This is a genomic window from Aliidongia dinghuensis (assembly GCF_014643535.1).
In the GTDB taxonomy this organism is placed as follows: domain Bacteria; phylum Pseudomonadota; class Alphaproteobacteria; order ATCC43930; family CGMCC-115725; genus Aliidongia; species Aliidongia dinghuensis.
Genome location: NZ_BMJQ01000009.1, coordinates 110,867 through 222,293, shown reverse-complemented (window position 1 = coordinate 222,293; position 111,427 = coordinate 110,867). Strand labels below are relative to the sequence as shown.

Below are 111,427 nucleotides of genomic sequence, written 5' to 3'. Positions count from 1 at the left end.
CTTGAGTTCTTTGGATTTCCGGCGTACAAACCAATCGGTCGGTTTCTTTCTTCGGATTGGCCATGGCGACGAACGCGGTGAGCAGGACCCAGGAGGAGCGGAGCCGCGACATGCGCGCGCTTCTGGTCGAGGCGACGCTCGATTGCCTGCAGGCCGAGGGCTTCCACGGCGCGTCCCTGAGCGTGATCCTGGCGCACGCCGGCGTCTCGCGCGGCGCCTGGGCGCATCATTTCTCGAGCAAGCAGGACCTGATCGCCGCCGCGGCCGAGGCCATGATGGCGGACGCGGCGGCAGCGGCGCGCACGGTGGCGGAGACGCTCGACGGGCACGAGGATCGTTTCATGGCGCTGATCGAGCAGGTCTGGCAGCGCTTCTACTGTGGGCGCCATCGCGACGTGCTGTTCGAGCTGGTCGTTGCCTGCCGCACAGATCGGGCGCTCGCCGACCGGCTCCGGCCCGTCTTCGTCGACCTGATCGAAAGCTTCCGCAGCGCCTGGGGCTCGGCAACCCCCGATGCGACGGGCGGCGGCGATCTCCTGACGCTCACCCTGTTCGTGCTGCGCGGCATGGCGATGCAGGAGATGCTCGCCCAGAGCGCCGACGGCCAGGCACCGCTTCGCCGGTTGTGGACCGGCCTTGCCCGCGACTACCTGCAGGCGCGTCACGAGCGGCCGCTCGGGCGCCCGGCCGGCGGTCCGCCTTTGGGAGCCGTCAGATGAAGACGCTTGCCGAACATATGGCCTTCTACGGCTGCTATCACCGCGATCCGCGCAACCGCATGACCCATTTCATAGGCGTGCCTTCGATCATCTTCGCGATCCTCATCCCCCTGTCGCTGAACGAGATCGCGATCGGCGGGTTCGGCGTCACGCCGGCCGTGATCTGGGCGACGGTGATGGCGCTCTATTACCTGAAGCTCGACCTTGCGATCGGCCTCGCCATGGCGGTGCTGTTCGTGCCGCTGCTCTGGGCCGCGGCCTCGGTCGCGGCCCTCGGCTCCGGCCCCGCGCTCGGCATCGCCGCGGCGGTGTTCGTTGCCGGCTGGATCGTGCAGCTGATCGGTCATTGGTTCGAGGGCAACAAGCCGGCGCTGACGAGCAACCTGTTCCAGACGCTGGTCTCGCCGATTTTCCTCACCGCCGAGCTGTTCTTCGCGCTGGGGCTGAAGCGCCGCCTGCAGGAAGAGGTCGAGCGCCGCATCGTGACGCGAGATTTTCCCGGCGCCGAATTGACGGTCAAAAACGCCCGGCACGCCTGACGACAAGCCGAAACGCAGATCGCGATCGGCCGATTGCGCCGACCGGCGAGACGATCTATCACCCCGACGGCGGCCATCCATGTCGATGGCGCCGCTGTGGCCGACATCGAGGGCGGCCGCTGAGGGGAGGGTGAGAGCATGTACGTCGCGAAGAATTCGACCGCCGCAAGCAAGGCGGAGCGCTATGTCGAGCTGGCCGAGGCGCTGGACGCGTTGCTCGCGGGCGAACCCGATCCCATTGCCAACCTCGCCAACATGTCGGCGCTCGTCATGGACGGGCTCGACGAGCTCAACTGGGCCGGGTTCTATCTGATGCGCGACGGCGAGTTGGTGCTGGGGCCGTTCCAGGGCAAGCCGGCTTGCGTCCGCATCGCCGTCGGCAAGGGCGTCTGCGGCACCGCCGTCCAGCAGGGCAGGAGCGTGCTGGTCGAGGACGTCGACCAATTTCCCGGCCATATCGCCTGCGACGCCGCCTCGCGCTCCGAACTCGTCGTGCCGTTGATCCGGGATGGCGCGATTCTGGGCGTTCTCGACCTGGACAGCCCGCGCCCCGGCCGGTTCGACGCCGCGGACGACGCCGGCTGCAGCCGGCTGGTCGACGTGCTGCTGCGCCACTTGGCCCGCGTTCCCTGATACCCCATGTGCCTGCCGAGGCACGCTTTGAGAAAAGTTTCGCCGGCTGCACCTATAAGTTGGCAGCTTGCCACAAAAGCTTTGGTATGATCCCCCGATGCACCTATTAGTAGCCCCGTGCTTCTCGCGCGGCTCCGTTCTTCATCGCGATTTCCGCAAAGCAGCAAGATTCTTCGATTCCTACCCGGCAATGGGCAGAAGCGGCGTCAGGTTAATTCGCGAACTCCGCTAACCGGTTCGCGTTCACGTTCGGCTTATTTGAATAAAAGTACTCCATAGGGACATTTCGGGGCCTGCTGGATATGCCTGGTAACAGTTTAAGTGTACCGTTAGCACTATCGAGCTTCGACGGCTGCAAGCGTGATTACGCGCGGCATTGGATGGGCCGCTACGCTCAGTCGCTCGTTGACATGCTCGCCTTCGGCACCGCGTTTGTACTCTACAGCTTGTATTTATCTGGCGAGTATAAATTTTCAGCACTTCAGTACATCAGAAGCAGTGCCTCGAGCGGCATGCTGATTTACGCGATTCTTTATGTGATATTTTATCAATTTAAACTAGGTTATGCGTCCAGCGTCTACTTTCTTAAAGAAACGCGCGAGGCAATTGGCATATTATTGTATTTTGTTTTTCTGGACGTGATTTTCTCGGTATTGTTCATCGGGCGTGACGCGCGGCTCTACGACCTGATCCTCAGCTGGGCGATTGTGATCGGGACGCTGGTGCTTTTCCGGATCCTCTATCGTCAGATACTCGTCGCGCTGGGCGTGCGCCGGCCGGTTGTCATCTACGGCACGAGCGCCAATGCCGTGGCAGTGACGAAGACGTTGCTGACCGACCGCTTCATGCTGATCAAGATCATCGGCTACGTGGCGCCTGACAAAAAGCAGCTGTCCGCCGAGGTGCTCAATCAACTCGCGACTCGCCGGGTGATGCAGGTCGAAGAGTTCTTCGCGCGTGAGAACCGGGAGAAGCTCGCCAACGCCACGGTCTATATCGCGCTCGACGACAACCGGGGCAACCTCGGGCCGCTGGTCGATCGCATTTCCGAGAATTTCGACGGTTGCGTCGTGGTGCCGAACCTGCGCGGCGTACCGGCCGATTATTCGCACATCCATCATGTGATGGGCCGGGACTTCATCTTCATTCATCTGAGCGTGGCCCGCACGGTTTTCGTGCGGGCGATGAAGCGCAGCCTCGACGTGATTCTGGCGGCGGCGGCCCTCATCGTCTTCGCGCCGCTTCTCATCATCGTCGCGGCATTGATCTGGTCCGGTGACGGCGCGCCGATCATCTATTCGCAGGAGCGGATCGGCCGGGGCATCAAGCCCTTCAAGTTCTACAAGTTCCGCAGCATGGTTAACAACGCCGATACGATCCTGGCGGAATGGGGCGAGAAGAACCCGGATCTCTACCAGGCTTATGTCGAGAACAATTTCAAGCTGGCGAAGGACCCGCGCGTGACGGGGGTCGGCGCCTGGATCCGCCGCTCCAGCATCGACGAACTGCCGCAGCTCTTCAACGTGCTGCGCGGCGATATGAGCATCGTTGGCCCTCGGCCGATCCTGGAACGGGAGATCGATGCCTACGAAGGTAACTTGGCCCTCTACGGGCGGATGCGGCCCGGCATCACGGGCCTGTGGCAGGTGAGCGGCCGCAGCTCGACCAGCTTTTTCGATCGGGCGACCTATGACGAATGGTATGTCCGCAACTGGTCGATCTGGCTCGACATCGTCATCCTGTTCAAGACGGTCCGCGTCGTCCTGATGCGGAACGGCGCCCACTGACCCGCCACCGGCTTCGGTAGACACATGCGCGCTTGAGCATTGGGCGCCGGCTCAATAGGCTCGACGGCGGGGGCGCCTCGTCCCGGGAAGCGAGGGTGGCGTGGACTGGGATAAGAAATTCAAGGTCCAATACGATTATGCGCGCGCTTGGTTGCAGAACAACGGCGCGTTCGAGTCGGGCTGGCAGGATCTCGTCACAGCGCTCTATGAGCTCATGACGACAACCGGCTTCGACGCCGGGCGGGCCGACAGCCTGGACAAGCTGCGCAAGAAGGTCCAGCAGGGCGCCGCGAAATTCATCGGCCATCATGCCATTCCCGAAAGCCAGGGGATCCTGCAGGCGGTCAAGGCTTGGAGCGACCGGCCGAACGCAACCGTGCTCGACGACGCCTCCAAGATGCGCGCGGCGGCGCTCAAGTTCCTGCGCCATGTCTACCTCGTGAAGAAGTCGGGCAGCCAGACGGTGTGGGTTCACTCCCTGCCGCGGGAGTTCCACGACTGGGCATCGCACCACATCAATCAGTTCACGACGACGCGCGACGCGGTCGAACGGATCCTCGACACCGACAACGAGATCTTCTCGGAGACGCAGAAGAAGTATCTCGCGTCGGCGACCCAGCAGGCGCTGGCCTGGTGTCACCGGACGGCGATGGTCCTGGCCGACGCGGGCAGCCCAGATGCGAAGCGCAGCCGCCTGCGGGAGACCGCGCGCGAGCTGGTCAAGCGCTGGTTCGCCGACCCGGGCACGACGGATAAAGAGCTCGACCAGTTCATCGGCACCCTGACATTCGGCTTCAAGGCGATCATCGCCTGTCTCAACAAGGGCCGCTTCATCCTGACGGACTGGGTATCGCTGCGCGGCGCTACGGCGCCGGGCGATGTCGATTATCGCGACTCGGAGGCCTTCACCTTCTCCGGCTTCGGCGAGGGGCTCGACGTCGTCTATATCGAGCAATCCTTCTTCAAGAAGGACGAGGGCGGCATCGTTCACGGCCAGAAGAACTGGACGCGCATCATCGTCCATGAGCTGAGCCATCTCGTCTCAGCGACCGAGGACGTCAATATCGGCGACTTCCGCTACGCCCACTACGGCATCGGGCCGCACCGCGGCTTTCCGGGCAGTGCGGCGATCCGCAACGCCGACAGCTGGGCGTTCTTCGCCGCGGATTGCGCTGCTGCGCTGACCGAGGGCGAGCGCAGAATGGCGCTCCGGATCCGGTGAGGCGGTTGCCCTTGGTCAGCGTGGCGGTCGCTGTGCTCGCGCTGGGAAGCGCCGCGACCGGCGACCATGGCCGGGCCTATGGTTCGAACGATCGGCCGAGCGGCCCTGCCGCCGCCGACAGGGAGGTACAGATGACCCATCCGCCCGAGGCGAGCCGGCCGGCGCCGCCCGTCGTGCCGCCGGTGTTCTACAAGGGGATCCGCTACGAACAGGACCTGGACAGCGCCCAGCACGGCGGCGATCCGTTGAGCGGCTATCTGATGGCGACTGACACGACGAACGGCGCGCGGCTCTGGATCCTCAAGATCTATCAGGTGGCGCCGCAGAACATACCAGGGCTGCCGACCTTCAACCGCTACTTCAAGCGCTTGTCGCTGGTCCCGGACCGGGATGCGCTCGCGATCGAGGACGAGGCGGGGACGCGCTACCTGGTCGATCTCAGCCGCCGTGCCGTGACCATCGTGTCGCCGCCGCCGGCGCCGGCGCCTGAGACGAAGCCCCTGCCCACGCCGGAGTGAGGGCTCAGAGCTGCCAGCGGCGGAGCGTGCCCGGCAGCGCGCGCGTCCGCCAGATGCCCTTCATGTCCGCGACGAGGCCGCCCGGTCGCACGAGGTCGGCCAAGCGCACCGCCGCCATGTCGCGATAGGCCTGATGCGGCACCGCCGCGACCAGTGCGTCGAAGCCGCGGATCTCGTCCAGATCCGGTTCGAGATCGATGCCGTAGAGTGCCTTGGCCTCGGCCGGGTCGGCCAGCGGGTCGTGCGCCGCGACCTCGGCGCCGGCGGACCTGAGCGTGGCGATGAGATCGGCGACCTTGGAGTTCCGGAGGTCCGGCACGTCCTCCTTGAAGGTCACGCCCAGCACCAGGATTCGCGGCGCGGTGCCGGCCGGCGCCTCGAGCGCCGCCAGGATCGCGCCGGCGACATAGGACGCCATGCCGTCGTTGATGCGCCGGCCAGCCAGGATGATCTCGGGCTCGTGGCCGGCTGCTTGCGCACAATGGGCGAGGTAATACGGATCGACGCCGATGCAATGGCCGCCGACCAGGCCGGGCTTGAACGGCAGGAAATTCCACTTCGTCTGCGCGGCCTCGAGCACGTCGTGGACGCTCAAGCCCAGCCGGTTGAAGATCATCGTCACTTCGTTGATGAAGGCGATGTTGAGGTCGCGCTGCGCGTTCTCGATCGCCTTGGCCGCCTCGGCGGTACGGATCGAGGCGGCGATGAAGGTGCCGCCGGACGTGATGCGGCCGTAGATCCGCGCGAGTTCGTGGGCGATTTCCGGCGTCTGCCCCGCCACGACCTTGGTGATCCGGTCGACGGTGTGAACCCGATCGCCCGGATTGATCCGCTCGGGCGAATAGCCGAGGAAGAAATCCCGCCCTGCCTTGAGCCCGGACGCGCGTTCCAGCGTGGGGCCGCACAGGTCTTCGGTGACGCCCGGATAGACCGTGCTCTCGAATACCACGACAGCACCTGGCCTGAGCGCCCGGCCGACCGTGGCACAGGCGGCGAAGAGCGCCTGTAGGTCCGGCTCGTTCGTCGCCGTGACCGGCGTCGGCACCGTGACGATATGCACGGTTGCGTCGGCGAGCCGCTCCGGCTTCGCCGTCACCTCGAGCGCGCTCTCGACGAGGGCGCCGGGCTCGACCTCACCGGTCCGGTCCTCGCCGCGCCGGATCGCGGCAACGCGTTCCGGATCGATGTCGAAGCCGATGACGCGGTAGTACCGGGCGAGCGCCACTGCGAGCGGCAGGCCGACATAGCCGAGGCCGATGACGGAGATGATTGGCGTGTCGATCATGAAGACGTGCCGGTCATGACGATGGTGTGGGTGCGCAGCCGCTGTCGGTCGGCGTGGAGGAGGGCAGCAGGGCCGCGCTGCGGCCGGTCAGCCGATAGATCAAGAGACCGATCCATTCGTGGAAGGAATTGTCGAGCAGCTCGATGCTCTCGGCGAGATCGTTATCGAGAAACAAGTGTGCCGTCCTGGTTCGGTAGTCCGTCGGCCAGGGGATGACCGGGAAACCGACCTGCTGCGCGATCGACACCGCCCGCGGCATGTGCATCGCGCCGGTCAAGAGCACCCAATGCTCTCCGGGCTTGGGGGCCACGATGGCCTTGGCGTTCCGGAAATTCTCCCAGGTATCGCGCGATTGTGTCTCGAAGATGAGGCGGTGGGGATCGACGCCAGCCTCTGCGAAGAGCGCCGCAGCCACGTCTGTCTCGTGGGTCCCTTCCGGGTCCCAGGCGCCGCTGCCGGCCGCGACGATCAGGCGCGCGTCGGGGAAACGGCGCAGCAGGTCGATGGCGGCGAAATACTTGCCCGACCGGGTCAGCAGGATCGGTTGGTCTCGATCGCGCGACAGTTTCGGCGCCTCGCCGCCGCCGAGCAGGATGATGCCGTCGATCCGGCACAGCGGCGGGTTGGCGGGAAAGCGGTTTTCAAGCGGCTGCGCCAGGAGCTGGATCGTGCCGGGCAGGCCGATCGCGGCAAGTACCACCGGCACGACCACGAGCCAGCGACCGACTCGATAATGCCGGGTGAACAGCAGCGCCGACCCGACGACAAGCAGGATCAACGCGAAATGGCTGGGCGTGGCGACGAAGCTGAACAGCTTGGCGAGCACGAAGAACATTCAGCCGGTCGCCTTTCCCGCTCGCTTGCGTCTCAGAGGCGGCCGCCCGCGTCGCGGATCCTGCCGATCGTCCCGGTCGTGCTCTGTCCGGCCTCGAGCTCGGCCAGCACGACCTTGCCGCCATAGGACTGCACGACGTCGGCGCCCACGACCTGGTCGATGCGATAGTCGGCGCCTTTGATGAGCACGTCGGGCTTCAACGCCTCGATCATGGCGAGCGGCGTGTCCTCGGCGAACAGCACGACCAGGTCGACGGCGCCGATCGACGCCATGACCGTGGCGCGCGCGACCTCGTTCTGGATCGGCCGTTCCGGTCCCTTGAGCCGCTTGACCGAGGCGTCGGTGTTGAGCCCGACGATCAGCCGGTCGCAGGCGGCGCGCGCGTGGCCCAACAAGCGGACATGGCCCGGGTGGATCAGGTCGAAGCAGCCGTTGGTGAAGCCGACGCGCAGGCCGGCGGCGCGCCAGCGCGCGACCTGGTCGAGCGCGCCGCTCAAGGTCGCGATCTTGCGGTCGGTCTCGATGAGCGCGCCCAGATGCAGGCCCTGCGATAGTTCCGTCGGTGTCACGCATTCGGTGCCGGCCTTGCCGACGACGATGCCGGCCGCGGCGTTGGCGAGCTCGGTCGCCTCGACCAGGTCGGCACCGGCGGCGAGTGCCACCGCAAGGCACGAAACCAGCGTGTCGCCGGCACCCGACACGTCGAACACCGAACGCGCCAGCGTCGGCAGATGCACGGCGGTGCCGTCCTTCGGAATGATCGAGACGCCGTGCGCGCCGCGCGTCACCACGACGGCGCCGGCCTCGGCGGTCGCGAGCGCCGCGCGGCCCGCCTGTTCGGTCGTGGCGTCGTCGCGGCAGTCGATGCCGGTCGCCTGGGTGATCTCGAGCCGATTCGGCTTCAGCACGTCGACGTGCCGATAGCGTGTGAAGTCCCGGCTCTTCGGATCGGCGATGACGCGCTTGCCCGCCGCGTGTGCCGCGGCGATGGCGCCGGTCAGCACGGCGTCGCTCAGCACGCCCTTGGAATAGTCGCTGAGGATGACGAGGTCGCATTCGGCAAGCGCTTCGCGGAAGCGCGCCAAAACGGCGTCGGCGGCGGCGCCCGCGACCGGCCGGGCGATCTCCTCGTCGACGCGCAGCAGCTGCTGCGCGCCGGAGACGAAGCGGGTCTTGCGCGTCGTCGGGCGATCGCGGTCGATCACCAGCCGGCCGTCGATCTGGCTGCCCTCCGTCTCGGCCAGGGCGGCCGCGACCTGGCGGCCGGCCTCGTCGTCGCCCACGGCGCCGATCAGGACCGCGCGCGCGCCCAAGGCCGCGACGTTGCGGGCGACATTGCCGGCGCCGCCCAGCATTTCCCGCCGCTTGTCGATCCGCAGCACCGGGATCGGCGCTTCCGGCGACACGCGCTCGACATGGCCGTAGACATAGGCGTCGAGCATGACGTCGCCCAGCACCAGGATCGTGCAGCCGGTGAACCGATCGATCCGGTCCAAAAGGGGATTGACCGAGGTCATGCGCTACACCAGCCCGAGCTCGGTTTCGAGCGCACCACACAGCAGGTGGCCGATCAGGATATGGACCTCCTGGATGCGCCGCGTGCTCTGGGCCGGGACGATGAGCGGGATGTCGGCGAGCGTCGGCATGACGCCGCCGTCGCGGCCGGTGAACGCCGCCGTCACCATGCCCATGGCGCGTGCGGTCTTGAGTGCGGCGACCACGTTCGGGCTCGTGCCCGACGTCGTGATGCCGATGACCACGTCGCCCGGCTTGCCGAGAGCGGCCACCTGGCGGGCGAAGATCTCGTCGAAGCCCAGGTCGTTGCCGGCCGCGGTCAGGGCCGAGCTGTCGGTCGTGAGCGCGATCGCGGCGATCGGCGCGCGATCCTTGATGTAGCGGATAGTGAGCTCGGTCGCGATGTGCTGGGCGTCGGCGGCACTGCCGCCGTTACCGAACAGCATGATCTTGTTGCCGCCGCGGATGGCGGCGACTGAGGCGGCGAGCAGCTTGGAGAAGGGGACGGCCAAACTTTCGCGGGCCGCCTGAACGGCCTGAAAATGATCCTCGAACTCTTCGAGGAAATAGCCCATTGATGCCACGCTGATCGCGCTCCAAACTTGAGGTCGGCTGCCGGTCGATATACACGCTGGTTCGCTGGCGATCTACAACCGGTCAATCCGCAGCCATGCCATGGTGGGGCTGCGTGCCATCTTTGCCGCGGGGAGGGACATGGTGGGCAGGGTCGCAACAGTGCTTCGGATCGCGTCTCTCGCCTGTCTCGTGTCGGCTCCCAGCGTCCTCGCGGCGGACCGGCCCTTGCCGGCCTCGGTCGAGCGCGCGCTGGATCGGGCGATCGACGGCGGCGATCCGGAGGCGATCGGCCAGCTGGTCGGCGGCAATCCCATGATCGGGGTCGAGATCGTCGTCATCGCGGTTACCAAACGACCCGACCTTGCGGCGCGCATCGCGGCCGCTGCCGCCGGTAACGCGCCCGAAATTGCGCCGCAGCTCGCCGGTGCGGCGGCCGTTGCCAGCCCGACCTCGGCGGCCCAGATCGCGACGGCGGTTTCGGTCGTGGTGCCGGCCGCCCGGCCGGCCGTGGCGGACGCGGTTGTCGGCACGCTCCCGCCCGACGACCGGATGACGGCTGGAATGCGCGTGCATTCCGCGATCGGCGCCGTCCGGATGCCGTCGCTTGAGGATCCGCGGTAGCTGGCTGTCCCCGTCGTTGCGTTCGCGCCGCGGCGCCGATTATCCTTCGCCGCCATGCGCTTCCAGATGACGCCGCCCCATCATCCATCCATTCCGGCCCTGGCCGGCGGGGCGGCCGTCGTGCACTGCCCGAATTGCTCGGCTGAGGTTAACCAGCGCTTCTGTGGTCATTGCGGCCAGAGCCGGCACGATCACAGCCGCTCGCTTGTCGAGATCGTTCGCGAGCTGATCGAGCATCACCTGTTCCTAGACGGCAAGATGATGATGACGCTGGCCGCGCTGCTGTTCCGCCCGGGCGTGCTGACGCGCGCCTTCATCGAGGGGCGACGGGTGCGCTTCGTCTCGCCGATCCGGCTCTACCTGTTTGCGAGCTTCGCCTTCTTCCTGACGCTCTGGCTGTCCGGCTTCGCCATGATCCAGTTCCATATCCCGCAGCAGGCGCTGGCGGCGCTCGCGGAGGGAAGCGCGTGGCAGGAGCCGGTGCCCGGGACAGCGCAATCCGACGGGCCGGTGCACTCCGACGGTCCGGTCATCGAGTTCCTGCGCCCGTCGCGTGACGGCGAGCCTTTGTCGGATGCGGTCCGCGCGCATCTCAAGCTCGACAGCGATATCGCCAAGGATTCGGCCGATGCGCAGAAGCTCGCTGATTTCACGCAGCGGCTGACCGATGGGTTCTCGCTGATGCTGGCCCATCCGCGTGCGCTCAACCCGGTGCTGGATGAATGGCTGCCGCGCCTGTTCATCGTGACCCTGCCGTTCACGGCCTTGCTGCTGGCGGTCTTCGGCCGCGGGCGCGGGCTCTATTTCGTCGACCACGTCGCCTTCGCGCTGCATTGGCAGGCGTTCCTGTTCGTGGCTGGATTCCTGGTGATCGGCGTTAGGCTCGCCTGGCCCGGGTTGGCGCTCGGCTGGCCCTTGTTCCTGATCTTCTCGGTCTACAGCTATTTGGCCTATCTCAGGACCTATCCCGGCCATTGGCTCTGGGCTGCGGTCAAGCTCGGCGTCATCGGCAGCATTTACGGCCTCAGCCTGGTGATCGACGTGTTTGCCCTGCTGGTCTACGGCGTCTCGACATTGCCGGGCGGAGCCTGAACGCGGCGGCACTCTGATCCTGTCGCGGTGCAGGCGCGACCAGGCGGCGGAATACGAGCGCCTAGGTCGAGCGGCGGAATGGCGGTAGCATGGGATTGCGGAGCCCTTGGCCGCTCTGGGGCCGCACCGGACATCACGATCAGCGATGGGAGGACGCAACATGGCGTACCATCTGGAGGGACGTCTGCTCGAGGTCTGCGATTGCCGTGTGCTGTGCCCGTGCTGGATCGGTGAAGACCCCGATAACGGCACCTGCGATTCGGCGCTCGCCTATCACTTCGACCTGGGCCAGATCGAGGGGGTCGATGTCGCCGGGCGGACTATCGCGCTCGTCTCGCATATACCGGGCAATGTCCTCGCCGGCAATTTCCGGGTCGCGGTCTATATCGATGACGGCGCCTCCGACGCGCAGCAGGAGGCGCTGCTCAAGGTCTATACCGGGCAGCTCGGCGGGCCGGTCGCCGAACTGGCCAAGCTGGTGGGCGAGGTCGTCGGCGTCGAGCGTGTACCCATCACGTTTGAGGTCGATGGGGGCCGCGGCACGATGAAGATCGGCGAGGTCAGCTCGGCGGAGCTGGAGCCCTACCTGGGCCCCGACGGGTCTACGACGGTGCTCGCCAACACGATCTTCTCCACGGTGCCGGGTGCGCCGGTGTTCGTCGGCAAGGCAACGCATTACCGCTCGAAGCACGCGGCCCTCGGCCATGATCTGGCACTCACCGGACACAACGCCCTGCAAAGCACCTTCGTCTTCGACGCTTGATCACACCGCGAGGCGCCGATGCGGGGCTTGAGGCGCGCCGACTGGTTCGTGCCGATCATGGGCGGCCTGATCGGCACGGCCTGGATCGCGCTCCTGCTGTGGGAGCAGAGCCCCTATGGCCGCTATCTCGATCACGGCCGGTGGACGGAGATCGGCTTCGCCGCCCAGATCTGCCGGGCGCTGCCGGCCGGTGACGCACTTCTGCCGGGTCTGCTCTATGCCGGCGGCTGGCTGCTGATGGTCGCGGCCATGATGCTGCCGACGACCCTGCCGTTGCTGCGGCACTTCAATGCGCTGGTGGCGCAACGCTCGACCTCCTGGGAACTGGTGGCCCTGCTCATCGCCGGCTATCTCTTGGCCTGGTCGGGCTTCGGCCTCGCCGCGCATCTCCTCGATCTGGCTGTGCACGGGGCCGTGCAGCGAACGCCATGGCTGATCGGGCACGGCTGGCTCATCGGCAGCGGGGTGCTGGCGGCGGCCGGCGCATTCCAGTTCACGACGCTGAAATATCGCTGTCTCGATCGATGCCGTACGCCACTGGGCTTCATCATCCAGCACTGGCACGGCCTGGCACCCCGGCGCGAGGCGTTCCGGCTGGGGCTGCATCATGGGATCTTCTGCGTCGGGTGCTGCTGGGCGCTGATGCTGCTGATGTTCGTCGTGGGCACCGGCAATGTCGGCTGGATGCTCCTGCTCGGCGCGATCATGGCGGTCGAGAAGAACGCCGCCTGGGGCCGGCGCCTCGGCCGTCCACTCGGCATGGTCCTGATGGGCTGGGCCGCGCTGATCCTTGCCGCGAACCTCGTGGCCTGAGCGTCGTGCCCGTGGTCTAGTCCGTCTCGACGTTGCCCGGTGGAGTCTGCGGGATCGGGATCTCGTCGAGCATCTTCAGGCGATATCCGACACCGGTCTCGGTCACGACATAGATCGGCCGGTCGGGCTGCGGCTCGATCTTCTGGCGCAACAGCCGGATGAAGGCGCGCAGATACTGCACGTCCTCGGCATTGGCCGTGCCCCAGACCTCCTGCAACAGAAAGCGGTGGGTCAGCACCTTGCCCGCGTGGGTCGCGAGCATGCGCAGGATGTCGAACTCCTTGGGGCTCAATTTGATCGGCTCGCCGGCGCGGCTGACCAGCCGCTGCACCAGGTCGATACGCAAGTCGCCGGTCACGATGGCTGCGGCCACGCCCTGGACGTGCAGGCGGTGCCGAAGTGCCGCGCGCACGCGCGCCGTCAGCTCCTCCATGCCGAACGGCTTGGTGATGTAGTCGTCGGCGCCAAGGTCGAGCGCCTCGACCTTGACCTTCTCATCGGACCGGCTCGACAGCACGACAATCGGCAGCGCGCTCGCGTCCGTGTCGCGCAGCCGCCGGATGACCTCAATGCCGTCGATGTCGGGCAGGCCCAGGTCCAGGATCATGAGGTCGGGCTTCTCGCGCTGGGCGAATTTCAGCGCCTCGGCGCCGTCGACCGCCTCGATCACTTCGTAGTTCTGCGCGGTCAGGCTGGTGCGCAAGAAGCGGCGGATTTGCGGCTCGTCGTCGACGATCAGCACACGGGCATTGCTAGACTTCATGGTCGGCTCCGACCAGCAGCTCGACGCTTGCGGCGAGCGCTTTGGGGAAGGTGATGCGAAGGATGGCGCCGGCCCGATCGGTCCGGTTGGTCGCGGTGATCCGGCCGCCGAGCGCTTCGACGAAGCCCCGGCAGATCGCGAGGCCGAGGCCCGTGCCGGCGCGCTGCCGATCGCCCTGGCGGACGCGGTAGAACTTGTCGAACACGCGTTCGAGCGCGTCCTGCGGAATGCCGGGGCCTTCGTCGACGACGTCGATCACGATCTCATCGTCGTTGTGCCTGGCCTCGAGCTTGACCGTGGTGCCGACGGGCGCGTATTTCGCGGCATTGTCGAGCAAATTGACCAGCACCTGCTCCATCAGCACGGCGTCGAGCTTCACCATGGGCAGGTCGACCGCAAGATCGATCTCGACCCGGTGGCCGTGCATGATCTTGGCCGTGCGGTCGAGCGCGGTGCCGACGATTTCGCTCATGTCGACATAGTCGCTCTTGAGCTCCAATGCGCCCGATTCGAGCCGCGTCATGTCGAGCAGGTTGCCGACGAAGCGGTTCAAGCGCTCGGCCTCGTCCTGCACGGTCGCCATCAGCTCGCCGCGCGTCTCGGCGCCATAGCGCTCGCCGTAGCTCCGGAGCGACGTGATGGCGCCGATGATCGAGGCGAGCGGCGTCCGGAGGTCATGGGAGATCGAGGTGAGGAGGGCGGAGCGCAGCCGTTCCGTCTCGGCCAGAAGGCGCGCCTCGTCGATATCCTCGGCGAGCCGGGTCCGCTCGATGGCAATGGCCGCCTGGTCGGCGAGCGCGTCCAGAAGGCGGCGCTCGTCGGGCGTCAGCAGAGGGCCGGGCGCGTCCCGGTCGATGCCGATGACGCCCACGGCGCCGCGGCCGGTCCGGAGCGGCAGGAACAGGCGCTTGCCGCCCGGCAGCGTATCGGAACCGCGGCCGGCTGGGTGGTTCCGGTCCCAGGTCCAGCGCGCCGCCGCGAAATCCGCGTCGTCGAGCTCGTCCTCCGGCGGATATCCCGCGCGCACCTCGAGCCGGCCGTCGCCGTCCGGCAGCAGCATGACGACGCGGACCTTGAGCATGAAGGCGACCTGATAGGCCGTCGCCCAGAGCACGTCGTCGAGCGTTGCCGTGCCGGCGAGCTTGCGCGAGAAGGCATAGAGCTCGGCCGTCGTGTTGGCGCGCCGGGCCGCCGTGATCGCCTGGTCGCGGGTGCGCGAGGCGAGGTTGGAGGCGATCACCGCCACGATCATGAAGGCGACGAGCGCCAGCACGTTCGCCGGATCGGCGATGGTGAAGGTGTAGAGCGGCGGCAGGAAGAAGAAGTTGTAGGCGAGCACGCTCAGGAGGGCGGCGAACAGCGACGGGCCAAGCCCGGACGTCACCGCCGCGAACAGCACGGCCGTCAAGAAGACGAGCGAGATGTTCGGCAGGGGCAGGGGCAGCACCTGGTCGATGCCGAGCCCGGCACCGAGTGCGGCCGCAACCGCGATCGCCGAGCGCCAATAGGGCTTGGGATCGAACGGGCGCGGCGCTGCCTTGGTCTCGAGCTCGTCGCCGTCGGTGCGCTCGCCGATCGGGTCGCCCGCCATGACGTGGATCGAGATCGAGCCGGCGCGGCGGACCAGGTCGTGGACGACCGAGCCGTGCAGGATCTCGAACCAGCGTGAGCGGTCGGACTTGCCGATGATGATCTGGGTGATGTTGTTGGCCTGGGCATAGCCGATCAACTGATCGACGACGCGGCTGCCGGGAATGGTGGCGAGATCGGCGCCCAACTTCTCGGCGAGGCGCATGTGGTCGGCGACGCGGTTGCGCTCGGGCTCGGTCAGCCGCGCCGAGCGTGGCCCCTCGACATAGATCGCGGTCCATTTGACGCGCAGCCGGTCGGCGACGCGGCGGGCGTAGCGGATGAGGCCAGGGGTGTTCGGCGCCTCGCTGATGCAGACCATGATGCGCTCGCCCGCGGCCCAGGGGCCGCTGATCGCATGCTCGCGCATGTAGCTCAGCATCTGGTCGTCGACCCGCTGCGCCGTCCGGCGCAGGGCGAGCTCGCGCAGCGCCGTCAGATTGCCGGGCGAGAAATAATGCTTGAGCGCGCGCTGCGCCTGGTCGCGGACATAGACCTTGCCCTCGCGCAGCCGCTCCATCAGGTCTTCGGGCGTGAGGTCGATCACCTCGATCTCGTCGGCCTTGTCGAGGAAACTGTCGGGCAGCGTCTCGCGCACGCGGATGCGGGTGATCTGCGCCACGACGTCGTTCAGGCTTTCGACATGCTGGATGTTGAGCGTCGTATAGACGTCGATACCGGCCGTGAGCAGCTCGTCGACGTCGAGATAGCGCTTGGCGTGCCGGCTGCCCGGGGCGTTGGTATGGGCAAGCTCGTCGACCAGCACCAGCTTCGGTCGGCGCTTCAGAATTGCGTCGAGGTCCATCTCGTCGAGCTGGCGGCCGCGGTATTCGACCTGGCGGCGCGGGATGACCTCCAGGCCTTCGACGAGGGCCGCCGTCTCGCTGCGGCCGTGGGTCTCGACGATGCCGACGACGACGTCGACGCCTTCCTGATGGCGCTTCTGCGCCGTCTTCAGCATCTCGTAGGTCTTGCCGACGCCGGGGGCGGCGCCGAGGAAGATCTTGAGGCGTCCGCGCCCTTCCTTCTCCGCCGCGGCGAGCAGGGCTTCGGGATCGGGTCTCTGGTCGCGGTCGGCGGGGTCGGACATAAGGGAATTTTATCTCAAACCGAGCCGCTTAGGTGAGATACCGGCCGGTATGGTTCGAGACATGCGCGAAGGCGCATGAAAATACGAGACGGCATTCCGCCGTCCCGCATCAAAATCCCATCAAAAGCCTGGTCCGGCTTATTGGTAATCCTCGCTGCCGCGCGCCTGGCGCGGGCGGGTGGCCGCAGGCGCAACGGTGACATGCAGATCCTGGACCGAGCCGCGCCGGTCGACGGTCAGGGTCACGTCCTGGTCGACGCGGGCAAGCGCGATGCGGTTCACCACGCTCATCCAGTTGCGCACCGGCTCGTGATCGACCGCAACGATGACGTCGCCGGTCTTGACGCCCGCCTGGTCGGCCGGCGAGCCCGGCTCGATCGCGGTCACGACGCCGCCGTCGATCCGGCCCGTGCCGAGGCCGCGTGCGATCTCCGCGGTCATGTCCTGGCCGCTCACGCCGATCCGGCCGTGCTCGACCGAGCCGTAGCGCAGCAGCTGTTCCATGATCGACTTGGCCATGTTGATCGGCACGGCGAATCCCACGCCGACGTTGCCGCCGGCCGGCGCCAGGATCGCGGTATTGATGCCGATGAGCCGGCCTTTGAGATCGACCAGCGCGCCACCGGAATTGCCGGGATTGATTGCTGCGTCGGTCTGGATGAAATCCTCGAAGCCTTCGATGCCGAGGCCCGAGCGGCCCAAGGCCGAGATGATGCCGGAGGTGACCGTCTGGCCGAGCCCGAACGGGTTGCCGATCGCCAGCACGAAGTCGCCGACCTCGCTCTTGTCGCTGTCGCCCATGGGGACGGCCACGAGATTGTCGGCCTTGATCTGCAGCACGGCGATGTCGGTCTGCGGGTCGCGTCCGACCAGTCGGGCGCGGATCGTCCGACGGTCGCGAAGCGTCACGTCGATGACGTCGGCGTTCTCGACCACGTGGTTGTTGGTCAGCACATAGCCCTTCTCGGCGTCGACGATGACGCCCGAGCCGCTCGCCTGGGTCCGGCGTTCGACCGGCCCGTTCGGAAGGTTGAAGAATTGCCGGAAGAACGGGTCGGCCAAGAGCGGGTTGTTGACGCGGACCCGGCCCTGCACGGCGATGTTGACCACGCCCGGCGTCACCTGGCGCAGCACGGGGGCAACCGTCGGTGCCGGCCCGTCGGGTGCGCTCGGAAACGCGGCGAACGCTGGGGTGCCGGCGACGAGAATGGCGCCGAGCGCAAAGCCGGCGAGAAGCCGGCGCGGAAACTCAGTCATAAAGCGAGGCCTTCAAACCGATTGAGCGTTCACGGGAGTGAACGTCTCGGGCCACCGTTAGGCTCCTGTCAAGCCATCGCGTTGTCGCGATTGCGCGTGCGGGGCGGGCGGGCGCTCGGGCAAGGCGGCGCCGAGACGAGCGATCGAGGCCGCGACCTCCCGTAAGAGCGCTCCGCCATTACGGGCGAAACCGGCGGCCTCTTGCCGCGTCGGCAGTTTTTGCCGGATCGAATTGGGCCCCCGGGCAGCTCCGGTGCGAGCCCACGTCAGGCGCCCTCTTGGAATTCCAATACAGATCAATGGCTTGCTTTGATGTTTCGGCGCGGCCCGGAACTTGCCACGTCGCTGCCTGAGATTGCGCGGCATGCGCCGCCCGCCTGAAAAGAAAGACGAGGACCGTTGTCATGAGCTTCATCGAGATGATCGAACCCGTGATCGATCACAGCCTGACCATCGCCCATCGACGCGCCTCGGTCGGCGACGTCGCCCATGGGCTGATCGCCGCGCTGAAGCGGGTCCGGTCGGCGATCGAGGAGGTCGGCGGCTACACGATGGTGTCGCTGCTCGATGGCGCTATTCGCGATCGCCTGATCATCCGTGGCCTGCGCGCAGCACGCGCCGGCGAACGGGAGCAGCCGGCCGCCTTGCCCGTACCGGGCCCGCGCGCGGTCGAGACGGAGACGATCATGATCGCCGCCGCCGAGACCTGCGTCATCTACGGTGCCGACGCGCCCGACATCACCGGACTGCTCCATACCGCCTTCATGCTCGTCGACCGGCTGATCGAGGCGCTGCATGCGGCGCCGACTTGCGAAGACCTCCTTGCCTGTCTGCAGGCCGACGATGCGCGTGACGAGTCCGTCTTCGCCGATGAGGCGGCGGCAGAGCACGCGTCGGTGCACTAAGCTCCAGAAAACGCAGCGGGGTTTCTTGGGCCGGGCGATCTCGATAGAGTGCCGGAACTTTCGACCACGCCCCAGGGAATGACATGGCGATTCTTGTGACCGGTGCCGCCGGCTTCATCGGCTATCACTTGAGCGAGCGCCTGCTCGCGCGGGGCGAGGCGGTGATCGGTCTCGACGTGGTGAGCGACTATTACGACGTCCAGCTGAAGGAGGCGCGGCTCGCCCGCCTCTCCGGCAAGCCGGGCTTCTCGTTCCTGCGCATGGACATTGCCGACCGCGCGGCGATGTCCGGGCTGGCGGCGCGCCATCCGGAGATCACGCGCATCGTCAACCTGGCGGCCCAGCCGGGCGTGCGTTACTCGCTCGAGAACCCGCGCGCCTATGTCGACACCAATGTCGTGGGCTTCCTCGAGATCCTGGAGCTCGCGCGCCATCTGAAGCGGCTCGACCACCTGGTCTATGCCAGCTCCTCCTCGGTCTACGGCGGCAATACCAAGCTGCCGTTCGCGATCGAGGATCCGGTCGACGCGCCGCTGTCGCTCTATGCCGCGACCAAGAAGGCGGACGAGCTCATGGGCCATTGCTACAGCCATCTCTATCGGCTGCCGGCGACGGGCCTGCGCTTCTTCACCGTCTACGGGCCCTGGGGCCGGCCCGACATGTCCGCCTTCATCTTCACCAAGGCGATCCTGGCCGGCGAACCGATCCCGGTGTTCAACAACGGCCAGATGAAGCGCGACTTCACCTATGTCGACGATATCGTGTCGGGCGTCGTCGCCTGTCTCGACCGGCCGCCGGCCGACGATGGCAAGACGCCGCCGCACCGCGTCTACAACATCGGCAACAACAACTCCGAAGACCTCCTGCGCTTCATCCGCGTCATCGAGCAGGCTTGCGGCCGAGAGGCGAAGATCCAGTTCAAGCCGATGCAGGCGGGAGACGTGCCCGAGACCTTCGCCGACATCGAGGCGACCAAACGCGACTTCGGCTTTGTGCCGACGACCTCGATCGACGAGGGCATTCCGCGTTTCGTCGAGTGGTACCGGGACTATCACAAGGCCTGATCGGCGTTTCTGAACGCGATCCAGCCGCCCCAGAACAGGCTCTGAAAGAACCGGGTCACCCGGCCGAAGCCGGCTTCGGCCAGCAGATCCAGGACTTCAGCCTCGGACGCCGGCGGGACGACCCCGCCGGTGATCCGCTCGAACTGTGCTTGGGCTTCTTCGGGGGCGACACCATGCTGGCGCCAGCGCTCGCGCCAGGCGGCGCGGAGCAGCGGCTCGCTGTCATAGGTCCGATAGTTGCCGCCCAGGACCAAGGGCGCGCCCGGTGCCAGGCGCCGGGCGATGTCGGCCAGTAGCCCGGCGCGGCTCGCGGCATCCGGCAGATGGTGCAGCACGCCGATGAGCGTGGCGCCGTCGTGCGGCGTCTCCGGCAGATCGGCGACCAGGCCGAGACGAAGCTCGGTGCGGTCGAGCAGTCCGAGTTCATCCAGCCGGCTGCGGGCGATCTCGATCATCGGCGGGGAGGGATCGGTCGCGGTGAAGCGCCAGCTGGGCTCGAGCGCAGCGATCGTGGCGACATCCTGTCCGGTGCCGACGCCGGCTAGGAGCAGCCGGCGCGCGCCGCCCGAGCCGAGGGCGGCGGCGAGGCAGCAGGCGGCGAGCTCGTGCATCGCCTCATAGCCGGCGAGCGCCAGCCGAGCCTGCCGGTCATAGGCGGCCGCGCGGGACGGATCGAACTTCTTGGCGGCATCGGCGTGCTCGGCCACGATATCGTTCTCCTCGATTGAGTGTTTCGCGCATATCACGCCCACGAAGCCGTGGGCGGCAAAGGACTTTACTTGCGGCATGGTTTGAGAAAATCTCCATCCATGCGCCAACCTCGCTTACCCTCTTTGAACGCGCTCAAGGCCTTCGAGGCCGCCGGTCGGCTCCTGAGCGTGACCGCGGCGGCAGACGCGCTCGCCGTCACCCCGTCGGCCATCAGCCGGCAGGTGCGGCAGCTCGAGGAAGATCTGGGACTGCCGTTGTTCCGGCGGGGGCGCTCGGGGCTCGTCCTGACCGAGGCGGGGACGGCGCTCCTCGCCGGCCTCACCGACGGGTTCCAGCGCATCGCGCAGGCGGTGGACGCGGTTCGGCCGCGGCCGGAGAGCCGCGTCGTCACGGTCAGCATGCTGTCGACCTTCGCCATGCGCTGGCTGCTGCCGCGACTCGGCCACTTCAACGAAGCGTATCCCGACATCGAAGTGCGACTCTCGACCTCGGTCGAACTGGTCGACCTCGCGCGCGGCGACATCGATTGCGCGATCCGGTTCGGCCGCGGCGATTGGCCGGGCCTGCTGGCCGACCGCCTGTTCACCGAACGGCTGACGCCGGTGTGCAGCCCGGCGCTCATCGCCAAGGGGCCGCCGCTCGAACGGCCGGAGGATCTGCGGGCGTATACGCTGCTCCATGCCCGCCTGCGGGCCGACCATTGGCGCATCTGGCTGCACGAGGCCGGGATCGAGGATCTCGACCCGCGTGCCGGCCCCGTGTTCGAGACGCGGAATTTCGTCATCCAGGCCGCCTTGCAGGGGCTGGGCGTTGCCGTGATCGATCCGGCGCTCGTCGGCGAGGAACTCGCTTCCGGACGGTTGATCCAACCCTTCCCCCGCATCCTGGCGCTCGAGGGCGCCTATTTCCTGGTGCGCCATCCGTCCAAGGCGAAGCTGAAGCGGGTCGCGGCCTTTCGTGAATGGCTTCTGAGCGAGGTGGGCGAGGAGACGCACGCCGACTAAATACGGCGCGCTCTTTGTGCGAATGCGATAGCCAACGCCGCGCCAATTCGGCTAAACCTCGACGAGATTGAATGTTCGTTGCGCCACACCATCGCCGGCCGGCTAGGGTCTGCAATATTTTGTGGCTGTTTGCTTATTATTTGGTGCCTTGGAGAGATTTGTGGAAATCGTCGATACGAGGCTTCCCGGCGTCAAGGTTGTAAGACCGAAGATCCACGGCGATCATCGCGGCTTCTTCTCCGAAATCTTTCGCTCGGAATGGCTGCCGCAAGTCGATTTCATTCAGGAGAACCTGTCGCTGTCGGCGGAAGTCGGCACTATCCGCGGGCTGCATTATCAAGAGCCGCCTGACGCACAGGACAAGCTGGTGATGGTGGTGCAGGGGGCGATCCTGGATGTCGCCGTCGACCTGCGCCACGGCTCGCCGACGTTCGGGCAGTGGGTCGCGGTGGAGCTCCGCGCCGAGGACCTGACGCAGATGTTCGTGCCCGTCGGCTTCGCCCATGGCTTCTGCACGTTGCAGCCGAATACGATGGTCCTCTACAAGGTGAGCGCGCCCTATAGCCCGGCGCGCGATCGCGGCATCCTATGGGACGATCCGGATCTCGGGATCGAATGGCCGGTCGCGCCGGGTGCAGCGATCCTGTCCGACAAGGACCGCCGCCTGCCGCGGCTCAAGGACGCCGAGCCGATCTTCCGTTTCGGAGGCTGAGTTGATTCAGGGGCTGGGTTGATGAAGATTTTGGTCACGGGCGGTGCTGGCTTCATCGGTTCGGCGGTGGTCCGGCATCTGCTGGCGGCGACGGACCATGCGGTCGTCAATGTGGACAAGCTCACCTATGCCGCCGACCGGCGCAGCCTCGAGGGCGCCGAGGCGAACGGACGCTATGCGTTCGAGCAGGTCGACATCTGTGACGAGCCGGCGGTCCGGGGCGTGTTCGCTCGGCATCGGCCCGATGCCGTCATGCATCTTGCCGCGGAATCCCATGTCGACCGGTCGATCGACGGGCCGGGTGCCTTCATCCGCACCAATATCCTTGGCACCTATGTCCTACTGGACGTGGCGCTCGCCCATTGGCGCGGTCTCAGCGCCGCCCAGGCCGAGGCCTTCCGCTTCCACCACATCTCGACGGACGAGGTGTTCGGCGCGCTCGGCGACGCGGGCTTCTTCACCGAGGAGACGCCGTACGACCCGAGCTCGCCCTATTCGTCGAGCAAGGCTTCGTCCGATCATCTGGTCAGGGCCTGGCAGCGCACTTACGGCCTGCCAACGGTGATCAGCAACTGCTCCAACAACTACGGGCCCTACCAGTTTCCCGAGAAGCTGATCCCGCTCACCATTCTGAACTGCCTGGCCGAGAAGCCGCTGCCGGTCTATGGCACAGGCAGCAATGTGCGCGACTGGCTCTATGTCGAGGACCATGCACGGGCGCTCACATTGGTGCTGACGCAGGGCCGGGTCGGCGAGAGCTACAACATCGGCGGCAATAGCGAGCGGCGGAACCTGGCGGTGGTCGAGGCCATCTGCCGGATCATGGACCGGTTGCGGCCGCGCGCCGGCGGCGCCAGCCATGCTGCGCTCATCACCTTCGTGACCGACCGGCCGGGCCACGACTTCCGCTACGCGATCGACGCCCGCAAGATTCGCGACGAGCTCGGCTTCGCACCCTCGGTCGATTTCGAGACCGGCATCGAGCGCACCGTCGTCTGGTATCTCGGCCACGAGGCCTGGTGGCGGCCGCTCATCGAGCGCCAATATGGTGGCGAGCGCCTGGGCCTCGCAGGCATGAAATGACGCTGATCCTCGTCACCGGCTCCTACGGTCAGGTCGGGCGCGCGCTGTCTGCGCGCCATCAACCGGGCAAACGCGAGATCATCGGCTTCGATCGCGACGAGCTCGATATCACCGACCTGGATCAGGTCCGGGCAGCGATCGCCGCCAAGCCTTATGCGGCGGTGGTCAACGCTGCCGCCTATACCGCCGTCGACAAGGCCGAGGGCGATCGGGACGTGGCCTATGCCATCAACCGCGACGGCCCCGAGAACTTGGCGCGCGCGTCGGCGGAACGGGGCATCCCGCTGCTGCACATCTCGACGGATTATGTCTTCGACGGCACGCGCGACGGCGCCTACCGCGAGGACGACGCAACCGGCCCGACCGGCGTCTATGGCGCCAGCAAGCTCGCCGGCGAAGCGGCGGTGCGTGCGGCCAATCCGCGTCACATCATCCTGCGCACCTCGTGGGTCTATGCCGTTTCGACGGGCAATTTCGTCGCGACCATGTTGCGGCTTGCGGCCGAGCGACCGGAGCTGCGCGTGGTCGCGGACCAGCGCGGCGGCCCGACCGAGGCCGGTGCGATCGCCGATGCGCTGCTGACCATTACGGAGCTGCTCGGCCAAGAGCGGGTCGATAGCGGGCTTTGGGGCACCTATCACTTCAGCGGCGCGCCGGCCACGACCTGGCACGGTTTCGCCCAGGCGATCGTGGCCGCGGGCGTGCCCCGGCTCCGGATGGTGCCGACGGTCACGCCGATCCGCACCGCGGACTATCCGACGCCGGCCCGCCGTCCAGCGAATTCCGTCCTGGACTGCAGCAAGATTGCGGCTCGGTTCGGTATCCGCCAGCCGGACTGGACCCAGTCGCTCGCCGCCGTCGTCGAGGCGATCCAGACCACCGTGCTCGCCCCCCAGCAGCTTCCGAGGAACAGCGCGTCATGAAGGGCATCATTCTCGCGGGCGGCTCCGGCACGCGGCTTTATCCGATCACGCGCAGCGTCAGCAAGCAGCTGCTGCCGGTCTATGACAAGCCGATGATCTATTATCCGCTGTCGACGCTGATGCTGGCCGGAATCAGGGACATCCTGGTCATCACGACGCCGGCGGACCAGGGCCAGTTCCAGGCTTTGCTGGGCAATGGCAACCAATGGGGCATTAGGCTCGCATACGCCGTTCAGCCGTCGCCCGACGGGCTTGCCCAGGCATTCCTGATCGGCGAGGACTTCATCGACGGCGACGAGTGCACCCTCATCCTCGGCGACAACATTTTCTTCGGCCACGGCCTGACCGACACGCTGAGACGCGCGGTCGCGCTCAAGGACGGCGCGATTGTGTTCGGCTATCAGGTGTCGGACCCCGAGCGCTATGGCGTGGTCGAGTTCGACCAGGCCGGCCGGGCGATCAGCATCGAGGAAAAGCCCAAGAGCCCCAAGTCGAACTACGCGGTGACCGGCCTCTATGTCTACGACCGCCATGTCGTGGAATACGCGAAGCAGGTGCGGCCGTCGGCGCGCGGCGAGCTCGAGATCACCGATCTCAACAATATCTATCTCGAGCTCGACAAGCTGCAGGTCGAAAAGCTCGGACGCGGCTTCGCCTGGCTCGACACGGGAACGCATGCCTCGCTGCTGGCCGCCTCCGAATTCGTGCGGGTCATCGAGCAGCGACAGAACCTCAAGGTCTGCTGCCCGGAGGAGATCGCATACCGGGCGGGGTGGATCTCGCGCGACGTTCTCCTGGAGCTGGCGCAGCCGCTGCTCAAGAACGAGTACGGACAGTATTTGAAGGCGCTTGCCGACGGGCGCTTCGATGTGGGCGGTTGAGACCAGCTTGCCGAGCGCGATGACGGGGCCGCAGTCTACCGCTACGGCTCGGTCATCGCCGGCTCGACCCTTGCCCGCGTCGTCCGCCGTGCGATTGCGGGAACGGCGATCGCGATGAGCAGGCAGCCTGCGACCGGCAGCAGCAGGGTACCGATGAGCCGGTAGCCGATCACGCCGATGACGCCGCCGAGGAGGAACCCGCCGACCGTCGGGATGTGCAGGGCGAGCTTTCGGCGGTCGACCTCGGCCACACCATCGTCGCGCGGCGAGAGGCGGCGATCGAGCAGCTGGCCTAGCTCGATACCGATGTCGGTCACCATGCCGGTCACATGGGTCGTACGGATGCGCGCATTCGACACGCGGGTAATGATGGCGTTCTGCAGCCCCATGGTGAAGCTGAGGCCCAGGATCAGCAGCGACGCCCGCATCGCCTCGGGGACGATCTGCTCGACCAGGCCGCCCAGGAACAGGAGTACTGCCTCGGCCAGCAGGCTGAAGGCATAGGCGCCGTTCGGCCGGCGCCGCTGCGCCTGGTTGATGAGCAGGGTCGATACGGTGGCGCCCGCGATGAACGTGACGATGACCGAGAGCGCGATCGCCGCCTCGCCGACCTCGCCCAACGCCAGCGCGTCCGCCAGCAGCGACATCGTGCCGGTCATGTGCGAGGTATAGTGCCCGGCGACATAGAAGCCGGCGGCATTCACGGCGCCGGCAATCGTGGCGAGCGACCAGGCGAGCCGCCGATCGTCGTCGTCCGTCCGCATCAAGGCCCATGTGTCGCGCATCGCAAAGCCTTCTGCTCAGGTGCTTTTCGGGTGCTTTCGGATCCGCGCTCGAGAACGCGCAATCATCGTAGGATATTCCGCGCTGCTGCTGCATTGCGATATTTCGCCAGGTGCCCTCTCCCCCCATCGACGGATCGCAGGCGGCTCTGGCAATGTCGCCGCACGATAGTTTCGCGTGAAAGGGAAATGAGAATGCCGATCCGGTTCACGGACATCACGGTCGACACGCCGACCAGGGAAAGCCTTGCCGCCCGATACAAGGTGATCGACGCGCTCCTCGACCGGGGCGAGAAGGCTGAAGCCGTTGCGGCCTGGGACAGGCTGCGTCGCGAATACGACAGCTGGAGTGCGCTCGTGGGATTGCGCTTCCAGCAGGACACCGCCGATCCGGAGGCCAAGAAGGCGCGCGACTATGCCGACGCGCTGAGCCCAGAGGCGACCGGCTTCGAGGTCGCGGTCAAACGGCGGCTGCTCGCCGATCCGGACCGTGCCGGGCTCGAGCGCCTGGTCGGGAACCACGCCGTGCGGCTCTGGGAGACCGACGTCACAACCTTCGATCCGGTCATCGCCAAGGATCTCGAGGAGGAGGCGAGGCTCGGCGCGCGCTACACCGAGCTCTTGTCGGCGGCGAAGCTCGAGATCGACGGCGAGACCGTCAATCTTGCCGGCATCGAGCCCTTCGCCCAGGCGCTCGATCGTGAGACGCGGCACCGGGCCGAACGGGCGCGTTGGGCGTTTTTCGAGGCGCACGGGCCCGAACTGGACGAGATCTACGACAAGCTCGTCCATCTGCGCCATGGCATGGCGCGAAAGCTCGGCTACGAGACCTATACGCCCTTGGGCTACCGGCGCATGCGCCGGGTCGATTACGACGCCGCCGACGTGGCGCGCTATCGCGACCAGGTGGCAACCCATGTCGTGCCGCTGATCGCCCGGCTCATGGAGCAACGGCGCCAGGAGAACGGCTGGGACCGGCTCTATTTCTGGGATGAGAGCCTGACCGATCCGGCGGGCAACCCGGTGCCGGCCGGCGACCACAACTTCCTGGTGGCCCAGGCCCAGACCATGTTCGACAACATGGACAAGCGCCTCGGCGATTTCTATCGCCTGATGAACGAGGGCGGCTTCCTCGATCTCAAGAACCGGGCGACCAAGGCCGGCGGCGGCTTCTGCACCTCGTTCCCGACCCACGGCGTGCCGTTCATCTTCGCCAATTTCAACGGCACCGACCACGACATCAAGGTCTTCACCCACGAGATGGGCCACGCTTTCCAGAATTGGGAGAGCCGCCGTCAGCCGGGTATCGACTATCTGTGGCCGACCATGGAGGCGGCCGAGATCAACTCCATGGGCCTCGAGTTCCTGGCCCATCCGCAGATGGCGCTGATGGTGGGCGAGGCGGCGGCCGACCGCTTCCGCCGGATGCATCTGATCGATTCGCTGGCCTTCCTGCCCTATGGCGTGTGCGTCGATCATTTCCAGCACGAGATCTACGCGAAGCCGGAGATGACGCCGGCCGAGCGTCATGCCGTCTGGCGCGCGCTCGAGCGGCGCTACATGCCCTGGACCGACTACGGCGATCTCGCCTACCCGGAAAAGGGCGGTCGGTGGCAGGCCAAGCGGCACATCTATTATCTGCCGTTCTACTACATCGACTATACGCTGGCGCTATGCTGCGCCATGCAGTTCTGGGTGAAGTCCCGGCGCGACTACCAGGCCAGCCTCGAGGCCTATATCGCGCTCTGCGCGCTTGGCGGCTCCGCACCGTTCCAGGACCTCGTGCGCTCGGCCGGGCTGGTCTCGCCCTTCGCCCCGGGTGCGCTTGCCGAAGTGGTGAGCGAGGCGGAGAAAGTGCTCGCTGCCTGAGCCGATCAGACTGAGCCGAACAGACTGATCCGTTCGGCCCGGGGGAACTCATCGCCGGGCCGGCGGGCAGCCTTCCGCATCGGAGGGCGTGCCTGCCCCTGGCGACGGGGCAGGGAACAGCGTCACCGCGATCGCCCGCACCGTTTCGGCGCGGGCCTGTTCGGTGATCGCCGCGGTCAAGCCGCCGACGGCAAGGGCGGCCGTGGCCGCGAGCGCCAGCGACCACGTGCGCAGGGTCATGGTTCGAAACTCCCGGGGGCGGGACAAGGAAAGAACACTCAGGGAAGAAAAAGGCCCACGTCCCGTCCAGCCGCGACTCAGTCCGGGACGTGGGCTGCTCGCCCCTCGCGAGAGAGGCGCCCCGCCTCGCGATCCGCCGGAGAGCCGGTTTCGCGAGGCAAGCTGGTGATGGATGGGAATGGCGGGGTTCGGCGGTGGACCACGAAGGTCTTGAGAGGAGAGCCCCACGTCTCGTCCGGCCGCGACTCCGTGCGGGACGTGGGGCTTTGCGGCCCCGGTTAGAGGGCCGCCTCGCTCGCCACCCGCTGGGCGGGGCGCGAACAAGTCAGGCTGGTGACGGAGACCGACTGGCCGTCGGCGCCGGTTTCGATCGAGTAGGTCGTGGTGCAGATGGGCTGGACGTGCGCTGCGGTCGACACCGTCAGGCTGCGATGGGCGTAGGCGGCGGTGCCGAGACCGGCCGTGAGGGCGGCCGCGAGCAGTGCCAGGGAGATATTCTTCGTCGACATCTTGCGGACTCCGTTTCTCGTCCTCGGTCGCTCACGGCAAGGGGGCGGCGTTTCCGCCATGCCTCACCGGAACTGCCGGGCTCGTGCGAGTCTTGGATTGAATTCGTCTGTCGGTTCGAAGTGACGGCCGCCGGTTCGGTCGAATAAGGGGAGCTTCGCCGCGCCGAGATTGCTTCGATGTCTCGCCCGAACCGTCTGCCGTCACTTCCATCTTCGCTTATCATCGGCTCGAGGACTTGGCGGTGCTGGGCTGTTTTGCCGCCGAGTCTCGGGCTTCTGTTCGGCGCCGATATCTAAGCCATTTCACGCCGCGTGCCAGTTTGATTGGAACGCAATAACTCATTGGAGTGAAACGATTATCTTTCGTGGCGTGACAGCTTGCGTGTGGTGATGTGGCGCATATCGCCATCAAGTGGCGGAAAAGAACAACGAGGCGGTGAAATTCGCTACCGGTCTTGTCCTGCCGGCTGGCGACATGCGGCATCCCGGCATGCCGCTTCCCGGCGCTGAGACCCTGCCGATCTTTCAGACCGTCGCGGACGACATTGTGCCCGGGTGTATTTGGGGCGCGTGCGACGATTCACTTGGTCTTGCTGGGGCAGCATGCTAATCACCCGCCGAGATTCGATCGGCCAGCCCGTGGGGGCGGCAGTACCAAATGATGGAGACATGCATTGAAACGTGCCCTGATCACCGGCATCACCGGTCAGGATGGATCGTATCTGGCGGAGCTTCTGCTGGGTAAAGGGTACGAAGTGCACGGGTTGCTCCGCCGGGCCAGTTCGTTCAACACGGATCGGATCGATCATCTCTATCACGACCCGCATGTGCCGGGACCGAAGCTCACCCTGCACTACGGCGATGTGACCGATGGCACCGTGCTGCGCCGGGTGCTGGAGAAGGTCCAGCCCGACGAGGTCTATAACCTGGCGGCCCAGAGCCACGTGCGCGTGTCGTTCGACGTGCCGGAATATACCGCCGACGTGGTTGCGACCGGCGCGCTCCGGCTGCTCGAGGCGGTGCGCGACCATATGGTGGGCGGCGGCAAGACGGTGCGTGTCTACCAAGCCGGCTCATCCGAGATGTTCGGTGCCGCCCATCCGCCGCAGAGCGAGGCGACGGCGTTCTATCCGCGTAGCCCCTATGCGGTCAGCAAGGTCGCGGCCCACTGGTACGGCATCAACTATCGCGAAGCCTACGGCATGTTCGTGTCGAACGGCATCCTGTTCAACCACGAGAGCCCGCGCCGCGGCGAGACCTTCGTCACGCGCAAGATCACCCGCGCGGTCGGGCGCATCAAGGAAGGGCTGCAGGACAAGCTGTTCCTCGGCAACATGGACGCCAAGCGCGACTGGGGCTTCGCCGGCGATTACGTCGAGGCGATGTGGCTCATGCTGCAGCACCACACGCCCGATGATTTCGTCGTGGCGACGGGCGAGAGCTATTCGGTGCGCCAGTTCGTCGAGCTCGCGTTCGGCCAGCTCGGTCTCGACTGGCAGAAGCACGTCGAGCTCGACCCGCGCTATCTCCGGCCGACCGAGGTCGACGCGCTGCACGGCGATCCGTCGAAGGCGATCCGCGAGCTCGGCTGGAAGCGCAAGGTCTCGTTCCAGCAGCTGGTCGAGATGATGGTCAAGTCCGACCATGAGCTCGCCAGGCGCGAGCGTGTGCTGGTCGATGCCGGCCATCTGTCGGCGGCGCACGGTGCGCACCGGTAAGACGAAGCGGTAGGGCGGCGCGCGGCGGTCCACGGCCGCGCGCCGGAGACTTCAACGGATCCCGCGCAGGCGAGCCGCCGGATCAGGCGGGCGCGAGCGCGGCGGCGGCCCGGCGCACCTGTTCCGCGCGGAGCCCCTGGATCCGGTCCGACAGCGCGCGCATCCGCGCCTCAAGCTCAGGCCCGGCGCGCTCGGGTGAGCCGGTGCCGAACGGCGGCTGTGGATCGTATTCGAGCCCGAGCTCGACGGCCTGGGCGAGCTCGCGCCCACCCAGTTCGGCCAGGATCGTGAGGGCGAAATCGATGCCGGCGGTGACGCCGCCGCCGGTGATGAGCCGGCCGTCGGTCACGACCCGGGCCTTGACCGGGACGGCGCCGAACGCCGCCAGCAGGTCGTGCGACATCCAATGGGTCGTCGCCCGTTTGCCGTAGAGCAGGCCGGCAGCGCCCAGCACCAGCGCGCCGGTGCACACCGAGGTGATGTAGCGGGCACCCCAAGCCTGGTGGCGGATGAAGTCCAGCACCGGCGCGTCGGTCAGGAGTTCGTTGATGCCCGGGCCGCCGGGCACGCAGATGAGGTCGAGCGGCGGGCACGTGACGAAGCTGTCAGTCGCCACGATCGCGAGACCGCGGTCGGATGCAACCGGACCCGCCTCCTTCCAGACAAGATGGATCGCAGAACCCGGCAGGCGGGACAGGACCTCGTAGGGTCCGGTCATGTCGAGCTGGGTCATGCCGGGGAACAAGAGGAAGCCGATCCGGAACGTTGGCTCTGTCATGGGCGAAGGCCTTCTGCCTTGGGAGCGGCCTGGGTGGCCGCATCCTTATGTTGCGCCGATGATGGTTTGGCGGCTATGTCAAACATCCCTCCCTTTCCGCCAAGGAGGCATGCCCATGTCCCGCAAAGTTGCCGTGCTTGCCGTCCCGGACGGCCAGCTGCTTGACATCACCGGACCGTTCCAATGTTTCGCGAGTGCCAACGAGCCGGCATGGAATGGGGCCGAGCCGCCCTATGAGCCGGTCGTGGTCTCGCTGGCCGGTGGACCGTTGCGCACGTCGAGCGGTCTTGTGATCGAGACGCGCCCGCTCGCCGAGCTCGATGGCGAGGAGGTCGATACGCTGATCGTCGCCGGCGGCATCGGCACGCGCCGGGCGATGCATGACGAGGCCGTGATCCAGGCGATCCGCCATTGGGCGGCTCGGGTGCGCCGTCTCGCCTCGGTCTGCACCGGGGCCTATCTGCTCGCCGCGGCCGGGCTGCTCGACGGCAAGCGCGTTGCGACCCACTGGTGGGCGGCGGACGGCCTGCAGCGCCGCTTTCCGCAGATCCGGGTCGAGCCCGAGCCTATCTTCATCCATGACGGCGGCATCTGGACCTCGGCCGGCGTCACCGCCGGCATCGACCTGTCCCTGGCGCTAATCCAGGAAGATCTGGGCCATGACCGGGCGATGGCGATCGCCCGCGCGCTCGTTGTGTTCCTGAAACGGCCGGGCGACCAGGCTCAGTTCAGCGCGGCGCTCGAGGCGCAGGTCTCGTCCGACCAGGATTTCACCGGCTTGCACGCCTGGGTGCGCGAGCATCTGGCCGAGGACATCAAGGTCGAACGGCTGGCCCGGCGGGTCGGCATGTCGGAACGCACTTTCGCCCGCGCCTATGCCGCCAAGGCCGGCCGCACGCCGGCGCGCATGGTCGAGGCACTGCGCCTCGAGGCCGCGCGCCGGGCGCTCGAGACGACCGACCGGCCAGTGAAGCAGGTGGCTCGCGAATGCGGCTTCGGCGACGAGGAACGGATGCGGCGCGCGTTCCAGCGGCGCCTCGGCGTCTGCCCGCTCGACTACCGCATGCGTTTCGCCGCCGAGTGACCGGTGAGCCGCTCCTGGCGCCAGGCCGTCAGCAGGGCCGCCTCCCGCTCCAGGCTGAGGCCGGCGCGCCACTGCCGGGTTGAATCGCGGGTGCCGAGCCAGTCGGCGGTGTCGCGGAACGTCTCGGCGAGCGGCCGGAAACGCAGGCCGGCGGCGATCGCGCGATGGCAGTCGATCGTGAACAGCCCGGCGAGCGCCTTCTCCCGCGCGGGCAGCCAGAGCGGCAATGTCTCGGCCGGTATGCCCCGGTCGATGTCGATGCCCTGGCTCACCAGGAATGCGTCGTCGACCCAATGGAGCTCGGCACTGGCGCCGAGGGCAGCGCGGCCGGTCTTGAGCAGGTCGCCCATGGTGAGAGACGTCGCCGGGCCCGCGGCGTTGTAGGTCCCGGTCGCCTGGGACTCGGCCATCGCGATCATCCAATGTGCGAGATCGCGCACATCGATCACCTGGACCGGCGCACGCTGCCGGCCGGGCGCCAGCACGGCGCCGCCGTGCGCCAGCCGCCACGGCCAATAGCTGAACCGGTCGGACGGGTCGTGCGGCCCGACGATGAGCCCGGGCCGGATGATGAGCGTGCGTCCCGGCAGGATGGCGTCGACCGCCGTTTCGGCCCGTGCCTTCAGCGGCCCGTAAGTCGCCGGGCGTATCTCCTCGGTCGATGGATCGTCGAGGCGGGTCGCGATCGGGTGCGCTTCGTCGAGCCCGTGGGGCAGGGGGGCCGAATAGACCGAGATCGACGAGACGAAGGTGTAATGGCCGACCGAGCCTTCGAGCGTCAGCGCCGCATGGCGGACCAGCCGGGGCACGTAGCCCGACGTGTCGATGACCGCGTCCCAGCGCCGGCCGGTAAGCGCGCGCAGGTCGCCGGCCCGGTCGCCGACCAGATGCTCGATTTGCGGGAACAGGGTGGGATTGGTCTTGCCGCGCGTGAACAGCGTCACGTGATGGTGTCGTGCGAGGGCGGCCTCGACGAGATGACGACCGAGAAATTGCGTGCCGCCAAGGATGAGCAGGCGAAACATCGGGTTGGACACCCCGCTTTTTTGGACGGGGGCACGTCCACCCGTCTTCCGCGGAGCCGTCGATGCGGCGCCGCCGCCGAAACCAACAGGCGATCACCCTAGAACCGTCGCCGCCGAATGGGAAGGGCGACGCGAGGGCGATCTGGGGCCTATGCCCGGCCGAATGGCGAGCAGGAAACATTTAACCATGGGTAGGTTACGCTCGGCGCCCCAAACCAATAAGGAGAGCGGCCTGGTGGCGCCCATCCCAGAACCGAGCCGCCCAGAACCGAACCGTGCAGCGCAGCGACCGCGGCGCGGGTCGTCTTCCGGTATTCTCGGCTTCGTCCTTCTGGCCTGCGTGGCGCTGGCGGCGATCGACGGTTGGATGATCTTCCGGTCACGGGCGATCGAACTCGACCATGCCGAGACCGAGACGCGGAATCTTGCCCGCTCGCTTGCCGAGCATGCCGACGATGCGGTGCGCGCGGCAAACTCCGTGCTGGTCGACATGGTCGAGCGGGTCGAGGCGGACGGCACCGGTGCCGCCGCGCTCGAACGGCTGCATCGGCATCTGGCGGCGGAGCAGGCCGAAACGCCCGGGCTGGGCGGCCTGTTCCTCTATAGCGATACCGGCGACTGGCTCGCGTCTTCTTCGCCCACGGTGCCCGTGGGCCGCAACAACGCCGAGCGCGAATATTTTCAATATCACCGGGACCATGCGGACCTCGGCCTGCACGTCGGTACGCCCGTCGTCGGCAAGACAAACCAGGATTGGGTCATCCCGGTCTCGCGCCGCTTCAATCATCCCGACGGCAGCTTCGGCGGCGTGGTGCTCGCGACCCTGTCGACCGCCTATTTCCAGGAATATTACGGCACGCTCAAAGTCGGTGCCACGGGCGCCATTCGGCTGTTCCACAAGAACGGCACGCTCCTCGTCGAGCAGCCGTTCAAGTCGGCGGAGATCGGCCGCGATCTCTCGAACAACCTGCTGTTTCGAACCTATTTGCCGGCAGCACCCTTCGGCAGCTTCGGCCATGAGTCGATGCTGGACGAGTTGCAGCGGATCACCGGCTATTACAGCGCCGAGCGCTATCCGCTGGTCGCAGTCGTCTCGTTCGGCCGCGACGAGATCCTCAGCGCCTGGTGGCGTTATGCCCAGGTCGAGACCGCCGGCCTCATCGCCGTCATCGTCGTGATCTGCGTGATCGGCTGGCGGCTCGGTTCGCAGATCCGGCGGCGGCAGGAGGCAGAACGGCTGTTCCGCACGATGTTCGACCATTCGCCCGACAATCTCGTCGTGCTGGCGATCGCCTGGGACGGCACGCTGCGGGTCGAGGCCTGCAACAAGGTCGACAGCGGTTTCCTCGGTATCGACGCCGCCACCGTGGGGCAACTCGTCGACGACATCGTGCCGCCGTCGCGCGCGGCCGTGATCCGCGAACAGGTGGCTTCGGCGGCAGCACGCCGCCAGCCGCTCAAGTTCGAGATCGACGAAGAGGATGCGGCCGACGGCCGGCGCGACTGGGAGGTCGTCGTCTTGCCGATCGCCGACGGGACCGGCCGGGTCGCGCGCGCCAAGATACGTGCGCGCGACATTACGGACCGCCGCCGCGGTGCGGCCCTGCTTGAGCAGCAGCATCGGCTGCTGAGTGCTGTGCTCGACAACATGCCGGACGGTGTCGGGCTCGTGGACGAGGAGCCGCAGCTCGTCGCCTGGAATCAGCAATGCTTCGACCTTCTGGGGCTGGATGCGGACGAGATCCTGGAGGCACCGGACCGGCTGGGCCGGCTGATCGGTGCGCTCGCCGAGGCCCGGTTCTATGGCCCAGGACGGGCGGACGAGCTGACCGAGGCCCGTCGCCAGTCGGTCCGTGCCGGTGTGCCGGTCCAGAGCCGCCATCAGCTGTCGTCGGGACGCTGGATCGAGCGGCGCGGCGTGCCGACGGCGAACGGCGGCTATCTGACGCTCATTCGCGACATCACCGAGGCGGTCGCCCGGGAGGAGGAGATCGAGGGCGCGCGCTTCAGCCTGGAGGCGCAGGCAACGGAGCTCATAGAGGCGCGCGAGGCGGCCGACGCGGCGAACCGGGCGAAGAGCGAATTCCTCGCGAATATGAGCCACGAGATCCGCACGCCGATGAACGGCATCCTCGGCATGAACGCGCTGCTGCTCGACACCAGCCTCACACCCGAGCAGCGCAAGTTCGCCGAAGCGGTGCGTTACTCGGCCGACGCGCTCCTCGATCTCATCAACGACATTCTCGACGTCTCGAAGCTCGAAGCGGGGCAGGTCGAGCTCGAGACCATCGAGTTCGCACTCCACGACGTGGTGGAAAAGACGATCGAGCTCATGGTGCCGCGGGCGATGGAGAAGGGCATCGAGCTCGCCTGCTGGATCGATCCGGCGGCCCGCCGGTCGTTCCACGGCGACCCGTCGCGTCTCAGGCAGGTGCTGCTGAACCTGGTCTCCAACGCGGTGAAGTTCACCCAGCGCGGCCATGTGCTGGTCGAGGTGACGGCCGAGCCGCTGCCGCGCGATCCGGCACGCGATCCGGCGTCGGGCGTCGAGGCGGCGCGCAGCCGGATCCGGTTCACCGTCGAGGATACCGGGATCGGGCTCAACGCCGAGGCCAAGGCCAAGCTGTTTCAGAAATTCCAGCAGGCCGACGGCTCGATCGCGCGCCGGTTCGGCGGTACCGGTCTTGGACTCAACATCTCGAAACGCCTCATAGACCTGATGGACGGCCGCATCGGCGCCGAGGACCGGCCGGGCGGCGGCAGCCGCTTCTGGGTCGAGGTACCGTTGCGCCATGCCGACCCGCGCGTGCCGGTGCCGCCGCCTGAGCTTGCCGGCCGGCGCATCCTGGTCGTCGACGGGTTCGAGCCCCGGCGGCAGATCTGCGGCCGCTGGCTCAGCGAGGCCCACGCCTTCGTGACTGAAGCCGCTGGTGCCTCCGCGGCGCGCGAGGCGATCCGCACGGCCGCCCAGCCGTTCGACGCGATCCTGGCGGACGAGGCGGTCGGCGAGCCCGACCAAACGATGTTGCAGACGCTGGTCGGGGAATCCGACGGTGCGCAACTAGTGCTGCTGACCGGGCTTGGCCGCAAGGCGCCACCGGAAGCGGCCGCCGCGGCGGCAAAGCCGCCGACCCGCCGATCGGTGATGGAGGCGCTGCAGCAGGCACTCGCAATCGACGTCTCCGAAGTGACACGGCTCATCGCCGCCGCGCGGCAGGGCCGCATCCTGGTGGCCGACGACAATTTCATCAACCGGCAGATCGCCGAGACGATCCTGACAGACGCCGGCTTCGCGGTCGACACGGTGACCGACGGCGGTGCCGCACTCGAGGCGATCGAGAGCCGTGCTTACGATCTCGTGCTCATGGACCTGCAGATGCCGGGACTGGACGGCCTGCAGGCGGCGAGGCAGATCCGCGCTTCGGGCGGCGGCATGGCGCGGGTCCCGATCATCGCCATGTCGGCCTCCATGCTGACCGGCGCGCGCGAGGCGTGCCTTGCGGCGGGCATGGATGATTTCGTGACCAAGCCGTTCGACCCGGAGCAGTTCATCGGCACGATCGACCGTTGGCTTTAGTCGTTAAAATCCGATGCCGGCTGCCGGGCGTCGCGTGGCTTTCAGGGCCGCGTGCCGAGCGAGCTCACGTCTCGGTCGCGGATTGCACCTCCCGGCGCCAACGCGCCGCCGTCATGCCCATGCGCTGCTTGAAGACGCGCTGGAACGCAGCCTCCGACTGATATCCCACCGTTTCCGCGATGGCGCCGATCGACAAGCCCGGCTTGCGCAGCTCGTTGGCGGCGAGCGTCATGCGAATGTCGGTCAGGAGCTCGCTTGCCGAGCGGCCGAGGCTCTCCTGGAAATGCCGCGCGAAGGTCGCGCGCGACATGTGGCAGAGGCGGGCGAGCTCCGGCAGCGACCAGGGGTGGCCCGGCTCCTGAAACAGCGCCGTCAGCGCGGGCGCCAGGCGCGGATGACCGGCGAGCGCCAGGAGCCCGGTCGGCGCCGCTTCGGCCTCGCTTGCGAGCCGCAGGGTCAGCGCGAACAAGGCGGTCGACAGTGCATTCAGCATGGCGCGGCCGCCCAGTTTTTCGACCGCCGATTCCAGGCGCATGAGCGAGACCAGACCCGCGAGCTGGGCGCCGGTGCCGGGCGGCGCAGTCGCGGCGCTATGGTCGGCTGCGCGCACCACCAGCTGGGCCGGCAGATGGTCCCGCAGCAGGCGATCGTACGGCGGGCTCAGCATGAAATGGCCGCACAGCATGTCGAGCCGGTCGCCCGTGCCGGCGTTCTCGTGGATCGTCACATGGGCACGCTCGGACTTCTGCGCCGGCACCGGCGGGGCGCCGCTGCCGTCGTGCAGCACGTGCCGGGGCGCCTGGGGCAAGAGCAGGATGTCGCCGGCCGCGAGACGTGTCGGCCGGCCGCCGGCCGGATCCTCGAGCATGGCCGAGCCGCCAAGCACGACGTGATACGGGATCTCGCCTGTCGCCGCCGGCCCCTGCTCGATGCGCCAGGGCGCGCCGTAGAAGCAGCGCAGGTCGAGCCGGCCGCGCACGGGTACCAGCTCCAGCAGGCGGCTCAGCCAATCCATCGGTTCCGACATGTGGGGCCTCATTATTGAGACGAATTGGCATAAACTGGAGCGTATGAAGCATTAAAAATCGCAGTTGGCACACATACATTGATGTCGTGTTCGGCGCCACCCCAACCGGCGCCGCAGACCTCAAACCAAGGAGTGCCATCATGTCCCGTATCCATACCCCCGCCCTCGAGACCGCGACCGGCGCCAGCGCCGAAGTCTATGCCCAGCTGAAGAAGGCGATCGGCAGCGTGCCGAACACGTTTGCCGCGATCGGTGCCCATGGCCCGGTCGCCTTGAAGGCGGTGCTCGCCGCCGACGGCGTGCTCGCCTCGGGCAGCCTGAGCCGGCAGGACCAGGAGACGGTCAAGCTGATCGTGAGCGAGGTCACCGGCTGCGACTATTGCGTCGCCGCGCACACCATGCTCGGCAAGCTCACCGGCCTTAAGCCCGAAGTGCTGAAGCAGCTGCGTGCCGGCGGGCCGACCGGCGACGCCAAGCGCGACGCGCTTGCCCGCTTCGTCCGCACGCTCACCCGCACCAGCGGCACGATCAGCGATGCCGAGTTCCAGGCGATCAAGGCCGCCGGCTACACCGACGCGCAGCTGGTCGACATCAGCCTCGCCATCGCGCTGACCATCTTCACCAACGTCTTCAACCGCATCAACGACACCGACGTCGACTTTCCGGCCGTCGCCTGACGGCCGGCGTGCCGGTCGCGTGCGCTGCGGCAGCGCGCGCCGACCGGCGCCAAGGAGAAACCAGTCATGAACTCGCTCATCAAGGCCACGGCCCGCTCCGCTCTCGCCACGGGCGACCTCGACTATCACCTGATGCGCGCCGCGATGGTGCTCATCTTCGCGCTGTTCGGCTATCAGAAGTGGTTCGACTACGAGGCGCAGGTGCTGATCCCGTTCATCAGCAACGGCCCGTTCATCTTCTGGCTCGAGCCCGCCTTTGGCGTCCATGGCGCGAGTTATTTCCTCGGCGTCTCGGAGTGGCTGTTCGGCGCCTTGCTCCTGGCCGGCTTCTGGAGCCGCCCGCTCGGCATCCTCGGCGCCATCGGCTCGACCGGCACGTTCGTGATGACCGTCACCATCATCCCGTTTATCCCGAACGGCTGGGCCGCGGTCGGCTTCCCGGCGATGGCGATCAACAACGCCTTCCTCCTGAAGGACGTCGTCCTGCTCGCGGCTTCGCTCTACCTGCTGAAGCGGGACGTCGTGCGCCTCGCCGCCGAGGCGGCCTGAACCAAGCAAGTTTTGGCCGGTCGAGCGGTCAGCAACAAATCCAATGTTGACCGCCTCAGACCTGGCCAAAGCGGGCTTGGAAAAACCGAAAGGAAAGAGAAAATGGCAAGCAAATTCCTGACGATTATGAGCCTCGCTCTCATTGCGATCTCTATCGCGGCATGCAGCCAGGTCTCGCCGCAGGCAACGCAACAACACTTCGATTACCTGAAAAACAAGGCGGGCCCTCGATAAGCGATAGGCCGTCAACCACCGGTCAAGCGGGAGGGTACAAGACGTCTCCCTTCAGCCGCCTGATCCCTGTCCGGTTCCAGGGGCCCACTCCGGTTATCGCCAGAAGCCAATCGTCGGGTGCCGCTGTTCGCTAGCGGCGATAGAGCGTGATCTCTCCGCCTGGCCCGGACAGCAGTCCGGGTCTGTCGTCCAGATCGCTTTGCGGTATCGGGTAGGGGGCGGGCTGGATGCCGCAACCGGTGAGCTCGCCGCCCAGAAGCATGAGGAACGCTACGGCAAGGGCGCGTCGCATCATCAGAACCTCACCCGGGCGCCGGCCGTCACGATGTTGATGGCGTTGTAGCTGGCGAAGCTGCGGCTCAGCGTCTCGTGATGGCCCGCCACGAACAGCTCGAGCCCCGCGTCGTCGATCGTCTGCTCGAAGGCGATGCCATAGGAGCGCGCCGTGTCGCCGGCGAAGTTCAACTCGTCATTCTGGAGAAAATCGACGGCGAAGGCGCTCGAGCCGAAATCCCAGAACTTCGTGAGGTAGCCGAGCTTGCCGTAGTAGTAGACCGGCGTGATCGGCTTGCCGAGCGGATCGGTATATTTGACGTCACGCTGGCCGCCCGCGATGGTCAGATTGAAGCCGCTGGGCAGCAGTACCGAAGCCGAGCCGGAATATTGCTTCGATTCGTTTGCCGAAGCGTCGGCGATCGTCGTGGCCTGCAGGGGGCCGGTGCCGGGCGTCGTCAGGCCCGCGGCATAGCCGTAGGGATTGCTGGGGGCGGCGTGATTGCGGCCGTCGGCGTCGGCGAAGCCGAACGCGGCGGCGAACTTGGCGCCCTCCCAGGTTCCGGCATAGCGCAGCGCCACGTCGAAGGCGCCGCCGTCAACGAGCGAGGCGGAGAGCTGCAGGCCGTTCCAGACAGGCGTGTCGTAGCGGATCCGGTCGTCGCGCACCAGGCCGTCCATGAAGTTGTACACCGTGCCGACCGCCGGGCCGAAGGCGTTGGCCGGCGAGTTGATGAAGGTGCCCTTCGTCGTGCCCGGGATAAGCGCTGCGCCGCGCTGGCGGAACGCGAAGCCGCCGTCGATGTCGGCGACGTTGGGATAGGTCGCGATGAACGTGCCCGAGAGATCGTTCTCGGGCACCTGATAGCTCGCGGTCGAGCCGAAGCCGAGGCGCAGGCCGCCCCATTGCTTGTTCTGGAGATAGACCTCGACCTGTCGGGCGGTGAAGGTGCCGCCGGTATTGCTGGCCGTGGTGCCGCCGGTCGGCGTGAAGTTCGTGACCGAGCTCGGGCTGTCCTGGGTCAGGCTCGTGTTCGACGAGCTGTTCGGCGTCATCTGCGCCTCGAAATTGGCGCCGGCCGACGTGTTCTGATTGATCCGGCCCTCGGCGACAAAGCGCAGGCGGCTCGAGGAGATATTGTTGTCAACGTTCCGTACCGTCGAGCTCCGGCCGTCGTTGCCGTAGATCTCCATCCGGTCGACCTGGCCGGAGACGCTGAGCTTGAGCCGGTCGCCGCCGGAAGAAACCGGCGCCGCGGCCACCTTCGGCACGGCGTCGGGCGGCCCTGGCGCAAGAAGCGTATAGGGCGGCACGACCGAGATGCCGGGCAGATTGCCCGGATTCTGCGTGACGGGGGTGCCGGGGAGCGCCGGCGGCGCTGCCTGGGCAGCCTTCAATTGCGCCTGCAGGCTCTGAACCTGCTCGGTCAATGCCTCGATCCGCCGGGTGTTCTGTTCCTGCGCCGTCTTATTTTGCTCTTGCACCGCCTGAAGCTGCCGGAAGAGCGCGTTTATCTGTCCCGGGCTCGGCACAGTCTGCGCCAAAGCGGCTGGAACAATGGCAAAGAACGAACAGACGGCGAAGCCTCCCGCAATAGACGTGCTTTTTTTCATTTGGATCCCCGAGCGAAAGGGCTGTGCCAATTGCGTTTCTCACGCAGTGGACTCGGCGTTGCTTTCGCTGTTCTGAAGCAAGCATTACAGGCATCAGCTTAAGAAGCGGCCCGGGGCTTTGTAATGCTCGTATGGCTCAAGGATATGCCAATTCGTCTCAAGTTGAGGTCTTGGCTTGCGGCATTCGGTAGGTTTGTGCCGTGCGGACGGGACTGTCCGCCGCCTCCGGCTCAGACGGCGCCGAGACCGCCGTCGACCACGAGGTCGGCCCCGGCGACGCAGCTGCTCTCGTCCGATGCCAGGGACAGGACGGCCGCCTGCGGGCGTCGAGCGGCCAGGCTCCTAGTCGACGAGCGAACGCGGCGTTTCATCGCCGAAGATCAGTCGGTAGCCGCGGAACGTGTCCATGTATTCATGAATCCGGCGCACACGCGCGCCGTCCATTTCGAAGATCCAGCAATAGCGATTGTCATAGTCGCGCCCATTGATGGTTGGTCCCGTCAGCCGCTGCTCGAAAACGACGATGTCGCCTTCGGCGATCACCCGCGTGAAGTCGGACGTAAGGCCCTGCGGAAAGAGCCGGCGGAAATGCTCGATGAGAAAGGAGACGATGCCTTCGCGCGTTTCGAGCAAATCGGTCGCCAGCCCCAACGCAACCTGCGTCGCGTTGTGCTGGGGCGCGATCCAGGTGGCGTCTTCGGTCAGCACCGACCGGATGATGTCGGGATCACGGGAAGCGAAGGCCTTCCACACGCCGGCTGCCGATCCCTTGGCTGATGCCGTCATGTCGAACCCTCCTTCAAGATGGCCAATGCGCCGAAGAAAGCTGCGCCCCGCCGTCGCAGGCGCGTGAGCGGCGCAGAACCTATCTAACCATCGCGGGCAAAGGGCTGGCCGGCGGAAATCGGCCGCGATCATCTCGAGCCGGCTGCCTCACGCATCCTCGCTCGGCGCAAGCCGGCGTGACGGATCGAACTCGCCCGTCAGTTTGGCGACGATGATCGCGGCTACGGTGTTGCCGATCACGTTGCAGGTGGCGACCGCGATCGACATGAAGCGATAGACCCCGAAGATCAGCGCCAGCCCCTCGATCGGCAGGATGCCGGTGGTGGTCACGGTCGCGGCGAACACCACGAACGTTCCGCCCGAGACGGTCGCAGCCCCTTTGGACGTGAGCAGCATGATGCCGAGGATGCCGAGCTCCTGTTCCCAGCTCAGCGGCACGTTGTAGGCATTGGCGAGGAACACGACGCAAAGCGACATGAAGAGCGAGGTGCCGTCGAGATTGAAGGCATAGCCCGTCGGCAGGACCAATCCGACCGCCTGCTTGGAGGCGCCATAGGCCGGCAGCTTTTCCAGGAGCCTCGGCAGGACGCTCTCGGATGAGGCGGTGCCGAGAAGAATGAAGATCTCGTCCCGGATGTATCGCAGCAGGTGGAACAGATTGATCCTGAAGAGCCCGCAGACGGCGCCCAGCACCACCACGATGAACAGGGCGACGAGCGCAAAGAAAGCGACGACGAGATAGGCGAGCGAGATCAGCACGGCGGTGCCGTTCGCGCCGACTGCATAAGCGACCGCGCCGAACGTGCCGATCGGAGCCAGCTTCATGATTACATGGATGAATTCGAAGAGCGCCGTCGAGATGGTATTGATGCCGCGCTCGATCGGCGCGCGCTTCTCGGGCTTCAGCGCCATCAGCCCGAAGCCGAACAGCAGCGAGATGACGAGGACCTGCAGCAGCTCGCCGCGCGCGAAGGCGCCGATGAAATTGTCCGGAAAGATATTGAGGAGGAACTGCTCGAACGTCGTGTGGGAGCTTTTGGCCGCCTGCACGGCCGCAGCGGCACCCTTGGCGGCACCGTCGGAGGCGGCAAGCCGGCCGAGGTTCCGGCCGATGCCCAGCAGGTTGCCGAACACCAGGCCAAGGGCGAGTGCCATCGTCGACACGATCTCGAAATAGACGATGGCGATCAGGCCGACCTTGCCAACCCGTTTGACATCGCCCGCCGCAGTAATGCCGACCACGACGGTGAGGAAAACCAGCGGGGCGACTGCTGTCTTGATCAGGCGCAGAAAGATGTCGCCCAGGACCTTGAGTGACGTCGCGAACTCGGGCCAGATCAACCCGATGCCGACGCCCAGCACCATGCTGACGGCGACCTGAAAGCCGAGGTTGCGCCAGATCGATGCCTTGGGTGACGTGTCTTCGCCGGCAGCGGGCGCGCGGCTTTCCGTTGTGGCCATGGCCATGTCTTCCTCCCCAGCAATGTTTGGTTCGCGCACGGGCGGTGCTCTTGCGGCGCCTCGGCAGTCCGTGCTCACGCGTAGATGAAGGTTGGGCAGCGCTCAGCGCGCCCCGGTCGGCGGGTGGCCGAGAACGCGGTCGATCATCTCGCCGCAGAGGCCCAGGTAGTTGGCGGGGTCGCAGCGACGGCGGACGACGTCTACACCGCCCAGCGCGTCCACGACCTCCGGCACGTCGGCCAGGATTGCCGCGAGGGTGCCGCCGCTTTCGATCGCCTTGCGGCAGGCGTCGTACACGACGTCGTGGGCATGCTGGCGGCCGAGCCTGGGGGCGGCGGCCATCATGACGGCCTCAGCCACGATCAGGCCGTGGGTCAGGCCGAGATTGGCGCGCATGCGGTCCTCATGGACCACCAGGCCGGCGAGCATGAACTTCGCGTTGGCAAGGGCTGATGCCGTGAGCAGGAAACTCTCCGGCAGTGCCACCCATTCGAGATGCCAGGGGCCGGTCGCCCGCTCGAAGTCGTGGATCATGCCGTCGAGCATGGTCGCGACGTGCTGGCGCACGGCCTTTGCGGCCGCGAGCATCAACTCGCTCGAGATCGGATTGCGCTTCTGCGGCATCGTCGAGGAAGCGCCGCGGCCGGGCACGAAGGGTTCGGAGACTTCGCCGAACTCGGTCGCCGACATCAGCATGACGTCGGTTGCGATCTTGCCGAGCGTGCCGGTAATGAGGCCGAGCAGCGTCACCGCCTCCGCAATGCCGTCGCGGGCCACGTGCCAGGTGATCGGCGGCTGAGCGAGGCCGAGCTCGTCGCAAAACAGCTTTTGGACATCGAGGCCGCCCTCGCCGAGGGAGGCAAGCGTACCGGCTGCGCCCGAAAACTCGCCGACCAGCACACGCGGCAGTGCCTCGGCGACGCGCTCGATGTGGCGATCGATCGAGGCGAGCCACACGGCTGCCTTGTAGCCGAACGTGATGGGCAGCGCTTGCTGCAGATGGGTCCGGCCGGCCATCGGCGTGTCGCGATGCTTCCGCGCCATGTCGGCGAGGATCGTGCGGACCTCTTTCAGGTCACGGTCGACGATGCCGAGAGCGTCCCGGATCTGGAGCACGTTGGCCGTGTCCATGATGTCCTGGGTCGTGGCACCCCAATGGACGTAGCGGCCGGCTTCACCCGCGGCGGCGGCCAGCTGATGGACGAGCGGCAGGATCGGATATCCCACGATTTCCGTTTCGTGGCGCAGCTTCTCGTAGTCGATGACGACGGACCGCGAGGCGGCGTCGATCGCGGCCGCCGCCTCGTGCGGCACGATGCCCGCCCGGGCTTGCGCGCGAGCGAGCGCCGCCTCGGCCTCGAGATAGCGCGAGACCAGCGCTTCGTCCGTGAAGACGGCCCGCATCTCGGGCGTCCCGAACATGTCGCGGAACAGCGCGGAATCGAAAACTGTGCTGCCGGTCATGTCCGTTTTCCTATCTCCATTATGTTCGAACATAAATTATGTACGAACATAATGGAGAGTCAAGCATGCTTGACGGTGTGGCCCGGGACGCGGTTTTGATGGGGTGGGGCGCGAGGGGGAGCCGTTGGAAACGAGATACGCGATTGTTGCCAGGGCCTTGAGCGAGGCGATCGGCAAGGGGCGCTACCCCGTGGGCTCGGTGCTGCCCAATGAACTGGAGCTCGCCGCGGAATTCGGCGTCAGCCGCTCGACCATTCGGGCCGCCATGCGGGAGCTGCAGGCGTCGGGTCTGGTGAGCCGCAAGAAGAGCGCCGGCACGCGAGTCGAGGCGACGCGCCCGGGGGCAGGGCGCGGCGAGTTCACCCAAGCGCTCTCGTCGATCGAAGCGATCCAGCAGTTCGGTTTCGAGACGGTGCGCGACGTCCAGTCGATCGACGAGGTGGTGGCGGACGACGCGCTGGCGAGGAAGCTCGGCTGCAAGCCCGGCAGCAGCTGGCTCAAGGTCTCGAGCCTCCGGCGCCTGCCGGACAGGCCGGATACGCTCCCGATCTGCTGGACCGACGTCTATATCGCCGCTTCGATCGCTGCCGAGATCAGGGGGCGGATCGGAACCTATCGAGGGATCTTCGGCACGCTGATCGAGGAGACGACGGGCCGCCGCATCGTCGAGATCCGCCAGGATATCGCCGCCGCCGGCGTTCCGGAGGCCTTGGCGAAGCCGCTCAGGGCGCCCGCCGGCGATCATGCGCTGGAAATCCGGCGGCAGTATTTCCTCAGCCCCAGCACCCTGATCGAAATCACGGTCAGCGTGCATCCTGCCGATCGCTTCAGCTACAGCACCCGTCTCAAGCGGCAGGAACCGATCTAGCGCCCGACGCGAATGTTTGCTTAAGCAGGCTCCTATCCAAAGGCTGACAGCCTCAGACCGGAACGCGCACGGGCGTTGGTTTGCAGACGTTCCGTACCATCATACCGTTATTTAATTGACATGACTAAACTGGAAGTGTAGCGTGGCACGCTCAACAGTATCGATACGGAGAGTGCCATGCGTATCTTCGTAGCGACCTTCATTGTTCTTGCTTCGTTGATTTTTGCGCCGTTCGCGCTTGCGAAAGGCTCGTGCTGCTACCATCCGCCCGCTCGCGTCTATGTCACGGGGCCGACAAGTTTCCCGGGCGTTGTCCAACCGGGTCAAACGGCCACCCTCAATGTGGGCATCGTCGTCAGTGGCGGGGCTTTGACCAGTGTCTCGGTGGCGCCCGGCGGCGCCTTCACGCTGGTTTCGACGGATTGCAGCACCGCGGCCCGCACCCAATGCACGGCCGTGGTTGCCTTCAAGCCAGCGCTCGGCGGCAACTATTCAGGCGCCATCACTGGCTACGCGGTCGGCCCTTACGGCAAAGGCAACGCGACTGCTGCCTTGTCTGGGGCAGGTTATGGTGAGAACTATGCCTGGGACCCGCCGCTTTCTCTCAGCGTCGCCGCCGGCACAAGGGGATCCGTGCAGCTGGCGCTGCATAGCACGGGCCAGACGCCATTGATTGTCACCTCCGTGAATCTGAGCCAGGCTGGCGCTTATCTGGCGCTTGGCCCAAACGGCTGCGTCGCCAAGCCGATCGCTCCCGGTGCCAGCTGTCTTGTCACGATCGACTATGACGCCTCTGTGGTAGAGAGCGAGGCAACTTCGTACCCGATGTACGGGACCCTGTCGGTCGTCACGCCGGCCACGGCAACGAGCGCCCATGGGACCGTGGACATCACGGCAATCGTGCCTCAAGGCGAAGGCGATTGATCCCACCGCCCCTGCCGGCGAAGAAGTGTCATGCGATGTTCGATGCCCACGAACCTTCTTCGGCCGGCCGGACCGCGGGACCCTGGATCAGCCACATGCTGTTGCCAGGCTAATAGACGCAGCTGCGTGTCGCCCAGCCGGTTGAAAGATGGCGGTTTCTTCGCGGGCGTCTCGGCCTGCACCTACAACTGCGAGAAGCCGCCGTCGACGACCAGCTCGGCACCCAGCATGTACCGGGATGCATCGCTCGCGAGGAACAGCGCCGCCTCGGCGATATCGCTAGGCTCGCCCAGCCGTCGGAGCGGGATGCGCGAGGCAATGCGGTCCTTGCCGGCTTGGACCTGGTCCGGCGTGCTGCCGCCCCGGGCGTGGATCGGCGTATCGATCGCGCCTGGGCTGACCGCGTTCACGCGGATCTTGCGGTCGAGCAGCTCAGCCGACCAGGTACGGGCCAGCGACCGCACGGCGGCCTTCGACGCCGACAGCATCGAGAGACCCGGCGTGCCGACTTCGTTGAGCCACGACGTGTTGAGGATGACCGAGGCGCCCTCGCGCAGGATCGGTGAAACGGCCTGCATCGAGAAGAAGACGCCCTTGACGTTGATATCCATGAGCTCGTCGTAGCGGGCCTCATCGGTCCCGGAGAGCGGGGTGGCGAATGCGACGCCCGCGTTGGCAAAGAAGATGTCGAGTCCGCCGAACGCGCCGGCGACCTGGCGGCTCATGCCCTGCATCGCTTCGCGCGAGCGCACGTCGGCCACGATCGTGATCGCCGTGTCACCCAGGTGGGCTTTCGCCTGCATTAACCGGGCTTCTTCCCGGCCAGTGATCGCCACGCGCGCGCCCTCGCGCGCAAAAAGCGCCGCGGCCGCCAGCCCGATGCCGCTCGCGCCACCCGTGATCAGCGCTGTCTTGCCACTCAACTTCATGTCGTCACTCCTTGGCTGGAATCGGGGATGAGGAACGGATGATCTCTGGCGACGTCAGCGCCGCCACGCCTTGGCCGGCAGCCTCGACCGCCCCGGCCACATAGCCCGGGAAGCGAGGGGACCACTCGCTTGCGATGCCGACGATGCGGCCGCGCCAGATGCCATGGCGTGGGCTGGGCTCCGGTGCGTCAGCGTGAGAGGAATCCGCGTGCAGATCGGCGACGGTCGCCGTGTAGGGATCGCCGGCCCAGTCCTTCAGCAGCTCCGCTTTCGGCATAGCGGCGCTTGCCCCGAACAGTCGCGCGAGCTGAGCGCGGCAATGCACGCGCAACATGTCTTCGCTGGCGCGCCTGCGCGTCTCGGAGGCAATCCCGAAGAACCCGAACAACGCGGCATCGCCGCCGGGCGCCGACGCGTCATGAATCTCGGCGAGCGGCCCCACCATGCTCCGGGCTTCGCCCGAGAGCCCTTGGTCACGCCAGAATGGTGCGTCGTAGATCGCGACATATTTCGCATGGGGCGCCATCCATGTGCCAGTTTGCCGCCACGCGAGCGCGAGAGCGTCCGGCAACGACGGCATGAATTCAATTGTCGCCGTGGCGAGGCGCGGCGGCACGGCGAGCAGGACGTGAGCGACGCGATAGGTCGCACCGCGTCCGCCGGCATCTTCGGTGTCCAGCGCAATGTCGGTCCCGGTGTGCCGGATGGTCCGCACGCGTTGCCCACGCATCAGGCGCGTCGACTTGAGGCGGCGTCGAATTGCATCGACCAGTGCGCCCATGCCGCCCGCGATGCGCATGGAGGCAGGCGACGAGAGATAGCCGCGGACACGGCTCGGCGCACCGAGTTCGGACCGGTCGACGAGCATGTCGCCCGCTTCGTACTGCTCGAAGGCGTCAAGCCCGAGGTTGCTGACGAGGGCGGCCAGCTCGGGCTGCAGTGCTGGCCAGAACCAGGTGGCGCCCAGGTCGAAGCACCCGGCGGTTGGCTGCTCGCCGTCGACCTCTGCGCCCACCGCCTCGGAACGAATCCGGCCGCCGAACATCTCCCGCGCTTCCAGCAGGACATAGTCGTCGATGCCCTGTTCCTCGAGCAGCGCCGCGGCCCAGAGGCCGCTCAGGCCACCGCCGACGATCCCAAACCGTGCGGTCAGCATGCGGGCGGCACCGGCTGGGTACGCAGGTGGCCGGTTTTCAGGTAGATCGTGACCCCGCTGGTCCCAGCGATGAAGGCGGGGTCCTCGCCCGCCGGAAGGCGGATCCAGCTGCCGCGGCGGTAGATCTGGTCTTCCTCGCGCAACTCGCCATCCAGCACCAACATTTCGGCGCCGTCGACGCGACCGGCGAAAATCCTCGCGCTGGCAGCGACGCGCTCGAGGGCGACCTGTTCGTCGGCTCCGGAGAATAGCGGGCAGACCTCACGATCTCGCTGCCTCGTCCATCGGGACGGATCGTGCGTGTTTACGCGGACGAACTCGCTTTCGCTGGCCGGCATCTGCCAGAGCTTCACGAAGATCGTCGTGCCGTCCTCGCTGGACGGCCGATGGGACGACCTCGGCGGATTGCGCAGATACCACCCGGCGGGATAGTCGCGCTCGCCTTCGGAAAAGGTGCCGGAAAGAACCAACACCTCCTCACCGCCCGGGTGCATGTGAGGCGGAAAATGCGACGCTTTCGCGTATCGCACGATGCTGGTTGCTCGCGCTTTTTCATCCCCAAGACGGTCAAGCATCACGCGTTCGACGCCGCCTTGCGGGGAGGCAACCCATCGATACTCATCGGGCGTAACGATGGCGCGCCGCGAAAAGTCTGAATTGACAAGCATGCCCTTCCTTCCAGAACACGGACGAGGATGGGGCCGGCCACCGACACGTCGTACAAGGGCGGCCCCCATCGCGATCTGAGGCACGTCTCGGTCCGGATGAACCGCGACCGGTCCTGCGACCTCAGTCTTGTCTGTCACGACATATGAGGCGGCAGAGCGTCCCCTCGCAAACGCGAAGATCTTTGGAGCCTTTAAAGGAAATCTTTTCCAATCCCTGTCGGGCCGACGGGGCTCGATTTAGAAGCCGTGCTGGGGGAGGGGGCTATTTTGCGCTGCTTCGTCGAAGAGCCAGCCCCGAAACGCCAACAGCCGGGGCAGCGTCGCGCATTCGGGGCGATAGACCACGTAGTAGGCAAGCGCCGCCGCCAATTCGACCTCTGGAAACAGCCGCACCAGCCGACTTGCCGCCAAGTCGTCGCGCGCCATGATGCTGCGCGCCAGCGCTACGCCATGCCCGTCGATCGCCGCCTGCAGGACGGCCGCTGAATTGTTGACGCGCAGCCCGCGCTTGGGGGAAATCTCTTTTACGCCCGCTCGCTCCAGCCAGGTGTCCCACGTCGCGAAGCCAGCGCGGGAATCGACCGACAGATCATGGATCAGGGTCTCGTTCGCCAGGTCCGCCGGCGAGCGTAGCCGCCGGCTCTTGCCCAAAAGTGCTGGAGAGCAGACCGGATAGACCTCTTCCTCCATCAGCTTTTCCGCCGTCAGGCCAGGCCAGGTTCCGGCGCCGTAGCGCACGCCGATGTCGATGCCCTGCGCCGGGAAATCGAGCAGCTTGAGGCTGGTATCGAGCCGGACGTCGGTATCCGGCCAAGCGGCCTGAAACCGATCGAGCCGCGGCAGCAGCCACTTCGCAGCAAAGGCGGGGCTCACCGTCACGGTCAGCAGGCCGTTCGCGGATCCCTCTTTCAACTTGGCCAGGCCGAGGCTCAAGCGGTCGAACCCCGCCCGGATATCGGGCATCGCTCGAAGAGCTGTCTCGGTCAGGACGAGCCTGGCTCGTCCGCTGGTGCCTCGATGAAACAACGGAGTGCCAAGCCACTCCTCGAGGCTGCGTACGAGCTGGCCGACGGCTGCCGAGGTCACGTTCAGTTCTGCGGCAGCGGCAGAGAAGCTCTCATGCCGGGCGCTGGCCTCGAAGGCGCGCAGTGCGTTGAGGTAGACGGGCGACTTCATGAGAAGAAAAGAATTTCTTTAGCTGGAGCGCGAGCCTTCAGATTCGCCGGGTGCGCTATCCCTGTCAATTCTGGCAATCTGGCAAACCTCCGGAACGCCTGCAGCCATGCCCGAAAGCAGTCGATCGGCTTTCGGGCAGACCCGACATTGGAGCCCCAAATCGCACCGAAACGGGCGCGTTAGGTATCATAACTACCATGTTGCAAATGGTAGTGAGAATCATTTGCAATTGCTGTTCGACCTCACTAAGGTCCGCCTCGTCGGATTGAATTGCGGGGCGCGATCACGACCTCATGCGCCGGAAAACTATGGCGCTGAAAGGGGTTGGACGGGCTCCCGCCGAAGAGGGGTGGGACATTTAACATGCGTGCATTGGATTCGGCCGAAAGTAGCCTTCGGCGTCCGTCGTTCCTGGGCCTGTCACAGCCGGCGCTGGCCGCGACCACGGTTTGCATGACCTCGGCAGCAACGCTGTCGGGTGCCTTCGCCCAGACAGTGACGGCCAGCCAGGATCCGCCGCAGGGCGACGGCAAGGCCGAGCAGATTACCGTCACCGGCGTCCGGGCGCTGGTGAACGACAAGCTGCCGACCGGACTGCAGGACGCGCCGCAATCGATCAACGTCATCGACCAGCAGCTGCTGAAGGACCAGGGCACGACGCGGCTGCAAGACGCGCTTAAGAACGTGCCGGGCATCACCTTCAATTCGGGCGAGGGGGCGGCGCGCGGCGACACGGTCAATCTGCGCGGCTTCTCCGCCTTCAACGATTTCTTCCTCGACGGCATCCGCGATGCCGCCGTCTACACCCGCGACAGCTTCGATCTCGACCAGGTCGAGGTGCTGAAGGGCCCGTCGGCGGTGCTGTTCGGCCGCGGCTCGACCGGCGGCGTCATCAACCAGGTCTCGAAGGCGCCGACGCTGGCGCCGCTCTATGCCGGGACGGTCTCGGCCGGCACGAACTCGCTGTTCCGCGGCACGGCCGACGTCAACGAGCCGCTGACCGCGACGTCGGCGATCCGCCTCAACGCGATGGCCGAAAGCTCCGACGTTGCCGACCGCGACATCGCCCACAACGAACGTTGGGGCGTGGCACCCTCCTACGCGCTCGGCCTCGGCACGCCGACGACGCTGACTTTCTCCTACCTGCACCAGGAGGAGAACAACGTGCCGGACTTCGGCATCCCGTTCATCAACGGCCAGCCGGCGCCCGTGTCGCGCAGCTCGTTCTATGGCCTGACCTCGGACCAGAACACGGCGCGCGACGACATCGCCACCATCCGGGTCCGGCACGAGTTCAGCCGCGCCCTGTCGGTCTCCGACACGCTCCGGCTCGCGAGCTACATGTTCGGCTATCGGTTCAATTCGCCCAACTTCGGGGCGACCGCGCCGACCGCGACGACGCCGCTCAGCGCGATACGGGTCGGCCACGACGAGCCGTCGAGCCAGGGCGCCCAGACCAACCTCACCAACCAGACGGATGTGACCGCCCGCTTCGCCACGGGGCCGGTCGACCACATCGTGACGGTGGGTGCCGAATTCTCGCGGCAGACCTCGAACATCGGGCGGTTCAACAACCCGTTCAACAAGAACAACAACTTCATCCCGATGACGCCGCTGCTCAGCCCGGACCCGAACGAAGTGGCGCCGCCGGAGGGCATCGCCTCGCAGCAGAATACGACGGCCTATTCGAGTGCCGGCTACCTGACCGACACGATCCAGATCGGCCCCTACGTCGACGTGATCGGCGGCGTGCGCTACGACCGGTTCGCGGCCAGCTACAACCAGTACACGCTCGCGACGGCGACGACGCTGCACCTCGACCATGTCGACCACGAGACGAGCCCGCGCGCCGCCATCGTGATCAAACCGGACGACACGCAGAGCTACTATTTCTCATATGGCACGTCGTTCGACCCGTCGGCCGAGGCGCTGACGCTCACGACCAAGACCGCCGGCCTGTCGCCCGTCGAGGCCAAGACCTACGAGGTCGGCGGCAAGACCTCGTGGCTGGGCGGCATGTTCAACGTGACGGGCGCGCTGTTCCATACCGAAGTCGACAACGCCCAGACCAACGACCCGGACAACCCGACCATCACGACGCTGGCGGGCGATCAGCGCGTCCGCGGCTTCGAGCTCGGCATCAACGGCTACATCACGCCCGCGTGGGAGATCTATGCCGGCTATACCTATCTCGACGCGAAGACCATCAGGTCGGGCACGGCGGCCTTCGTCGGCAAGGTGTTGCAGAACGTGGCTCGGAATTCCGGCAGCCTCTTTACCGAATACAATATCAATGACGACTGGATGGTCGGCGGCGGCGCCAACTGGGTGGGCCATCGCTTCGCGGATTTCGGAGAGCAGGCCAACCTGCCGGGCTATGTCACCTTCAACGCCGTCGCCTCCTATCAGCTGAACGACAATGTGAAGCTGCAGGTCAACGCCACGAACCTGCTCGACAAGAAATACTACGACGCGGCCTACTACACCTCCGCGGCGGAGAACCATGTCGTGCCCGGGGCGGGGCGCACCGTAATCTTCTCGACCGCCTTCACGTTCTGACGATCATGCTGCTTCAGATCCCCGGCGTGCTCAGCGCCGACGAGGTGGCGCTGTGCCGCGACCGGCTCGACCGGGCGGATTGGCACGATGGCCGGCTGACCGCCGGCCATCAGTCGGCCCGCGTCAAGGTGAACCAGCAGCTGCCTGAGACCGATCCGGTCGCGCGCGAGCTCAGCGAGCTGGTGTTGCGCGCGCTCGAGCGTGCGCCGGATTTCCTCGCGGCGGCGCTGCCGCGCCACGTCTATCCGCCGCTGTTCAACCGTTATGTGCCGGGTATGTCGTTCGGCGCCCATGTCGACAATGCCGTGCGCCAGGTGCCGGGCACGGCCTATCGGCTCCGGACCGACGTGTCGGCGACGCTGTTCCTCTCAGCACCCGAGGACTACGACGGCGGCGAGTTGGTCGTCGAGGACACCTACGGCACCCATTCGGTCAAGCTGCCGGCCGGCGACATGGTGCTCTATCCCGCGACCAGCCTGCACCGTGTCATGCCGGTGACGCGCGGCGCCCGGGTCGCTGCCTTCTTCTGGACCCAGAGCATGGTCAAGGACGACGGCGAGCGCAGCCTGCTGTTCGATCTCGATCTCGGCATCCGCGAGTTCGCCAAGACGGCGCCCGAAGCCCCGGCGGCGCTCAGGCTGACCGCCTGCTACCACAACCTGCTGCGCCGCTGGGCGGAACTCTAGGCGACACGATGTGGACCCGTCGTCGATCGGCCGCGGCGCGTTTCGACGCGCCGGACGCGGCCAAACTCGCGCACATGTCACGGCACGAGCTCCAGGAACTCTTGAGCGGCGACCCGGCCGTCGCGGCACCCTGGGTGCGGATCGGGGCCGAGGGCGGGTTGACCGAGGCCCAGGTGCGGCTCGGCCGCATGCTCTTGGCGGGCGAGGGCGTGCCGAAGGATGCGGCGGCGGCCGTGCGCTGGTTCAAGACGGCGGCGCGGTCGCACGATGCGGACGCCATGAACATGCTGGGCCGCTGCCACGAATTGGGCTGGGGCGTGCCGGCGGACGTTGCCGAGGCTGCGGTCTGGTACGGCCGCTCCGCCGCTGCCGGGAATGACTGGGGCCAGTACAACCTCGGCCACCTCTATCTCGACGGCAACGGCGTCGAGCGCGCCCCGGCGAAGGCGCTCGCCTGGTACTTGAAGGCCGCGGCCCAGGGCCATGCCCGGGCGATGAACCTGGCGGCGCGCTGCTATGAGGAGGGTTGGGGCACGGCCAGGGACCCGGCTGCCGCGTTCGACTGGTATCGCCGCTCAGCCGAAGCCGGCTATTTCCGTGCCCAGTACAATTATGCGACGGCGCTCGCCGAGCGCGGCCTGGCTTCGGCGGCGGCCGAGTGGTTCTGGCGTGCGGCCGAGGGCGGCACGCCGGACTTGCGCCGGACCATTGCCGACCGGCTTTCGGCGAGCCGCGTGCCGGCCCTGGTCACGGTCGCCGAGCGGGTCCGCGGGCTCGATTGAGGTCGGTCGCTTCGAGCCCGGTCGCGCCAAGCCAGGCGGCCGGCGTCAGGCCGTAGGCGCGCTTGAACTGCCGGGTCATATGGCTCTGGTCGGCGAAGCCGGCCTCGGCGGCGGCGAGGGCCAGCGGGGTGCCGCCGGCCATGAGATGGCGGACCTGGTCGAGCTGGCGCAGCGTGCGGAACCGGCTCGGGCTCGTGCCGTAGAGCGCGCGGAACTGCCGGGCGATCGTCCAGCGGTCGAGGCCGGAGACGCGTTCGAGCGTCGCCATCGAATGCCGCTCGGTCGGGCTTTCCGCAATGAGGCCGCGGACGCGCGCGATCGCTCGGAGCGCCAGCGAGCCGGTCGGCGGGGCACCGGCCAATGCGGCGGCGCTGAGCAGGCTCGCGACGGCAACGATGATCTCCGTCCGCGCGAGCTCGTCGATCTCGGCTTGGAGATCCAAAGCGTCGGCGAGGAAGCCTTCCGGTCGAAGCAACGGGTCCAGCACCGGGGTGCGGACGAACGGCAGCGGCCGGCCGCCGAGCGCGTCCTGGACGAGGCGCGGGTCCAGATAGACGACCCGATAGGCGAAGCCTTCGTCGGTACCGGCGCCGCCGTCATGCAGCTCGTCGGGATGCAGGATGTGATATTGGCCCGGCAGCGCATGCTGCCGTTCGCCGCGGTAGCAGAACGCCTGCACGCCGGCCAGCGTCACGCCGATCGTATAGGTGTCATGGCGATGCGGTGCGAAGGCCTGGCCCCGGAACCGGGCTTCGGCCCGTTCGATCCCGTCGCCGCCGCGCCCGATCCGGATGCAGTCCTGCTCCGCCGCCTCGCTTCTGCCCAGCCCGACGCCGGTTGCTGATCGGCCGTCGTCGCTGTGTCGCACGGTCCTGTCCATGCCCGCGAGCCTAGCGGAAGTCCGTCGGCAACGGCCATGACTTCTGCGGCTGGAAGGTTTCCTACGCTGCGGCGCCGGTACTGAAATGCGCCAGCCGAAAGCCGCGATTGAAAAGCTCCGCGTCGGCTGCCTTGAAGCTCGCGAGATCGGTCGCGAACACAAAGGGCGCAGGGCCGGAGCCCGAGCGCCAGATCGCGTTCAGGCCGTGATGAGGCAGCGCCACGAGGCGTTCGCCGGCGACCTCGTGCTGGGCGTTCATCCGCGCGAACTGGGCAAGGTCGACCGGATTCTGGGCGAGCCAATGCTGCGCACCGGTTCCGGGGCGCCACAGGCCGAGAAACTTCCCTGAGCCGCGGGCATCGTGCCGCATGTGGCAGAGGCGCAGCCCGCCAACGAAGAATTCGGCGTCCTGCTGCTCGAACTCCTCGGCGGTGAGGCCGGTGCGCCAGCATTGTGCGCCGGTACCCGGGCGCCAGACGGCGTACCAGCCGTCATTCGAATCGATGCCGTTGATCGTATCGACCCGGACCAGGCGCTGGCTGCTCGCGAAGAGTTGGTTGTCCAACACCTTCAGTTCACGGCGGGTCATGCCGGTCTGCCAGTGCTGCGCGCCCATGCCCGTGCGCCAGACGGCCGAGTGGTTGCCGTCGCTGTCGACCTGCAATGCGCTGAGGCGCAGGCCGTCGTCGAAATGCTTCTGGTCGAGCGCCTTGAACTGATCGAAGGACACGCGCGCCGCCCACCATTGCGCCCCGGTGCCGGGGTGCCAGACGGCGCTGAAATGGCTGCCCATGTTTCGCCTCCGGGACTGGACGAATCCGGGTGGCGGCTCAAATCGGCTTGCCTCAGCCGGCCGGTGCCGCCGCGGCATGAAACACCGTTCATGCCGATTCCGGTTATGAGCCGGATCACAGTTGGCGATGCATGGACGGCCTGTTAGGGCGCCAGCGTCCAGCCGGTGACGCGGGTCAGCTCGATGAAGCCCAGCCGTTCGAGGATCGGCCGGCTGGTCGCGCGCGCGTCGACGGTGAGATAGCGATAGCCGCGCCACAGCGCTTCCCAGGCACGGGCGGCGACGAGCGCGCGATAGATGCCGCGGCCGCGATGCCCCGGCACGGTCCCGCCGCCCCACAGGCCCGCAAACGCGCGGCCGCGCGGCATCTCGAGCCGGCCGGCTGCGACCGGACGACCATCGTCATAGGCCACGAGCAGAGCCAGGGTCGGGTCGGCGAGGCGTGCGGCATAGGCGTCGAGCGCACAGGTCTCGTCCCGGTCGAAGGCGAGGCCGGCGGCCAGGGCGAAGTCTTCGAGTGCTGTGAGGTCACGCACCTGGCGAATTTCGATACCGTCGGGCGGCAGGTCATCGAAGGTGCCGGCCTCGAGGTCGCACACCATGAAATGCTCGGTCTCGTCGGCGACGAAGCCGGCTTGGGCCAGGTGGGCGGCAAGATCGCACGGCCGGTCATGGCCGTAGAGCTTCCATTCGACGGCGACGCCGAGCGTTCGGAAGAACGCGACCTGGGCCTCGATCTCGCGGTCGACGTCGGCGCCGGCGAGCGCCGAATAGCCGATCAAGTGATAGGCGCCCGTGGTGCGGAGCACGCCGCCGGACCAGGCGCGCGACACGCCCGGTTCCGGCGGCGGGTCCGCCCGCATCTCGGCATCATATTGCCGAAGGATGCAGGGCAGATCAGCGACCATGCTCATGCCGCGCGCTGCTCCCGGTCGGCGTCGAGCAGCCGGGCATAGAGGCCGCCCGGACGCTTCGCCAGTTGCTCGTGCGAGCCGTCTTCGACGATCCGGCCGCGGTCGAACACCAGGATCCGGTCGGCGTGGCGGACGGTCGAGAGCCGGTGCGCCACGATGATCGTGGTGCGGTCGCGCATCGCCTGGCCGAGGGCCTGCTGGATCGCCTGCTCGTTCGCCGTGTCGAGGCTCGAGGTCGCCTCGTCGAACACCAGGACCGGCCGGGGCGCCACCAGGGCCCGGGCGATCGCGACGCGCTGCCGCTCGCCGCCCGACAGCTTGACGCCGCGCTCGCCGACCAGCGTCTCATAGCCGTCGGGCAGGCCCAGGATCATGTCGTCGAGCCGCGCGCGCCGTGCCGCGTCGCGGATCGCCTCGCGCGTGGCAGCCGGCGCGCCGTAGGCGATGTTGTCCGCGATCGTGCGGTGGAACAGCACCGGATCCTGCGGCACGAGTGCGATCTCGCGCCGGACGCTCGCCCGGGTGCAGAGGCCGACGTCCTGATCGTCGATCAGGATGCGGCCGCCGTCCGGCCGATAGAGCCCGAGCAGCAGCTTCACGAACGTGCTCTTGCCGCTGCCGGATGGGCCGACCAGCGCCACGGTCTGGCCCGCCTCGATCTCGACGCTCAGGTCCTCGAACACGGCGCCGTTCGCCTCGGCATAGCGAAAGCACAGGCGATCGAACCGGATGGCGCCCGGGCCGGGCTTGAACTCGGCCAGGCCCGCGTCCTCCTCCGCCTCGTTCGGGCGGGTGAGCAGCGTCAGGAGCTCCGTCATCTCCGAGACTGCGTTCTGGGCCTCGCGCATGCCCTGGCCCATGTTGCCGAGCCAGCCGCGCAGCACGAAGCCGGCGCCGATCACCATGGCGACGGTGCCCGCCTCGACCAGACCGCTGCGCGCCTCGATCACGACGATCGCGATCGGCAGGATCAGCACGACCGACGAGATGGACGAGGACAAGGCACCGCTATTCACCGCACCGTTCCAGCCGCGCAGGATCTTCGCGTGCCAGGTCCCGACGACCTTGTGGAAGCGGCCTTGCTCGTTCGGCTCCATCGCCCAGGACTTGACCGCGGCGTTGTTGCCGAGCACGTCGACCAGTTCGCCGGTGATCTTGCTGTCCTGGGCGAACGCCTCCTTCATCAATGGCATCACCCGCGTGAGGTTGAACCAGCCGATGGCGGTGAAATAGACGACGGCGCCCAGGAGCATCGCCGTGGAGGCGAGCGCGCTGTCGCCCACGATCGTGGCAGCGGTGATCAGCACCAGAAGCACCGACGGCAGGAACAGGAAATAGCAGACGCTGACGAAGATGTCGTAGCCCTGGGCGCCGCGCGTCACCTTGCGCGCGGTCGAGCCGGCGAAGGCGTCGGCATGCCAGCTCGTATCGAAGCCCTGGCACTTCTCGAAGCCCGCCTGGTAGATCGCAGCCATGGCGTCGGCGGTATGACCATTGATCGCCCGGTCGGCGAGCCAGCGGAACAGCACGGCCAGCGCGAACACGCCGAGGATCGCGCCGAATCGGGCGACGAACGTCGCCAACGCGGTGTCGTGGCCGGCAAGGTCGACCGCGTCGCCGATGAGCCTGGTCGACGCGACGGTCAGGCCGACGAACATCACCTGGCCGAACACGAACCACAGGACGCGCGGCAGATCGGCCGCGAGATGGCGCAGCACGAAACGCCGGACGTTCTCCGGTTCGGGCTCAGGCCTGAGCGCGGAACGGACGGTCGGGGACAGGGCAGACATCGGACACTCCTTGGCGCCCGAAACTGTCCCGGACGCGCAATCAATCCGATATCGGAAGTATTTTCGAAGATCAAGCGCGAAACGCGCAGATCACCCGTCCTGGTGGTGGGGTTTCCAGCATGGACTGGCGCTACTGGGCCGCGAGATAGGCGGTGATTGCGCTGATTTCCGCTGGATTGAGCGGTGCCGAATTCGCGTGCATCACCTCGTTCGCGCGGGCGTTCGATGCGAAATTCCGCAGCTGTTCCTGGAGATATTCCCGATGCTGGCCGGCGAGTCGCGGGATGGCATCCATGCCCTCGGCCTTTTCGCCGTGGCAGCCCTGGCAGGCCGGGACGTCCCGGTCGGGCAGGCCTTCGACGAAGATCCGCTGGCCCGCCGCCATCTCGCCCGGATCTTGCGGCGTCCCCGGCACCGGCGCCTGCATGGAATAGTATGTGGCGATGCCCTTGATCAGCGGGTCCGTCAGCTGGGCGGCCATGCCCCACATGTAGGTGAGCGCGTGCGGGTCGGCGCGGGTGTGGTCATGGAACGCCTTCAGCTGGGCCTCGAGGTAGCCGGCCTGCTGGCCGGCGAGGCGCGGGAAGGTCGGCGAGATGCTATGCCCGCCCATGCCATGACACGAGGAGCAGACATGGACGATGCCCTGGACTTGCTCCGGGGGCGCCTCGCCGGTCGATGTCGCCGGCGGCTTGCTGCTGCAGGCGGTGAGCGTGGCGGCGATGACGGCGACTGCAAAGGTCTGCCGGATGGGGGCGGCGGATCGGACGGGGGTCATGGGCGTGCGCGCTCCAGCCGTTAGAAGGCGAACCAGACGAAGGCGTAAAGCGTGTTGTTCTTGGTCGCGGCACTGCCGACCTGGCCGTCGAACTGCGGGTAATAAATGTACTGGACGCCCAGCTTCAGGTTGAGCCAGGGCCAGAAGCTCGGGCCGCCGTGGTTGAACGGAATATAGTCGAGCTCGCCGATGATGCCGGTCGAGTTGGGCTTGCCGCTCGGCGAGTCCGGGTAGAGCGTCGGGTCGGCCGAGCCGTCGAGGCGGAAAGCGCCCAGTGTCACGCCATAGGTCTGGTCGTAGTAGTAGCTGGCCTTGGCGTGCAGGCTGCGCAGGGTGTTGTGCGTGTTCGACGCGAGCCCCAGCGTCGGGTTGCCGCTCGCCGACAGATTCTGGTTCTCGAAGATGGCGCTCGCCTGGAGCGAGAAGCTGTTGCGATCCGTCAGGAACTGGTACTGCGCGTCGATGCCGACATCGGTCAGATGGTCGGCGCCGAAGCCGCCCAGGCGCTGTGGCTTGACGCTCGCCGCCATGCCGAACAGGCCCGCCTCGAGCGAGTTGCGGTACCAGTCCCGCTGGACCGCCGCGCGCCAGTAGGGTGCCACGCCGTTGATGCCGTTGTTGGCCGAGGAGAAGGCACCGAACGCCCGCTGCACCCCGGGCGACAGCGTGCGATAGACGCCGGCTTCCAGATAGACGAGCCGGTCCCAGTAGGCATAGGTCGTGAGCCCGGCCACCTGCTGGGCGAAGCCGCCCTCGATCATGGTGGCCGCCAGCGGCGTCGGCGCCAGCTTCGACGAGACGAACGGGAAGCTCCAGGCCGGCGTTGTGTTCCACACGTCCTGCACGGTCGGATTGTTGTTGAGGCTGAGCCCCAGCACGGTTTCCGCCCCGGCGATATTGGCGGTGCGGGCATAGCGGATGTCGGTATTGTCCCAGCTGAAGGCGCGGCCGATGCCGTCGTAGGTGACCTGGGCGAAGGCGCCCAGGTTCGAGGCGATGGCGCCGCCGTAGAACAGGCTGGTCTGGTCGGTCGCGAAGTTATTGTTCTGGCCGAAATGCGGTGCGGCACCGCCGGGCTGGCCGGTCTGCGTGTGTGTGAAACTGTCGAAATTCATGACCGCGATCGGCGGCAGGTCCGATGAGCCGCCGCCGAAGACATAACCGTTCAGCTTGAACAGCCGGCCATAGGGTGTGAGCTCCGGAAAGCCGTTGTGACAGGCGGCGCATTGCTGGCCGGTCTGTCGGGCGTAGCTCGGCAGGGCTTGGGCATGCCGCGGCGCCGCGAAGAACGCGATGCCGGCGGCGGCCGCGACGGCGAGGGCGATGCTGATGGCCGAGATCGCACGCCGGCCGCTTCCACTCCCAATGTCCATCGCCATCTCCCGCGCCGATCGCGAGACGGACGTCCGACCCTCGGCCGTGTCCTTCGCGTGCCCAAGGTCGAGGCGACGTTCGAGGGCAGCCAGGTCGTATGAGCCGGCGGCTGCATGGCCCCGCTAGTCGAGCGGTTCGGTCCGCCTCTGCCTATCGATTGCGTTTCATCATAGGCGCGAGCGGATGCGCAGGATTTGATCCAGGTCAAATCGTTGGGGGAGCATTCCTGGCTTCGGCAGGGGGAGGGGTTAGCCCTGCTTGCGGCGTGCCGTGCCGCGCAGGCGATCGGTATAGCCCTGCTCGACCAGCAGCTGGCTGAACTGTTCCGAGGTCGCCTCGCAGCGTGCCGGCGCATACTTGAGGTCGCTCGTGTAGAACTGCGCCAGCGACGTGATGCCGTGCTCGGCCATCTTCGCCGCCATGTCGGGGCCGAGCGCCTGATAGCGCTGCCAGCCCTTGCTCTCGCGCTCGGCATAAAGGTCCAAAAAATCGGCGTCGGCCGGCGGCTGGTAGCGCTCGCGGTGGAGATAGGCTGCGAGCGGCAGCCGGTCGCGCCGGGCCGGCGCCTCGTCCGGATAGCCCACGACCAGGCTCGTCACCGGCACGCAGGTTTCCGGTAGTTCCAGAGTGCGCGCGATCTCGGTCGCGGCGTCGATGGTCGTGCCGAGATAGCAGATGCCGAGCCCGTGCGCCTCGCAGGCGAGCGCCACGCTCTGCGCCAGGATGATCGCGTCGAACGCCGCGACGAGGAAGCCCTGCAGGTTGTTGAAATTGTCCCGCGCCTCACGCAGGGTCAGCCAGCGACGGGTGCGGTGGACATCGGCGCAGAACGTGATGAGCAGCGGCGCCTGCCGGATCATCGGCTGCTCGTAATGCAGCGCGCATAGCTTCGCCTTGCGCGCCGGATCCTCCGTCAGCACGAGGGCGAAGGTGTTGAGGTTGCCCGACGAGGACGAGCCCTGGATGGCGTCGGCGCAGATGCGCTCGATCAGTTCGGGCTCGATCGGATCGGTCTTGAAGCGCCGAATCGAGCGATGGCTGCGCAGGAGCTCGGAAATGACCGCGCCGCGTTCGTCCGTCATGAAACTGTCGCTCCGGGACAAGAGATCGAAGCGACGTGCTTAGCCGATGCGGACGGGCAATTCTACCGAGAGGCGACGGATGCGCAGTGAAAGGGCCGCCTGTGCGGGCGGCCCTGGGTGTGATTCACCGCTGCCGTCCGGCGCGGTCAGTTGAACGCGGCCTCGTACTTCGTGCCGTCGGCGGTAATCGGGCTCAGGAACATCTCGACCCAGCGCAGGTCGGGCAGTTGCACCTGGTGCGCCTCGGACGTCAGCACCAGACCGTCCATGCTGGTCAGGATCAGCGAGAACGGGTCGCGCAGGTTCGTCGGGCGATTGCCACGGCTCTGCAGCAGGACTTTGACGAGCTTCAGCGTCGGCATGGGGCCGCCGTCGGCGTAGACCTTGAGATACTTGTCGACGAACGGCGTGAAGCTCGCCGCCGTCAGCTGCGGGGTCCGGTGATCGACCAGGGCGGCCGCAATCGCGCGCGAGCCGAGGCCGGCGAGGCAAGCCGCGGCACTGCCGGCACCGACCAGCAGTTGACGCCGGGTGGGCGATTTTGGGGCGAGATCAATTGTAGAAATGGGCAGCATAAATTCCCCCCGAAAAAAAAGAGCTTCGATGCGATTGGGAAACTGAAATCGACTGAACCTAAGGTTATTCTAGACGCTATTGCGGTAGCTGGAAACCGGCTATGTTCAACCCGGGACGCAATTTTCAGCGCCAGACGGGCTGTCCCGGCGGTGCAAGGAAGACAGGCACGTGCAGGCTGGTTTCTGTCGGCTACCCTTGACCTTCGATGCGCCGCGGCTGCTCGCCGACCTGGCGCGCATCTCACGGGACGATTGGCACGCACATTTCAACGCCGACTATCACGACGGCGGCTGGACCGGCCTGGCACTCCGCGCCGTTGCGGGCAGTGCTGTGGCGCTCTATCCCGAGCCCCGGCCGGAAGCGGCCTATGCCGACACGCCCCTGCTCGCGGCTTTGCCCGAATTCGGCCAAGCGCTCGCGCGGTTCCACTGTCCGCTCCATGCGGTGCGGCTGCTGCGGCTCGCGGCCGGTTCGCGCATCCGCGAGCACCGGGACTATGGCCTGGGATTCGACCAGGGCCTGGTCCGGCTCCATGTCCCGCTCGTGACTGGCCCCGACGTCGAGTTCTACCTGGACGGCGAACGGGTCGCGATGGGCGCCGGCGAATGCTGGTATCTCGATCTCAGCCGGCCGCACCGGGTACAGAACAACGGCACGATCGACCGGATCCACCTGGTGCTCGATTGCGAGGTCGATGACTGGCTCGTCTCGCATTTCCCGAGCGAGGCGGAAGGGGCGGCGCAGCGGCTGTCACCGGCCATGGTCGCGGCGGCGGCCCAGTCGTCGCAGCGGCAGTTCGAGGCGTTTCGGGACCTGGTGCTGCGGGACGCAGCACTCCTCGCGCCGTTGCGTCGGGAGGAGGAACCGACCCGCTTTTCCGAACTCGTGGTCGAAACCGGACGGCAATTGGGCTTCCGCTTTACGCGCGACGATGTCGCCTCGGCCCTGCAGGCGGCGCGGCGCGCCTGGCTCGAACGCACGCTCGTGTCATGAGCGTCGACCTGGTGCCGCTTGACGGCTGCGTACCGCTTCGCACGCGCTGGCAGGCGGGCGAGCCCTGGATCGACTGGTGTCATCTGGGCACAGCGCGGTTCGGCGAGCCGTTCTTCGAGGAGACGATCGGCGCGCAGCTCCGCAAACCGGCCAACCTGCTGTTCCAGCCGCGGACACCGCTCGCCGTGGCTGAGGCTTGGCTCGTGCGCGATCCGCCCGTGCCGCCGACCGGCTTCGTCTTCCACATGTCGCGTTGCGGCTCGACGCTCATGTCCCAGATGCTGGCGGCGTCGCCGCGCCATGTCGCGATCTCCGAGGCGATACCGATCGACACGGTGCTGCGACCGGATCTCAACCCGGCCGATCTCGACGACGAGACGCGCATCCGGCTGCTGCGCGCGGTCGTCGGCGGCCTGGGCCAGCGGCGGGTCGGCGACGAGGAGCGGCTGTTCATCAAGTTCGACTGCTGGCACGTGCTCGACCTGGCGCTGATCCGCCGGGCCTTTCCGACGGTGCCGTGGCTGTTCCTCTATCGCGAGCCGATCGAGGTGCTGGTCTCCCAGCTCAAGCGGCGGGGCGTCCAGACCGTGCCGGGCATGATGCCGCCGCAGGTGTTCGGCATCGATTTCGCCGCGGCGGTCGCCATGCCTCCGACCGACTATTGCGCGCAGGTGCTGGCTCAGATGTGCCGGGCGGCGCTCGTGCAATGCCAGGGCGGCGAGGGGCTGCTCGTCAACTATGCCGAACTACCGGAGGCACTCTGGACGAAGGTCCCGGCGCATTTCGCCGTCGATTGGACGCCCGGCGAGCGCGCCGCGATGGCAGAGGTGCTGAAGGTCGACTCGAAGTCGCCGTCCTTCGCCTTCGTGCCGGATGCCGAGGAAAAGCAGCGCCTCGCCCCGGAACCCGCCCGGCTCGCCGCGGCGCGCTGGCTCGAGCCGGTCTATCGCGAACTCGAGGCGCTGCGGTTCGGCGTGCCCGCGCCTTCCGCTTTCGCTTCCCTTGCTTAGGACGAGATCGAGTAATGGACCAGCCCCCAATGGACCAACAAATTACTGCCGATGATTTTTCGCCGCTTGTCGGCCGCGCCTTTGCCCCGGTCGGGCGCGAGGAGCGGCTGACGCTCGTCAGCGTCGAACGCGGACGGGTGCCGCCAAGGGCGACGCTGCGCCAACCTTTCGTCCTCTTCTTCCAGGGCTCGCAGGACCGCCTCCTGCCGGAAGGCATCTATCGGTTCGAGGTCGACGGCGGGCGGAGCTTCGAGTTCCACGTCATGCCGATCCTGACGCCGCCCGGTGCGCCGCAGGATTACCAGGCCGTGTTCAACTGAACTGGTCGCGCCCCAACTGATCAGGGTGGCGGCGCGACCGGCCAGCGTTCAATCGAACGGGCTCAGTTGCGGGTCGGGAACACGCCCGTGATTGCGATGCACCAGGTGACGGCCAGGAAAGGCATCCGGTTCTCGTGCGGCTGGCCGCCGCCGCCGGTGCCGAGCGGTCCCATAGCGACGCTGGGCGCGTTGGTGCTGTAGACCGGCTCGGCCGGGCTGTTCGTTTCCACCGCCGTGCCGGTACCGAGTAGCACGCCCGTGCTGGGCACGTTGGTGCCGTTCGCGGTGCCGTTGGCGACGGCCATCACGTTGTGCGTGTGGGTCGGCATCTCCGTGAGTTGCAGGGTATGGGCCTCCTCGCCAGCAATCCCGCCGAGATTATACGGCGAGAGGCCGGGGCCTTGGCCGGCGCCGACCGTGATGCGGCTCTGCATGTTCGGCAGCGCGAAGGTCGTGACGCCGTTGCCGCCGTAGGTCGTGCCGAGCAGCGAGAATAGCGCGGTATTCTGGTTGATCGACAGGATCTGCCCGTTGCACAGGGCATAGCCGCGCGGGGCGAAGTTGCCGGCGAACATGATCATCTCGCCGAGAAATGGCTCTGCCATGACTCACCTTTCGTTGCGGGCTAAGCCCTAGTTGCGGGCCGGGAAGATGCCCTGGAGGGCGATGCACCAATTGATCGCGAGCGACGGCTGCAGATTGTTGTGCGGCAGTGGTTGAGCCTGGCCGGCGTACGTCACGCTCTGCTGCGAGAGCTGTGTCGCCGGGCTCGTTGCCGTCGTGTAGCGGTTGACCGCGAAGCCGGTGCCGCCGCGACCGGGGCCGTGCATCTCAGCCAGCACCGCGTTTGCCGGCGAGGCGGTGGTGGCGGCCGTGGCGTTCGCCAGCAGCCCGTGAGTATGCGGGCCCAGCTCCTGGAGCAGCAGCGTCACCTGCTCGACGCCGTCCTGCTCGCCCACGACATAGTCAGAGAGGCCCGGCCCTTGTCCGCTGTGAATGGGCGTCCGGCTGCGCAGGTCGGGCAGCGCGAAGTTGGACGTACCGTTGCCGCCGTAAAACGTGCCGAGGATCGAAAATAGCGCGGTGTTCTGGCTGATCGGCAGCAATTGCCCTGCACAAATGGCCCAGCCGCGCGGGGCGAAGTTCGAGGCAAAGGGCATGAGCTGGCCGACGTAGGGGTTTGCAGGCATCTCATTCACTCCGTTCTGTCACCGGTCTCATGCCGTTGGCCGGCTTGCGGCTCGGCGGACCCGTGGCGTTGTGTGCTCGCCGCCGTCAGTTCTGCGAGGGGAAGATGCCGAACAGGGCGATGATGTAGTTGAGCGCCAGGAACGGCTGCCGGTTCTCGTGCGGCACACCGCTGCCTGCAGCGCTGATCGACGAGGGGCTGAGGGCCGTGGCGCCGGTCGTCGAGGCCGGTACATAGGCGGGCACCGTGGTTTCGACGGTGCCGAGCACGGTCGTCGAGCCCGGCGTGGCGGTGGTGACGGTCGCCGCCGCCTGCAGGCCATGGCCGTGCGCTGGGACCTGGCTCGCGACCAGGCTGACGCTCTCTGTGCCGCCCACCTGGCCTTGGGCATAGAACGACAGGCCGGCGCCCTGGCCCGCGCCGACGCTCGCCCGCCCCCGGAAGTCGGGCAGCGCGAAGGTGGTCTGGCCGTCGCCGCCGTAGGTCGTGCCGAGTACGGAGAATAGCGCCGTATTCTGGCTGATCGACAGCAGTTGGCCGTTGCACATTGCCCAGCCGGAGGGCGCGAAATTGCCGGCGAACACGATGATCTGACCGATGAGGGGTTCGCTCATGGGAAGGTCCTATGAGTTGGCCGACTGAGGAGTTGGCCTATGGGATGGCATGCCACGGACGACGCCGGCCGCGCTCCCAGTCGGAGCGCGGCGGCGACCGGCGGGCAGTCTTAAGCGTTGCTTCCGGGAAGCGTCGACCGGCGGTGCCGCAGGGCCAAGAGCCCGGCGAGGCCCGTGCCGAACAGCGCGAGGCTCAAGGGCTCCGGCGCCGAGGTGGTGCTGCCGGGGAAGGTCAGGTCAAGCTTCAGTTGGTCGCCCACCGCGGCATTGACGCCGGTGAGGTTGAGCAGGATCTCGTTCGGCGAGACCAAGGTGAGCGCCGTCGGCGAGAAATCCGCGGCGCTCGCCACGTCGACCGACACGCTGGTGATGTCGACGCCCGACGAGAACACGAAGTCGAAGCCGGTGAAGCTGTCGGTGCAGGGCAGTGTTCCGCTGCAATAGGGCTGCGCCAGATCGTTGGTCAGCGTGATCTGCGTGCCCGTGAAATCGAGCGAGGTCTCGCTTTGCGCGCCCGGGCCGTAATGCAGGCCGCTGACGAGGGTCTGCGTGCCCTCGTTCTCCTGGTCGGCGGTGACGTCCGCGCCGAGGTAGAAGCTCGGGTCAACCGTGTTGGTGCCGCTGCCGATCAGATCGGCCTTGGCCGGGGTGCTCGCAACCGCCGCGAGACCGAGACACATAATGCCGAAACAAATGCCGAGTCGCATGAAAAGCCTCCCCTGGATGGTCGTCGGCGGGAAAAGCCGCTTATTTCAATAGAATAGAACTTGGCGCCCAAGCGGCGCTCAACACGTGCTGCGCGCACATATTGAAATCAGCGGTAACATTAAACGAATAATTTGGCATTTGGAAGGGCTGTCAGAACAATCGACGGTGTTTTTCCTGGTTGAGGAAATCTCGTGCCAGTGGCTCCCGCTCACGCGATTCCAAGGCGTTTCCAACGGTTTGCTGCGAGGCAGCAGGCGAATTTGTGTAATTTTCTCGTCCTCTCTCATTGAAGTATTTATTTTTACTAATCAAGTATTGGAGGCGCGCCGTTTCGCGCTTCTGACGCACCGGCGGCGCGCGAAGGGAAAAAAATAATAAAATTTTAGATATGGAAACGGGTCTTTTGGTGCCTCTGCGCAATGATGCTGCGGCCGATCGAATTTGCCGGCGCGAATCCTTCGTCGCTACCAACTGGTGCGATCTACGGTCGACCCGGTACTCAGATAGTGCCGGCGTACGTTACGCGCCGGCGGTCTTGCCGATGACCGTCGCGATTTCCTCGCGCAGGATCGCCACCACCTCCGCGACGCGGGGCTCGTCGAGGCGCGAGGCGAGCGTCGCGGTGCTGATCGCGCATTCGGGCACGCCCAGGTGGCGCGGCACCGGTACGGCGACGCCGCCGACCTCGGCCAGGAACAGCCCGCCCGACTGGGCGAAGCCATCCGCGCGGATGCGTTCGACCCAGGACGGCAAGCTCTCGGGCAGGTCCGGCACGGCCATGCGCAGGCGCCGGTCGTTGTGGGCGAGGATCGTGTTGGCCTCATCCTCGCTCAGGGTCGACAGGATCGCGAGGCTGCCTGGCCCGATGCCGAGCGGGATGCGCCCGCCAACACCGCCGGTCAAGGTCCGGACATTGACGAGGCCGTCCTGCTTGGCGAGGCACACCGCGTCGTAGCCGCTGCGCACCATCAGGAACGCGCTGTCGCCGGTCCGCTCGGCGACGCGCATCAGCGCGCCGCGCCAAGTCTCGACCAGCCCGACCGTCGATTGCGACCGGAGCGCCAGGGCATAGACCTCCGGCCCCAATTGATAGCGCCGGCCGGTTGCGGCGCGCAGCGCGAAGCCCTGCTGCACCATGGCGGCGAGCAGCCGATGCACCGTCGGCTTCGGCAGCGCCACCGCCTCGGAAATCTCGGCCAGGCTCGCTCCCGTGGCGCCATGGGCCGCAAGCGTGCGCAGTACGTCGAAGCTCTTCTGGGTGGATTGGGCCGGGATCATGGCGAGATAATTCCATATTTCGGAATTGTGGTGAAGACAAATATCATGATGTGAAATCTTCTTTACAGACCCGGCCGGGCCGTGATGCAGTTTGCGCGGATTTGCCGGAGGGCGGATGGAGCGGGTAGCACTGATTTCGGGAGCGAACAGGGGGATCGGCGCCGCCGTCGCCCGACGCCTCGATGCTGCCGGCTGGCACCTGGCCCTGGGCGTGCGCCGGCCAGAGGCGCTGCCGCCGGACCTGGCACCGTCACCGACGCGCACGGCCCATCGCTACGAGGCACAGGACCGGGACGCGGGTGCCCGCTGGGTCGCGGACGCGCTTGCCGCTCACGGCCGCATCGATGCGCTCGTCAACAATGCCGGCATCGCACCGCATGTCGGGCTGGAGGACGGCGACGACGCGCTGCTCGACGAACTGTTCGAGGTCAACGTCAAGGCGCCGTTCCGGCTGATCCGCGCGGCGCTGCTGCCCTTGAAGGCGAGCGGGCGCGGCCGCGTGATCAATATCGCCTCGCTCTCGGGCAAGCGCGTCTTGGGCCTCAATGCGGGCTACCAGATGTCGAAGCACGCGGTCATGGCGCTGACCCATGCGGTGCGCCGGGTCGGCTGGCCGCACGGCATCCGGGCGACGGCGCTCTGTCCGGGTTTCGTCGATACCGACCTTATCGCCGGCAAGACCGATCTTGGTGCGGACGAGCTCATCCGCCCGGAAGATCTGGCGCGCATGGTCGAGCTGCTGCTCGACCTGCCGAATTCCGCCGCGATCGCCGAACTGCTGATCAACGGCCGCTACGAGACCATGCTGTGAGCCCCCAGGGACAATCGACGGGACAATTCATCCGCCTGGCCGAGCGGCCGGGTGCCGAGATCGCCTTCACCCTCGACGGGCAGCCGGCCACGGCCAGGCCGGGCGATACGGTGCTGACCGCGATCTTGCTCAACCGGCCGAGCATCGGCGCCAGCGATTTCACGCCGCACGACCGGGCAGGCTTCTGCCTGATGGGTGCCTGTCAGGCCTGCTGGGTCTATGACGCGTCCGGCGCGCGCCGGCGCGGCTGCTCGACCTTGATCGAGCCCGGCATGGCGCTGTTTACCAAGTGGGTGCCGTCCCATGGCTGAGCTCGTCGTCATCGGGGCCGGCCCGGCCGGCGTGCGCGCCGCCGCGACGCTCGCCAAGGCCGGCCGGCGCGTCGTGCTCATCGACGAGAACCTCCGGATCGGCGGCCAGATCTATCGCCAGCCGCCGCCGGGCGCCGAACGGCCGGCGGAGGCACTCTACGGCTTCGAGGCGGCGAAGGCTGTGGCGATCCATCAGGCGCTCGACGGGCTCGGCGACCGCATCGACTATCGGCCGGAGACGCTGGTGTGGAACGTGCGCGGCCGCGTGCTCGACCTCACCGGCCCGCGCGGGGCGGAGCGACTGGAGTTCGACCGGCTGGTGCTCGCGACCGGCGCCACCGACCGGTCGATCCCGTTCCCGGGCTGGACGCTGCCGGGCGTGTTCAGCCTGGGCGGCGCGCAGATCGCCTTGAAGGCGCAGGGCTGCGCCATCGGCCGGCGCGTCGTGTTTGCCGGCACCGGGCCGCTCCTGCCGCTGGTCGCCTACCAATATGCCAAGGCCGGCGCCACGGTGGCGGCCGTGCTCGACACCAGCAGCTTTGCCAATAAGCTCAAGGCGGCGCCCGGCCTGCTCAACCTGCCGAAGGTCTTTGCCAAGGGGCTCTATTACCTGGCTGAGTTGAAGCGGCGCGGCGTGCCCGTGATCGACGGCGTCGAGGGCTTCGCGGTCGAAGGGGCGGCGCGGCCGGAGGCGATCACCTGGCGGCGCGGCGGCGAGACCCGGCGCATCGCCTGCGACGCGGTCGGCGCCGGCTTCGGCCTGCGCTCGGAGACCCAGCTCGCCGATCTGTTGGGCTGCGCCTTCGCGTTCGACGACCTCACGCGCCAATGGCTGCCGGTCAAGGACGCGGACGGTCGCGCGTCGGAGCGGCATATCTATCTGGCGGGCGACGGCGCCGGCATTGCCGGGGCGGATGCGGCCGAACTCGCAGGCGAGCGCGTGGCACTCACGATGCTGGGCGATCTCGGCGCGGCGGTCGACGGGGGCCGCGTCGCGGTGCTCGACCGGGGCCTGGCGCGCATCCAGCGCTTCCGCCGGGCGATCGAGGCGGCGTTCCCGTTCCCGCATCACTTCCATGCGGCCATCCCGGACGATCTCACCATCTGCCGATGCGAGGGGGTTTCCGCCGGCGACCTGCGCCGTAACGTCGAAGTGCGCGAGGCGCGCGAGATGAACCGGCTCAAGGCCTACAGCCGCCTGGGTATGGGCCGCTGCCAGGGGCGGATGTGCGCGTCCGCCGGGGCGGAGCTGCTCAGCCATTGGCGCGGCATCGAGCTCGAGGCCGTGGGCCGGCTCAGGGGCCAGGCGCCGGTCAAGCCAATCCCGGTCGCGGCCTCTTCACCGGAGGAAGCGGCATGACCGAGCGGCTGAGGGCAGATGTCGCGATCATCGGCGGCGGCACGGCAGGCTGTGCGGCAGCGCTGGCGCTCCAGAAGCGCGGGCTTACGGCCGTGGTGCTGGAAAAGGGCTTTTGCGGCGCCGGTGCCAGCGGCGTCAATTTCGGCGGCGTCCGGCGCCAGGGCCGCAGCTTCGCCGAGCTGCCGCTCGCGACGCGCTCGCGCGCGATCTGGGACCGGCTGCCCGAACTGGTCGGCGAGGACGGCGAGTTCCAGGTTTCGGGCCACGTCAAGCTCGCCCGGTCCGAGGCCGATATGGCCTATCTCGAGACCTATGCGCGCGACGCGGCGGCCTATGGGCTGGATCTCAAGCTGATCGGGCCCAACGCCGTGCGGGCCGACTACCCGTGGCTCGGGTCCAAGGTGGTCGGCGCCTCGCTCTGCGTCGACGATGGCCAGGCGAACCCGCGCCTCGTCGGTCCCGCCTTCGCCCGCGCCGCGCGCCGGGCCGGCGCCGACATCCGCGAGCTGACGCGGGTCGAGGCGGCGGCGTCCGACGGCGAAAATTTCGAGGTCCGGGCAGCCGGCGGGCTCACGGTCGAAAGCCGCTGGCTCGTCAATGTCGCGGGCGCCTGGGCCGGCAAGGTTGCCGCCTGGTTCGGCGATGACGCCCCGGTCGCGACGCTGGCGCCCAACATGATCGTGACCGAGCCCTTGCCCTATTTCATCAACCGCTCGATCGGCGTGTGCGGCGGCGACATCTACGTCCGCCAGGTCGATCGCGGCAATGTCGTGTTCGGCGGCGGCGCCGGCTGGGGCGACATCGAGCTCGAGCGCTCGCGGCCGGTGACGGCAACGACCGAGGCGTCGATGGCGAAGCTTATCGACCTGATTCCGGCCTTGAGGGGCGCCATGGTCATCCGCTCCTGGTCCGGCCTCGATGGCGAGATGCCGGACCATATCCCGGTCATAGGCCCCAGCCCGCACCATCCGCGGCTGCTGCACGCGTTCGGCTTCTCGGGCCACGGCTTCCAGCTGGGGCCCGCCGTGGGCGAGGTGCTTTCGGAACTGATCGTCGATGGCGAGACGCCAACCGACATTGGGGCTTTCACGATCGAGCGTTTTCGGTGATCCAATAACGACAACGAGAACGGCCCACCCAAGGGCCAACGAAAGGAACGGGGACGATGAAAAGGCTTCACATCCTGGCGGCGGCGCTTTGCTGCATGGCTTCGCCCGTGGCACTTTCTGCGACCGCCCAGGCAGAAAAGATCCTGAATGTCGGCATGGCGGCGGCCGACATCACCACGCTCGACCCGCATCGCGCGGTCTCGACCCAGGACAAGCCGGTGATGAACTGGGTGTTCAACGGGCTCGTGCGTTTCAAGCCGGGCTCGGTCGCGATCGACAGTCTCGAGCCCGACCTCGCCGAGAAATGGGAATCGACGCCGGACAAGCTGACCTGGACCTTCCACCTGCGCCACGGCGTGCAGTTCCAGCGCGACTTCGGCGAGCTCACGGCCGACGACGTGGTGTTCTCGCTCGAGCGTGCCGCCAATAAGGACACCTCGACCTTCGCCGCCGACTACGCCAACGTCGAGAGCATCAAGGCGCTCGATCCCTACACGGTGCAGATCAAGCTGAAGCAGGTCGTGCCAGGCTTCCTGGGGCTGGTCGCGAACTACCAGGGCGGCAATATCGTCTCGAAGAAGGCGGCCGAGAAGCTGGGCGACCAGTTCCGTACCATGCCGGTCGGCACCGGGCCGTTCGAGATCAAGGACTACCAGCCGAACCAGGGCGTAACACTCGTCGCCAACGCCAAATACTTCCGCGGCAAGCCAAAGATCGACGGCATCAATTACAAGTTCATCCCGTCGGATGCGAGCCGCGACCTGGCCTTCTCCTCAGGCGAGCTCGACCTGCTCTATGGCCGGCAGGACCAGAAATGGGTCGATCGCGAGAAGGAGCAGCCGAATACGGTGGTCGACGTGATCCGGCCGGCCGAACTCGCGGAGCTTTCTCTCAACGAGACCAAGCCGCCGCTCGACAATCTCAAGGTCCGGCAGGCAGTCGCCTATGCCATCGATCGCGCGGCGATTGCGCAGTTCAAGGGTGCGGCCACGGCGGAACCCGCGGTTTCGGTCGTGCCGGCAGGCTATCTCGGCACGATCGACGCAAAGCTGTTCCCGCATGACGCTGCCAAGGCGAAGGAACTCCTGAAGGAGGCTGGCTTCCCGAACGGCATCACCATCACGGCGATCCAGACCAGCCTGCCGACCATGCTGAATTCCATGCAGATCATCCAGGCGCAGCTGAAGCAGGCCGGTATCAACCTCGAGCTCCAGGTCGTCGACCACCAGACCTTCCACGCACAGATCCGCAAGGACCTGAGCATGGCGGTCTACTATTCGGCGGCGCGTTTCCCGGTCGACGACATCTATCTGACGCAGTTCTTCCACTCGCGCTCGACGGTCTTGACGCCGACCGCGGCAACCAACTTCTCCCATTGCAAGGTCGCCGATCAGGAGATCGACCAGGCGCGCATCGAGCCCGATGAGGCGAAGCAGAAGGCGCTCTGGGCCGCGGCGCAGCAGAAGATCGTTGACGACGTCTGCGCCGTGCCGCTGTTCGAGCAGCTGCAGGTCTGGGCGCACCACACCAACCTGCACTTCAACTACGACCTCAAGGGCTCGCTCAACCTCGGCCCCGACATCACCGAGGCGACGACGCTGGACTGATGAAAGTCGTCATTCCCGCGTAGGCGGGAATCCAGCAAGAGCCGCGTCCGCGGCGATAAGACTCTCTTCCGCGCTGTCGCGCGTAAGGGGCTGGGTTCCCGCCTGCGCGGGAATGACGGATGAAAAGCAAGGGATCTTTGGCCGCCGCATGCTGCGTTTCGTCGCCCTTCGCCTCGTCATGGCGTTGCCCACGCTCTGGGCAGTGTTGACGCTCGTCTTCGTGCTGGTGCGCATCGTGCCGGGCGATCCGGCGCTTGCCATCCTGGGCGACCAGGCGACCGAGCAGGCGCTGGTGGCGCTCAGGCACCGCATGGGGCTCGACGTGCCGCTGTGGGACCAGTACCTGCAGTTCATGGGGCAGCTCCTGCGCGGTGACCTCGGAGAATCCATGGTCAGGAACCGGCCGATCCTGGGCGAGGTCGCGGCCGTGCTGCCCTATACGCTGGAGCTGACCTTCATCGGCATCCTCCTGGGCGTGGTCCTGGGCCTGCCCATGGGTGTGCTCGCCGCACAGTATCGCGGCGGCTGGATCGACGCCGTCGCGCGCTGGACCTCGCTCGCGGGCTTGAGCTTCCCGGCCTTCATCTCGGGCATTCTCATGCTGCTGCTGCTCGCGGTCGAGCTGCCCTGGTTCCCGGTCATCGGCAACGCGCCGTTCGCCGATCCGGGCGGCCATCTCCGGGCGCTGGTTCTGCCGGCGCTCAACCTCGGTCTCATCATGGTCGCCTATGTCGCGCGCGTAACCCGCTCGGGCATGCTTGCTTCCTTGAGCGAGGACTATATCCGCACCGCGCGCGCCAAGGGCGTGCCGGCGCGGCTCGTGGTCTGGCGCCATGCGCTCAAGAACGCGCTGATCCCGGTCGTGACCGTGGTCGGGCTTTATTTCGGCATCCTGATCGGCAATTCGGTCCTGACCGAGATCGTGTTCAACCGGCCGGGCCTGGGCAAGCTCATCGTCGGCGCCCTGAACGACCGGGACTACACCATGCTGCAGGGCCTGATGGTCATCTACGCGCTCATCGTGGTCGTGGCCAACCTCGCGACCGACCTCGCCTATGGCGCGGTCGACCCGCGCATCCGGGTGCGCTGACATGGCCGTCGCCGCCGTTTCCGCGCCCAAGGGCATCGCCGGCCGCGCGCTCGGCAACCGCTCGCTCATGGCCGGGCTCGCCATCCTCGGCCTCATCATCCTGATGGCCGTGCTGGCGCCCTGGATCTCGCCGTTCGATCCGAACGATCAGGATCCGGTGCTGAGCCTGGGTGCGCCCAGCGCGCAGCACTGGTTCGGTACGGATTTCTTCGGCCGCGACGTCCTGAGCCGCGTCATCTGGGGCGCCCGCGTCTCGCTGTTCGTCGGCGCCGTCTCGACGGCACTCTCCATGGTGGTGGGCGGCGCCATCGGCATCGTGTCGGGCTATCTCGGCGGCCGGTTCGACCAGACCGTGATGGCGGTCATGGACGTGCTCTTGAGTTTCCCGCAGCTCATCATGGGCTTGATCATCGTGGCGCTCCTCGGCGCCAACTTGGCCGACCTCATCCTGGCGATCGCGATCACGGCCGTGCCGCCGTTTGCCCGGGTGGCGCGCGGGCCGACCCTGAGCTTGAAGGAGCGCGACTTCATCGAAGCCGGGCGGGCGTTGGGCTTCTCGAACGCGCGCATCATGCTGGTCCATATCCTGCCGAACGTGCTCGACGAGCTGGTGGTCATGGGCTCGCTCTGGCTTGCGACGGCGATCCGCACCGAGGCGAGCCTGAGCTTCATCGGGCTGGGATTGCCCCCGCCGACCGCGACCTGGGGCGGCATCATCCGCGAAGGGTTCGAGAACCTGCTGGACGCGCCGTGGCTCGCGGTATTTCCGAGCCTCGCCGTGCTCGTCGTCATGATGGCGCTCAACATGATCGGCGATGGGTTGCGCGACGCGACCGATCCCAAGGCAGCCGCATCATGACGAACGTCGTCTCGCTCAAGACCAAGCCGGTGCTGGCGGTCAAGGACCTGACCACGGGCCTCAAGATCCGCGGCCAATGGTACGAGGCGGTGCGCGGCGTCTCGTTCGAGGTGGCGCCGGGCGAGACCGTGGCGCTCGTCGGCGAATCCGGTTGCGGCAAGAGTCTCACCGCCATGTCGGTCATGGGCCTGCTGCCGGCCAAGGTCGGCAAGATCCTCGGCGGCAGCGTGCTCGTTGACGGGCGCGAGATGGTGGGCCTGGGCGAGACCGCGCTCGAGGAGCTGCGCGGCAACCTGGTCTCGATGATCTTCCAGGAGCCGATGACGAGCCTCAACCCGGTGCTGCCGGTCGGATTCCAGATTGCCGAGACGCTGAGGCGTCATCGCAGGCTCGACGGGGCGGCGGCACGTGCCGAGGTGCTGAGGCTCATGAACCGGGTGCAGATCCCGGCGGCGGCCCGGCGCATCGACGACTATCCGCACCAGTTCTCGGGCGGCATGCGCCAGCGTGTCATGATCGCCATGGCGGTCGCCTGCCGGCCCAAGGTGCTTTTGGCCGACGAGCCGACCACGGCGCTCGACGTCACGATCCAGGCGCAGGTGCTGAACCTGATTGCCGAGCTGCAGGCCGAGGACGGCATGGCCGTGCTGTTCATTACCCATAACCTGGGTGTCGTCGCCTCGATCGCCGAGCGCGTCGTGGTGATGTACGGCGGCGACGTGGTCGAAACGGCGCCGGTCGACGATTTCTTCGCCCGGCCGAGCCATCCCTACAGTGCCGCCCTCTTGTCCTCGGTGCCGCGCGCCGACCGGCGGCCCGAGGCGCTGAAGCCGATCCCGGGCCAGGTGCCGACCCTGCTGCAGATGCCGGCCGGCTGCCGCTTCCAGTCGCGCTGCGCCCATGTCATGCCGCGCTGCGTTGAGCGGCCGCCGCTGTTCGCGGCCGGCAGCCGGGAGGATCACCGCATGCGCTGCTGGCTGGGAGCACCTCCAGGTCTTGCGGGGGAGGGCGCCTGATGCTGGCAGTCAAGGACCTGGTCAAGACCTTCCCGGTGCGCGGCGGCTTTGCGCTCTCGGGCCCGGTGCAAACGGTAAAGGCGCTGGACGGTGTCTCATTCGACGTCGCGCGCGGCGAGGCCTTGGGCCTGGTCGGCGAATCGGGCTGCGGCAAGTCGACGACGGCGCGCACCATTCTGCGCCTGACCGAGCCCAATGGCGGCGAGGCGCTGTTTGACGGCGCCGACCTGTTCAAGGCGACGGGCGCCGACTTGAGGCGGCTCAGGCGCCGGCTGCAGATCGTGTTCCAGGACCCCTACGCCTCGCTCAACCCGCGCCGGCGCATCGGCGACACGCTCGCCGAGCCGATGAAGGTCCATGGCATCGCGAGTGCCAGGGAATGGCCGGACCGGATCCGCGCGCTCTTGGCCGAGGTCGGGCTGCCGCCCGAGGCCGTGCACAAGTACCCGCACGAATTCTCGGGCGGCCAGCGCCAGCGCATCGGCATCGCCCGGGCCCTCACGGTCGGGCCGGAGCTCCTGTTCCTGGACGAGCCGGTGTCGGCCCTCGACGTCTCGGTCCAGGCCCAGGTACTGGTGCTGCTGAACCGGCTCCGCGAGACGCGCAACCTCGCCTCGGTCTTCATCTCGCACGATCTCGGCGTCGTCCGCTATTTCTGCCAGCGCGTGTGCGTCATGTATCTGGGCCGCATCGTCGAGGAGGGGCCGGCCGAGGCGCTCCTGGACGAGCCGCTGCATCCCTATACCCAGGCGCTCAGAGCCGCGACGCCGACGCCGGACCCGAAGCAGAAGGTGACGATGGCGCGGCTCGAGGGCGATCCGGCCTCGCCCTTGAACCCGCCCTCCGGTTGCCATTTCCATCCGCGCTGCCCGCACGCGATGGAGCGCTGCAAGGCCGAGATCCCGCTGCTGAAGCAAGTAGCACCGGGCCGGAAGGTCGCGTGCCACCTGATGGATCAGCGCTGAGCGGGGCGCGCCATTGCCGGTCTATGCAGACCTCACTCTCGCAAAGCTCTCCAGGGCATCGGCCGCGGCCTTGCGCATGAAGGCCTGGTCGGATGCGACGATGAAGGCGGAGGCGCCGAGCTCGCGGTAGCGCTGGGCTTCGGCGGCATTGCCGACCATCAGGCACACGGGCTTGCCGGCGTTCCGGGCCGCGGCGCAGATCTTTTCCACGCCTGCCTGGATCGGCGGCGCGTCCGGGCCGGCCGCACTCATGGCGACGGCCAGGTCGCCGCGCCCGATGAAGATGCCGTCGAGGCCGTCGGTCGCCAGGATCTCGTCGATTTCCGTCAAGGCCTCGGGATCCTCGATCATCGCGATCGCCGTGACGGCGGCATCCTGCTGGTCGACATGCGGCCACATGCCGAGCCCGCCGTAGCGTCCGGCGCGCGGCGAGTTCGAGAAGCCGCGTCGGCCGCCGCGATACCGGCATGCGTCGACCATCGCCCGTGCCCGGGCCGCCGACGCGACATGCGGCACCAGGACGCCCGCCGCCCCGTCGTCAAGCGCGCCCAGAATGCGCGAAATGTCGGGCACGCGTACGACGGCGGCCGTCCGGGCGGCTCTGGCCGCGAGCAGGATCAGCTCGGTCTGGCCGCGATCGATCGGCGCATGCTCCTCGTCGATCACGACGAAGTCGAAGCCGAGATCGCCCAGGATCTCGGTCGCGTGCACGGTCGGGGTCTTGATGAACGATCCCACAAGTGGCTGTCCCGACAGGAAGCGGCGGCGGAACGCGTCCGTCGGCCCAGGCGATGGCAAATCCATCATCGTTTCCTCATTGTTTCAGTAGACGAAACATTGTTCTTTTAATTACAATCTCCCCATTGAAGGCGGCTGTCAACGCGATCGCCGTGCGGCTTTAGGACAAGGGAGGGGAAATGCCTCGCGTTACGGGTTCCAGCGGCGAAGGCGTGCAGGCGGTCGTGCTGGCACTGCGCATTCTCGAACGGCTTGCGGAGGAGGGGCGGCCGATGGGCGTCACGGCACTGGCTGCGGCGCTCGGCACCACGAAGAGCCGGATCTGGCGCTATCTCCAGACGCTGGTGCAGCAGGGCTATATCGTCCAGCTGCCAGATACGGAGCGCTACCAGCTTGGCGCCCGGCTGGTGAAGTTCGGTCGCGCGGTCGGCGAAAGTCTCGACATCGTGTCGGCGAGCTATCACGCGATCCGGGAGCTGCGCGACAGTCTCGGCCATTCCGCCGTCATCACCCAGATCGAGCCGGACGGCGTGCGGGTGCTGACGACCGTGCCCGGCAGATCCACGATCGAGATCGGCGTCAAGCAGGGCTCGCTCATGGAATTCCATAGTTCGGCCCAGGGCAAGATCGCCTTGGCCTTCGGCAGCGAAACCTTGCGGGCGGCCGTGCTCAGTCGGCGCCTCGAGCGCCGCACGCCGGATACGATCGTGTCGCCGAGCAGCCTGCGCAAGGAGATCGAGCGGGTGCGCCGCGACGGCTGGGCGATCGCGCCCAACGAAATCGTGACCGGCCTCAATGCGCTGGCAGCCCCGGTGTTCGACGCTGCCGGCTCCTTGGTCGGCGCCCTGGCCATCGTCGATTCCGTGCAGTTCATCACCGCGACCCCGACCGCCGAGCAGATCGAGCGGACGGTCGAGGCCGCTCGGCAGGTCTCGGCGGCGCTCGGCTACCTGCTCGACTGAACGGTCACACGCACTCTTGACAAATCTCTCCGGCCGGTCCGACAATAATTAGAACATCGTTTCAACTAATGAAACAACGCGGCTGAACCAAGCCAAACAGGCTGGTCCGGCTGCGTCGGATCATCGAGGGAGTGCGCCATGTACGACAGTTCGGACCCGCGCTCGACGCTGGCATCGGCGGCCGATAGGCCGGCGCCGACGCAATTCGCCGGCGCCGAATGCGGCAAGTTCTATGAGACGGCGCCGCAGGAGGATGACGCCAACGGCCGGACCTGGTTCATCCGCAGCCAGAATTGCGTGGTCGCCTATACGGAGGCGCGGGATGGCGCACACTTCGTCCGGTCCGCACAGCCGGACGAATATGTCCTGCTGCTGCCGGAGGCTGGCGTCAGTGCCGAGATCCTGACGCCGGACGGCCGCATCGCGGTCGCGGGCTATTCGATCGCCTTCGTTCCGCCCGGTGCCAGCGAGATCCGTATCTCAGGCGCCGGCCCGGTCGTCCGCCTGCTGACCGCGCGTGCCGAGGATCTCGCGGCGAAATGCGTCAATGCCGCCGCCTATCGGACGCCGCAGCCCAATATCGCGCCGTTCGCGCCATGGCCGGACGCGGCGGCGGGGCGCCGGGTGCATGCCTATTCGCTCGACGTGCCCGACGAGCCCGGCCGGTTCGGCCGCATCTGGCGCGGCTCGACCCTCATGGTCAATTTCCTGCCGCCGCAATCGGGGCCGCGCGACGTCACCAAGCTGTCGCCGCACCACCATGATGATTTCGAGCAGATCTCGCTGGCGCTCGAGGGCGCGTTCACCCATCACCTGCGCTGGCCGTGGACGACGAACCTCAACAACTGGCGCGACGATCTGCACGAATACTGCGCCGCGCCCTCGGCCATGGTGATTCCGCCGCCGGCCATCCACACCTCGCGCGGGATGCTCGAGGGCATCAACCAGCTCGTCGACATCTTCTGCCCGCCGCGCCGCGATTTCTCGCTGAAGCCGGGCTGGGTGCTGAACCACACCGACTATCCGATGCCGAGCGAAAGCTCCAACGCGGCGGCGTAGCCGAGATGCGCGCGAGACGCCCGAGCAACATGGAACAGGATTGAAATCATGCAAGCAGTGAGCCCGAAGGCCGACGGCAGAGCGGCGCGCATCGACGCCATTCTCCAGGGTGCGATCGATCCGCATGTCCACAGCGGCCCGTCGATCGCGCCGCGCGGTATCGATCATCTGGAACTCGTCCGCGAAATGTCTGGCGCCGGCTTTGCCGCCGTGGTGACGAAGGACCACGACTATGCGGGCGTCGCGACCGCGGCGCTCATCAGCAAGCATCATCCGGAACTGCCGACGAAGATCTATTCGAGCATCGTGCTCAACAACGTCGTGGGCGGCATCAACCCCTATGCCGTCGAGCATACGGCGGCGATGGGCGGCAAGATCGTCTGGATGCCGACGCTCGCTGCGGAAAACCATCTGCGCTGGGAAAAGACGGCCGGTTGGGTCCATCCGGCGTCGACGCAGAAGATGCGCCCGGCGAGCCCCGTGCCGGTGCTGGACGCGAACCGGGCGGTGCTGGATGAGGTCAAGGAAGTGCTCGACGTCATCGCGAAGAACGACATGGTGCTGGCGAGCGGCCACCTTCATGTCAGCGAGACCTGGCTCGTCTTCGAGGAGGCGCAGCGGCGCGGCGTCAAGCGCCTGATCTTCACCCATCCGGAAGACATCGTCGACGCGAGCCTGAACGACGTGCAGGGGATCGCGACCATGGGCGCCACGGTCGAGCATTCGCTCTGCATGTTCCTCGAGGGTTCGAAGTTCAAGACGCGGACGGCGGAGGATCTGCGCCTGCAGATCGATGCGGCCGGCGTCGACCGGACCATCCTGTGCTCGGACCTGGGCCAGGTCGGCGTCTTCAGCCCGCTCGAAGGGTTCCGCCGCGGCGTCTCACTGTGCATGGAACTCGGTTATTCGGACGAGGACATCCACAAGATGGTGTCGACGAATACGACGCAGGTGCTCGGGCTCGAGGCAGCCGTCGAGAATTGATCAGTATTCAGCCTGAGCCGATAAGACACAGAAAAAGCTCAGGCTGATCACAAAGAAAATAGCGGCCAGGGAGGAACCATGTTCACTTGGTACAGCCGGCTCGACGGCACGGAGAAGCGGACGCTTTACGCCTGCTTCGGCGGGTGGGCGGTGGATGCGCTCGACACACAACTCTACAGCTTCCTCATCCCGACGCTCATCGCGGCGTGGCACATGACCCGGGCCGAGGCCGGCCTGCTCGGCACCTCGGCGCTGATCTCGTCTGCGGCCGGCGGCTGGCTCGCCGGCATCCTGTGCGACCGGATCGGCCGGGTGCGCGTGATGAAGCTGGCGATCGCCTGGTTCGTAGGTTTCACGGTGCTGAGCGGCTTCTGCAATTCCTTCGGCGAATTGCTGGGTGCCCGTATCCTGTCCGGCATCGGCTTCGGCGGCGAATGGGCGGCGGGCTCGGTGCTGATGGGCGAGATCATCCGGCCGGAGTATCGCGGCAAGGCGGTCGGCACGGTGCAGAGCGCCTATGCGATCGGTTATGCGCTGGCGGCACTCATGTCATCGGCCCTGTTCGCCACCCTGCCGGACGCCACGGCCTGGCGCTGGATGTTCTGGCTCGGCGCCGCACCGGCACTCTTCGTCTTCCTGGCGCTCCGCGGCGTACCCGAGCCTCAGGTGTTTCTCTCGGCGAAACGGGCGCGCGCCTTGACGGGCGAGGCGAACGTCAGCCCGTTCATGATCTTCCATCCGCGCTTTCTGCGCGTCACCGTGCTGACCTCGCTGCTGGCGCTGGGCGTACAGGCCGGCGGCTTTTCGATCATCATCTGGCTGCCGACCTTCCTCAAGACCGCGCGGGACATCTCCACGGTCGCGGTCGGCTACCATATGTTCGTGCTCACCGTCGGCTCCTTCGCCGGCTATATCTCTGCGGCATATTTCTGCGATGCCGTCGGCCGGCGGCGCAATTTCGTGCTCTTCGCGCTCCTCAACTGGCTGGCGATCCCGGCCTTCCTCTACCTGCCGCAGGCGGCCGGGCTGATGTATGCGCTCGATTTTGTCCTGGGCTTCGCCGCCCTCGGCATCTACAGCGCGCTCGGCCCCTATTTCACCGAGCTGTTCCCGAGCTCGATCCGCGGCAACGGGCAGGGCTTCTCCTATAATTTCGGCCGCGGCGTGGGCGCGTTCTTCCCGACCGTCGTCGGCATCCTGAGCGGCGGCGGGTTGCTGCCGTTGCGCGATGCCATGGGGATGACCGCGGTCAGTGCCTATCTCTTCGTCTTCCTGGCGATCAGCCTGCTGCCGGAGACAAAGGGACGGGACCTGAACGAGGTCCCGGACGGCGGCCTCGACCAGACGGACGACGAACCGGTACGTTTCCGCAACCTGGCACAGGTTCGCGACTGAATCTTCGCTCCGCAAAATAAATTTGTGGGGCCTGTCGAAATCGGCGCCCCTGCCGCGTCCTTGGGATATTGCCAACACCCAAGGAGGCTGCAATGTCGATCATCCTCTACGAATTGAAGTCGGTCCGGTCTGCCCGGGTTCGCTGGACCTTGCTGGAACTGGATCTGCCGTTCGAGAGCATCGAGGGGCGCGAGGTCTTTTCGCATCCGGGCCTGCGCGCGATCCACCCGCTTGCCAAGGTGCCGGCGATCCGGGACGACGGCCGGCCGCTCTACGAGTCCGCGGCCATCTGCAACTGGCTGGCCGACAGCCATCCGGAACGGGGCCTCATTCCGGCTGCCGGAACCTGGGGCCGCGCGCTCCACGACCAATGGGTCGCCTTCACCCTCTCCGAGCTGGAGGCGCCGCTCTGGCACAGCGCCCGCAACACCTTCCTCTATCCGGAAGCGGAGCGGGTGCCGGCGGTGTTCGAGCAGAACGACCGCGAAGCCAAGCGCGCGCTCGGCGTGTTCGAAGCGCATCTCGCCGGCCGGACCTGGCTGGTCGAGGAACGCTTTTCCGTGACCGACATTTTTGCCGGCTATGCGCTGCACTGGGCGACGAGGCGGGAGCTGACGGCCGGCCTGCCGCATCTTGAAGCCTACCTCGACCGCCTGCTCGCCCGGCCGCACTGCCCCTACGGCCGGTCGTAGCGAGCCCGCCCGCCCGAGCGCGGCCTGACGCGATCGATCGTCGCGCACGCTTCCGTATCGGCACCAAGGCCATTAGGCTCGCCATGCAACAAGATGCGGGAGGGAAATCGGGAATGACCGAGGTTCTGATTATCGGTGGCGCCGGCATGATCGGCCGCAAGCTGGCGGAGCGGCTGGCGAAGGATGGCACGGTCGCGGGCCGCAAGATCGACCGGCTGGTGCTGCAGGACATCGTCGAGCCGACGGCGCCGGCGGGGGCGCCGTTTGCGACCAAGAGCATTGCCGGCGACTTCTCCGTGCCGGGCCTGACCGACGAGCTGGTGCAGAGCCGGCCCGACGTGATCTTCCATCTGGCCGCCATCGTCTCGGGCGAGGCAGAGGCCGATTTCGACAAGGGCTACCGCATCAATCTCGACGGCACGCGGCTGCTCTTGGAGTCGATCCGCCAGATCGGCCAGGGCTACAAGCCGCGCCTCGTCTTCACCTCGTCGATCGCCGTGTTCGGGGCGCCGTTCCCGGATGCGATCCATGACGAGTTCTTCACGACGCCGCTCACCAGCTACGGCACGCAGAAGGCGATCTGCGAGCTGTTGCTGGCCGACTATTCCAGGAAGGGCTTCGTCGACGGCATCGGCATCCGCCTGCCGACGATCTGCGTCCGCCCCGGCAAGCCGAACAAGGCGGCCTCCGGCTTCTTCTCCGGCATCATCCGCGAGCCGTTGAACGGTGAGGCAGCGATCCTGCCGGTCGACCGCGACGTGCGCCATTGGCACGCCTCGCCGCGGGCGGCCGTGGGCTTCCTGCTGCATGCGGCCGGGATCGATCTGGCCAAGGTCGGCCCGCGCCGCAATCTCACCATGCCCGGCATCTCGGTCACGGTCGCAGAACAGATCGAGGCGCTGAGGAAGGTCGCGGGCGAGGCGGCGGTCAAGCTCATCCGCGAGGTGCCGGACGAGACCATCCGCGGCATCGTCGCCGGCTGGTCACGCAACTTCGACCCCGCGCGCGCCCTCGAGTTCGGCTTCAAGCCGGACTCGAGCTTCGAGGAGATCATCCGCATCTACCAGCAGGACGAACTCGGCAAGTAGGCCTTAGGCACCGATCGCTCGCCCCTGGATTCCCGCCTACGCGGGAATGACGGAATATTTAATGGAAAGAGGGGTTTAAGACTCTCCTCCCACTCCAATCACCGTCATCCCCGCGCAGGCGGGGATCCAGGGTTGCCGCAAAGATTTTGGCGGCCGGAGGAAAGCCTTACTTTTCCTCGATCGCTGGAGCGCGCGGCTCTGGATCTCCGTCTGGGCTTCGCCCTCACCCGGACCGGTTGCAAATCGCCCGGCGGCTGCCCCACAGTTTCCCTAGGGGATGAGCAGGGGGGCGATATGGGCTACCTACCGGACTGGCAAGTGGTGACCGACGGCGTGGTCGGTCCGGAGGAGCGGCTGCCGTGGGGGCAGACGCTGGCGCTCGGGCTGCAGCATGTCGTCGCCATGTTCGGTGCGACCGTGCTCGCACCGCTCTTGATGGGGTTCGACCCGAACACGGCGATCCTGTTCTCGGGCATCGGCACGCTCATCTTCTTCGTGGTCGTGGGCGGACGGGTGCCGAGCTATCTGGGCTCGAGCTTCGCCTTCATCGCTGTGGTGCTGGCCGCGACCGGCTATGGCGGCCACGGTCCCAATGCGAACATCGGCGTGGCGCTCGGCGGCATCTTCGCCTGCGGCCTCGTCTATGGTGCCATCGGCCTTGTCGTGGCGCTCATGGGCCATCGCTGGATCGAGACGATCATGCCGCCGGTCGTGACCGGCACGATCGTCGGTGCCATCGGGCTCAACCTGGCGCCGATCGCGATCAAGGGCATCTCCGGCTCGGGCTTCGCGACCGCGATCGGGCTCCTGACCGTGGCCGCGGTCGCCATGGTCGCGGTCCATGCCCGGGGCAACTGGCGCCGCCTGCCGATCCTCTTGGGCGGGCTTGCGGCCTACGCCGTCTATGTGCTGCTGGCGAACGGTCTCGGCTTCGGCCCGCCGATCGATTTCGCGCCCGTTGCCGCCGCCGCCTGGTTCGGCGCACCCAACCTCACGGCCCCCCGCTTCGACGGGCAGGCGATGGTACTGATCGCGCCGGTCGCGATCGTGCTCGTCGCGGAAAATCTCGGCCATCTGAAGGCGGTCAGCGCCATGACCGGCCGCAACCTCGACGGCTATATCGGCCGGGCGTTCCTGGGCGACGGCATTGCGACCATGGTGGCGGCCTTGGGCGGCGGCACGGGTGTGACGACCTATGCCGAGAATATCGGCGTCATGGCGGTGACGCGGATCTATTCGACGCTGGTCTTCGTCGTCGCGGCGGCCATCGCGATCGTGCTGGGTTTCTCGCCGAAATTCGGCGCGCTCATCCTCACCATCCCGGGGCCTGTGCTGGGCGGGCTCTCGATCGTCGTGTTCGGCCTGATCGGTGCCACGGCCGGCCGCATCTGGGTCGAGAACCGCGTCGACTTCGCCGAGGCGCGCAATCTCGTCACGGCCGGCGTCGGCCTGACGCTCGGCGCCGGCGACCTGGCGCTCAAGCTCGGCGGCTTCTCGCTGGGCGGCATCGGCACCGCGACGTTCGGCGCGATCATCCTCTACCAGCTGCTGCGGCGTCGCCCGGCATGATGGGGGGCGTGATGCCGAGCAGGGAGCTGAGCGCCGTGCGCGGCGCCAGCAGGTCGGTGAGCGTGTATCCGTCGAGCACGGCCAGGAACGCCTGCGTCGCGTCATAGAGCGCGTGGGTCAGCACGCACGGCCCCTGGATCCGGCAGAACCGTTCCTCGCCAAGGCAGCCGATGACCGCCAGGTCCTCCTCGATGCTGCGCACGACATCGCCGATCCGGATCGTCTCCGGCCGGCGCTTCAAGCGCATGCCGCCGTGCTTGCCGCGGATCGTGTCGAGATAGCCGGCCTTGCCCAGCCGATGCACCACCTTCATGAGATGCGCCTTCGAGATCGCGAAGGCATCGGCGATCTCCTGGATGGTCGAGAGCGCCTCATCCTTCGCGCCGACATAGATCAGGACGCGAAGCGCGTAGTCCGTCTGCAGGTTCAGTTTCATCAGGATCGGCCGAAAACTATATCTTGGATGTATTAATTGGCGATCGCGCGCCGGCAATCAAGCAATGCCGCCTTCAAGCGCGCCCCAGATCGAGATCGAGCTGATCGGTCTCGGCGCCGTCGGCCCGATCGAGGTTCGAGGCGGCAAAGTTCGAGACCGTGACGCCGAGCAGCCGGATGCCCTTTGGCGTGGGCAGCGTCGAGCGGACAAGCTCGAGGCTGACCGCGATGAGCCCGTCGTGAGAGGCGACCGGCGCTGCGAGCGTGCGGCTGCGCGTCGCCTGCTGGAAGTCGGCATATTTGATCTTCACCGTCACGGTGCGCCCGAAGTCCTGCGCCTTCTCGCACCAGTCCCAGACCTCCTCGGCCATCTGACGCACGCCGGCCTCGATCTCGGCCGGCTCGACCAGGTCGTGGGCGAAGGTCGTCTCCGAACCCGAGGATTTGCGCGGCCGGTTCGGCACGACGGGACGGCCGTCCTCGGCGCGCGAGATCGCATAGTACCAGGGGCCCGACTTGCCGAACTTCTCCTGCAGGAAGCTCAGCGACTGGCGCCGGAGATCGGCGCCCGTGAAGATGCCGAGCCGGTTCATCTTCTCGGCGGTCACGGGGCCGACGCCGTGGAACTTCTTGACCGGCAGCGCCTCGATGAAGCCGGGGCCATGCTCGGGCGGGATCACGAACTGGCCGTTCGGCTTGCGCTGGTCCGAGGCGAGCTTGGCCAGGAACTTGTTGTAGGAGATGCCGGCGGAGGCGGTGAGGCCGGTCGCCTCCAGGATGCGGGCGCGGATCTCGGCCGCCGTGGCCGAGGCGGTCGGCAGGCCGCGCCGGTTGGCGGTGACGTCGAGGTAGGCCTCGTCGAGCGACAAGGGCTCGATCAGCTCGGTATAGTCGGCGAAGATCGCGCGGATCTGGCGCGACACCGCCCGATAGACCTCGAACCGGGGCGGCACGAAGATCAGGGCCGGACACTTGCGCAGCGCGGTCGTGGACGGCATGGCCGAATGCACGCCGAAGGCGCGCGCCTCGTAGCTGGCCGCGGCGACCACGCCGCGCTTCGCGCCATAGCCGACCGCGACCGGCCGGCCGCGGAGCGCCGGGTCGTCGCGCTGCTCGACCGACGCGTAGAACGCGTCCATGTCGACATGGATGATCTTGCGGACGGCGGTCTCGGCCATGGTGCCGGCACTATAGCATGCCGGAACAAAATGTGAACGAAGGCTGTCAGCCGAAAGCTCTTGCAAGTTCGGCAATACCATAACATATAGGCGCTATAACATATAGATCGCGTATATCTTAAAGAGGCGAACCATGATTCCCGTGTCATCCCACGTCGAGCGGCGGGCCGAAGTGACGGAGCGCATCCGGGCCGAGACCGGCATCGACGAGGCGATGATCGCGGCCCTCGTCGACGGCTTCTATGCGCGGGTGCGCGAGGATGCGATCCTCGGCCCCGTCTTCGCCGCCCGGATCGCGAGCTGGCCGCCGCATCTCGAAAAGATGCGGCGCTTCTGGTCGTCGGTGGCACTCATGAGCGGGGACTATCACGGCCAGCCGATGCGGCTCCATGCGCCGCTGCCGATCGATGCCGCCCATTTCGACCGCTGGCTCGCCCTGTTCGAGGCGACGGCGCGCGAGCTTTGCCCGCCCAAGGCGGCGGAGCATTTCATCGAACGCGCCCGGCGCATCGCCGAGAGCCTGGAACTCGGCATCGCGGTCAATAATGGCGTGCTGCTCGGCACGGGCGAGCGCTATCGGCGAGGCAACGAGCCCGCGCCCGCGCAGGATTGACGCCCGCATGGATGACGTCGCGATCGCCCGGGCACTCCATGTCGCCGCCGTCGTCCTCTGGATCGGCGGCGTTGCCTTCGTGACCACAGTGGTGCTGCCGCTCGTTCGGCGCGTCCGGGACCCGGCTGAACGGTTCGCGCTGTTCCACGCGATCGAAGGCCGCTTCGTCTGGCAGGCGCGCGCCGCCATCCTCGTGGTGGGCTTGAGCGGCCTCTACATGCTCGACCGGCTCGATCTCTGGGACCGGTTCACGACCGCCGCCTTCTGGTGGATGCACGCGATGGTGCTGCTGTGGGCGGTCTTCGCGTTCGTGCTGTTCGTGGGCGAACCGCTGATCTTCCACCGCTGGCTCGATCGGCATGCCTTGAGCGAGCCGGACCGCACCTTCGCCCTGTTGCACCGGCTGCATTGGCTGCTGCTCATCGTCAGCATGCTGACGGTGCTGGCGGCTGTCGCTGGCAGCGCGGGGATGGGGCTTCTTCCTTAAGGTGAAAGCCCGATCGCCGTTGGCTGGTTTCGAGCCTATCTGGTCACAAGGTGGAATTCGGCCAGATCTCGAAGGCCGATATCGGTTGGCGTTACCGCGGGTGGTTCAGCACCCATGCTGGTAGGTGGCCACGAAACTGGTGTGCCAGTAATCTACCGTTCAAGAAGTCTGGTGACGTCAACCATCGACGATATCGACCATAGAAAATATGATCGAATAAAGTATATAGAGCCGTAAGCCCACAGGTAGCTCAAGAAGAGAAGACATGACTCAGGAAGCCTCGAACGTGACCGAACTTGATGCATCGACACGGCGGGTGCGTCCAGCCCTGTTCTTCGAATCGATCACCTTTTCCGATGGTACCATTCTCACCTTCGATCAGGACGATATCGTGGTTTTTGTGGGCCCTAACAATGCTGGAAAAAGCGCTACGCTGCGAGAGCTTGAGTCGTGGGTAGGTTTTCCCCGCCCTGGAGTGGTCATAACATCTGCCACCACGAGAAAGGCCGGCACTGTTGACGACTTGCGAGCCTTCCTTGAACAAAATTCCCAAAAATCTGGTAATGCTGAGAGTCCCCATTACGGCGGTATCGGCTACAACATCAATGAGCGAAATCTTCATTATTTTGACCAGGTAGGTGATCGACGTCCCGTCGCTCCGTTCTTCGCGAGGCGGTTGCCGACGGAAACCCGGATAAAGGACTCTGATGCAGCACCTGCAATCGCTTTGTTCCAGAGCCCGCCGACTCACCCGATCCATATGTTGCTGATGGACAAGAACCTCACCGCCGACATTAGCGCAAAGTTTCGTCACGCTTTCGGGCAGGATTTAACGCCGTTCCGCGCAGGAGGAAGCAGCTTCCCCCTATATGTGGGCACCAAGCCTGTCCTCAAGACAGGCATGGATGAACTATCTCGCGAATTTATTGAAGAATTACAGCGCACGAATGTCCTGCTCGACAATCAAGGCGATGGGATGCGCAGCTTTGCGGCTGTTCTTCTCCATGTCCTGGCCGCGAGGACACACTCAATCCAGTTTCTGGATGAGCCTGAAGCCTTCTTGCATCCCCCACAGGCACGCCTTCTCGGTAAGTACATTGCGGAAAGTCGTCGAGAAGAATCTCAACTCTTCATTGCCACACATAGCGCTGATATTCTCGACGGGCTCATTGAAGGAGGCTCAAGCAAGGTCAGAATCATCCGACTAAGGCGGGACGGTAAAGTAAACCGTGTTAAGGAACTTGGGAAAGATCAAACGCAAGCTATTTCAAAAGACACTTTGACTCATTTTTCGCGTGTTTTCGATGGTATATTCTTTGAGCATGTCATCATCTGCGAATCGGATGCGGATTGCATGTTCTATCAGTCCATTCTCAGTCTGCGTTCGATTTCCAGTGATCGGCGACCCGATGTCCTATTTGTTCATACTGCGGGCAAGCACCGCATGGCGAAATTGGCGGATACATTGCGCGCGCTGGACGTGCCCGTGTCGGTTGTCGCTGACATTGACGTTTTGAACGAAGAGAACACCTTCAAAAGACTTATCGAGAGCCTTGGAGGTAATTGGCCTGACATTCGCTCACATTGGAAAGCCATCTCGGATGCCGTGATCTCGCAAAGACCGCCCTTGAATGCTGGTCAAGTGACGAGCATGATTGCCAAAGAAATCGATGGCATGACGGGAGTGGGTGAATTTCCTTCAGATAAGGAAAATAATATAAAGAGGATATTCAAGACTATATCACCTTGGAGTGCTTTAAAGCAGAGCGGCCGCATGGCGCTGCCGAGCGGTGAAGTGACAAGACAATTTGACCAGTTACATGAAAAATGCGCAGTCCTTGGCCTTTGGATGGTTCCTGTTGGCGAGATTGAAGGCTTCTGCCGCAGCATCGGATCGCACGGTCCCGGATTCGTCGAAAAGGTTCTTGAGGAGCGGAATCTAGAAACCGACGAGGAGCTTAAAGAGGCTCGGGATTTCGTTAGGAAGCTTTGGGAACGGGCCACTCATGGGAGGCCTTGAGCAACGTCGGGAAGAAAGCTAGAGAGTCTTCGACGGAGGAAGTAACTGACGGCGGCCTGATTCATCTTTCAAGGTAAAAGCATTAGTGGGTATTTCGTAGCCGGCTGTCCTGAGTCAATTAACTCAGGGCGGCCATTTCCCTTACGCCTATCCCAACCCTAAACCGAATCACCGACTTCGGCGCATTCAACCCGGACTGAGACCGACCGAAAACCACCGAGGCTGTGTAGAAACGCGATTTCGAAGATCGCCGCGCAATAGTCCGTCGGTGGCTGGGGTTGCGGCATTGCGAAAGATTCAAGGCGAAGTGCCGCGGGGACGCTTAATTGCTTATTGCCGTTGCGGTGCGACGTTTTCACACGACCACCCACGCCTGCCACTCGGTCCCGCGCAAGCCCATGTCCGCTTTCGGGATTTCCTCGACTGCCGCTGGATAGCCGGCCTGACTTCATCCAGCCGCTACAGCTTGTAGCCGATCTTTCGCAGCAGGTCCTTGCGCCACGCGATGTCGGCGTCGGTTTCGATGCCCAGCGGCGAGGCGCCGTCCACCACGCCCAGCACGCCGCGGCCCTGTTCCGTTTGCGCGACGATCACCTCAGTCGGGTTGGCCGTCGCGCAATAGATGCGGCAGACCTCCGGCACCGCGCGCACGTGCGCCAGCACGTTCACGGGAAAGAACCCGTCGCCGAGGAAGATCAGGAAGGTGTGGCCGGCGCCGATGGCGAGCGCGTTGTCGCGGGCGAGGGCGATGGCGGCTTCGTCATTGCCCGACCAGCGCACGAGCCGCTTGCCGGAAGCCTCGCAGAAGGCCAGCCCGAAGCGGATGCCTGGAACCGCGCCGACCAGCGCCTCGTGGATGTCTTCCACGGTCTTGATGAAATGCGACTGGCCGAAGATGAAGTTGGCCGCGTCCGGCTTGACGATCGGCACCACGGTGAGGTCCATGGCTGCTCTCCTGCAGGATGAGCGACACGGGTCCATAGTAGGCCGCCAGAAGGTGATTGCAAGCCGCCACAGGCGGCCGATTTCGCTCCATGGCAACCGATGCTGATCGGGTTTCGCCCTGGCGCCCCAATTCGCGGACAACCTGCCGGAAACCCCGCATCAGGGCTTCTAAAACCCGGCCGGCTGGGTCATTCTCCCCCCGATTCCGAACCTGTGGGTCGCCGAGCAGAGCGCGCTTGGATCCTGCGGGCGCCGCGGATCGTTTCCTCTAGCCGTCGTCTCTCCAGCCTGGGAATCCGAAGCCATGGACTTCTTCCGGCGATTTACCCTTCTGGTCTGTGCCCCGTCGTTCAATGCGGACGATCTCGAAGGGAACCGGGTGCAGCAAATTACCAGCGAAGTCGAGCGGTTGGGCTTCGAGGTCGTGCGGGCACCACGCGTCGAGGACGCGGAGATCGCGGTGCAGACCGATGCGGCGATCGGCTGCGTGCTGGTCGACTGGGGCAAGAAGGACGGGCTCGCCGGCAAGACCACCGCGCTCATCAACCTGATGCGCCGGCGCGGCCTCGAGATCCCGATCGTCATCCTGGTGCGCCGCAAGCGCTTCGAGGATATCCCGGTCGAGATCATGGATTTCATCGACGGCTATGTCTTCCTGGCTGAGGAGACGCCGGAATTCATCGCCAAGTCGCTCGTCAGCCGCATGAAGCAATATGCCGAGACCTTGAAGACGCCATTCTTCGGCGAGCTCGTCGACTATGCCGAGGAAGGCAACCAGATGTGGACGTGCCCCGGCCACAACGGCGGCATGTTCTACAACCGCAGCCCGATCGGCCGTATCTTCGTCGAGCATCTGGGCGAGGCCGTGTTCCGCGACGATCTCGACAATTCGGTGCTGGAGCTGGGCGACCTCCTGACCCATGAGGGGCCGGCGCTCAAGGCGCAGAAGGAGGCGGCGAAGATCTTCGGCGCCGAGAAGACCTATTTCGTGCTGAACGGCACGTCGTCCTCCAACAAGATCGTGCTGAGCGCGCTCGTCGCTGAGGACGACCTCGTGCTGTTCGACCGCAACAACCACAAGGCGGCGCATCACGGCGCGCTGCTCCTGGGCGGCGGCATCCCGATCTTCCTCGAGACGAACCGCAACGCCCATGGGCTCATCGGGCCGATCTATCGCGAGGCGCTCGACGAGGCGGCGATCCGCGAGAAGATCCGCACCAACCCGCTGGTCAAGGATCCCGAAGCCTGGCGCCGGCCGCGGCCGTTCCGCGTCGCGGTCATCGAGGAATGCACCTACGACGGCACGATCTACAATGCCGAGGCGATCCTCAACGCCATCGGTCATCTGTGCGATTACATTCTGTTCGACGAGGCCTGGGCGGGCTTCATGAAGTTCCACCCGCTCTATGCCGGCTGCTTCGCCATGGGCCTGAAGACGCTGGGCGCGGACGCGCCCGGCATCATCGCGACGCAGTCGACCCACAAGCAGCTCGCGAGTTTCTCCCAAGCCTCGCAGATCCACGTGAAGGACAGCCACATCAAGGGGCAGGACCGGCGGGTCGAGCATCGCCGGTTCAACGAGTTCTTCCTGATCCACGCCTCGACCTCGCCGTTCTATCCGCTGTTCGCCTCGCTCGACGTCGGCGCGCAGATGATGCGCGGCCGCCAGGGCGAGGTGCTGTGGGACGACACGATCCGGCTCGGCATCGAGCTCCGGAAGAAGATCCGGGCGATCCGCCGCGAGTTCGAGGAGAAGGAGCGCGACCCGGACCGGCGCTGGTTCTTCGACCCGTTCGTGCCGGACATGGTCGAGGTGACGGAGGCCGCGGGCGGCCCAGGCGGCGAGGAGCGGCGGGAGCTGCCGTGGGAGCTGGTGCCGACCGACGGGCTCGCGAGCAATCCGCGCTTCTGGGCGCTGACGCCGGGTGCCAAGTGGCACGGCTTCACCCATGTCGGCCCGCGCCAGGCCATGACCGATCCGAACAAGCTCACCCTGCTGACGCCGGGCTTCGACCGGGCCACGGGGGAATACGACCGCTTCGGCATCCCGGCGCCGGTCGTCGCCCAGTTCCTGCGCGAGAACCGGGTCGTACCGGAAAAGAACGACCTGAACTCGCTCCTGTTCCTGCTGACGCCGGGCGTCGAGGCGAGCAAGGCCGGCACGTTGCTCAGCACGCTCGTCAACTTCAAGCGGCGCTACGACGATAATGCGCTGCTCGACGACGTCATCCCGGAATTCGTCCGCCGCCGTCCGGCACGCTACAGCGGCAAGCGGCTGCGCGACCTCTGCACCGAGATGCACGAGTTCTATCGCGCGGCCGGCGTGAGCGCGCTGCAGCGCAAGCAGTTCGCGCCGGAGCATATGCCGCACATGGTCATGCCGCCGCACGAGGCGGTGCGGCAGCTCACCCGCAACAAGGTCGACTATCTGCCGATCGACGAGGTCGAGGGGCGCATTGCCACGACGCTCTTTGTCGTCTATCCCCCCGGCATCGCGACCATCGTGCCGGGCGAACGGCTCGACGACCGGGCAAAGCCGATGCTGGACTATCTGAAGATGTTCGAGCGCAGCGCCAATCTGTTCCCGGGGTTCGAGGCCGAGATCCAGGGCGTGTTCCGCGAGGTGGCGGCCGACGGCTCGGTCCGCTTCTATACCTACGTTGCGCGCGAGTAACCGGGCGCGGGAATAATCGGAGCTCCGTATGCAGTCCACGCCGTTCAAGATCCTCGTCCGCGCCTCGTCCGATGCGGACGTGCCGGCCATGTTGGCGATCTATCACCACCATATCTCGACGGGCTTGGGCGATCTCGGCGCCGCCTACGATGCGGGGCAACTCGAAGCCGAGGATATCCGGCGCCGGCGCAAGAACATGCGCAAGCACCGGCTGCCGCATCTGGTGGCGGAGGTCGAGGGCGTGGTCGCGGGCTATGCCTATGCCGTGCCGTTCCGCAAGCGCCCGGCCTACCGCTACACGCTCAAGCACTCGATCTATATCCACCATCAGTTCGTGAACTGCGGCATCGGGCGGACGCTGCTGCCCGCACTCATGGATGCGTGCGCCGCCGCGGGCTATCGCCAGCTCGTGGCCTATATCGACCCGGCCAACCAGGCGTCGCTCCGGCTGCACGAGAACCTGGGCTTCACTCGCGTCGGCGTGCTGCCGGCGGTGGGCTTCAAGTTCGGCCAGTGGGTCGACAGCGTCATCGTGCAGCGCGCGTTGGGTGCCGGTGCCACGACGCCGCCGGGCGTCTGGTCCGAGGCCGCCGTCGCCGAGGCACCGTCGTCGCCGGCGGGCGACGGGACCGACGAGTAGCGGAGGATCGCCCGGCGGCTATGCCTCGGCCGACACCGCCTGGACGAGCAGCTCCAGATCGAACGGCTTGGCGAGGAAGCCGCTGGCACCGGCCGCGAGGCAGCGCTCCCGCTCCCCGACCGTCGCGGTCGCGGTCAAGGCGATGATCGGCACGGGGCTGGCTCCGGGGGCGGCGGCTTCTGCCGCGCGGATCCGCCGGATGGCCTCGATCCCGTCCATGACCGGCATCTGGATGTCGATGACCAGCACATCGTAGGGGCCTGCGGTGGTCATGGCGCGGACCGCTTCCTCGCCGTTATCGACGATTTGGACGGTGTGGCCAGCCTTCTCCAGGATCGCCTCGATCAGGCTCTGCAGGACGATATCGTCATCGGCCACGAGCACGCGGCGCCGGGTCGGCGCGGCCGCGGCGGCGCGGGGCGCCGTCGGCGTGGCGGTCGGGGCTTCGGCCGGGACCAGCGGCACTTCGAACCAGAAGATGCTGCCGCGGCCCTTTGCGCTGTCGACGCCGATGATGCCGCCCATCGCCTCGACCAGCCGCCGGCAGATGGCAAGGCCGAGCCCGGTTCCGCCGGTGTGCCGCCCGCTCGATAGCTGGCTGAACGCCTGGAAAAGGTGACCGAGCTCTTCGGCGCTGATACCGATGCCCGAATCGGCGATCGTGATGCGCAGCGCCTTGCTGTCGTCTGTCGCGCGAACCGTGCCGACCGCGACCTCGACCGCGCCGACGTCGGTGAATTTCACGGCGTTGGTCAGAAGGTTGAGGATCACCTGGCGCAGCCGCACGGGGTCGCTGGCGAGCCAGTCCGGCACGCTCACGTCCACATGGGTGCGGAGCGCCAGTCCCTTGGCGGTCGCCGCCGGCCGCATCAGCGCTTCGCAGTCGCGCACGATCGCGCGCAGGTCGACCGGCACCGATTCGAGTTCGAGCCTGCCGGCCTCGATCTTGGAGAAATCCAGGATGTCGTTGACGAGCGCCAGCAGTGTGCGGCCGGCGTTGTACTGCAGGTTGAGATACCGGCGCAGCTCGTCCGGCGTGAAGTTTTCCTGCAGCAGCAGTTCCGAGAAGCCGATGAGCGCGGTCAGCGGCGTGCGCAGCTCATGGCTCATGACCGCGAGGAACTGCGACTTGCTCTCGCTCGCCGCCTCGGCTGTGGTGCGGGCGAGCGCCAGCTGGGCAGCGTTGGCGGCCAGCTCCATCGCCTGGCGCGCCAGCTGGTCGTTGGCGGCCTGCAGGGCCTCGTTCGCCGCCGTCAGGCGCGCGTTGCTCTCCTGGTAACCGCGCAGCTGCATCTCGAACGGCGACAGGCTCTCGGCCAGGAACTCCGACGCCATGTCGATCGAACGCTCGATCGCGGCTCGGCTGAACGACTTGGTCGCTGCCTTGAGGGCCGTGTGATAGAGGATCGCCGTGTCCAGCACACCCAGCCCGTGGCTCATAGCGACACGGCCGAACTCGTAAGCATAGTTGAGCTCGAGTTCGCCCGGCGCCGTCAGGTGCGCTCTCAGCGCCTTGGCATATTGCTCGAGGCGTTCTTGCTGGAGGCTCTCCATCAGGATGCTCCGAGATAGCGGGCGACCAGGATCAGGCCATCATCCGTCGTCTTGCCGTACCGGTCCAAACAGTCGGTTGCGACGGTCTGCGGGGGCTCGCCGATCGGCGACCGTTCGGAAAAGCTGTTGTGCAGCCCGTCCGTCGCGAGCATCAGCACGTCGCCCGCGAAGATCGGCATTTCATAGAGGCGCAGCGGCGGCAGCTGATAGCCCACGACGCCGCTGCGGCACAGGAGCGCTTCGCGGCCGGGCCGGGTCGCCGGATCGGCGCGGAACAGGACGGTTTCGATATTCCCGACGCCGATCCAGGAGAGGCGGCCTCGCTCCGGCTCGACGGCCGCGAGACTCATGACGACGCCACGCGTCTTGCGAAGCCGTTCATGACAATGCCGCACCAGCTCTACCAGCGGCAGATGCAGCCCTTCGGCCAGGGCCGCTGCCGTGGCCTCGGCGGCAAACGCCGCTTCGGGGCCGTGGCCGAGGCCGTCGATGACCGCGAGCAGGACGCCGCGGTCGACCGGCAGAACGAGGTGCAGATCGCCAGACACGCTTTCGCTCGCCAGCGGCCGGGCCGCGACGCCCCATTCCATGATGCCGGCGAGGTTGGACGCGTCCGACACGTCATTTGATCCATTTCGTCATGGTGACCGTCGTGCCCGACCCGACCGTGGACTGGATCGCGAACTCGTCCATCAGGCGCCTGGCGCCCGGCAGGCCGAGGCCCAGGCTCTTGCCGGTCGAATAGCCGTCGCGCATGGCGAGCTCGATGTCCGCGATCCCAGGCCCTTCGTCGGTCGCCACGATCTCGATGCCGGTGCGTCCGCCCGCCTTCGTGGGCGCGAAGCGGATCTCGCCACGGCCGGCGTAGTTCACGATGTTGCGCGCGATCTCTGAGATCGCGGTCGCGATCAGCGTCAGATCGGTGCCGGCGAGGCCCAGCTGCTGCGCCATCTCGCGGCCTTTCTGGCGCGCCACGACCACGTCGACGTCCTCCGCCACGCGGACGACGAAGGCGTCAGGCGCCGGGGCGGGCATCGCCGACTTGCAAAGACTTCAGCAACTCAAGCCCCTCCTCGAGATCGAGTGCCGTGGTCACGTCGTCCAGTGCGAGCCCCAGTTGCACCATGGCGAACGCCACGTCGGGCTGAATGCCCACGATGACGGTCTCGGCCCCGCGCAGCCGCGCCGTCTGCGCGATGCTGCGCAAGGTTCGGGTGGCAAAGGAATCCATGACGTCGAGCGTCGAGACGTCGATGATGATGCCGCGCGAGCGCAGCCGGCCGATCTGCGAGGCCAGCTCGTCCTTCAACTGCACGAGGTCACGGTCGCTCAAGGCTGCCTGGACGCAGGCGATGAGCACGTTACCCTGCTTCATAATAGGAACGGCCATGATCGCCGCCTCTTACTGGGCGTAGGCCGGCGATACCGGGGAGCCGTTGAGCACGACTTTGTATCCCAGTTGCGCCTCCGCCTCCTCGAGGCCGCCCTGCAGGTCGCCCACCGTATTGAGCGGCCCCAGATCCACGCCCAGCGCCACGAGCGCCTGCGCCACGTCGGCCGACAGGCCCGTGATGATCACCTTGGCACCCATGAGCCGCGCCGCGGCGACGGTCTGCATCAGATGGTTCGCCACCTTGGAATCGACGGCGGCGACGCCGGTGATGTCCATGACGGCCATCTTGGCGCGCGTCGTGCGGATCGCATGGAGCAGGCTTTCGGTCAGCTGCTTCGCTCGCTGCGAATCCAGCACGCCGATGATCGGCAGGATCAGCAGACGGTCGCGGACCTGCAGCACCGGCGTCGACAGTTCCCGGATCGCTTCCTGCTGGAGGGCGATCGTCCGCTCGCGCTCGGCGATCATGACCTCGACCATGATCGTGATGTCGAAGAACGCGAGCTTGTTGAACGTCATGACGTCATGGATCGCGTCCTGCGCGGGCCGCTCGCGGTTGCTCAGGATTTCCGCATCGATCGATTGGACGAGATGATGAAAGGCGGCGAGGAAGGTCTGAACGGTGATGCCGGCGCGCGTGTAGAGCTGCGCCAGGCGGACCCGCTGGCCGAGATAGGTGGCACTGTATTCGCCGAGGCCCATGGCCCGGACATGCTCGATCTTGAGTCGCTTTGCCTCGTCGAGCCAATCGCGGCGCCTGAACAGCTCCGACGCCTCGTCGATGCGGGAGAGATAATTGAAGAAGCTGGCGGCGATCTTCTCGGCATTGTCGGTAATCAGCGGGCCGATCGCGGAGAGGCGGGCGATGTCCGGCTGTTCAAGCCCGACCAGCGCGCGCCGCCGTTCGAGATCCGCTTCCGTCAAATGCCTCTCGCTGGGATCCAAGGTCAATTTGGCATCAACCATCTCTGTCCCCGTGTCTGCTGCATCCCACACGGGCTTCATACTGACCGAGTTTTAGGCTGCCGTCAGCAATCGTGACGTGTGGCATCGTCGATGCCGCCCCGTCGTTGTTGCACGGCGTCGTTGCACGTCGCTGTTGTCCGGCGTCGTCGTCCGGTGAGGCGGCCGACTGCCGTTGCCGCGCATAGAAAAAGGGACCTGGCCCCATTGGAGCCAAGTCCCTTTTTCTATGCGAACGATGGTCGGAGTGAGAGGATTCGAACCTCCGGCCCCTTGCTCCCGAAGCAAGTGCTCTACCAGGCTGAGCTACACTCCGCCGTCCGCAGGAGCCGCGTTATAGAGGGCTCGTCAGAGGACTGCAACAGGCTTCATCGTGCCGCATGGCTGCTAGTAGCCCCGTTGCAAACAGAACTCGACCACGTCTAGGAGCGCGCGCCGAATCGGCTGGTCCGGGAAGATCGAGAGGGCGGCCGCCGCATCCTCGGCATAGAAGCGCGCGCGCTCGCGCGTCGCCTCGAGCGTGCCGTGCTTGCGCAGCAGGCCGATCGCGTGCTCCAGGTCCGCGTCGGTCTGGTTCTGCTCCTCGAGCGTGCGGTGCCAGAAGGCGCGCTCGGTCTCGTCGGCCGCCTTCAAGGCCAGCACGATCGGCAGCGTCATCTTGCCGTCGCGGAAATCGTCGCCGACCGCCTTGCCGAGCTCGGCCTCGCGCGCCGAGAAGTCGAGCATGTCGTCGACCAGCTGGAACGCCATGCCCAGGCTCTGGCCGAAGCGGGCGAGCGCCTGCACCTCTTCCTCCGGCCGTTCGGCCACGACGGCGCCGATCTGGCTTGCCGCCGCGAACAGCACGGCGGTCTTGGCGCCGATGACCTGGAGATAGGCCTCCTCGGTCGTCGAAAGATCGTTCGCGGTCACGAGCTGCAGCACCTCGCCCTCGGCGATGATGGCGGACGCGTTCGACAGGATGCGCAGCACCTCGAGCGAGCCATCCTCGACCATAAGCTGGAAGGCGCGGCTGAACAGGAAGTCGCCGACCAGCACGGACGGCTTGTTGCCCCAGACGGCGTTGGCGGTGGCGAGGCCGCGGCGCAGGTCGCTCGCGTCGACCACGTCGTCATGCAGCAGGGTCGCGGTATGGATGAACTCGACGGCGGCAGAGAGCGCCAGGTGCCGCTCGCCCCGATAGCCGACGAGCTTGGCGGCCGCCAAGGTCAGCATCGGCCGGAGCCGCTTGCCGCCGGCTGCGATGATGTGCCCGGCGAGCTGCGGGATGAGCGCCACCGGACTCTGCATCCGGTCGAGAATCAGCGCATTGACGCGCTTCAGGTCGGAATCGACGAGCGCCGCAAGCGCGCTCATGTCCGGCTTGCGCGCCGCTGCCGCCGTATTCGTCAAACCGGGCATCGCTGCCAATCCATCTACTCCCAAGCTCACGCCTAAAACCCCACTCGGCCCCTTCGGGGCATGACAGGCGGCTGCCGGGCAGCATAAAGTGCGCGGAGGGCCGGTCAAGCCGCGTGGCCTTCCCGCCCCGACGGGCTTCCGCCTGGCGAGGGTACACCTAACAGATCCGGACGAGCAGTTCATCCAGTGCCTTACTTCTTTTGCGCGCATCTGCCGCAGACCCGCTGCAAATCGGGCGTCCTCGCAAGGGGTGCGGCATGATGGAACTGCTCCGTTCCGATGATTGCGTGCGTTTGAGCTTTCTCGAAGCCCTGCTCGCCGGCGCCGGGATCGAGGCGCTGGTGCTCGACCGCAACATGAATGCGATCTGGGGGGCGGCGATCCCGTCGCGGCTCATGGTCGAGGACGAGGATTTCGCGCGCGCCCGCCGCCTCCTCATCGAGGCCGGCGAGATCGCCGAGGAGCGCGGGCGATGAGAGGGGCTCCATGACCGAAGTCCCGGCCGGCCTGACGCAAGACACGCTCATGGGCGGCCGCGTCGTCCTCCGGCAGCCGACGGACGGCTTCCGCGCCGCGATCGACCCGGTGCTGCTCGCGGCCAGCGTGCCGGCGACGGCGCGCGACAGCGTGCTCGAAATCGGCACCGGCACCGGGGCGGCGGCGTTGTGTCTCGCGCGGCGTGTCAAGGGCGTGCGCGTCACCGGGCTCGAGCTGCAGCGCGACCTTGTGCGCCTCGCCGGCGAGAATGCGGCCTTGAACGGGCTTGAGGCCGAGGTCGCGATCGTGTTCGGCGACCTCCTGAACCCACCGCCGCGGCTGGCGCCCGGCGGCTTCGACCATGTCATGGCCAATCCGCCCTACCTCGAGGCGGGGAGTGCCACCTTGCCGGAGGACGCGCCGCGCCGCATGGCGGTGGGCGAGGGGGCGGCCGATCTCGAGGCCTGGGTGCGCTTCGCGCTCGCCATGGTCCGGCCCAAGGGCACCATCACCTTCATCCATCGCGCCGACCGGCTCGACGGGCTCCTGACCCGGCTGCACGGCAAGGCGGGCGAGATCGTGGTGTTTCCGCTGTGGCCCGCGGTCGGCAAGCCGGCGAAGCGCGTGCTGGTGCGCGCCCGGCGCGACATCCAGACCCCGACCCGCGTGGCGCCCGGCCTCGTCCTCCATGCCGCCGATGGCAAGTTCACGGCCGAGGCCGACGCGGTGCTGCGCGATGGCTGGGGATTGGTGCTGTAGCCGGCCAGTGGTCGCCTGCCAGCGGTCGTCTGCCACTGGCCCGGTAGCGTATTCTTCACCTTTATCGCCATAGTAGTAGCTCCGAAGCATTTTCGGAGAGCCGGCTGGATGCGTGACGCCGATATCGTTCGATCGCCGCTGCGCGGTATCGGCCATATCCTGGTGTCGGCTGCCGAATGCTATGACGAGGCGATCGAGATCATCCGCGATCTGCCGTTCCTGTTCATCCTGGCGATGACGGTCTCGACGGCCACCAGCATCTGGCAGAGCCAGACCTTCGCCCGGGTCGGCTACAGCAACCTGGTCCTCATGGGCTGGATCAATTTCGCCATGGTCGCGGCCGGGGTGGTGGCGACGATGCCGCTCGTCTTCACGGCGCATCGCAGGCTGTTGCCGACGCTCTATGCCGAGAGGCGCCTGACGATGAACACGGCCGCGGCGGCCACGCTCTATCTGGCCTTCGCGCTTGGTCTCTATTGCGCGAACAATATCGGTTTTTTCTTCTGCCTATTCGGCGACTCGGCGAGCGGGCCCGGTCTCATCCTGTGCGACATTGCGACCATCGTCGTGTGCCTGATTTGGCTGCGGCAGGTCGCCTTCTTCCCCAGCTTGGCACTCGGCCTGACACCAAGCCGTGCCAAGCTCCCGGAACGGATCGTGAAGGGCCATTTCTGGCAGATCGCGCTCACCCTCGGCATCGCGATTGCGCCGCTTTATATATTGCGTCTCGAGACGGTCTATTATGTCGTCGTCGCGATCTTGCGCATGGTGCACCTGCCGATACATCTGCGGATCTTTCAAGTAATCGTCTGGGCGTTCCTGCATCGGCTCGTGTTCGTTTTGACCTGGCTGTTCATTGCCGTCGCCGGCAGCAGTCTCCTCTATCGGCGGATCGAGTCCGACCCGGAATTTCACGACCTCGCGCCCAGCGATCCCGACAATCCTCGGTCCAGAAAGGCTTAGCGGTGGAACAAGACGAGTGGACTGATGCGGCGCCGCTGGACGACCAGGGGGCGGTGCCACATGGTCGCGACATGCGCATCTGCTTTTTCGGCGACAGCTTCGTCAATGGCACGGCCGATCCGGACTGTCTCGGCTGGGTTGGGCGCATCTGCGCTGAGCAGCGCCGGCAGGGGCACGATCTCACCTGCTACAATCTGGGCGTCCGGCGCGACACGAGCGCCGACGTGCGGGCGCGTTGGCGGGCCGAGGCGCTGGGGCGCCTGCCCGAGGGTCTCGACGGCCGGCTCGTGTTCTCCTTCGGCGTCAATGATTGCAGCCTCGAGGGCGGCGGCCCGCGTCTCGCCCGGTCGCTGACGCTCGAGCACGCGACGAGCATCTTGGCCAACGCGGCCACCTGGAAGCCGACGTTGTTCGTCGGGCCGCCGCCGGTCGCCGACATGGCGACCAACCGTCATATCGAAGGCCTGTCGGACGCGTTCTCGGCGCTGTGCGCCCGGCTGGACGTGCCCTATCTCGACATGATGACACCGCTCTCGCGCTCGAATGTGTGGATGCGCGAGGTGGCGGCCGGCGACGGCGCCCATCCCGGTGCCGCCGGCTATGCCGAGTTCGCTCGTGCCGTCTCGGGTTGGGCCGGCTGGCGCCGCTGGTTCTGAACTCTGGCCCCCTGAACTCTCGATAGGTGCCCCTGGCGCGCGCCGCTGCGCCACCCCATCTCCTTGCGATCATGAATATTCGGCGCATCCTTCATCAGATTTCTGGCGGCCGCTTGCCGCCGGCGCCGCCGGTCGTGGCTGTGCTGCGCTTGGACGGCGTCATCGCCGCGCGCGGCGGCTTGCGCGGCAAGGGCCTGTCGATCGCGGGCCTTGCCGAGCCGATCGAGCGGGCGTTCCGGCTCAAGGACCTGGCGGCAGTGGCGCTCGTCATCAATTCGCCCGGCGGCTCGCCCGTGCAGTCGGCGTTGATCGAGCGGCGCATCCGGCAGCTGGCGCTCGAGAAGAACGTGCCCGTGCTCGCCTTTGCCGAGGACGTAGCCGCCTCCGGCGGCTATTGGCTGGCGCTTGCTGCGGACGAGATCTACGCCCAGGAAGCGTCGATCATGGGCTCGATCGGCGTCGTCTCGGCCGGCTTCGGCTTCACCGATCTCATCCGCCGCTTCGGCATCGAGCGACGGGTCCATACCGCGGGCACCAGCAAGGCGATGCTCGACCCGTTCCGGGCGGAGGAGCCGGGCGACGTCGAGCGGCTGAAAGCTTTGCAGCTCGACATTCACGACGGCTTCAAGGACCTGGTGCGCGCCCGGCGCGGCGCGCGGCTCAGGGAGGACGACGAGATCTTCACCGGTGCCGTCTTCACCGGCCGTCAGGCGCTCGCGCGCGGCCTGATCGACGGCATCGGCGACTTGCGCCAGGTGCTGCGCGAACGGTTCGGCACGCGTGTCCGGCTCCGCCCCGTGGGCGAGCGGCCGCGCCGCCGTTTCGGCCTGCGCTTTCCCGGGCTCGCAAGCCGGCTCGATCCGATCGACCTGTTGACCGACGGGCTGAACGCGCTCGAGGAACGCGCGATCTGGGCACGTTTCGGGCTTTAAGGTCGCCTTGACCCGGGGGAGGCGGCCGGCTAGACCGGCAGGATCATGGTCAAGCTGCTGATCTACGCGCTGCTCGCCTATGTGGCGTTCCATTTCGTGCGGCGGTTCCTCGCCGGCCTCGGCGCGCCGGGCGGGGCGGAGCGGCGGCCGGACGAACGGCGCCAGGCCGACCCGCGCCCGGACAATCGGCAAGGGGACCCGGCCCGGTCCGGCGAGCCGCCGCGCATGGTCGCGCAGGACCTGGTGCAGTGCCCGGTGTGTGGCCATTATGTCGCGGCGCGCTGCTCGCGCACGAACTGCCCGCAATAAAATCCGAGCCCGGCCGTTTTCGGCGGCGACGCATGCGCGAGATCGGCTTGACCCCAGCTTGACCCTGGGCCGGCCGGTCTTTAGGTTGCGCCGCAACGAAGAAGATTTCGAGGGTTCTGCAGCATGGCGATGGCGCCGAACGGGTCGTCCGGCAATAGTTTCCAATCCCTGATCCTGCGGCTGCAGTCCTTCTGGGCCGCGCAGGGTTGCGTCATCTTGCAGCCCTACGACGTCGAGGTCGGGGCCGGCACCTTCCATCCGGCGACGACGCTTCGTGCGCTGGGGCCCGACTCCTGGCGCGCCGCCTATGTCCAGCCGTGCCGCCGGCCGACCGACGGCCGCTATGGCGACAACCCGAACCGGCTGCAGCATTACTACCAGTTCCAGGTCATCCTGAAGCCGTCGCCGGCCGACAGCCAGCAGCTCTATCTCGACAGCCTGAGGGCGCTCGGCATCGATACCGAACTCCATGACATCCGCTTCGTCGAGGACGATTGGGAGAGCCCGACCTTGGGCGCCTGGGGCCTCGGCTGGGAATGCTGGCTCGACGGCATGGAGGTGAGCCAGTTCACCTATTTCCAGCAGGTCGGCGGCATCGAATGCGCGCCGGTTTCGACCGAGCTGACATACGGGCTCGAGCGGCTCGCGACATATATCCAGGGCGTCGAGAGCATCTACGACCTCGACTACAACGGCGCGCCGGGTGCCTTCAATCTGACCTATCGCGACGTGTTTCACCGGAACGAGCGCGAGTTCTCGGCCTATAATTTCGAGCGCGCGAACGTCGACATGCTGTTCCAGCACTTCAAGGACGCCGAGCGCGAGTGCAATGCGCTGCTCGAGGCGAGATTGCCGCTGCCGGCCTATGACCAGTGCATGAAGGCGAGCCATCTGTTCAACCTGCTGGACGCGCGCGGCGTCATCAGCGTGACCGAGCGCGCGAGCTACATCGGCCGCGTGCGCGCACTCGCCAAGGGCTGTTGCGAGGGTTGGCTCACGGCCGGCCAGCAGGCGGGGAACTGAGCCATGGCCGATCTGCTGCTCGAACTCCTCTCCGAGGAAATCCCCGCCCGCATGCAGGCGCAGGCCGCGAAGGACCTGCAGCGGCTTGTGACCGACAAGCTCGCCGCCCTCGATCTGGCCGCGGAGGCGTCGGAGGCCTATGTCACGCCGCGTAGGCTCACGCTCGTCGTTCAAGGACTGCCGGCGCGTCAGCCCGATCGCACCGTCGAGGTCAAGGGCCCGCGCGTCGGCGCGCCGGAGCAGGCGCTGGCTGGCTTCCTGCGCTCGGCCGGCCTCGCGTCGATCGAGGCTTGCGAGCAGCGCGACACCGGCAAGGGCGTGTTCTATTTCGCGGTCAACAAGGTACTGGGCCGTCCGGTGATCGACGTGCTGGCCGAGGTGATCGCGGAGGCGATGGACCAGTTGCCGTGGCCGAAGAGCATGCGCTGGGCCGGCCATGACGTGCGCTGGGTCCGCCCGCTGCACAATATCCTGGCGCTCATGATCGACGACGCCGGCTCGACGGTCGTGCCGGTCTCCTGGGCGCTCGACAGAGCGAATGGCGGCTCGGAGACGCTGCTCGCCAACGACCGCACGCGCGGTCATCGCTTCCTGGCGCCGGACGAATTCACCGTCACCGGTTTCGCGGACTACCGGGCGAAGCTTGCCGAGCGTTTCGTCGTGCTCGATGCGGCCGAGCGCAAGGCCAGAATCCTGGAGGAGGGCGCCAAGCTCGCCTCGGCCCAGGGCCTGGTGGTGAAACCCGACCCGGGCCTGCTCGACGAGGTGGCAGGGCTGGTCGAATGGCCGGTTGTGCGCATGGGCGCCATCGAGCCCAAGTTCATGGACCTGCCGGCCGAGGTGCTGACCACCTCGATGCGCACGCACCAGAAATATTTCGCCGTCGAAACAAGAGATGGCGTGCTGGCGCCCTATTTCATCGTCGTCGGCAACATGGTGACGCGCGACGGCGGCAAGCAGATGGTCGCCGGCAACGAGCGCGTACTGAGAGCACGGCTCTCGGATGCCCAGTTCTTCTGGGAATTGGACAAGAAGACGCCGCTCGCATCCTATGCCGGGCGCCTTAAGGAGCGGATCTTCCACGCCAAGCTCGGCACTGTCGAAGACAAAGTGGCCCGCATGGCATTGCTGGCGGAGACGCTTTGCCCATTCGTGGCGGACGCCGAGCCGCGGGCGGCTCGCCGCGTGGTTCAGCTCGCAAAGGCCGACCTGTCCTCCACCATGGTGGGTGAGTTCCCGGAGCTGCAGGGCATCATGGGCCGGTACCTCGCCCGGGTGCAGGGTGAACCCGCCGACATCGCCGATGCGATCGCGCAGCATTATTCGCCGGTTGGCGCCGCCGACAGCGTGCCGGTGGCGCCGCTGGGCATCGTCGTCTCGATCGCTGACAAGTTCGATTCTCTGGTGGGCTTCTTCGCAATCGATGAAAAGCCCACCGGCTCCAAGGATCCCTACGCGTTGCGCCGGGCGGCACTGGGCATCATCCGCATCGTGCTGGAAAACGGCCTGCGCCTGCCGATTCGGACGCTGGTTGCGCGCGCCCATGCGCTTTTGCCGACGGGCGGCTCCTATGCGTCCGCCACTGGGGTCGCCGACGCGCTCGTCGAATTCTTCGCCGACCGGCTGAAGGTCTACTTGCGCGACCAGGGCATCCGGCACGATCTGGTGAGCGCCGTCTTCGCCCAGGGCGGCCGCGACGACGACCTGGTGCAGCTGGTGGCGCGCGCCAGGGCGCTCGAAGGCTTTTTGGCCGCCGACGACGGCGCCAATCTGTTGATCGCCTATCGCCGGGCCTTCAAGATCTCGCAGATCGAAGAGAAGAAGGACGGCACGCTCTACCGCGATCCGGTCGATACCGCGAAGCTCGTGCAGGACGAAGAGTTCGCACTTGCGGGATCGCTTGACCGTATTGCTGCGTTAGCGAACGGCCGACTGGCGGCCGAGGATTTCGTGGGGGCAATGGCCGAGCTCGCGAAGCTCCGGCTGACGGTCGATGCGTTTTTTGATCGAGTAACGGTGAATGCCGAGGATCGGGACCTGCGCATCAACCGGCTGCGTCTCCTGGCGCAGATCTGGACGACGCTCAATCAGGTGGCCGACTTCTCCAAGATCGAGGGCTGAGGCATGACGAAATGGGTCTACACCTTCGGCGACGGTGCCGCCGAAGGCCGTGCGGACATGAAGAACCTGCTGGGTGGCAAGGGCGCGAACCTCGCCGAGATGAGCAATCTCGGCCTGCCGGTGCCGCCGGGCCTGACGATCACCACCGAGGTCTGCACCTATTTCTACGACAATGGGCAGCAGTATCCGGCCGACCTCAAGGGGCAGGTCGAGGCGGGCATCGCCAAGATGGAGCAGCTGCTCGGCAACAAGTTCGGCGACAAGGCGAACCCGCTGCTCGTTTCCGTGCGGTCGGGCGCCCGCGCGTCCATGCCCGGCATGATGGATACGGTGCTGAACCTGGGGCTCAACGACGAGACGGTCGAGGGCTTGGCCGTCCGCTCGGGCGATCCGCGCTTCGCCTATGACAGCTATCGCCGCTTCATCCAGATGTACGGCCAGGTCGTGCTCGACGTCGAGCATCACCTGTTCGAGGAGATCCTGGAGAGCCACAAGCTCGACATCGGCGCTCATCTCGACACCGACCTTACGGCCGACGACTGGAAGCAGGTCGTCGCCGGCTACAAGGAAGTGGTCGAGGAGCAGCTGAACCAGCCGTTCCCGCAGGATCCGCACGACCAGCTGTGGGGCGCCATCGGCGCCGTGTTCGGCAGCTGGATGAACCAGCGCGCGATCACCTATCGCCGCCTGCACGAGATCCCGGCGAGCTGGGGCACGGCGGTCAACGTCCAGGCCATGGTGTTCGGCAACATGGGCGATGATTGCGCGACCGGCGTCGCCTTCACGCGCAACCCGTCGACCGGCGAGAACAAGTTCTACGGCGAATATCTCGTCAACGCCCAGGGCGAGGACGTGGTCGCCGGCATCCGGACGCCGCAGCACCTGACCATCGCCGGCAAGATCGAGAACGGCTCCAAGCTGCCGGCCATGGAAGAGGTCATGCCGGAGGTGTTCCAGCAGCTGAACGACGTGCGCCTGCTGCTCGAGAAGCACTATCGCGACATGCAGGACATCGAGTTCACGGTGCAGCAGAAGAAGCTGTGGATGCTGCAGACGCGCACCGGCAAGCGCACGGCGCCGGCGGCCCTCAAGATCGCCGTCGACATGGCGCGCGAGGGCCTGATCGACCAGAAGGAGGCGGTGAAGCGCATCGATCCGGCCTCGCTCGACCAGCTGCTGCATCCGACGCTCGATCCCAAGGCCGACAAGAAGGTGCTGGCCAAGGGCCTGCCGGCGTCGCCCGGCGCTGCATCGGGCAAGGTCGTGTTCTCTGCCGACACGGCCGAGAGCATGGCCGGCAAGGGCGAGGCCGTCATCCTGGTGCGCATCGAGACGAGCCCGGAAGACATCCACGGCATGCATGCCGCCAAGGGCATCCTGACGACCCGTGGCGGCATGACCAGCCACGCGGCCGTCGTGGCGCGCGGCATGGGCCGGGCTTGCGTCGCCGGTGCCGGCGACCTGCGCGTCGACTACAAGACGCAGCAGTTCACGGTGATGGGCCAGACGGTCAAGGCCGGTGATATTATTACCATCAACGGCTCGACCGGCGAGATCATCCTCGGCCATGTGCCGACGATCCAGCCGGACCTGTCGGGCGACTTCGCCGAGCTCATGGTCTGGGCGGATGCCATCCGCAGCCTGAAGGTCCGTGCCAACGCCGAGACGCCGCTCGACGCCCGCACGGCGCGCAAGTTCGGCGCCGAGGGCATCGGCCTCTGCCGGACCGAGCACATGTTCTTCGACGCGGACCGTATCGGGCCGATGCGCGAGATGATCCTCGCCGACGACACGACCGGCCGCCGCAAGGCGCTCGACAAGCTGCTGCCGATGCAGCGTGGCGATTTCGTCGAGCTGTTCCGGATCATGCAGGGCCTGCCGGTCACGATCCGCTTCCTCGATCCGCCGCTGCACGAGTTCCTGCCGCATTCGGACGCCGAGTTCGAGGAGATTGCACAGCTGACCGGCAAGGACGTCGCCTTCGTCCGTCACCGGGCCTCGGCGCTGAACGAGACCAACCCGATGCTGGGCCATCGCGGCTGCCGTCTCGGCATCACGTATCCTGAGATCTACGAGATGCAGGCCCGCGCCGTGTTCGAGGCGATGGTCGAGATCGAGAGGGAAGGCGGTGCCGCGATCACGGCCGAGATCATGATCCCGCTCGTCTCGATGAAGAAGGAACTCGATCAGCTGAAGGCGCTGGTCGACAAGGTCGCGGGCGAGGTGCGCCAGGCCTCGGGCAAGAAGCTCGAGTATCTGGTCGGCACCATGATCGAACTGCCGCGCGCGGCCATGACCGCCGACAAGATCGCCGAGACGGCAGAGTTCTTCTCGTTCGGCACGAACGACCTGACCCAGACGGTGTTCGGCCTGTCGCGCGACGACGCTGGTGGGTTCCTGGGCTCCTACCAGCGCCAGAACATCATCGAGCGCGATCCGTTCGTCTCGATCGATGTCGAGGGCGTCGGCGCCTTTGTCGAGCTGGCGGCGGGCAAGGGCCGCAAGACGCGGAACAACATCAAGCTCGGCATCTGCGGCGAGCATGGCGGGGATCCGGCCTCGGTGCATTTCTGCGCCTCGGTCGGGCTCGACTACGTCTCCTGCTCGCCCTACCGCGTGCCGATCGCCCGGCTTGCCGCCGCCCATGCGGCGCTCAATCCGGGCCAGACGATCGCGACCACGGCCTGATCGTTTGAGCAGCGGGCTCGACCAGATCCGGGACGGCGGCAAGCGGGCGCTCGCCCATGCGCTCTCCCGGATCGAGGCCGAGCCCGACGCGGCCCGGACCATCCAACTGCTCGACGCGGCCTATGCGGCCGCGCGGGCGCATACGGTCGGCCTGACCGGCCCGCCCGGCGTCGGCAAGTCGACCTTGACCGGCGCGCTCATCGACCATTGGCGGACGACCGGCCGTACGGTCGGCGTCATCGCCGTTGATCCCTCATCCAAGCTTACCGGCGGCGCGCTTTTGGGCGACCGCACGCGGCTTCGGACCGATCCTGCGGACCGGGGCGTGTTCGTCCGCTCCATGGCCGCGCGCGACCGGCTGGGCGGTCTCGCCGACCTCACGATCTCAGCCCTCGTGCTGATGCGCGCCGTGTTCGACCTGGTGCTGGTCGAGACGGTCGGCGTCGGCCAGTCGGAGACCGACGTGACCAGCGCCGTCGACACGGTCGTGCTCTGCATCCAGCCCGGCGCTGGCGACGCGCTGCAATTCATGAAGGCCGGCATCGTCGAGATCCCGGACATCGTTGCCGTGACCAAGACCGATCTCGGCGCCACCGCGGCCCGGGCTCAGGCCGATTTGGCCGCGGCGCTCGACCGGCGCGAGCATGCGCCCGGCGACTGGGCCGTGGCGGCGCTCGGCGTCTCGTCCCTGAAGGGCGAGGGAGTGGCGGCACTCGCCGACCTCATCGACCGGCATGGCGCGCATCTGGCGTCGATGCTCGCGGCGCGCCGGCACGGTCAGGCGGAGCAGTGGCTCGCCCAGTTCGTGCGCGAACGCTGGGGGCGGGAAGGGCTGAAGCGGGCAGGAGCATTGACGCTCGGTGCCGGTGAGTCGCCATTCGCGCGGCTGGTGGCGCTGGGACTCGAGTAAGTCCCTCGCCCGCGTGA

At 66.7% G+C, this 111,427-nt stretch carries 108 protein-coding genes and 1 tRNA gene; 62 read left to right on the top strand and 47 right to left on the bottom strand.

The features are described from left to right. Window positions 1-62: 62 nt before the first annotated feature. The 6 genes from IEY58_RS18280 to IEY58_RS18255 all read left to right on the top strand — a co-directional run bounded on the left by IEY58_RS18280 (window position 63) and on the right by IEY58_RS18255 (window position 5,418). The gene (locus tag IEY58_RS18280; protein WP_189048361.1) at window positions 63-719 is read left to right on the top strand and encodes a TetR/AcrR family transcriptional regulator; all 657 of its coding nucleotides are present in this window, start codon (window positions 63-65) and stop codon (window positions 717-719) included. Continuing rightward, window positions 716-1,258 carry an Mpo1 family 2-hydroxy fatty acid dioxygenase gene (locus IEY58_RS18275; protein WP_189048359.1) on the top strand — a complete coding sequence of 181 codons (543 nt, stop codon included), beginning with the start codon at window positions 716-718 and terminating at the stop codon, window positions 1,256-1,258. Before IEY58_RS18280 ends, IEY58_RS18275 begins: the two co-directional genes overlap by 4 nt. Window positions 1,259-1,396: 138 nt before the next feature. Further along, window positions 1,397-1,891, top strand: coding sequence for a GAF domain-containing protein (locus IEY58_RS18270; RefSeq protein WP_189048357.1), 495 nt, complete (start codon window positions 1,397-1,399; stop codon window positions 1,889-1,891). Window positions 1,892-2,271: 380 nt separating this feature from the next. Then, window positions 2,272-3,678 (top strand): exopolysaccharide biosynthesis polyprenyl glycosylphosphotransferase, encoded by a 1,407-nt coding sequence (locus tag IEY58_RS18265; RefSeq protein WP_189048355.1) that lies wholly within the window; start codon window positions 2,272-2,274, stop codon window positions 3,676-3,678. Between the two features lie 100 nt (window positions 3,679-3,778). Next, entirely contained in the window at window positions 3,779-4,900 is a 1,122-nt protein-coding gene (locus IEY58_RS18260) for a M35 family metallo-endopeptidase (protein ID WP_189048353.1), read from the top strand. Window positions 4,901-5,031: 131 nt separating this feature from the next. Next, entirely contained in the window at window positions 5,032-5,418 is a 387-nt protein-coding gene (locus tag IEY58_RS18255; RefSeq protein ID WP_189048351.1) for a hypothetical protein, read from the top strand. A gap of 4 nt (window positions 5,419-5,422) precedes the next feature. On the opposite strand, the gene IEY58_RS18250 is transcribed toward IEY58_RS18255, so the two are convergent. Genes IEY58_RS18250 through IEY58_RS18235 form a run of 4 tightly spaced genes read right to left on the bottom strand, consistent with a single transcriptional unit; the run spans window position 5,423 to window position 9,628 of the window. Beyond that, on the bottom strand, window positions 5,423-6,703 hold the full coding sequence (locus tag IEY58_RS18250) for a nucleotide sugar dehydrogenase (RefSeq protein ID WP_189048349.1): 1,281 nt from the start codon (window positions 6,701-6,703) through the stop codon (window positions 5,423-5,425). 13 nt (window positions 6,704-6,716) lie between these two features. Beyond that, complete coding sequence (locus IEY58_RS18245) at window positions 6,717-7,538, bottom strand: YdcF family protein (RefSeq protein WP_189048347.1); 822 nt, start codon at window positions 7,536-7,538, stop codon at window positions 6,717-6,719. A 32-nt stretch (window positions 7,539-7,570) separates the two neighbouring features. Beyond that, a complete protein-coding gene (gene rfaE1 / locus IEY58_RS18240) occupies window positions 7,571-9,055 on the bottom strand; it encodes a D-glycero-beta-D-manno-heptose-7-phosphate kinase (RefSeq protein ID WP_189048345.1) in 1,485 nt (494 codons plus the stop codon). Between the two features lie 3 nt (window positions 9,056-9,058). Then, the gene (locus tag IEY58_RS18235; RefSeq protein ID WP_189048548.1) at window positions 9,059-9,628 is read right to left on the bottom strand and encodes a D-sedoheptulose 7-phosphate isomerase; all 570 of its coding nucleotides are present in this window, start codon (window positions 9,626-9,628) and stop codon (window positions 9,059-9,061) included. A gap of 139 nt (window positions 9,629-9,767) precedes the next feature. Between IEY58_RS18235 and IEY58_RS18230 the strand changes: the two genes are divergently transcribed. The 4 genes from IEY58_RS18230 (at window position 9,768) to IEY58_RS18215 (ending at window position 12,918) form a co-directional block, all read left to right on the top strand. After that, complete coding sequence (locus IEY58_RS18230; RefSeq protein WP_189048343.1) at window positions 9,768-10,250, top strand: hypothetical protein; 483 nt, start codon at window positions 9,768-9,770, stop codon at window positions 10,248-10,250. Window positions 10,251-10,316: 66 nt separating this feature from the next. Further along, window positions 10,317-11,342, top strand: coding sequence for a DUF3667 domain-containing protein (locus IEY58_RS18225; RefSeq protein WP_189048341.1), 1,026 nt, complete (start codon window positions 10,317-10,319; stop codon window positions 11,340-11,342). 160 nt (window positions 11,343-11,502) lie between these two features. Then, entirely contained in the window at window positions 11,503-12,105 is a 603-nt protein-coding gene (locus tag IEY58_RS18220; RefSeq protein ID WP_189048339.1) for a DUF1326 domain-containing protein, read from the top strand. Between the two features lie 18 nt (window positions 12,106-12,123). Next, window positions 12,124-12,918, top strand: a complete 795-nt coding sequence (locus tag IEY58_RS18215) for a DUF2182 domain-containing protein (RefSeq protein ID WP_189048337.1) — start codon at window positions 12,124-12,126, stop codon at window positions 12,916-12,918. A 16-nt stretch (window positions 12,919-12,934) separates the two neighbouring features. Here IEY58_RS18215 and IEY58_RS18210 read toward each other — a convergent pair whose 3' ends face one another. The 3 genes from IEY58_RS18210 to IEY58_RS18200 all read right to left on the bottom strand — a co-directional run bounded on the left by IEY58_RS18210 (window position 12,935) and on the right by IEY58_RS18200 (window position 17,657). Next, window positions 12,935-13,681, bottom strand: coding sequence for a response regulator (locus tag IEY58_RS18210; RefSeq protein WP_189048335.1), 747 nt, complete (start codon window positions 13,679-13,681; stop codon window positions 12,935-12,937). Next, window positions 13,671-16,400, bottom strand: a complete 2,730-nt coding sequence (locus IEY58_RS18205; RefSeq protein WP_189048334.1) for a sensor histidine kinase — start codon at window positions 16,398-16,400, stop codon at window positions 13,671-13,673. The genes IEY58_RS18210 and IEY58_RS18205 overlap by 11 nt, the downstream gene beginning before the upstream one ends. 138 nt (window positions 16,401-16,538) lie before the next feature. Beyond that, window positions 16,539-17,657, bottom strand: a complete 1,119-nt coding sequence (locus tag IEY58_RS18200; protein ID WP_189048332.1) for a trypsin-like peptidase domain-containing protein — start codon at window positions 17,655-17,657, stop codon at window positions 16,539-16,541. Between the two features lie 404 nt (window positions 17,658-18,061). Between IEY58_RS18200 and IEY58_RS18195 the strand changes: the two genes are divergently transcribed. Together IEY58_RS18195 and IEY58_RS18190 are read left to right on the top strand one after the other, a co-directional pair. After that, window positions 18,062-18,562 (top strand): hypothetical protein, encoded by a 501-nt coding sequence (locus tag IEY58_RS18195; protein WP_189048330.1) that lies wholly within the window; start codon window positions 18,062-18,064, stop codon window positions 18,560-18,562. Between the two features lie 83 nt (window positions 18,563-18,645). Then, the gene (locus tag IEY58_RS18190) at window positions 18,646-19,626 is read left to right on the top strand and encodes a GDP-mannose 4,6-dehydratase (RefSeq protein WP_189048328.1); all 981 of its coding nucleotides are present in this window, start codon (window positions 18,646-18,648) and stop codon (window positions 19,624-19,626) included. On the opposite strand, the gene IEY58_RS18185 is transcribed toward IEY58_RS18190, so the two are convergent. Continuing rightward, complete coding sequence (locus tag IEY58_RS18185) at window positions 19,614-20,414, bottom strand: class I SAM-dependent methyltransferase (RefSeq protein WP_189048326.1); 801 nt, start codon at window positions 20,412-20,414, stop codon at window positions 19,614-19,616. The genes IEY58_RS18190 and IEY58_RS18185 overlap by 13 nt on opposite strands. A 21-nt stretch (window positions 20,415-20,435) precedes the next feature. Here IEY58_RS18185 and gcvA (IEY58_RS18180) point away from each other — a divergent pair, with 21 nt between their 5' ends. From gcvA (IEY58_RS18180) to rfbA, 5 genes are all read left to right on the top strand, one after another. Next, complete coding sequence (gene gcvA, locus IEY58_RS18180) at window positions 20,436-21,341, top strand: transcriptional regulator GcvA (RefSeq protein WP_189048324.1); 906 nt, start codon at window positions 20,436-20,438, stop codon at window positions 21,339-21,341. 160 nt (window positions 21,342-21,501) lie between these two features. After that, the gene (gene rfbC, locus IEY58_RS18175) at window positions 21,502-22,053 is read left to right on the top strand and encodes a dTDP-4-dehydrorhamnose 3,5-epimerase (RefSeq protein ID WP_189048322.1); all 552 of its coding nucleotides are present in this window, start codon (window positions 21,502-21,504) and stop codon (window positions 22,051-22,053) included. A gap of 21 nt (window positions 22,054-22,074) precedes the next feature. Continuing rightward, the gene (gene rfbB / locus IEY58_RS18170; protein WP_189048320.1) at window positions 22,075-23,136 is read left to right on the top strand and encodes a dTDP-glucose 4,6-dehydratase; all 1,062 of its coding nucleotides are present in this window, start codon (window positions 22,075-22,077) and stop codon (window positions 23,134-23,136) included. Beyond that, window positions 23,133-24,059 (top strand): dTDP-4-dehydrorhamnose reductase, encoded by a 927-nt coding sequence (gene rfbD, locus IEY58_RS18165; protein ID WP_189048318.1) that lies wholly within the window; start codon window positions 23,133-23,135, stop codon window positions 24,057-24,059. Before rfbB ends, rfbD begins: the two co-directional genes overlap by 4 nt. Further along, window positions 24,056-24,940, top strand: coding sequence for a glucose-1-phosphate thymidylyltransferase RfbA (rfbA, locus tag IEY58_RS18160; protein WP_189048316.1), 885 nt, complete (start codon window positions 24,056-24,058; stop codon window positions 24,938-24,940). The genes rfbD and rfbA overlap by 4 nt, the downstream gene beginning before the upstream one ends. A gap of 41 nt (window positions 24,941-24,981) precedes the next feature. On the opposite strand, the gene IEY58_RS18155 is transcribed toward rfbA, so the two are convergent. Then, complete coding sequence (locus IEY58_RS18155) at window positions 24,982-25,725, bottom strand: YoaK family protein (RefSeq protein ID WP_189048314.1); 744 nt, start codon at window positions 25,723-25,725, stop codon at window positions 24,982-24,984. A gap of 192 nt (window positions 25,726-25,917) precedes the next feature. Between IEY58_RS18155 and IEY58_RS18150 the strand changes: the two genes are divergently transcribed. Continuing rightward, window positions 25,918-27,591: a M3 family oligoendopeptidase gene (locus IEY58_RS18150; protein ID WP_189048312.1), complete on the top strand. Its 1,674-nt coding sequence runs from the start codon at window positions 25,918-25,920 to the stop codon at window positions 27,589-27,591. 48 nt (window positions 27,592-27,639) lie between these two features. Here the strand turns inward: IEY58_RS18150 and IEY58_RS18145 are convergent, their stop codons facing one another. Further along, complete coding sequence (locus IEY58_RS18145) at window positions 27,640-27,831, bottom strand: hypothetical protein (RefSeq protein WP_189048310.1); 192 nt, start codon at window positions 27,829-27,831, stop codon at window positions 27,640-27,642. Window positions 27,832-28,109: 278 nt separating this feature from the next. Further along, window positions 28,110-28,340 carry a hypothetical protein gene (locus IEY58_RS18140; protein WP_189048308.1) on the bottom strand — a complete coding sequence of 77 codons (231 nt, stop codon included), beginning with the start codon at window positions 28,338-28,340 and terminating at the stop codon, window positions 28,110-28,112. A gap of 674 nt (window positions 28,341-29,014) precedes the next feature. Here IEY58_RS18140 and gmd point away from each other — a divergent pair. Continuing rightward, window positions 29,015-30,058 carry a GDP-mannose 4,6-dehydratase gene (gmd, locus tag IEY58_RS18135; protein ID WP_189048306.1) on the top strand — a complete coding sequence of 348 codons (1,044 nt, stop codon included), beginning with the start codon at window positions 29,015-29,017 and terminating at the stop codon, window positions 30,056-30,058. An 82-nt stretch (window positions 30,059-30,140) separates the two neighbouring features. Here the strand turns inward: gmd and IEY58_RS18130 are convergent, their stop codons facing one another. Next, on the bottom strand, window positions 30,141-30,836 hold the full coding sequence (locus tag IEY58_RS18130; protein WP_189048304.1) for a DJ-1/PfpI family protein: 696 nt from the start codon (window positions 30,834-30,836) through the stop codon (window positions 30,141-30,143). A 115-nt stretch (window positions 30,837-30,951) separates the two neighbouring features. On the opposite strand from IEY58_RS18130, the gene IEY58_RS18125 reads away from it, so the two are divergent. After that, complete coding sequence (locus IEY58_RS18125; protein ID WP_229743803.1) at window positions 30,952-31,920, top strand: GlxA family transcriptional regulator; 969 nt, start codon at window positions 30,952-30,954, stop codon at window positions 31,918-31,920. On the opposite strand, the gene IEY58_RS18120 is transcribed toward IEY58_RS18125, so the two are convergent. Continuing rightward, complete coding sequence (locus IEY58_RS18120) at window positions 31,893-32,945, bottom strand: NAD-dependent epimerase/dehydratase family protein (protein WP_189048300.1); 1,053 nt, start codon at window positions 32,943-32,945, stop codon at window positions 31,893-31,895. The two genes, IEY58_RS18125 and IEY58_RS18120, sit on opposite strands and share 28 nt — an antisense overlap. 367 nt (window positions 32,946-33,312) lie before the next feature. On the opposite strand from IEY58_RS18120, the gene IEY58_RS18115 reads away from it, so the two are divergent. Further along, a complete protein-coding gene (locus tag IEY58_RS18115) occupies window positions 33,313-36,522 on the top strand; it encodes a response regulator (protein ID WP_189048298.1) in 3,210 nt (1,069 codons plus the stop codon). A 64-nt stretch (window positions 36,523-36,586) separates the two neighbouring features. Here IEY58_RS18115 and IEY58_RS18110 read toward each other — a convergent pair whose 3' ends face one another. Further along, window positions 36,587-37,549 (bottom strand): cupin domain-containing protein, encoded by a 963-nt coding sequence (locus IEY58_RS18110; RefSeq protein WP_189048296.1) that lies wholly within the window; start codon window positions 37,547-37,549, stop codon window positions 36,587-36,589. Between the two features lie 140 nt (window positions 37,550-37,689). Between IEY58_RS18110 and IEY58_RS18105 the strand changes: the two genes are divergently transcribed. Together IEY58_RS18105 and IEY58_RS18100 are read left to right on the top strand one after the other, a co-directional pair. Continuing rightward, window positions 37,690-38,226 carry a carboxymuconolactone decarboxylase family protein gene (locus IEY58_RS18105; RefSeq protein WP_189048294.1) on the top strand — a complete coding sequence of 179 codons (537 nt, stop codon included), beginning with the start codon at window positions 37,690-37,692 and terminating at the stop codon, window positions 38,224-38,226. Window positions 38,227-38,292: 66 nt separating this feature from the next. Continuing rightward, window positions 38,293-38,775, top strand: a complete 483-nt coding sequence (locus IEY58_RS18100) for a YkgB family protein (protein WP_189048293.1) — start codon at window positions 38,293-38,295, stop codon at window positions 38,773-38,775. Between the two features lie 364 nt (window positions 38,776-39,139). Here IEY58_RS18100 and IEY58_RS18095 read toward each other — a convergent pair whose 3' ends face one another. The 5 genes from IEY58_RS18095 to pcaB form a co-directional block, all read right to left on the bottom strand. Beyond that, window positions 39,140-39,304, bottom strand: coding sequence for a hypothetical protein (locus IEY58_RS18095; RefSeq protein WP_189048291.1), 165 nt, complete (start codon window positions 39,302-39,304; stop codon window positions 39,140-39,142). After that, a complete protein-coding gene (locus IEY58_RS18090; RefSeq protein ID WP_189048289.1) occupies window positions 39,304-40,713 on the bottom strand; it encodes a hypothetical protein in 1,410 nt (469 codons plus the stop codon). Before IEY58_RS18090 ends, IEY58_RS18095 begins: the two co-directional genes overlap by 1 nt. Window positions 40,714-41,238: 525 nt before the next feature. Beyond that, entirely contained in the window at window positions 41,239-41,682 is a 444-nt protein-coding gene (locus tag IEY58_RS18085) for a nuclear transport factor 2 family protein (RefSeq protein ID WP_189048287.1), read from the bottom strand. Between the two features lie 147 nt (window positions 41,683-41,829). Next, window positions 41,830-43,149: a cation:dicarboxylate symporter family transporter gene (locus tag IEY58_RS18080; RefSeq protein ID WP_229743802.1), complete on the bottom strand. Its 1,320-nt coding sequence runs from the start codon at window positions 43,147-43,149 to the stop codon at window positions 41,830-41,832. Between the two features lie 96 nt (window positions 43,150-43,245). Further along, a complete protein-coding gene (gene pcaB, locus IEY58_RS18075; RefSeq protein WP_189048285.1) occupies window positions 43,246-44,607 on the bottom strand; it encodes a 3-carboxy-cis,cis-muconate cycloisomerase in 1,362 nt (453 codons plus the stop codon). 124 nt (window positions 44,608-44,731) lie between these two features. Between pcaB and IEY58_RS18070 the strand changes: the two genes are divergently transcribed. Both IEY58_RS18070 and IEY58_RS18065 read left to right on the top strand, forming a co-directional pair. Then, on the top strand, window positions 44,732-45,475 hold the full coding sequence (locus IEY58_RS18070; RefSeq protein ID WP_189048283.1) for a GntR family transcriptional regulator: 744 nt from the start codon (window positions 44,732-44,734) through the stop codon (window positions 45,473-45,475). Between the two features lie 177 nt (window positions 45,476-45,652). Then, window positions 45,653-46,399, top strand: coding sequence for a hypothetical protein (locus IEY58_RS18065; RefSeq protein WP_189048281.1), 747 nt, complete (start codon window positions 45,653-45,655; stop codon window positions 46,397-46,399). 182 nt (window positions 46,400-46,581) lie between these two features. Here the strand turns inward: IEY58_RS18065 and IEY58_RS18060 are convergent, their stop codons facing one another. The 4 genes from IEY58_RS18060 to gcvA (IEY58_RS18045) all read right to left on the bottom strand — a co-directional run bounded on the left by IEY58_RS18060 (window position 46,582) and on the right by gcvA (IEY58_RS18045) (window position 50,328). After that, window positions 46,582-47,328 carry an SDR family oxidoreductase gene (locus IEY58_RS18060; protein ID WP_189048279.1) on the bottom strand — a complete coding sequence of 249 codons (747 nt, stop codon included), beginning with the start codon at window positions 47,326-47,328 and terminating at the stop codon, window positions 46,582-46,584. A 4-nt stretch (window positions 47,329-47,332) separates the two neighbouring features. Further along, window positions 47,333-48,484, bottom strand: a complete 1,152-nt coding sequence (locus IEY58_RS18055; protein WP_189048277.1) for a flavin monoamine oxidase family protein — start codon at window positions 48,482-48,484, stop codon at window positions 47,333-47,335. Continuing rightward, window positions 48,478-49,152, bottom strand: coding sequence for a cupin domain-containing protein (locus IEY58_RS18050; RefSeq protein WP_189048275.1), 675 nt, complete (start codon window positions 49,150-49,152; stop codon window positions 48,478-48,480). The genes IEY58_RS18055 and IEY58_RS18050 overlap by 7 nt, the downstream gene beginning before the upstream one ends. Window positions 49,153-49,389: 237 nt before the next feature. Beyond that, on the bottom strand, window positions 49,390-50,328 hold the full coding sequence (gene gcvA, locus IEY58_RS18045; RefSeq protein ID WP_189048273.1) for a transcriptional regulator GcvA: 939 nt from the start codon (window positions 50,326-50,328) through the stop codon (window positions 49,390-49,392). A gap of 363 nt (window positions 50,329-50,691) precedes the next feature. Here gcvA (IEY58_RS18045) and IEY58_RS18040 point away from each other — a divergent pair, with 363 nt between their 5' ends. From IEY58_RS18040 to IEY58_RS18030, 3 genes are read left to right on the top strand one after another with little or no spacing between them, the layout of a single operon-like run. Next, window positions 50,692-52,887, top strand: coding sequence for a TonB-dependent receptor (locus tag IEY58_RS18040; protein ID WP_189048271.1), 2,196 nt, complete (start codon window positions 50,692-50,694; stop codon window positions 52,885-52,887). 5 nt (window positions 52,888-52,892) lie between these two features. Further along, window positions 52,893-53,573 (top strand): Fe2+-dependent dioxygenase, encoded by a 681-nt coding sequence (locus IEY58_RS18035; protein WP_189048269.1) that lies wholly within the window; start codon window positions 52,893-52,895, stop codon window positions 53,571-53,573. 8 nt (window positions 53,574-53,581) lie between these two features. Beyond that, window positions 53,582-54,355 (top strand): tetratricopeptide repeat protein, encoded by a 774-nt coding sequence (locus tag IEY58_RS18030; protein WP_189048268.1) that lies wholly within the window; start codon window positions 53,582-53,584, stop codon window positions 54,353-54,355. Here IEY58_RS18030 and IEY58_RS18025 read toward each other — a convergent pair. The 8 genes from IEY58_RS18025 to IEY58_RS17990 form a co-directional block, all read right to left on the bottom strand. After that, on the bottom strand, window positions 54,321-55,223 hold the full coding sequence (locus IEY58_RS18025) for an AraC family transcriptional regulator (protein ID WP_229743801.1): 903 nt from the start codon (window positions 55,221-55,223) through the stop codon (window positions 54,321-54,323). The genes IEY58_RS18030 and IEY58_RS18025 overlap by 35 nt on opposite strands. Window positions 55,224-55,296: 73 nt before the next feature. Beyond that, the gene (locus tag IEY58_RS18020) at window positions 55,297-56,028 is read right to left on the bottom strand and encodes a hypothetical protein (RefSeq protein ID WP_189048264.1); all 732 of its coding nucleotides are present in this window, start codon (window positions 56,026-56,028) and stop codon (window positions 55,297-55,299) included. A 143-nt stretch (window positions 56,029-56,171) separates the two neighbouring features. Next, complete coding sequence (locus tag IEY58_RS18015; protein WP_189048262.1) at window positions 56,172-56,942, bottom strand: GNAT family N-acetyltransferase; 771 nt, start codon at window positions 56,940-56,942, stop codon at window positions 56,172-56,174. After that, complete coding sequence (locus IEY58_RS18010; protein ID WP_189048260.1) at window positions 56,939-58,732, bottom strand: ABC transporter ATP-binding protein; 1,794 nt, start codon at window positions 58,730-58,732, stop codon at window positions 56,939-56,941. Before IEY58_RS18010 ends, IEY58_RS18015 begins: the two co-directional genes overlap by 4 nt. Window positions 58,733-58,862: 130 nt before the next feature. Then, the gene (locus IEY58_RS18005; protein WP_189048258.1) at window positions 58,863-59,510 is read right to left on the bottom strand and encodes a c-type cytochrome; all 648 of its coding nucleotides are present in this window, start codon (window positions 59,508-59,510) and stop codon (window positions 58,863-58,865) included. 20 nt (window positions 59,511-59,530) lie between these two features. Beyond that, the gene (locus IEY58_RS18000) at window positions 59,531-60,883 is read right to left on the bottom strand and encodes a cytochrome C (protein ID WP_189048256.1); all 1,353 of its coding nucleotides are present in this window, start codon (window positions 60,881-60,883) and stop codon (window positions 59,531-59,533) included. Window positions 60,884-61,132: 249 nt separating this feature from the next. Beyond that, window positions 61,133-61,966: a nitroreductase family protein gene (locus IEY58_RS17995; protein ID WP_189048254.1), complete on the bottom strand. Its 834-nt coding sequence runs from the start codon at window positions 61,964-61,966 to the stop codon at window positions 61,133-61,135. Between the two features lie 146 nt (window positions 61,967-62,112). Beyond that, entirely contained in the window at window positions 62,113-62,541 is a 429-nt protein-coding gene (locus IEY58_RS17990) for a DUF6916 family protein (RefSeq protein ID WP_189048252.1), read from the bottom strand. Window positions 62,542-62,710: 169 nt separating this feature from the next. Here IEY58_RS17990 and IEY58_RS17985 point away from each other — a divergent pair, with 169 nt between their 5' ends. The 3 genes from IEY58_RS17985 to IEY58_RS17975 are packed head-to-tail and all read left to right on the top strand — an operon-like array spanning window position 62,711 to window position 64,865. After that, window positions 62,711-63,535, top strand: a complete 825-nt coding sequence (locus tag IEY58_RS17985; protein ID WP_189048250.1) for an aspartyl/asparaginyl beta-hydroxylase domain-containing protein — start codon at window positions 62,711-62,713, stop codon at window positions 63,533-63,535. Then, the gene (locus tag IEY58_RS17980) at window positions 63,532-64,545 is read left to right on the top strand and encodes a sulfotransferase family protein (RefSeq protein ID WP_189048248.1); all 1,014 of its coding nucleotides are present in this window, start codon (window positions 63,532-63,534) and stop codon (window positions 64,543-64,545) included. The genes IEY58_RS17985 and IEY58_RS17980 overlap by 4 nt, the downstream gene beginning before the upstream one ends. A gap of 29 nt (window positions 64,546-64,574) precedes the next feature. Then, window positions 64,575-64,865 carry a DUF6916 family protein gene (locus IEY58_RS17975; protein WP_189048246.1) on the top strand — a complete coding sequence of 97 codons (291 nt, stop codon included), beginning with the start codon at window positions 64,575-64,577 and terminating at the stop codon, window positions 64,863-64,865. Between the two features lie 62 nt (window positions 64,866-64,927). Here IEY58_RS17975 and IEY58_RS17970 read toward each other — a convergent pair whose 3' ends face one another. The 5 genes from IEY58_RS17970 to IEY58_RS17950 form a co-directional block, all read right to left on the bottom strand. Further along, on the bottom strand, window positions 64,928-65,470 hold the full coding sequence (locus tag IEY58_RS17970) for a phage tail protein (RefSeq protein WP_189048244.1): 543 nt from the start codon (window positions 65,468-65,470) through the stop codon (window positions 64,928-64,930). Between the two features lie 27 nt (window positions 65,471-65,497). After that, the gene (locus IEY58_RS17965; RefSeq protein WP_189048242.1) at window positions 65,498-66,055 is read right to left on the bottom strand and encodes a phage tail protein; all 558 of its coding nucleotides are present in this window, start codon (window positions 66,053-66,055) and stop codon (window positions 65,498-65,500) included. 85 nt (window positions 66,056-66,140) lie between these two features. Further along, window positions 66,141-66,668 (bottom strand): phage tail protein, encoded by a 528-nt coding sequence (locus IEY58_RS17960; RefSeq protein WP_189048240.1) that lies wholly within the window; start codon window positions 66,666-66,668, stop codon window positions 66,141-66,143. 110 nt (window positions 66,669-66,778) lie between these two features. After that, window positions 66,779-67,375: a PEP-CTERM sorting domain-containing protein gene (locus IEY58_RS17955; protein WP_189048238.1), complete on the bottom strand. Its 597-nt coding sequence runs from the start codon at window positions 67,373-67,375 to the stop codon at window positions 66,779-66,781. Between the two features lie 520 nt (window positions 67,376-67,895). Continuing rightward, a complete protein-coding gene (locus IEY58_RS17950; RefSeq protein WP_189048236.1) occupies window positions 67,896-68,654 on the bottom strand; it encodes an IclR family transcriptional regulator in 759 nt (252 codons plus the stop codon). A gap of 115 nt (window positions 68,655-68,769) precedes the next feature. On the opposite strand from IEY58_RS17950, the gene IEY58_RS17945 reads away from it, so the two are divergent. The 9 genes from IEY58_RS17945 to IEY58_RS17905 all read left to right on the top strand — a co-directional run bounded on the left by IEY58_RS17945 (window position 68,770) and on the right by IEY58_RS17905 (window position 77,782). Next, window positions 68,770-69,465, top strand: coding sequence for an SDR family NAD(P)-dependent oxidoreductase (locus IEY58_RS17945; protein ID WP_189048234.1), 696 nt, complete (start codon window positions 68,770-68,772; stop codon window positions 69,463-69,465). Continuing rightward, entirely contained in the window at window positions 69,462-69,776 is a 315-nt protein-coding gene (locus IEY58_RS17940) for a (2Fe-2S)-binding protein (protein ID WP_189048232.1), read from the top strand. Before IEY58_RS17945 ends, IEY58_RS17940 begins: the two co-directional genes overlap by 4 nt. Then, window positions 69,769-71,136, top strand: coding sequence for an FAD/NAD(P)-dependent oxidoreductase (locus IEY58_RS17935; RefSeq protein WP_189048230.1), 1,368 nt, complete (start codon window positions 69,769-69,771; stop codon window positions 71,134-71,136). Before IEY58_RS17940 ends, IEY58_RS17935 begins: the two co-directional genes overlap by 8 nt. After that, a complete protein-coding gene (locus tag IEY58_RS17930; RefSeq protein ID WP_189048228.1) occupies window positions 71,133-72,245 on the top strand; it encodes an NAD(P)/FAD-dependent oxidoreductase in 1,113 nt (370 codons plus the stop codon). The genes IEY58_RS17935 and IEY58_RS17930 overlap by 4 nt, the downstream gene beginning before the upstream one ends. A 56-nt stretch (window positions 72,246-72,301) precedes the next feature. Further along, entirely contained in the window at window positions 72,302-73,852 is a 1,551-nt protein-coding gene (locus tag IEY58_RS17925) for an ABC transporter substrate-binding protein (protein WP_189048226.1), read from the top strand. Window positions 73,853-74,000: 148 nt separating this feature from the next. Next, complete coding sequence (locus IEY58_RS17920; RefSeq protein ID WP_189048224.1) at window positions 74,001-74,942, top strand: ABC transporter permease; 942 nt, start codon at window positions 74,001-74,003, stop codon at window positions 74,940-74,942. 1 nt (window position 74,943) lies between these two features. Then, window positions 74,944-75,801, top strand: a complete 858-nt coding sequence (locus IEY58_RS17915) for an ABC transporter permease (protein WP_189048222.1) — start codon at window positions 74,944-74,946, stop codon at window positions 75,799-75,801. Next, a complete protein-coding gene (locus IEY58_RS17910; RefSeq protein ID WP_189048221.1) occupies window positions 75,798-76,817 on the top strand; it encodes an ABC transporter ATP-binding protein in 1,020 nt (339 codons plus the stop codon). Before IEY58_RS17915 ends, IEY58_RS17910 begins: the two co-directional genes overlap by 4 nt. Next, the gene (locus tag IEY58_RS17905; protein ID WP_189048219.1) at window positions 76,817-77,782 is read left to right on the top strand and encodes an ABC transporter ATP-binding protein; all 966 of its coding nucleotides are present in this window, start codon (window positions 76,817-76,819) and stop codon (window positions 77,780-77,782) included. Before IEY58_RS17910 ends, IEY58_RS17905 begins: the two co-directional genes overlap by 1 nt. Window positions 77,783-77,803: 21 nt before the next feature. Here IEY58_RS17905 and IEY58_RS17900 read toward each other — a convergent pair whose 3' ends face one another. After that, a complete protein-coding gene (locus IEY58_RS17900; protein WP_229743800.1) occupies window positions 77,804-78,589 on the bottom strand; it encodes an HpcH/HpaI aldolase family protein in 786 nt (261 codons plus the stop codon). Window positions 78,590-78,699: 110 nt separating this feature from the next. Here IEY58_RS17900 and IEY58_RS17895 point away from each other — a divergent pair, with 110 nt between their 5' ends. The 7 genes from IEY58_RS17895 (at window position 78,700) to IEY58_RS17865 (ending at window position 86,269) form a co-directional block, all read left to right on the top strand. Beyond that, entirely contained in the window at window positions 78,700-79,482 is a 783-nt protein-coding gene (locus IEY58_RS17895; RefSeq protein ID WP_189048217.1) for an IclR family transcriptional regulator, read from the top strand. 138 nt (window positions 79,483-79,620) lie between these two features. After that, window positions 79,621-80,541 carry a cupin domain-containing protein gene (locus IEY58_RS17890; RefSeq protein ID WP_189048215.1) on the top strand — a complete coding sequence of 307 codons (921 nt, stop codon included), beginning with the start codon at window positions 79,621-79,623 and terminating at the stop codon, window positions 80,539-80,541. A 48-nt stretch (window positions 80,542-80,589) separates the two neighbouring features. Next, the gene (locus tag IEY58_RS17885) at window positions 80,590-81,525 is read left to right on the top strand and encodes a DUF6282 family protein (protein ID WP_189048214.1); all 936 of its coding nucleotides are present in this window, start codon (window positions 80,590-80,592) and stop codon (window positions 81,523-81,525) included. A gap of 78 nt (window positions 81,526-81,603) precedes the next feature. Further along, window positions 81,604-82,920: an MFS transporter gene (locus tag IEY58_RS17880; protein WP_189048212.1), complete on the top strand. Its 1,317-nt coding sequence runs from the start codon at window positions 81,604-81,606 to the stop codon at window positions 82,918-82,920. Between the two features lie 92 nt (window positions 82,921-83,012). Next, on the top strand, window positions 83,013-83,612 hold the full coding sequence (locus IEY58_RS17875; protein WP_189048210.1) for a glutathione S-transferase family protein: 600 nt from the start codon (window positions 83,013-83,015) through the stop codon (window positions 83,610-83,612). A gap of 113 nt (window positions 83,613-83,725) precedes the next feature. Next, on the top strand, window positions 83,726-84,700 hold the full coding sequence (denD, locus tag IEY58_RS17870) for a D-erythronate dehydrogenase (protein ID WP_189048208.1): 975 nt from the start codon (window positions 83,726-83,728) through the stop codon (window positions 84,698-84,700). A gap of 294 nt (window positions 84,701-84,994) precedes the next feature. Further along, window positions 84,995-86,269: a solute carrier family 23 protein gene (locus IEY58_RS17865; protein ID WP_189048206.1), complete on the top strand. Its 1,275-nt coding sequence runs from the start codon at window positions 84,995-84,997 to the stop codon at window positions 86,267-86,269. Here IEY58_RS17865 and IEY58_RS17860 read toward each other — a convergent pair. Further along, window positions 86,232-86,705, bottom strand: coding sequence for an RrF2 family transcriptional regulator (locus IEY58_RS17860; RefSeq protein WP_189048204.1), 474 nt, complete (start codon window positions 86,703-86,705; stop codon window positions 86,232-86,234). The genes IEY58_RS17865 and IEY58_RS17860 overlap by 38 nt on opposite strands. Before the next feature lie 73 nt (window positions 86,706-86,778). After that, the gene (gene dinB, locus IEY58_RS17855; RefSeq protein ID WP_189048203.1) at window positions 86,779-87,882 is read right to left on the bottom strand and encodes a DNA polymerase IV; all 1,104 of its coding nucleotides are present in this window, start codon (window positions 87,880-87,882) and stop codon (window positions 86,779-86,781) included. A 133-nt stretch (window positions 87,883-88,015) separates the two neighbouring features. On the opposite strand from dinB, the gene IEY58_RS17850 reads away from it, so the two are divergent. The 3 genes from IEY58_RS17850 (at window position 88,016) to IEY58_RS17840 (ending at window position 91,002) form a co-directional block, all read left to right on the top strand. Further along, on the top strand, window positions 88,016-88,495 hold the full coding sequence (locus IEY58_RS17850) for a group III truncated hemoglobin (protein WP_189048201.1): 480 nt from the start codon (window positions 88,016-88,018) through the stop codon (window positions 88,493-88,495). A gap of 7 nt (window positions 88,496-88,502) precedes the next feature. Then, complete coding sequence (locus IEY58_RS17845) at window positions 88,503-88,982, top strand: hypothetical protein (protein ID WP_189048199.1); 480 nt, start codon at window positions 88,503-88,505, stop codon at window positions 88,980-88,982. A gap of 265 nt (window positions 88,983-89,247) precedes the next feature. Next, on the top strand, window positions 89,248-91,002 hold the full coding sequence (locus IEY58_RS17840) for an ATP-dependent nuclease (protein ID WP_189048197.1): 1,755 nt from the start codon (window positions 89,248-89,250) through the stop codon (window positions 91,000-91,002). Window positions 91,003-91,461: 459 nt separating this feature from the next. Here the strand turns inward: IEY58_RS17840 and IEY58_RS17835 are convergent, their stop codons facing one another. Further along, window positions 91,462-91,947, bottom strand: a complete 486-nt coding sequence (locus IEY58_RS17835) for an adenosine-specific kinase (RefSeq protein ID WP_189048195.1) — start codon at window positions 91,945-91,947, stop codon at window positions 91,462-91,464. Between the two features lie 304 nt (window positions 91,948-92,251). On the opposite strand from IEY58_RS17835, the gene IEY58_RS17830 reads away from it, so the two are divergent. Then, complete coding sequence (locus tag IEY58_RS17830) at window positions 92,252-94,621, top strand: Orn/Lys/Arg family decarboxylase (RefSeq protein ID WP_189048193.1); 2,370 nt, start codon at window positions 92,252-92,254, stop codon at window positions 94,619-94,621. A gap of 28 nt (window positions 94,622-94,649) precedes the next feature. Beyond that, entirely contained in the window at window positions 94,650-95,261 is a 612-nt protein-coding gene (locus IEY58_RS17825) for a GNAT family N-acetyltransferase (RefSeq protein WP_189048191.1), read from the top strand. Window positions 95,262-95,279: 18 nt separating this feature from the next. Here the strand turns inward: IEY58_RS17825 and IEY58_RS17820 are convergent, their stop codons facing one another. The 7 genes from IEY58_RS17820 to IEY58_RS17790 form a co-directional block, all read right to left on the bottom strand. Then, window positions 95,280-96,815: an ATP-binding protein gene (locus IEY58_RS17820; RefSeq protein ID WP_189048189.1), complete on the bottom strand. Its 1,536-nt coding sequence runs from the start codon at window positions 96,813-96,815 to the stop codon at window positions 95,280-95,282. Next, window positions 96,815-97,435, bottom strand: a complete 621-nt coding sequence (locus tag IEY58_RS17815) for a SpoIIE family protein phosphatase (protein ID WP_189048187.1) — start codon at window positions 97,433-97,435, stop codon at window positions 96,815-96,817. The genes IEY58_RS17820 and IEY58_RS17815 overlap by 1 nt, the downstream gene beginning before the upstream one ends. A 1-nt stretch (window position 97,436) precedes the next feature. Then, window positions 97,437-97,850 (bottom strand): anti-sigma regulatory factor, encoded by a 414-nt coding sequence (locus IEY58_RS17810; RefSeq protein WP_189048185.1) that lies wholly within the window; start codon window positions 97,848-97,850, stop codon window positions 97,437-97,439. Next, entirely contained in the window at window positions 97,831-98,205 is a 375-nt protein-coding gene (locus tag IEY58_RS17805) for an STAS domain-containing protein (RefSeq protein WP_189048183.1), read from the bottom strand. Before IEY58_RS17805 ends, IEY58_RS17810 begins: the two co-directional genes overlap by 20 nt. 12 nt (window positions 98,206-98,217) lie before the next feature. After that, window positions 98,218-99,132 (bottom strand): protoglobin domain-containing protein, encoded by a 915-nt coding sequence (locus tag IEY58_RS17800; protein WP_229743799.1) that lies wholly within the window; start codon window positions 99,130-99,132, stop codon window positions 98,218-98,220. 278 nt (window positions 99,133-99,410) lie between these two features. Next, window positions 99,411-99,487 (bottom strand) — tRNA-Pro (locus IEY58_RS17795). Between the two features lie 71 nt (window positions 99,488-99,558). After that, on the bottom strand, window positions 99,559-100,572 hold the full coding sequence (locus IEY58_RS17790; RefSeq protein ID WP_189048181.1) for a polyprenyl synthetase family protein: 1,014 nt from the start codon (window positions 100,570-100,572) through the stop codon (window positions 99,559-99,561). A 257-nt stretch (window positions 100,573-100,829) separates the two neighbouring features. On the opposite strand from IEY58_RS17790, the gene IEY58_RS17785 reads away from it, so the two are divergent. The 10 genes from IEY58_RS17785 to IEY58_RS17740 all read left to right on the top strand — a co-directional run bounded on the left by IEY58_RS17785 (window position 100,830) and on the right by IEY58_RS17740 (window position 111,410). Further along, entirely contained in the window at window positions 100,830-101,048 is a 219-nt protein-coding gene (locus IEY58_RS17785) for a putative signal transducing protein (RefSeq protein WP_189048179.1), read from the top strand. Between the two features lie 10 nt (window positions 101,049-101,058). Next, complete coding sequence (locus IEY58_RS17780) at window positions 101,059-101,808, top strand: tRNA1(Val) (adenine(37)-N6)-methyltransferase (protein WP_189048178.1); 750 nt, start codon at window positions 101,059-101,061, stop codon at window positions 101,806-101,808. A 108-nt stretch (window positions 101,809-101,916) separates the two neighbouring features. Continuing rightward, on the top strand, window positions 101,917-102,771 hold the full coding sequence (locus IEY58_RS17775) for a hypothetical protein (RefSeq protein ID WP_189048176.1): 855 nt from the start codon (window positions 101,917-101,919) through the stop codon (window positions 102,769-102,771). Between the two features lie 2 nt (window positions 102,772-102,773). After that, complete coding sequence (locus tag IEY58_RS17770) at window positions 102,774-103,427, top strand: GDSL-type esterase/lipase family protein (RefSeq protein WP_229743798.1); 654 nt, start codon at window positions 102,774-102,776, stop codon at window positions 103,425-103,427. 113 nt (window positions 103,428-103,540) lie between these two features. After that, window positions 103,541-104,359 carry a S49 family peptidase gene (locus IEY58_RS17765; protein ID WP_308422441.1) on the top strand — a complete coding sequence of 273 codons (819 nt, stop codon included), beginning with the start codon at window positions 103,541-103,543 and terminating at the stop codon, window positions 104,357-104,359. 45 nt (window positions 104,360-104,404) lie between these two features. After that, on the top strand, window positions 104,405-104,668 hold the full coding sequence (locus IEY58_RS17760) for a hypothetical protein (RefSeq protein WP_189048172.1): 264 nt from the start codon (window positions 104,405-104,407) through the stop codon (window positions 104,666-104,668). A gap of 129 nt (window positions 104,669-104,797) precedes the next feature. Beyond that, window positions 104,798-105,691, top strand: a complete 894-nt coding sequence (locus tag IEY58_RS17755; RefSeq protein WP_189048539.1) for a glycine--tRNA ligase subunit alpha — start codon at window positions 104,798-104,800, stop codon at window positions 105,689-105,691. Between the two features lie 3 nt (window positions 105,692-105,694). Further along, window positions 105,695-107,812, top strand: coding sequence for a glycine--tRNA ligase subunit beta (gene glyS / locus IEY58_RS17750; RefSeq protein WP_189048170.1), 2,118 nt, complete (start codon window positions 105,695-105,697; stop codon window positions 107,810-107,812). 3 nt (window positions 107,813-107,815) lie between these two features. Further along, window positions 107,816-110,500, top strand: coding sequence for a pyruvate, phosphate dikinase (gene ppdK, locus IEY58_RS17745; RefSeq protein ID WP_189048168.1), 2,685 nt, complete (start codon window positions 107,816-107,818; stop codon window positions 110,498-110,500). Window positions 110,501-110,504: 4 nt separating this feature from the next. Next, on the top strand, window positions 110,505-111,410 hold the full coding sequence (locus tag IEY58_RS17740) for an ArgK/MeaB family GTPase (RefSeq protein WP_229743797.1): 906 nt from the start codon (window positions 110,505-110,507) through the stop codon (window positions 111,408-111,410). Window positions 111,411-111,427: the final 17 nt, after the last annotated feature.

What these genes read in the sequence shown, in the direction of transcription:
- IEY58_RS17935 (WP_189048230.1), top strand. Translation starts at nt 69,769, where the DNA reads ATGGCTGAGCTCGTCGTCATCGGGGCCGGCCCGGCCGGCGTGCGCGCC.
- IEY58_RS17835 (WP_189048195.1), bottom strand. Translation starts at nt 91,947, where the DNA reads ATGGACCTCACCGTGGTGCCGATCGTCAAGCCGGACGCGGCCAACTTC.
- IEY58_RS18020 (WP_189048264.1), bottom strand. Translation starts at nt 56,028, where the DNA reads ATGGGCAGCCATTTCAGCGCCGTCTGGCACCCCGGCACCGGGGCGCAA.
- gcvA (WP_189048324.1), top strand. Translation starts at nt 20,436, where the DNA reads ATGCGCCAACCTCGCTTACCCTCTTTGAACGCGCTCAAGGCCTTCGAG.
- IEY58_RS17850 (WP_189048201.1), top strand. Translation starts at nt 88,016, where the DNA reads ATGATTCCCGTGTCATCCCACGTCGAGCGGCGGGCCGAAGTGACGGAG.
- IEY58_RS17885 (WP_189048214.1), top strand. Translation starts at nt 80,590, where the DNA reads ATGCAAGCAGTGAGCCCGAAGGCCGACGGCAGAGCGGCGCGCATCGAC.
- IEY58_RS17990 (WP_189048252.1), bottom strand. Translation starts at nt 62,541, where the DNA reads ATGCTGCCCATTTCTACAATTGATCTCGCCCCAAAATCGCCCACCCGG.
- IEY58_RS17975 (WP_189048246.1), top strand. Translation starts at nt 64,575, where the DNA reads ATGGACCAACAAATTACTGCCGATGATTTTTCGCCGCTTGTCGGCCGC.
- IEY58_RS17755 (WP_189048539.1), top strand. Translation starts at nt 104,798, where the DNA reads ATGGCGCCGAACGGGTCGTCCGGCAATAGTTTCCAATCCCTGATCCTG.
- IEY58_RS17840 (WP_189048197.1), top strand. Translation starts at nt 89,248, where the DNA reads ATGACTCAGGAAGCCTCGAACGTGACCGAACTTGATGCATCGACACGG.
- denD (WP_189048208.1), top strand. Translation starts at nt 83,726, where the DNA reads ATGACCGAGGTTCTGATTATCGGTGGCGCCGGCATGATCGGCCGCAAG.
- IEY58_RS17965 (WP_189048242.1), bottom strand. Translation starts at nt 66,055, where the DNA reads ATGCCTGCAAACCCCTACGTCGGCCAGCTCATGCCCTTTGCCTCGAAC.
- IEY58_RS17805 (WP_189048183.1), bottom strand. Translation starts at nt 98,205, where the DNA reads ATGGCCGTTCCTATTATGAAGCAGGGTAACGTGCTCATCGCCTGCGTC.
- IEY58_RS17810 (WP_189048185.1), bottom strand. Translation starts at nt 97,850, where the DNA reads ATGCCCGCCCCGGCGCCTGACGCCTTCGTCGTCCGCGTGGCGGAGGAC.
- IEY58_RS18095 (WP_189048291.1), bottom strand. Translation starts at nt 39,304, where the DNA reads ATGATGCGACGCGCCCTTGCCGTAGCGTTCCTCATGCTTCTGGGCGGC.
- IEY58_RS18200 (WP_189048332.1), bottom strand. Translation starts at nt 17,657, where the DNA reads ATGACTGAGTTTCCGCGCCGGCTTCTCGCCGGCTTTGCGCTCGGCGCC.
- IEY58_RS18235 (WP_189048548.1), bottom strand. Translation starts at nt 9,628, where the DNA reads ATGGGCTATTTCCTCGAAGAGTTCGAGGATCATTTTCAGGCCGTTCAG.
- IEY58_RS18030 (WP_189048268.1), top strand. Translation starts at nt 53,582, where the DNA reads ATGTGGACCCGTCGTCGATCGGCCGCGGCGCGTTTCGACGCGCCGGAC.
- IEY58_RS17820 (WP_189048189.1), bottom strand. Translation starts at nt 96,815, where the DNA reads ATGGAGAGCCTCCAGCAAGAACGCCTCGAGCAATATGCCAAGGCGCTG.
- IEY58_RS17920 (WP_189048224.1), top strand. Translation starts at nt 74,001, where the DNA reads ATGCTGCGTTTCGTCGCCCTTCGCCTCGTCATGGCGTTGCCCACGCTC.
- IEY58_RS18065 (WP_189048281.1), top strand. Translation starts at nt 45,653, where the DNA reads ATGCGTATCTTCGTAGCGACCTTCATTGTTCTTGCTTCGTTGATTTTT.
- IEY58_RS17785 (WP_189048179.1), top strand. Translation starts at nt 100,830, where the DNA reads ATGATGGAACTGCTCCGTTCCGATGATTGCGTGCGTTTGAGCTTTCTC.
- IEY58_RS18270 (WP_189048357.1), top strand. Translation starts at nt 1,397, where the DNA reads ATGTACGTCGCGAAGAATTCGACCGCCGCAAGCAAGGCGGAGCGCTAT.
- IEY58_RS17950 (WP_189048236.1), bottom strand. Translation starts at nt 68,654, where the DNA reads ATGATCCCGGCCCAATCCACCCAGAAGAGCTTCGACGTACTGCGCACG.
- IEY58_RS18050 (WP_189048275.1), bottom strand. Translation starts at nt 49,152, where the DNA reads ATGCTTGTCAATTCAGACTTTTCGCGGCGCGCCATCGTTACGCCCGAT.
- IEY58_RS18195 (WP_189048330.1), top strand. Translation starts at nt 18,062, where the DNA reads ATGAGCTTCATCGAGATGATCGAACCCGTGATCGATCACAGCCTGACC.
- IEY58_RS18245 (WP_189048347.1), bottom strand. Translation starts at nt 7,538, where the DNA reads ATGTTCTTCGTGCTCGCCAAGCTGTTCAGCTTCGTCGCCACGCCCAGC.
- IEY58_RS18145 (WP_189048310.1), bottom strand. Translation starts at nt 27,831, where the DNA reads ATGACCCTGCGCACGTGGTCGCTGGCGCTCGCGGCCACGGCCGCCCTT.
- IEY58_RS17775 (WP_189048176.1), top strand. Translation starts at nt 101,917, where the DNA reads ATGCGTGACGCCGATATCGTTCGATCGCCGCTGCGCGGTATCGGCCAT.
- rfbA (WP_189048316.1), top strand. Translation starts at nt 24,056, where the DNA reads ATGAAGGGCATCATTCTCGCGGGCGGCTCCGGCACGCGGCTTTATCCG.
- rfbB (WP_189048320.1), top strand. Translation starts at nt 22,075, where the DNA reads ATGAAGATTTTGGTCACGGGCGGTGCTGGCTTCATCGGTTCGGCGGTG.
- IEY58_RS18110 (WP_189048296.1), bottom strand. Translation starts at nt 37,549, where the DNA reads ATGTCGGAACCGATGGATTGGCTGAGCCGCCTGCTGGAGCTGGTACCC.
- IEY58_RS18280 (WP_189048361.1), top strand. Translation starts at nt 63, where the DNA reads ATGGCGACGAACGCGGTGAGCAGGACCCAGGAGGAGCGGAGCCGCGAC.
- IEY58_RS18040 (WP_189048271.1), top strand. Translation starts at nt 50,692, where the DNA reads ATGCGTGCATTGGATTCGGCCGAAAGTAGCCTTCGGCGTCCGTCGTTC.
- IEY58_RS18140 (WP_189048308.1), bottom strand. Translation starts at nt 28,340, where the DNA reads ATGTCGACGAAGAATATCTCCCTGGCACTGCTCGCGGCCGCCCTCACG.
- IEY58_RS18000 (WP_189048256.1), bottom strand. Translation starts at nt 60,883, where the DNA reads ATGGACATTGGGAGTGGAAGCGGCCGGCGTGCGATCTCGGCCATCAGC.
- IEY58_RS17900 (WP_229743800.1), bottom strand. Translation starts at nt 78,589, where the DNA reads ATGATGGATTTGCCATCGCCTGGGCCGACGGACGCGTTCCGCCGCCGC.
- ppdK (WP_189048168.1), top strand. Translation starts at nt 107,816, where the DNA reads ATGACGAAATGGGTCTACACCTTCGGCGACGGTGCCGCCGAAGGCCGT.
- IEY58_RS18060 (WP_189048279.1), bottom strand. Translation starts at nt 47,328, where the DNA reads ATGAAGTTGAGTGGCAAGACAGCGCTGATCACGGGTGGCGCGAGCGGC.
- IEY58_RS17880 (WP_189048212.1), top strand. Translation starts at nt 81,604, where the DNA reads ATGTTCACTTGGTACAGCCGGCTCGACGGCACGGAGAAGCGGACGCTT.
- IEY58_RS17780 (WP_189048178.1), top strand. Translation starts at nt 101,059, where the DNA reads ATGACCGAAGTCCCGGCCGGCCTGACGCAAGACACGCTCATGGGCGGC.
- IEY58_RS17905 (WP_189048219.1), top strand. Translation starts at nt 76,817, where the DNA reads ATGCTGGCAGTCAAGGACCTGGTCAAGACCTTCCCGGTGCGCGGCGGC.
- IEY58_RS18190 (WP_189048328.1), top strand. Translation starts at nt 18,646, where the DNA reads ATGGCGATTCTTGTGACCGGTGCCGCCGGCTTCATCGGCTATCACTTG.
- glyS (WP_189048170.1), top strand. Translation starts at nt 105,695, where the DNA reads ATGGCCGATCTGCTGCTCGAACTCCTCTCCGAGGAAATCCCCGCCCGC.
- IEY58_RS18155 (WP_189048314.1), bottom strand. Translation starts at nt 25,725, where the DNA reads ATGCGCGACACATGGGCCTTGATGCGGACGGACGACGACGATCGGCGG.
- IEY58_RS18125 (WP_229743803.1), top strand. Translation starts at nt 30,952, where the DNA reads ATGTCCCGCAAAGTTGCCGTGCTTGCCGTCCCGGACGGCCAGCTGCTT.
- IEY58_RS18085 (WP_189048287.1), bottom strand. Translation starts at nt 41,682, where the DNA reads ATGACGGCATCAGCCAAGGGATCGGCAGCCGGCGTGTGGAAGGCCTTC.
- IEY58_RS18225 (WP_189048341.1), top strand. Translation starts at nt 10,317, where the DNA reads ATGACGCCGCCCCATCATCCATCCATTCCGGCCCTGGCCGGCGGGGCG.
- IEY58_RS18100 (WP_189048293.1), top strand. Translation starts at nt 38,293, where the DNA reads ATGAACTCGCTCATCAAGGCCACGGCCCGCTCCGCTCTCGCCACGGGC.
- IEY58_RS18120 (WP_189048300.1), bottom strand. Translation starts at nt 32,945, where the DNA reads ATGTTTCGCCTGCTCATCCTTGGCGGCACGCAATTTCTCGGTCGTCAT.
- IEY58_RS17945 (WP_189048234.1), top strand. Translation starts at nt 68,770, where the DNA reads ATGGAGCGGGTAGCACTGATTTCGGGAGCGAACAGGGGGATCGGCGCC.
- IEY58_RS18250 (WP_189048349.1), bottom strand. Translation starts at nt 6,703, where the DNA reads ATGATCGACACGCCAATCATCTCCGTCATCGGCCTCGGCTATGTCGGC.
- IEY58_RS17825 (WP_189048191.1), top strand. Translation starts at nt 94,650, where the DNA reads ATGCAGTCCACGCCGTTCAAGATCCTCGTCCGCGCCTCGTCCGATGCG.
- IEY58_RS17955 (WP_189048238.1), bottom strand. Translation starts at nt 67,375, where the DNA reads ATGCGACTCGGCATTTGTTTCGGCATTATGTGTCTCGGTCTCGCGGCG.
- IEY58_RS17925 (WP_189048226.1), top strand. Translation starts at nt 72,302, where the DNA reads ATGAAAAGGCTTCACATCCTGGCGGCGGCGCTTTGCTGCATGGCTTCG.
- gcvA (WP_189048273.1), bottom strand. Translation starts at nt 50,328, where the DNA reads ATGAAGTCGCCCGTCTACCTCAACGCACTGCGCGCCTTCGAGGCCAGC.
- IEY58_RS17930 (WP_189048228.1), top strand. Translation starts at nt 71,133, where the DNA reads ATGACCGAGCGGCTGAGGGCAGATGTCGCGATCATCGGCGGCGGCACG.
- IEY58_RS17875 (WP_189048210.1), top strand. Translation starts at nt 83,013, where the DNA reads ATGTCGATCATCCTCTACGAATTGAAGTCGGTCCGGTCTGCCCGGGTT.
- IEY58_RS17845 (WP_189048199.1), top strand. Translation starts at nt 88,503, where the DNA reads ATGGATGACGTCGCGATCGCCCGGGCACTCCATGTCGCCGCCGTCGTC.
- IEY58_RS18105 (WP_189048294.1), top strand. Translation starts at nt 37,690, where the DNA reads ATGTCCCGTATCCATACCCCCGCCCTCGAGACCGCGACCGGCGCCAGC.
- IEY58_RS17760 (WP_189048172.1), top strand. Translation starts at nt 104,405, where the DNA reads ATGGTCAAGCTGCTGATCTACGCGCTGCTCGCCTATGTGGCGTTCCAT.
- IEY58_RS17915 (WP_189048222.1), top strand. Translation starts at nt 74,944, where the DNA reads ATGGCCGTCGCCGCCGTTTCCGCGCCCAAGGGCATCGCCGGCCGCGCG.
- IEY58_RS18115 (WP_189048298.1), top strand. Translation starts at nt 33,313, where the DNA reads ATGATCTTCCGGTCACGGGCGATCGAACTCGACCATGCCGAGACCGAG.
- IEY58_RS17860 (WP_189048204.1), bottom strand. Translation starts at nt 86,705, where the DNA reads ATGAAACTGAACCTGCAGACGGACTACGCGCTTCGCGTCCTGATCTAT.
- IEY58_RS17995 (WP_189048254.1), bottom strand. Translation starts at nt 61,966, where the DNA reads ATGACGGACGAACGCGGCGCGGTCATTTCCGAGCTCCTGCGCAGCCAT.
- IEY58_RS18215 (WP_189048337.1), top strand. Translation starts at nt 12,124, where the DNA reads ATGCGGGGCTTGAGGCGCGCCGACTGGTTCGTGCCGATCATGGGCGGC.
- IEY58_RS17895 (WP_189048217.1), top strand. Translation starts at nt 78,700, where the DNA reads ATGCCTCGCGTTACGGGTTCCAGCGGCGAAGGCGTGCAGGCGGTCGTG.
- IEY58_RS18005 (WP_189048258.1), bottom strand. Translation starts at nt 59,510, where the DNA reads ATGACCCCCGTCCGATCCGCCGCCCCCATCCGGCAGACCTTTGCAGTC.
- IEY58_RS17980 (WP_189048248.1), top strand. Translation starts at nt 63,532, where the DNA reads ATGAGCGTCGACCTGGTGCCGCTTGACGGCTGCGTACCGCTTCGCACG.
- pcaB (WP_189048285.1), bottom strand. Translation starts at nt 44,607, where the DNA reads ATGACCGGCAGCACAGTTTTCGATTCCGCGCTGTTCCGCGACATGTTC.
- IEY58_RS18255 (WP_189048351.1), top strand. Translation starts at nt 5,032, where the DNA reads ATGACCCATCCGCCCGAGGCGAGCCGGCCGGCGCCGCCCGTCGTGCCG.
- IEY58_RS18015 (WP_189048262.1), bottom strand. Translation starts at nt 56,942, where the DNA reads ATGAGCATGGTCGCTGATCTGCCCTGCATCCTTCGGCAATATGATGCC.
- IEY58_RS18080 (WP_229743802.1), bottom strand. Translation starts at nt 43,149, where the DNA reads ATGGCCATGGCCACAACGGAAAGCCGCGCGCCCGCTGCCGGCGAAGAC.
- IEY58_RS17970 (WP_189048244.1), bottom strand. Translation starts at nt 65,470, where the DNA reads ATGGCAGAGCCATTTCTCGGCGAGATGATCATGTTCGCCGGCAACTTC.
- IEY58_RS17790 (WP_189048181.1), bottom strand. Translation starts at nt 100,572, where the DNA reads ATGCCCGGTTTGACGAATACGGCGGCAGCGGCGCGCAAGCCGGACATG.
- IEY58_RS18230 (WP_189048343.1), top strand. Translation starts at nt 9,768, where the DNA reads ATGGTGGGCAGGGTCGCAACAGTGCTTCGGATCGCGTCTCTCGCCTGT.
- IEY58_RS18275 (WP_189048359.1), top strand. Translation starts at nt 716, where the DNA reads ATGAAGACGCTTGCCGAACATATGGCCTTCTACGGCTGCTATCACCGC.
- IEY58_RS18185 (WP_189048326.1), bottom strand. Translation starts at nt 20,414, where the DNA reads ATGCCGCAAGTAAAGTCCTTTGCCGCCCACGGCTTCGTGGGCGTGATA.
- IEY58_RS18210 (WP_189048335.1), bottom strand. Translation starts at nt 13,681, where the DNA reads ATGAAGTCTAGCAATGCCCGTGTGCTGATCGTCGACGACGAGCCGCAA.
- IEY58_RS17910 (WP_189048221.1), top strand. Translation starts at nt 75,798, where the DNA reads ATGACGAACGTCGTCTCGCTCAAGACCAAGCCGGTGCTGGCGGTCAAG.
- rfbD (WP_189048318.1), top strand. Translation starts at nt 23,133, where the DNA reads ATGACGCTGATCCTCGTCACCGGCTCCTACGGTCAGGTCGGGCGCGCG.
- IEY58_RS18220 (WP_189048339.1), top strand. Translation starts at nt 11,503, where the DNA reads ATGGCGTACCATCTGGAGGGACGTCTGCTCGAGGTCTGCGATTGCCGT.
- IEY58_RS18130 (WP_189048304.1), bottom strand. Translation starts at nt 30,836, where the DNA reads ATGACAGAGCCAACGTTCCGGATCGGCTTCCTCTTGTTCCCCGGCATG.
- IEY58_RS18055 (WP_189048277.1), bottom strand. Translation starts at nt 48,484, where the DNA reads ATGCTGACCGCACGGTTTGGGATCGTCGGCGGTGGCCTGAGCGGCCTC.
- IEY58_RS18150 (WP_189048312.1), top strand. Translation starts at nt 25,918, where the DNA reads ATGCCGATCCGGTTCACGGACATCACGGTCGACACGCCGACCAGGGAA.
- IEY58_RS17865 (WP_189048206.1), top strand. Translation starts at nt 84,995, where the DNA reads ATGGGCTACCTACCGGACTGGCAAGTGGTGACCGACGGCGTGGTCGGT.
- IEY58_RS17890 (WP_189048215.1), top strand. Translation starts at nt 79,621, where the DNA reads ATGTACGACAGTTCGGACCCGCGCTCGACGCTGGCATCGGCGGCCGAT.
- dinB (WP_189048203.1), bottom strand. Translation starts at nt 87,882, where the DNA reads ATGGCCGAGACCGCCGTCCGCAAGATCATCCATGTCGACATGGACGCG.
- IEY58_RS18035 (WP_189048269.1), top strand. Translation starts at nt 52,893, where the DNA reads ATGCTGCTTCAGATCCCCGGCGTGCTCAGCGCCGACGAGGTGGCGCTG.
- IEY58_RS18010 (WP_189048260.1), bottom strand. Translation starts at nt 58,732, where the DNA reads ATGTCTGCCCTGTCCCCGACCGTCCGTTCCGCGCTCAGGCCTGAGCCC.
- IEY58_RS18205 (WP_189048334.1), bottom strand. Translation starts at nt 16,400, where the DNA reads ATGTCCGACCCCGCCGACCGCGACCAGAGACCCGATCCCGAAGCCCTG.
- IEY58_RS18265 (WP_189048355.1), top strand. Translation starts at nt 2,272, where the DNA reads ATGGGCCGCTACGCTCAGTCGCTCGTTGACATGCTCGCCTTCGGCACC.
- IEY58_RS17960 (WP_189048240.1), bottom strand. Translation starts at nt 66,668, where the DNA reads ATGAGCGAACCCCTCATCGGTCAGATCATCGTGTTCGCCGGCAATTTC.
- rfaE1 (WP_189048345.1), bottom strand. Translation starts at nt 9,055, where the DNA reads ATGACCTCGGTCAATCCCCTTTTGGACCGGATCGATCGGTTCACCGGC.
- IEY58_RS17830 (WP_189048193.1), top strand. Translation starts at nt 92,252, where the DNA reads ATGGACTTCTTCCGGCGATTTACCCTTCTGGTCTGTGCCCCGTCGTTC.